This window comes from Paenibacillus barengoltzii G22 (assembly GCF_000403375.2).
Classification (GTDB): Bacteria; Bacillota; Bacilli; order Paenibacillales; family Paenibacillaceae; genus Fontibacillus; species Fontibacillus barengoltzii.
Window position 1 is genome coordinate 1284699 of sequence record NZ_KE159652.1, and the last position, 109137, is coordinate 1393835.

Here is a 109137-nt window from a genome sequence, read left to right on the forward strand (position 1 = left end):
TACGTGAGCAGCGGAGAGCCCGGGTGAATCCAAGATCCGACGTCGAATAGGCTCCAAAGCATAGGCTTCGTGATCGGAAGCCAGCTTTTTGAACTACCTTATTCTAATGCATAAAGTTCTTTCCTTCTTGTCACACTAATCCCAACCTAGTTGAAGAAGGGAGAGAGCTAAGCCCAATGTACAAACGACTGAGTGCGATTCTGTTCCCGGTGACCGCTGTGCTGTTGATCGGCGCCCTGGTGTGGGGGTATCAGGAGAACCAGGAGAAAAACTCAATTCTGATCAAGGCGGAAAACCAATATCAGCGGGCGTTCCATGATTTGTCGTATCACGTGGACAAGCTGCATACGGAATTGGGCAACACCTTGGCGGTAAACTCGGCCTCCACCGGTGCCCAACGTAAAGGGCTGGTGAATGTATGGCGCATCACGAGCGAGGCGCAGAACGAAATTAACCAGCTTCCGTTAACCTTGCTCCCGTTTAATAAGACGGAAGAGTTTCTATCTCGGATCGCGAAGTTCTCGTATCAGACTGCGATTCGCGATTTGACGAAACAGCCTTTAACCGAAAATGAGATGAAAAATCTAAAAGAACTGTACAAAAGTTCGGCGCAAATCGCCCAAGACTTGCAAGGAGTACAGAACAAGGTTATCGCCAATCGCCTGCGCTGGATGGACGTCGAGACGGCGCTGGCGAGCGAGAAAGAACCGCGGGACAATACGATCATCGATGGCTTCAAAACCGTAGATAAAAAGGTTGGCGAATACCCTGAGCTGGATTGGGGACCGTCCATCTCCAGCATGTACAATAAACGTTCGGTGAAGAAGCTGGGCGGACGTCCGATCACCGTTGAGGAAATTAAACGTAAAGCTGCGAAGTTTACGGGCGTACAAAGCCAAGAGAACATCCAAGTCGTAGAGAACGGGAAAGGAACGGAGTGGGCTTCCTATACGGCTAACCTGAAGAATAAAAAAGGTGACGAGTCTTGGTCGCTTGATTTTACCCGTAATGGCGGTCATTTAATCTCCTATGTATACCATCGCCCAATTGGACCGAAAGCCGTAGACGTAAGTACCGCAAAACAGCGGGCTAAAGAATTTTTGGAAAACAAAGGGTATCCAGGGCTAGCGGCCGTTTCTTATGATGAGTTCGATAATGAAGGAAACTTCACGTTCGTTAGCAAGCAAGACGATGTGCTAATTTATCCGGAGAAAATTACGATCCGTGTTGCTCTGGATAACGGGCAAGTGACCGGGATGCAGGCCAGCGACTACGTGTATGAACGTGAAAGCCGGGAAAAGGTCGGAAAACCGAAACTGACCTTGCAGCAAGCGCGTAAATTTTTGAATCCGGAGTATAAGGAGAAATATCACCGTCTTGCGCTCATCGAGAACGAGCAGTCAGAGAAGGTGCTAACCTACGAATTTGGCGGTTCAATTAACGGATCGCAGTACAAAATTTTCATCAATGCCGAGAACGGCAATGAAGAGATCATCGAAGAGATTCGCACCCGCAACAATCAAGGAGAAACGAAGTCTTCTTGATGCTCTGTGCAGCAACTTCAAAGGAATGTTCCGGTTGTCCGGAAGATTCCTTTTTGTTTTTTTAAACGAATTAATTAAGTCCAGCCGCCTCGCGCCGTGCTATAATCATTAGCATAGTAGTACAACCATGACATAGGACGGTGGCAACCTTGTTTCCTAAAGTGAACGATCTCGTATACATTCAAGTCGCTTCGGCGGAGAAGCCAAACGATGAGAAGGAATGTAAATCACGGATCGCGGACGTGGAAGAAGAATCGTTTTTGATCGAAGTACCGATCGAGACCGGGAGCGGACGCATCAAAAAGCTGTACATCGGGGACGAATTATCCGTGTATTTCCTGACGGAAAACGGAGTGAAAAAATACTTTAGTACATACGTGCTCGGGTTTGCCGACGACGTTGTTCAATTAGTGCGAATTCGCAAGCCTGACCCAGAAACGATTACGAAAATCCAACGGCGCAACTTTTTGAGAGTGGTCGCACAATTAGAAATCGCTGTGCTTATGAAGGACGGCGTGCGCTTTGTTACATATACGGAGGATGTTGGCGGAGGCGGAGTCTCTTTCAGCTGCAGCAACGAATTTAAGCTGGCTCAGGGGGATCATCTCTTCTGCTGGCTGCTCATCCCGTTCAAGAACGGTACGATCGACCATGTGCCTTTTGAAGCGGAAGTTGTTCGAATGAAGAAGCTGGAGACCGGGCGCACGATTGTCATGCTGAAATTCGTAAGCATTTCGGACCTTGAACGGCAAAAGCTGATACGATATTGCTTCGAGCGGCAGTTTGATTTTAAAAATCGCTGAGTTTCTCCTTGTATAAACGTATTTCTGATTTCCCAATATGGATAAGCTATACATGAACGCTTTGAAATCGATCTATGTTTGTGTGCTGCCAGGGAGGAAATCGAAATGAAAAAAGCGAAAGACGACGAAATTTACACCGAGCTGTTTTTGACATTCTCGGACAAGGCAGAGAGATGGTTCAAACGGAGTTTACTGGTTTTATTGGCAGCATTATGTTTATTTCAACTCTTGCTGCGGATTCCAGAATTGCGATATGTACTAGCCTCAGCAGACAAATATGAAGGGGTGCCCATCCACAGAGAACAAGGGAATTAATCGGGAAAAGCAAGCGCGTTTCTTTTGCATCCCTTTGTTATCTGTGGTATAATTTTCACGTCGCAGGCAATGCCTGCTTTTTTCTTGAGGATTTGTTTTTGAGGAGGAATGCCCCTTTGGCAAGCGAGACGTCAACAACCCACGACAAAATCAACATCGCCATCGACGGTCCTGCGGGGGCAGGGAAAAGTACGATTGCTCGCATGGTTGCTGGTAGACTACATTATGTCTACGTTGATACTGGGGCGATGTACCGGGCGGCAACTTGGTATTTTCTGCAGCTAGGGATCGGACCAGATGAGGTGGACAAAGTGCTGCAGCATTTACCTGATTTGAATATCGAATTGCTGCCTGGAGAACAGGGGCAACAGGTCCGGGTGAACGGTCGTGACGTCACGGAAGAGATTCGCTCGTTAGCCGTCAATGCCCAAGTGTCTCGATATGCGCAAATCGAGGGGCTGCGCGATCGGCTTGTCTCATTGCAGCGGCAAATGGCTTTGCGCAAAGGCGTCGTCATGGACGGACGTGATATCGGCACTTGCGTATTACCTGATGCGGAAGTGAAAGTGTTCATGACCGCGAGCGTTGAGGAACGGGCACGTCGGCGTTACAAGGAAATGAAGGAGCAGGACAAGATCTCCTTCGATGAACTTGTGCGATCGATTGAAGAGCGAGATCGGCTGGACCGGGAGCGGGAGGTTTCTCCGCTGCGGCAGGCAGAAGATGCTCGACTGCTGGATACGACGCAGATGTCCTTGGATGAAGTGGCCGATCACATCATCGCCATGTGCAGAACTTATGGAAGTGAGAGTTGAGCCTGGATGATCTATCGTTTTTGTCGCAGTGTGCTTCGCGTCCTCTACAAGCTGTTGTATCGCTTAGAGGTAAGCGGCTTAGAGCATATTCCCAAAGAGGGCGGAGTGCTCTTGTGCTCCAACCATATAACTTTGCTTGATCCGCCGACCATCGGCATTATGGTGGAACGCAAGGTGCATTTTATGGCCAAGCAGGAATTGTTCAACATTTTCGGCTTCAGTTGGCTGATTCGACAGCTAGGCGCTTTTCCTGTGAAGCGGGGAGGCGTAAGCAAAGAATCGATCAAAACTGCGCTGAACTTGCTCCGTAACGGCCACGTTATTGGGATCTTCCCGGAAGGCCGTCGGGTGAAAGACGCCGAAGCCAATGTGATTGGCAAGAAAGGTGCGGCAACGTTCGCGCTTCGTAGTGACGCAGCAGTGATTCCGGTGGCGATTATTGGCACTTATAAATTGTTTCGGAAGATGCGTGTCGTCTACGGACCGCCGGTGGATCTGACGGAGTTCAAGGAGAATGGCGGACCGGACGCAGCCGAGCGAGCCACGGAGAAGATCATGGCCAGCATTGCCGAACTGAAGAAACGTTAATTTTTCATGCCTTTACCAGATGAGATGCATGAAGGCTTATCACATTTGGGAAGCTATACCTTAATGGATTGTTTTGAACTTCGCTACAAGTGGAAGCTCAAAAAGTCAATTTTTTACTTAGCGATCGAAAGCTGGCTTTTTGAACAACCTTTAGAGCGGGTTTAAATAAATGGGTTTTTGAATTGAGGAGGTTATTGACATGTCGGAAGAAACAAAAAATGTTCAAGAGGCAGCGGAAGTCGCTAGCCAAGATGAAATGGAGCAAATCGTCTCTTTGAAAAAAGGGGACACCGTCAAAGGAACGATCGTCAAAATCGAAGATAACCAAGCTTATGTAAGCATTGGATATAAATATGACGGTGTAATTCCTATTCGCGAGCTGTCCTCCGTACATCTCGACAATGCGGCGGATGCTGTGCAAGTAGGCCAAGAAGTAGAAACGAAAGTGGTCAGCATCGACGACGAGAAGGAACGCCTGGTGCTCTCCAAACGTGCGATCGACAGCGAGAACGCTTGGGAAGAGCTGGAGAAGAAGTTCCAGAACGGCGAAGTGTTCGAAGTTACGGTTGCCGACGTCGTCAAAGGCGGAATTGTCGCTGACGTAGGCGTGCGCGGCTTCATTCCGGCATCGATGGTAGAACGTCACTTCGTTGAAGACTTCAGCGACTACAAAGGCCGCACGCTGCGCGTCAAAGTGAAAGAACTTGATCGCGAGAACAACAAAGTGATCCTCTCTCAAAAGGATGTACTTGATGAAGAGTTCGAAGCGAACAAGCAAAAAGTGATGGCTGAATTGAAAGAAGGGCAAGTGCTGGAAGGCACGGTTCAACGCTTGACTCAGTTTGGTGCATTTGTTGACGTAGGCGGCGTTGACGGATTGGTACACGTATCCGAAATCGCATGGAACCATGTTGACAAACCTGCTGACGTCCTGTCCGAAGGCGACAAAGTGAAGGTGAAAGTGCTCAAAGTTGATCCGGAAAAAGGCAAAATCAGCCTTTCGATCAAGGCAGCACAACCAGGTCCTTGGGATACAGCGGCTGAGAAATTCCACACCGGTGACATTGTAACGGGCGAAGTTAAACGATTGGTGAACTTTGGTGCCTTCGTTGAAATCGCACCGGGGGTAGAAGGACTCGTTCATATCTCTCAAATTTCGCATAAGCATATCGGAACTCCGCATGAAGTGCTGAAAGAAGGACAAACGGTACAGGTGAAAGTGCTGGACGTGAACCCTAGCGAGAAACGGGTAAGCCTCAGCATTAAAGAAACGGAAGAAGCTCCGGCTCCTGCACCGAAGAGTGAAAGACCTTCCAAAGGCAGCAGCGTGAGAAAAGAAGACCTGGGCGACAACCCTAACGTATCGCTGAGCAATCAAGGCTTGAGCATCACGCTGGGCGAACGCTTTGGCGACAAACTCAGCAAACTGAAATAATCAGGTTTTAGTGGCTCGAACATCGGCGGACCCTGAAGAAGCGGGTTCGCCGTTTTTGTTGTTGACCGTTAGCCAAGCTTTCTTTTTTTTGCTATGATGATTTACGTGTATCTGCAAATAAACGTGTGAAGCCTATCCTATATAGCGTATCGATTCAATTTTGAAAATCCAAAAATAAGTATTAGGAGGGATGTCAATGGCAAGACCCGTTGTGGCTATCGTTGGGCGGCCGAATGTGGGGAAATCCACGATATTTAACCGGATAATCGGAGACCGCCTGGCAATCGTGGAAGATAAGCCCGGGATTACGCGCGACCGGATATATGGCGCGTCGGAATGGAACGGAAAACCGTTCAGCATCATCGATACGGGGGGGATTGAGCTCGACGACCAGGAACCCATCCTCAAATCGATCCGGATGCAGGCCGAACTCGCAATCGAGGAAGCCGATGTCATTGTATTTATGTGTGACGCCAAGGCTGGCGTGACTTCTTCGGACGAGGAGGTCGCCAACTTGTTGTACCGGTCAGGCAAACCGGTTATTGTCGCGGTGAATAAGGTGGATAACATCGGCCGGATCGACAATATTTATGAGTTCTATAACCTCGGCTTTGGTGAGCCGATTGGGGTATCGGGCAGCCATGGCACAGGGATCGGTGATTTGCTGGATGCGATCGCAGATAATCTCCCTGAGCTCGCGGATGACGAATACGATGATGACGTGATCCGGGTTGCTTTGATTGGTCGTCCAAACGTTGGGAAATCCTCGTTGGTGAATGCCATCCTCGGGGAAGAGCGAGTCATCGTCAGCGATATCGCCGGAACCACCCGTGATGCAATTGATACGCCGTTTGAGAAAGACGGTCAACGGTACGTCCTAATCGATACCGCAGGGATGCGCAAACGCGGGAAGGTCTATGAAACGACGGAGAAGTACAGCGTGATGCGCGCCATGAAAGCGATCGAGCGGGCGGATGTGGTACTGGTTCTGATTAACGGAGAAGAAGGAATCATCGAGCAGGATAAGCATATCGCGGGATACGCTTACGAAGCTGGTAAAGCTTCTATTTTCGTTGTGAATAAATGGGATGTGGTTGAGAAGGACGATAAAACCATGCACCAATTTGAGCAAAAAATCCGCGACCACTTCTTGTTTATGACGTATGCTCCGATTGTTTTCCTGTCGGCTAAAACGAAGCAGCGTTTACATAAACTGTTGCCGGTGGTTCAGCACGTCGCGGATCAGCATGCGAAGCGCGTGCAGACCCATCTGCTCAACGATGTTGTGTCGGATGCGATCGCCATCAATCCTCCGCCTACAGACAAAGGGCGGCGCCTGCGAATTAATTACGTCACGCAGGTTGCGGTGAAACCGCCGACCATCGTGGTGTTTGTTAACGATCCAGAGCTGATGCATTTCTCTTATGAACGGTATCTGGAGAACAAAATCCGGGCAGCGTTTGATTTTGAGGGAACGCCAATCCGGCTGTTTACGCGGCGCAAGTCTGATGAAGGTTAGGGGAGAATAAGGTGATTTTACCCGTTATAGCTGTAATTGTTTGTTATTTGCTTGGCTCGGTTAGCTTCAGCGTCGTGCTGGCGAAAGCTTTGAAAGGCATCGATATTCGCCAGCACGGCAGCGGCAATGCGGGGGCTACGAATACACTGCGCGTACTAGGGAAAGGCCCGGCAATTCTCGTTCTGGCTCTGGATGTGCTTAAGGGGATTGCCGCCGTTTGGATCGGCCGCTGGCTGGGCGGCGGCGTTGATTGGATCGCCTCGCTGTGCGGCATCGCAGCCATCGTCGGCCATAACTGGCCGCTGTATTTCCGCTTTCGTGGCGGAAAAGGGATTGCCACCACGATTGGCGTGATGGCGACCTTGTTTTTCTTCCCTGCGTTGTACGCGGGGATCATTGCGATATTATCGATTGTTATTACCCGGTACGTCTCGCTTGGTTCGCTGATCTTCGTCTTCTTGACGCCGATTTTTCTGGCAGTCTCCGGCGAATTCGGCCCTTATTTCTGGGCGAGTCTGGTCATCTGTGTGTTTGCCTTCTGGAGACATCGCACGAATATTGTGAAGATCGTGCACGGCAAGGAAAATAAGCTGGGATCCAAAGGAGGAGATCGCGTTGTCTAATAAAGCCGCCGTGCTGGTGGCGGGCAGTTGGGGAACGGCACTCGCCAGTGTGCTCGCCGACAAAGACATGGAAGTTGCCTTGTGGACACGTAACGAAGCCCAACAGGATGAAATCAATACGAAACATCGGAATGAACGTTTTTTGCCTGGTGTGGACTTGTCGCCTCGCCTTACGGCAACTACGGATTTGGAAGCTGCAGTGACCGGCGCGAAAGCAATCGTAATGGTTGCGCCGTCCTCAGCGGTCCGTGAGGTTGCTCGATCGCTGAAGCCCTTCTGGCATGAGGATATGCTGCTTGTGCACGCGACCAAGGGCTTTGAGATTGAGAGCATGAAGCGGATGTCGACGGTGATTGCGGAGGAGCTCGGCTGTGAGGAAGGTCGGATTGTAGTCTTGTCCGGCCCCAGCCATGCGGAGGAAGTGGTGAAACGCTGCCCTACGACCGTGGTCGTGGCTTCACAGGTTGAGGCTCAAGCGGAAAAGGCTCAGGACTTGCTCATGAACCCGTATTTCCGCGTCTACACGAACCGGGATATGGTAGGCGTGGAGCTTGCCGGGGCATTAAAAAACATCATCGCATTAGGCGCCGGAATGTCCGATGGACTGGGTTACGGAGATAATGCCAAAGCGGCGTTACTGACCCGTGGTCTTGCGGAAATTACGAGGGTCGGCGTTGAAATGGGAGCGAACCCGCTTACCTTTGCCGGTCTGGCCGGGATCGGCGACCTGGTCGTGACCGCAACCAGCCGACACAGCCGGAACTGGCGAGCCGGGTTTATGCTAGGGGAAGGCAAACCGTTGGAGGAAGTTCTATCCCAGATGGGCATGGTTGTGGAAGGCATTCGTACAACCAAAGCGGCCCATGCCATCTCGGAGAAGTATCAGGTGCAAATGCCAATTGCGGCTCAGCTTTATCACGTGCTGTTTGAAGGGTTGGACCCGCGCACTGCGGTCGAAGCACTCATGGGACGCGACCGGAAGACAGAGATGGAAGTCATGTCCCTAGAAACCTGGGAACAATGGCACACCTAATCTTGGCACAGTCAATTCAAATCATGTTCAAAAAGGCGGCTTTTCAGCACCGAGAAGGTTGGATGAAGCCGGGACTGAGTAGCGGAGCGTAGGCAGACCTACGTGAGCAACGGAAGGCCCGGATGAATTCAAGATTCGATGTCGAACCCGCTACTTTGAGTATGCTTCGTGATCAAAAGCCGAGTTTTTGAACTTCCGCTATAGAGCCCGTTTTGTTGGGGGAATATCACCTTTGCTTCCGCCCTCTCATACATTGGTTGAAGAGGACAACGGAGGAGGCGAAAGCGTGAGCAAGATATCCAAAGAGGCCTTGAATGCCATCAACAAGAAGACGGGTAAAGCGATTTCGGAAAGTTCGGTCAAGAAGCTGGCCAGCACCGTAAAGCCATCCACAATGCAAAATGAAGCCGAACTACGGAAGCTGATTAAGCAAGTATCGGCGATGGCGAAAGTTCCCGTGTCGGAAAGCACGATTCAAGAGATCGTGAACGCCGTGAAAAAAAGCGGGATGAATCCGTCCAATATGGAAGCCTTAATGAAGTTAATGCTAAAAAAATAAAAAAGGTGATCCTTATTGCTCTTAAGCTCTGCGGCCGCCTGCCGTGGGGCTTTGTTTAGTTTGGGCAAGCGCGTAGCCGGAAAGACTGCATAATGCTATAATATGGATCATATTAAAGCAAAAAATAGTAGGTGAATTTAACAGATGGATGCAATGACGAAGATGTGGCTATCGATTGCCGCCGTTTTAATCATGGGGGTTTCGGTCTTTTTGATCACATTTGCACGGACGAAAACCAAAGGGTGGATTAAGGGCATCTTATCGCTCCTCGCCTTTTTTATTATGCTGGTGGGCTTTTTGACCGGGCTTGTGTCGATTACTTGACAGCACCTCTACACCACTGAACCAAGAGAAGAGGAAGATCTATGCAACAACAAGATAGCAAAGCCTATGCCGATTTAACCGAAGATCTATGCAAGTTGGCTGAAAGCTGCGGAATGGAGGGCAACTGGCTGCTAGGAGGCAGCTGCGGATTGTGGCTCCAGGGCGTTGAGCTTGCGACAGTTCCGCGGGATATCGACGTCTATGCAGATCTGGTGACGGCTGATCGGCTGCACGAGCGGCTCAAGTCGTTTGCGACGGACCAGCCGCATCATGACCAAAGCGGAATTTATACCTCCAAGTTAAGCCATTATCGGATCGGGGAGTCGACGATTGAGCTCGTTGGCGGATTTGAAGTCCATACTAACGGAGCGTTCTATCGGACGGAGATCGAAGCCGTGTTGGCGCCGGTTGCGCAGCGTGTGAAGCTTCGTGATAGCGCTTTATGGGTCATGCCGTTAGCCCATGAATTGGTGTTCAACCTCTTGCGCGGGCGCCCGGATCGCTATTTGCCGATTGCGGGGATGATGCGTAAAGAACCGGATCGACATCTGCCGCTATTGGACGAGCTGCTGAAACGGAACGAATGGTCGGCGGATTGGGTTGGACGGATGGCGGAGTTGTTGGATCGCCCGCTGCTCTCCCGGCCATGGCGCGAATATCGCGGCGGGGAGGCTTAAGGAACAGATCGTGGAAGGACGTATTACGTTTCTGCCTTCGGGGAAGACCGTTCAAGTCCGGCCCGGCACCTCGGTTCTCAGGGCTGCCCGCAGCGCCAGAATTCATCTAGCGACGCGATGCGGAGGGAATGCCGGCTGCCTCATGTGCAAAGTTCAGGTCGATGCGGAACATGCTGACGCGTTAACTCCTCCGAGCGATGCGGAGCGCCGCAAGCTTGGCCCGCTGCTAGACCAGGGGACGCGACTGGCCTGTCAAGCGAAGATCCGGGGGAATGCGGTCGTTCAGCTGCCGAAGGATCCCCTTAAAGCGGCGATTCGCAAGCAACTGGAACGGCAACGGGAAGAGGAGGAACTATGGTAATGGCAAGTACGGATGGGGATAAGGTGAGATTTTCAACATGACGAAGTACCTTTTTTTGAAGCAAACCTGCTGGAGATCGGCGGCGCTGATTGTCATATTGGTGTTAACGACCTCTCTGCTATCAGGCTGTTTATACCGCGGCGAGAGGCAGCAGGGCGGTCCGGTTTCCTATATTGAGAGCGTGGACCGGGTTCAACGGGCGATTGACCGTTTCCAGGAAGATAAGGCGATTCTGCCGATCATTACGGCTGGGGAGGATACTCCCCGATACGAGAAATACAAGATCGATTTGAACCAATTGAAGCGGGAAGGTTATTTGGATGAGCTACCGGCAGCGGCCTTTGAGCAGGGCGGAAGCGTCTATTTTCTCGTGATCGATGAAGAAACGGATCCTACGGTCAAAGTAATGGATTTAAATACAGTTCAGAAGGTGAACGATGTCCAGCACAAAGTGCTGAGCTACCGTACAAGTCACGGTAATGCACTCCCGGGCGAGGCTGATGGTGAGGTCTATCCAGGTCTGTATACGGTGGATCTTTCACTGCTTAAGGCCGACAGCTTGGCATTGACCAGTGTCTACTCTGGAGAAACTCTGTCCTACCTGATGGACAAGCAAGGCAATGTGTATGTGAATTACGCTTTTGATATTATGCAGGCGATTGATCAGTCTGGGAAAACGCCGCAAGGTGACGAAGATTTACGCACTTGGTTGACGGATCGCTCCGCATTCGTTCCGGTGAAGTCGCTGCCTTACCGTTGGAACGGAAGCGAACCCGTACCCTATCTCAATTAGGAAGAAGCCTCTCGAATGATTTCGGGAGGTTTTTTCTTTTCTCTCTTCTCCTTTTTCCTGCGTCATACTTTTTCCGATAGAGTCATACAAATGGGAGTATGGCGGTTAAGTGCCCGCCTTGTTCGGGTTGAATGAGCGGCCCCGCAAAAAAAACGGGCTTGGACGGTTTTAACCGTCATATTCTTGCATCTGGTACATAAGATGTTACTAGTCCAAATGCATGTACGAGTTTACGCCGCTTCGTTCAGGTTCCTTCCACAGGTTTGCGGCGGCGGACACGGGCAAGAGGGGCTGCCGCTCCTGCCGCAGCAGCGAGGCCCAAAAGCATGGTGAATCACGAAGCGGATGCTCTCGGGGCATTTTTCCTTCGGCGAAATTTGAGGAGGGGATATCATTGGTATTGGAGAAAGTGGACATTTTTAAGGACATTGCCGAACGAACTGGAGGCGACATCTATCTAGGGGTCGTCGGTGCCGTCCGTACCGGGAAGTCGACCTTTATTAAGCGATTCATGGAAACTGTCGTACTCCCGAACATCGCAAATGAAGCAGATCGAGTCCGCGCGGTAGATGAACTTCCGCAAAGCGCCGCCGGCAAAACCATTATGACGACCGAACCGAAGTTTGTTCCGAACAATGCGGTGCAAATCAAGGTGGCTGAAGGACTCGAGGTCAACGTAAGACTCGTCGATTGCGTCGGATACGCCGTGGAAGGCGCAAAAGGTTACGAGGACGAAAACGGGCCGCGGATGATCTCTACCCCATGGTTTGAAGAACCGATTCCGTTCCAAGAAGCGGCGGAAATCGGTACACGCAAAGTCATCCAAGAACATTCCACGTTAGGGGTTGTCGTGACGACGGATGGAACGATTGCCGATATTCCGCGTTATTCTTACGTGGAATCTGAGGAGCGGGTTGTTGCCGAACTGAAGGAGGTCGGTAAGCCATTTGTGATGGTGATCAACTCGACGCGTCCAAACAGTGAAGAAACCCAACAGCTCCGCGGTGAGTTAGCCGCAAAATATGACATTCCGGTCCTTGCGCTCAGTGCAGCGACCATGACAGAAGAAGACGTAACCGGGGTCCTCCGGGAAGTTCTGTATGAGTTCCCAGTACATGAGGTGAACGTCAATTTGCCTAGCTGGGTGATGGTACTGAACGAGAACCACTGGCTGCGCACCAATTTTGAGAACTCTGTCCGCGACACGGTTAAGGATATTCGCCGTCTGCGCGATGTCGACCGGGTTGTCGGCAACTTCATGGAATACGATTTTATCGACCGGGCTGGTCTCAGCGGATTAAATATGGGTCAAGGCGTAGCCGAGATCGATCTGTATGCGCCGGATGATCTGTATGACCGCATCCTGATGGAAGTGGTGGGCGTTGAGATTCGAGGCAAAGACCATTTACTGCAGCTGATGCAGGAATTTACGCACGCGAAACGGGAATACGACCGGTTCGCCGAGGCGCTGGAAATGGTCAAAACGACCGGTTATGGCATCGCTGCGCCGACGCTTGCGGAAATGGCGCTGGATGAGCCAGAGCTGATCCGTCAGGGATCCCGCTTCGGAGTAAGGCTGAAGGCGACAGCACCATCGATCCATATGATCCGCGTCGACGTCGAGTCGGAATTTGCGCCGATCATCGGGACCGAGAAACAAAGCGAAGAGCTTGTCCGTTATCTGATGCAGGATTTCGAGAACGATCCGATCAAGATCTGGGAGTCCGACATCTTCGGCAGATCCTTGCACTCGATCGTACGCGAAGGCATTCAAGGCAAAATCGCCATGATGCCGGATAACGCTCGTTACAAGCTGCAGGAAACGCTGGGGCGGATTATTAACGAAGGTTCCGGCGGCCTCATCGCCATCATCCTATAGGTAACGAAATATTCGGCTTTTGATCATAACTACATCCAACCTTCACGGTGCTGAATAAGCTGACTTTTCAATCTCATTGATTTCCTAACCTTAGGCAATTCCTCCTCAATGACCGCGCGTATGCTGAACCATGGCTGCGTGCGGTTGTTTTGTTATTTGAGGGCGGAAAGGTCCATTTTGTAGGGCGAATTGAGGAAATATCGCCGGGAAGCCTTGAAATAGCTTGAAATTATGTATGGGCTGTATTACTATAAATTTGTTCCGCGTCCCCGAAAGCGCGATTTCATCACGTTTTTCGGGAATTTGTACGTAATGAATTGCATAAATCACGTATATTCTGCGGTAAAACGGAAACACAAATAGCAAGTGGTATTATTTTCCTTGGTGGGAGGTGAAACACACATGAACAAATCCGATTTGATTGCTCAAGTTGCAGAAAGTACTGAGCTGTCCAAGAAAGACGCGACGAAAGCGGTTGATGCCGTTTTTGATGCGATTTCCACAGCGCTGCAGAACGGAGATAAAGTTCAACTGGTTGGCTTCGGTAACTTTGAAGTCCGCGAGCGTTCCGCCCGTAAAGGCCGTAACCCGCAAACCGGAGAGGAAATCGAAATCCCTGCGAGCAAAATTCCTGCTTTCAAACCAGGTAAAGCGCTCAAAGACGGAATTAAATAAAGATTTCTACATATCTTCCGTGCAAAAGACCGTGGGCTTCTCGTTCACGGCTTTTTCTTTTCACGGAGGCTTAAAGAAGAACCAATCTGTCTAAAATGTGAAGGGGAGGCGCTGCCACATGGATAACCAGCAACACGGTAACGATCCATCTGCCGCGGGCGGAGACTATTTCGTGATTAAGGCCAAAGAACAGGGCGTTACGGTCATCGGACTAACCCGGGGGAAGGATACGCGGTTTCACCACACCGAAAAGTTGGACAAGGGCGAGGTGCTCATCGCTCAATTTACCGATCACACCTCAGCTGTCAAGGTTCGCGGCAAAGCGCTCGTCTATACGAAGCACGGCTTGATTGATACGGAGGAATGATTTTCTAATCTGCAGGCATAGCCTGCTTTTTTTCTATGTAGAATGGGGTATAAGAACCGTATGGACAAAGGCTAAAATTGGCGCTGTCCAAGAGTACCAGAAGGGAGAATGCCCCATGAAACGGAACTTATTCGTTCGGGCCATCCTGCTAACATTCATCTGTGCGCTGGGAATGGCAGGAACAGCTTGGTTAGGGGAGCATCCTGCCCGTCAGCGGCAGGTAGCAGCGGTGTTTGCGGGTACGTCCCCAGCGGAGCTCACCGAGGAGAACCTTGTGGATGCTTTGGCCCCGTTGCAGCTTCCGGTGCCCATCGCGAAAGTGGAGCTGAACCGGGATATTTTGTCCGTTGACCTGAAGGTTGAGGGGGACTCGGTTCGTACTGCAGATGTGTACCGGGGAATGGCGGAAATGATCTCGTTTGCGTTCGAACGCACGAACAATATTGATCAGCTGTTGCTGCGGTTGATGGCGGAGGACCGCTGGCTTGGCACCAAGTATTTGTTGCTGGCTGCGGATGTTCGGCGGACCGAATTTACGGCTGAGGAGCTGGACCTGCTTCGACATGTCGGCAGCGGTGAGATCCCCGAGGAGCTGCGGCTGCGCCTGCGGATGACCGAAACCAAGTTGTGGAAGTCCCGTTTTCTACAGGAGTAAACGGTAAATTGAGCGATGCGTTGATTTCACGTATCACCTCTGTGCGCAGTGAAATAACATATGCTATAATAGACAAGATTGTGACATCTTTATTACTGAAAGATCAGTATGACTGAAAGATCAGCGGCTCGGAGGCAAAGGATGAAACCTTATCGCATAACAGAATTGGCAAATAAATATGTCAGTTACGACATGATCACCGCATACACGGCGCTTCCGGAGTTTCCGGTGCCCCGTGTTCGTTTGCTTTATACGTTTTTAACCGAGCGGGAGGGGCTGTCGCCGGAGTCCGCAGAGACCTGCGCGCTGGCTGCGTTCCTCGTGCAGCTTGGTATGGATACCCATGATCGCATCGATCTGGAGTCCGGGCTTGGGGAAGCAACCCGCGCCATGCGTTCGCGCCAGCTCAAGGTGCTGGCGGGTGACTATTTCAGCGGCGTGTTTTATCATCTGTTGGCTGGAGCCGGGGAGATCCGTATGGTTCCGTTGATGAGCTCTGCCATTTGTGAGGTGAACCGCTTGAAGGTGCAGTTGTACAGCAAGTTGAAGCAGATGTTATTGCCTGCAGAAGACTATCTGAAGGAATGCGTCCATGTCAAAATGGGGCTTTTTCTGTCTTTTACGGAAGTGTTGGACAAGTCGGTCCAAAGCTTATGGCGGAAGCTGCTGGCTGAGTTAAGCCGATGCGAAGTGATGCTGGAAGAAATTCGGTCCGCCTCTGAGTTGCCGCACGAACGCAAAGGTTATGCCTATTTGCGCATCATGGAAACCGGATCCTCCGAGGATAAAGCTGCGCTCTCCACCCGCAAAGTTGGCGAGCGGGACTGGTCGCTGATGCTTATAAAATACAATATCAAGGAACAGCTGCTGTCCATGCTGCACCAATCGGTGGATCATGTTCAATCGCTGTTGCATGAGTGCAAGAAGGAAACTGCGCGTACGGAGCTCAAATCGATTCTTGAGCCGTTTATCGCCGCGCTTTCGCCATCACGCCGTTCCGTGCAAGAAGGGTAGGGAGAATAGCAAATGATTCAAACATCTTCATCCGAGACCAAAGAGCAGTTCGTGCATTCCGTATTCGAGAGCATTGCTCCGAAATACGACATGATGAACGACTTGCTCAGCTTTAGACGTCACAAAGCGTGGCGGAAGTTCACGATGGCTAAAATGAACATGTCCCCCGGGCAGACCGCACTTGATCTGTGCTGCGGTACCTGCGATTGGACCATCAGCATGGCGGAAGCCAGCGGGGGGCCGATCGTCGGCCTGGATTTTAGTGCAAAAATGCTGGAATACGGACGTCTTAAGGTACAGGAACGAGGGCTGGACTCGCAAATCACCTTGGTTCAAGGGAATGCGATGGAGTTGCCGTTTGAAGACAACCGGTTTGATTATGTCACGATCGGTTTTGGTCTGCGTAATGTGCCAGATCTTCGCCAGGTGCTGCGAGAAATGCAGCGCGTAGTCAAGCCGGGAGGTAAGGTGGTTTGCCTGGAATTGTCCAAGCCAACCTGGCAGCCGTTCAAAGGACTTTATTATTTTTACTTTCAAAATGTGCTTCCGATGCTTGGCAAACTGGTGGCCAAACGGTATGAGCAGTACAAATGGCTGCCCGATTCCCTCGTCCAGTTTCCCGGTCGTTTGGAGCTGGCGGAGATTTTCCGGGAGACGGGACTTGCCCGGGTTGAAGCGTATCCTTTAACCGGCGGAATTGCCGCCTTGCACATCGGAACGAAGGAGACGCAACATGTTTAAGAAAATGGTAATTTTCCTGCAAATGATCAAGTTTGAACATACCGTATTCGCTTTACCGTTTGCTTTCATGGGTGCGTTGCTCGGGTCTGAAATGATCAACCATGAGCTGCCGTCCTGGGCGCAAATTGGGTGGGTGCTGTTGGCGATGTTTGGCGCACGCAGTGCCGCGATGGGGCTGAATCGTCTCATTGACCGTGTCATCGATGCAAAGAACCCTCGTACCGCAAACCGGGCCATCCCGGCGGGACTTTTAAAAATCGGCGAAGTGGTGTTGTTCATCATTCTCTCCTTTGCTTTATTGTTCTGGGCCGCTGCCGAGCTCGACCCCTTAGCTTTAAAGCTGTTGCCGATCGCTGTCATCATGTTGGTCTTGTACTCCTACACGAAACGTTTTACTTGGCTCTGCCACGTGATCCTCGGTCTGACGATTGGCTTAGCTCCTCTTGGCGGCTGGGCGGCTGTAACTGGACAAGTTGATTGGACAGCAATGGTATTTTATTTCACAATTACTTTTTGGATTGCCGGCTTCGATATCATTTACGCCTGCCAAGACGTTGAATTTGATACGAAGGAAGGCCTATACTCTATTCCTGTTCGGTTTGGAGTCGCTAAATCGCTGAAGATTGCTCAAGCGTTTCATATCATCACGGCGTTGGGCTTTATCGCCTTGCTGCTGATGACGGATTTGGGCTGGTGGTATATCGTGGGCATGATTATAGCGTATGCCATTTTGTTCTACGAGCACCATATCGTGTCGCCAAGCGATCTTAGCCGTCTCCAGACTGCATTCTTCACCATGAACGGTGTGCTGAGCATCGTTGTGTTTTCCTTCACATTGATTGATTTGGTGGTGCGACATTTCTAATGGATAAAGCGAAATCGATTGTTGTCGGCATTACAGGGGCCAGCGGTTCGATCTATGGTGTGAAGCTGATTGAAACGTTGCTGGGCATGAACTTCCTCGTGCATCTCGTCGTATCCAATGCGGGTTGGCGAGTGATCAAGGAGGAGCTCGGCTGGAACACGAGTGATCGGGAGGCGACGCTGAAGGAACATTTCGGTCAGCTTCCCGGGAAGCTGGTATACCATCCGATCGCAGACATTGGGGCTTCCATCGCCAGCGGATCTTTCCTCACGCACGGGATGATTGTGATGCCCTGCTCGATGGGAACTCTGTCTTCGATCGCAAATGGAACGTCAGACAATCTGATGGCTCGGGCAGCCGATGTCATGCTGAAGGAAGGCCGGCCGCTTGTGCTGGTGCCGCGCGAAACGCCGCTGCATGCAATCCATTTGGAGAACATGCTGAAGCTGGCTCGACTTGGCGTGCGCATCATCCCGGCGATGCCGGCATTTTATTTCGGACCGCAGACCATTGATGATCTGGTTAAGTTTTTGGTAGGTAAAGTGCTCGATAATTTAGGTATTGAGCATGCCTTATTTAAGAGATGGGGGGAGCAAAATGAACAACAAGGAGAATGAAGAAGTCCTCATCGGCAAAATCAAATACAGCAACGTCTGGCCCGTTTTTCATTATTTTGACGAGACGCGACTTTCGCGAGCGAGCCAACTTATCACCGAGGTTCCATCGAAGCTAAACCGCCGGATGCTAGGCGGGACGCTGGATATTTCCCCGGTGTCTTCTTTTGCCTACGGGTATGGCTCGGAGCGTTTCCTGCTGCTGCCGGATCTGTCCGTCAGCTCCGATGGCCCGGTGGCTTCGATTTTGCTGTTTTCACGGAAGCCGCCAGAGGAAATCGCAAACGGGAAAATCGCATTAACGAATACATCGGCAACATCGGTCAACTTGCTGAAGATTATTATGGAAAAAGCGTACGGTGGCAAACCTGAGTATTGGGACAGTGAGCCTGATTTGGAGCTGATGATGGCCGAAAGCGACGGCGCGCTGTTGATTGGCGATCACGCGATTCAGGCCTCCTGGCGGGATCACGGTTATATCGTTACTGATTTGGGTGAAGTTTGGAAGTCATGGACCGGCTATGGGATGACTTTTGCGGTCTGGGCCGTTCAGAAGGCGTTTGCCGAAGCCCATGGCGACTTTTTGGCTGAAGTGGCAGAAGCTTTCGTGGAAAGCAAACGAATGAGCTTAAGCGATGTCTCCCCGCTCGTAGCCAAGGCTTGCGCCGAAATTGGCGGCACTGCGGAATATTGGCGGCATTATTTTACGCAAAACATCCGTTATGATTTTAACGAATCACACCGCCAAGGATTATCGTTGTATTTCGACTATGCCTATGAAATGGGACTGCTGGATCATCGAGTAGAGCTGGAGATATGGAGTGACAAATTGCTGACACGGGTGAAAGAATGAAACTACTGGATATTTTCGGTTCGTTAAAAAAAGATATGGATTTTATCGAGCGCCAGCTGTACCGCAGCATTGACGGCGATGACGATCTGCTCAGCGAGACGTCCCTGCACTTGTTGAAGGCAGGCGGAAAGCGGCTGCGGCCGGTCTTCGTATTGCTTGCCGGGAAATTCGGAAACTATGACCTGCAAAGATTGCAGTATATCGCTGTGCCGCTGGAGCTTATCCACTCGGCGTCGCTCGTTCACGATGACGTGATCGACGATGCCGATACGCGGCGGGGCAAAGCGACGGTAAAGTCGAAATGGGATAATCGGATCGCCATGTATACCGGCGATTACATCTATGCCAAGGCCCTGATGCAAGTATCCGAGCTCGGAAATCCATACATACACCGTATTCTGGCCAAAGCGATGGTGCAGATGTCGATTGGGGAAATGGAGCAGATCCGTGATTTTTTCAATACAGAGCAAAGCGTACGCAACTATTTGCTGCGCATCCGGCGGAAAACGGCTCTGCTGATCGCTATCAGCTGTCAGCTGGGAGCCATGGCGGCAGATGCTCCAGCCAAAGTGTGTGCACTGCTGTATCGGTACGGGTACAACGTGGGCATGGCCTTTCAGATCCGCGATGATCTGCTTGATTTATTCGGTACGGAGAAGACGATCGGTAAACCGCCGGGCAGCGATATGCGCCAGGGGAACATTACGCTTCCTGTGCTTTTTGCTCTGCAGGAGCCTGATTTAAGAGAGCCTCTGCTTCGGGAAATTCGTGGCATTCAAGCCGGTGACGGCAGCGGAGATGTGTCCCGTGCGATTGAAATGATTCGGACAAGCCCGGGGATTGGCAAGGCGGAGGCGCTTGCCGACCGTTATATTGCCAAAGCGCTGGCAGCATTGCAGCAGCTGCCGGATACATCTGCACGCTCCCATTTACATGACATTGCTGAATTTGTGAACAAACGCTCCTATTGATCTTATCGCTTTACCTGTTTGGACAGTTTCTGGTAAAATGCAGGTGAAACCGCCTTCCTGGAAGGCGCAATAAGGTTTGAAATGCAAATGATGCTGTTAATTTCGGGAGGGGAACCATGGAAAGAACGTTTTTAATGGTTAAGCCGGACGGCGTGCAGCGCGGATTGATTGGCAGAATTATCAGCCGGTTCGAGGATAAAGGATTTCAGCTCGTCGCAGGCAAGCTGGTTCAAGTGACAGAGGAGCAGGCGAAGAGACATTATGCGGAGCATGTGGGCAAGCCTTTCTTTGACGAACTGGTGGGCTTTATTACTTCCGGGCCGGTATTTGCCATGGTATGGGAAGGGGACGACATTATTAACTTGTCCCGTATGGTTATCGGCAAGACGAAAGTTACCGAGGCGCTGCCCGGTACGATTCGGGGGGATTTTGCCGCCCATACCCCATTTAATCTAATTCATGGTTCCGACGGCGTAGAGAGTGCGGAGCGAGAAATCGCCAACTTCTTTGAGCCTCATGAGCTACTACAGTATACGAGAAGCGTGAGCCCATGGATTTGAACCGGATTTTTCCCGACATCCCTCGGGCAGACAACAAAGAGACGGCACCGGATCCGGACTATTACGGCTTTATCCAAAACATCAAAAAAAGCACGGGCATCGATTTAGCCCAATACAAGGAAGCACAAATGAAGCGGCGTCTGACTACGCTGCGTAATAAGAACGGCTATTCTTCGTTTGCGGATTTTTACTCGGCGATGCTGAGTAACAAGCAGTTATTTTATGAATTTTTGGACAAGATGACGATTAACGTATCCGAGTTTTGGCGTAACCCCAATCGCTGGGAAGTGCTGAGGGACTCGGTGCTGCCAGGGCTGGCGGCTGGGCGATCAAGGCTGAAGGTGTGGAGCGCGGCCTGCTCGACGGGTGAGGAGCCGTACACGCTGGCGATGATTCTCGCGGATCTGGGGCTTCTTGCTAACACCTATCTGCTGGCGACGGACATCGATGAAGGAGCGCTGGGGAAAGCCCAGGAAGGGTTATATCTCGATCGTTCGCTGAAGGATGTGCCGAAGGCAGTAGCTGAGCGTTATTTTACGCCGGAAGGCCCAATGTTCCGCTTTGATCCGAAGCTGAAGAAGGCTGTCACGTTTAAGAAGCAAAACCTGCTGCTGGATACGTTCGAAGAGGGCTTTGATCTGATCGTTTGCCGCAATGTCATGATTTATTTTACCGAGGAAGCCAAACAAGGTCTTTATCATAAGTTTTCTCGTGCGCTGCGTCCCGGCGGCGTTCTGTTCGTTGGCAGCACGGAGCAAATCTTCTCCCCCGGCCAATACGATTTGGAAGCGGCGGAGACGTTCTTTTATCGTAAGAAGGGGTAAATAGAAAAAACGTTCAGTTTGACCCGTTTAGGGTTGATCTGGACGTTTGTTTGTGTAGGGACTAACTCGAAGTCGTTTTAACATCTCTGAGCTACTTCTTGATTATAACCAGTGGGTATAGAATGGGGTGATCTTTCCTATACTTGGATCATATAGCCAATGGAGGTCAGATCATGGACAAGCGAAAAGTGATCGAAGCTTATCGGCGCGGATTCTTAACGCCGCAGGAATGCGCGCAGGTGCTGGGTGTTGAAGGCTCGCACCTCAAGCGAATGCTTGAGGATTTTCCGATGGATGCCCGGCGTTCCATCGCATTAGAAAATCAACCCGCTTCAGGCCTCAGATAAGCAGCGAGCGCCCGAACCCGTTATTTAGCGCCGACATCGCCAAGCAGGGCGGAGAACGGCGCTTTTTGCGTTCTTGGTCATTCTTGGTAGAGGTGTTCTTGACAGCCGCCAAGGGGACTTTCTATAATAGTTATAAATTCAGGTCAGGAGAGATTTCATTCATGAACGATTCGGACGACCCGGAGAGTAGCAACGTATTCCAATTGATTAATAACCTATTTGTAGGAGAATTTCAGGCATAGCCTGCGTCAATTCAGCGACGGCAGGTTATGCCTTTTTGCGTTTGTTACCCGCTTGAGCGGCGTGGGAAACTTGTGGAGGTGCATTGGATTGTTGGAACTTTTAGTTGTCTTCATCTTGATTTTGATTAATGCCTTTTTTGCTGCATCGGAAATCGCCTTGATCTCCCTGAATGATAATAAAATTAAAGCGATGGCAGGGCAAGGCCATCGGAAAGCAAAGGTCATCGTGGGTTTGCTTGGCGAGCCTAGCAAATTCCTGGCGACGATTCAAATTGGCATCACTCTTGCGGGCTTTTTTGCCAGTGCTTTCGCTGGGGAGAGCTTTGCCGGCGACCTGGCGGCTTATTTAATCCGTATGGGGCTGCCGATCCCCGAAAACGTGCTGAGCACACTATCGCTGATCGTGATCACCTTGCTGCTCTCCTACTTCCAGTTGGTACTGGGCGAGTTAGTGCCGAAGCGGGTCGCGATGAACAAGGCTGAAGCGATGGCGATGTTTGCGGCGACGACGTTGTCAGTGTTATCCAAGGTAACCTCGCCGTTCGTGAAGCTGCTTACCACGTCCACGAACTTGCTGGTGCGGTTGTTTGGCATCGATCCGAACGCCAAGGAGGAGGAAGTCTCCGAGGAGGAGATCCGTATGATGCTGGATACCGGTGAGGAAATGGGGACGATCCAGCCTAGCGAGCGTCTGATGATCAACAACATTTTTGACTTCGACAACTTGACGGTGTCTGATATTATGACACACCGGATCGACGTCGTGGCGATCCCGGTTGATGCCGACCAACAAACCGTGGCTGAGATCGCCGACAAGGAGCAATATACCCGCTTCCCAGTGTATGAGGATACGGTTGACAATCTGATCGGGATATTGCATAGCAAGGATTTGATCCGCTTTTTGCGTACGGGGGATAAGGAGAGTTGGAATTTGCGGGAGCTGGTGACGCCGCCTTATTTTATCCCGATCTCCAAAAAAACAAATGAACTGTTCGAGGAAATGCAGCAAAACCGCATTCACATGGCAATTGTCGTTGACGAATACGGGGGAACCGCCGGTATCGTAACGATGGAGGATTTGCTGGAGGAAATCGTCGGCAACATCTACGACGAACACGACGATGAGGAACGGGAATACGAGCAGGTTGGTGAAGGCAGTTATCTGTTCAGCGGTACGATGTCCCTCGACGACGCCCAGGAGATCTTGGATATAAAGCTTCCGATCGAACACTATGATACGTTAAGCGGGTTTATGATCGGACAGTTAAAGCGGATACCGACGGTGAATGAACGACCGGAATTTGAATACGAAGGTTATGTCTTCGCTGTTCGTGAAGTGGGCCAGCATCGCATTCGCAAGCTTTTAGCTACCCGACGGACTGACCCAGAGCAAGCATATGCAGTTCATCCTGTGTCCACAGATTCATAAGGATGTTTTAGAGGCCCCCGGATTTTGGTGAACCTCGAAAAGTGAGGGGCGAAAATCCGGGCCAGGCTTGGCCGCTTGCCGCGTGTAGGGGCGAAATCGGTGAGTATATGAACAGAATCAGTGAATCACCACGTGACAGAATGCATCAAACAATATTATAATGAGCAAAGACATCTTCGGCTTTTAGTTCTTTACAGTTTAACAGTTTAAAGGGGGAACGCAGCATCATGAGTTTGCGATATTTAACAGCCGGGGAGACGCATGGACCCCAGTTGACTGCGATTATTGAAGGCTTGCCCAGCCATTTGCAGCTGGATTTTGAAGCGTTGAATTTTGAGTTGGCTCGTCGTCAGAAAGGGTATGGCCGCGGCCGACGGATGCAAATTGAGAAAGATACCGCGAAGATCGTCGGAGGCGTCCGACACGGGTATACCACAGGGGCGCCAGTAGCACTGGTTGTGGAGAATAACGACTGGAAGCATTGGCAGAAAATCATGAACATTGAGCCGATCGAAGGCACGGATGAGGAGAAACGAAGAGTACATCGTCCTCGTCCAGGGCATGCCGATTTAAACGGAGGCTTGAAATATAACCATAAAGACTTGCGGAACGTGCTGGAACGTTCAAGCGCACGCGAAACCGCTATTCGCGTTGCGGTTGGTGCGGTAGCCAAGCAGCTCCTCGAACGCTTTGGCATCCGAATCGCGGGGCATGTCATCCGCATCGGCGAGATTGAAGCGCCGCCGCATAACCTGCCGCTGGACGAGTTGGCTCGTGTGACCGAAGCTTCTTCGGTGCGGGTTGCCGATCCGGAAACGGAGAAGAAGATGGAAGCTTACATCGATAAAATCAAGCAGGAAGGCGACTCCATCGGCGGCATCGTGGAATGTATCGTTGAAGGTGTGCCGGTCGGGCTTGGCAGCCATGTGCAGTATGACCGTAAATTGGACGGTCGTATCGCGCAAGCGGTCATGTCCATTAACGCCTTTAAGGGCGTGGAAATCGGCATCGGTTTTGAAGCCGGGAAACTGCCAGGTTCTAAGGTTCACGATGAAATTTTGTACAGCGAGGAGCGCGGCTATTACCGGGCGACTAACCGGCTTGGCGGTTTCGAAGGCGGGATGACCAACGGTATGCCGATCGTCGTACGCGGCGTCATGAAGCCGATCCCAACGTTATACAAACCGCTGCAAAGCGTTGACATCGACACCCGCGAGGCGTTCGCCGCTCAGGTGGAGCGTTCGGATGCTTGTGCAGTGCCAGCCGCAAGCGTTGTGCTTGAGCACGTGGTCGCTTGGGAAGTGGCCAAAGCGTTCCTGGAGAAATTCGGCGGCGATTCGATCGAGGAGATCGAACGTAACTATAGGGGATATTTGGCTCAACTGGAGGAATATTGATGCGAACGCTGCAGGTCGATTTGGGCGAACGTTCTTACCCGATTTATATCGGCGGCGGCTTGTTGGGAAGGGCCGGTGAATTCTTCGAGCAGCATAAGCTGTCGGCGAAGAGCCCTGTCTTAATCGTCACCGATGACCATGTCGCGCCGAAATATCTGCCAGTTGTGGAAGCCTCGCTGCAGGCCAAAGGCTACCGTACCGTCAGCAAGGTGGTGAAAGCCGGTGAAAAATCCAAATCGCTGGAGGTTTATGAGGACGTCATGACGACAGCGATTGAAGGCGGATTGGACCGCCGCTCTGTGGTCGTAGCGCTGGGCGGCGGCGTCGTTGGCGATTTAGCCGGCTTTGTGGCGGCAACGTATATGCGGGGCGTAGCATTTGTGCAAATGCCTACCACGATCCTTGCTCACGACAGCAGTGTCGGAGGCAAGGTAGCCGTTAACCATCGACTGGCTAAAAATATGATCGGCGCTTTTCATCAACCGGAAATGGTGTTATATGATGTGGACAGCCTGCAAACCCTGCCGCCGCGCGATGTTCGGGCGGGCTTGTCAGAAATGGTTAAGCACGGCCTGATCTGGGATGCGGCTTTTGCGGACTGGTGCCGCGAGCACACAGCGGAGTTGTTGGCGCTGGATCCGGATGCACTGGGATACGGATTAACCCAGGGGTGTTCGGTGAAAGCCCAAGTTGTTTCCGTGGACGAGCGGGAGAATGGGCTTCGTGCAATTCTGAACCTGGGGCATACCCTGGGCCATGCCATCGAGGCGATCGGCGGGTATGGTGAATTTTTGCACGGGGAAGCGATTTCGATCGGGATGGCTGCGGCTGCAAAGCTTGCAGTGAACCGGGGTCGGGATCCGCAAATTTACGAATACACGGTATCCTTGCTTAGTGGGTTTGGTTTGCCAACAGCAATGCCGACGCATTTAAACGAGCAGGATTTAATTGGTGCAATGATGCACGATAAGAAGTTTAAGGAACAGACCATGGTGTTTATTTTGCCTGTAGAAATCGGCAAGGTGGAAATTGTATCGGATGTGACATTGGACGAAGTTCGCAGAGTGATTGCAGAACTCAAGGAGGAGGGACAACATGTATAACAGAGGGATTCGCGGAGCAACGACAGTTTCCCGCAACGATGAGAAGGAAATTCTGGACGCGACCGCCGAGTTGTTAAAAGAAATTGTTGCGCGCAACGAAATCGAGCCTGAGGATATTTGCAGCGTCTGGATTACGGTTACGCCGGACTTGACAGCAACTTTCCCAGCCCGTGCGATACGCGTCTTAAGTGGATGGGACATGGTTCCTCTGATGTGCTCCACGGAAATTCCGGTTCAAGGAGCTTTGCCGAAGTGTATCCGCCTGCTAATTCAGGTGAATACCACCAAAGGGCAGCGGGACATGAAGCACGTGTATTTGAACGAAGCCCGCAGCCTTCGCCCGGACCTCAGCTCCGCCAATTCCTGAGAACAGGTACTGCAGGTTTGGGTTGCCAAACGGGCCGCTGTTAGGGTATAGTTAATTTAGATGAGTGTATGTTAGTTGAGCAGATTAGTTGAGAGTAAGTTTAGAAGAGTTTAGAGTAAATGTATTTTTAATTTTTTAGAGCTGAGTAGAGAATAGTTGAGATGAGCTGAGTTTAGCTGAGTGAATAGCCTGTTCCTTAGTGCGTATTTCGTCGTTTCCTTAATTGTGGGAGAATGACGGGCAAGTTGCGTCTTTAGGAGCTGTGCTTTCCCATAAACCGCAAATCCTACAACCTCTACTTCGGTAGAGGTTTTTTTATTTGGCTCTGAAACCAATTCGAAAAGGAAGTGAAAGACATGGTAACCCCGAATGTAGAACAGGTCATTGCTTTGGCGAACGAATATAATCTGATCCCGATTACCCGAACGCTGCTGGCTGACATGGAAACCCCCATCCGGATTTTTCGCCGTATTGCTCAGCGGGAGCAGGCATTTTTGCTGGAGAGCGTGGAAGGCGGCATTCAGTGGGCGCGATATTCTTTTATCGGCACCGACCCATTCTTAACGATTTCCGCGAAAAAGGGAGAGATTACGATAAAGCGGGAAGGCGGCGTAGAACGGTTGAAATCGTCCCGTCCCGTTGACGAGCTGAAGGCGATCCTGCGGGGCTACCGCAGTCCGAAACTTCCGGAAATGCCGCCGTTTACGGGGGGAGCAATTGGTTTCTTTGGATATGATCTATTGCAGTATTATGAGAAGCTGCCGGCGCATCAGGTGGATGACCTAAACCTGAATGATATGCAGTTTATGTTCTGCGACCAAGTGATCGTGTTCGACCACGTGAAGCAGCGGATCCTGCTGGTGGCCAACGTGCATGTGAAGCCAGGCGATCGCGACGAAGATATTCGCCGAGCTTATGCAGAGGCCGAGCTGAAGCTGGATTTGGCGGCCGATCTATTGCAGCAGGAGGGGCCGGGTGAAAGCTTTAACCGCCGGCCGATGCCGGCCGTGACGGATCTCGGGGATGTCAGATCCAACCTGACCAAGGAGCAGTTCATCGCGAACGTTGAAAAAGCGAAGGAATATATTCGTGCAGGCGATATTTTTCAAGTGGTGTTGTCACAACGGTTCCATATCGAAACCGAGGTTGATCCGCTTCACGTCTACCGTGTCCTGCGGACGTTAAATCCGTCGCCGTACATGTATTACCTCAAGCTGGACGAAGAGATCATCGTCGGGACGTCGCCGGAGGCTCTGGTCAAGGTAGAGAACGGTCGAGTGGAAACGCGTCCGATTGCCGGTACAAGACCGCGGGGAGCGACGGAAGAAGCCGATTTTGCATTAGAGGCTGAACTGCTTCAGGATGAGAAAGAACGGGCGGAGCACTTGATGCTGGTCGACCTTGGACGCAACGATTTAGGCCGGGTATCCGAGTTCGGCACCGTCACTTGCGACTCATTGATGGAGATCGAACGGTATTCCCACGTCATGCACATGGTTTCTAAAGTGTCCGGCAAGTTGCGGGAGGATAAGGACTTCTTCGATGCCTTCCTGTCCTGTTTGCCCGCCGGTACCGTCTCCGGGGCACCCAAGCTGCGGGCGATGGAGATTATTGCGGAGCTGGAGCGCGAGGCACGCGGCACATATGCCGGGGCCATTGGGTACCTCGGATTTTCGGGCAATATGGATTCCTGTATAACGATCCGCACCATCGTGTTTAAGCAAGGAAAGGCATATGTGCAGGCGGGCGGAGGTATCGTATGGGATTCCATCCCGGAGAACGAATTTCAGGAGTCGGTCAATAAGGCGAAGGCTTTGTTGACGGCGATCCGTACAGCGGAGCAGATGTTTCCGCCAGCAATCCGAAACGATGACGTGATTAATCAGGATTACCTTTACGAATATACCCCAGGGAACTAAAAGGGAGGAGCGAATCGAGATGACAGGACAGCAAACCGTGCAGGCAGGCATTAGCCGCTTGATTGAAGGACAGCATTTGTCGCGGGATGAAGCGCGTGGTGTGATGCAAGCGATCATGAACGGCGAATCCACGCCAGCTCAAATCGGAAGTTTGTTGACCGCGTTGCGGATCAAGGGAGAGACCGTTGAGGAAATCACCGGCTTCGCCGAGGCGATGCGCGGCGCCTCCAGCCGAATTCATACGGAAACGCAAAAACTGCTGGATACCTGCGGAACGGGCGGATCCGGCATCCACAAAATCAACGTATCCACGACGGCGGCGATCGTGGCAGCCTCGGTGTCGGTGCGGGTGGCTAAACACGGCAACCGTTCGGCATCTGGTCGTTCGGGAAGTGCCGATGTTCTCGAAGCGCTGGGCGTGAATATTCAACTGGACGCCGGTCAAGCGAAACGTTGTCTGGATGATATCGGCATCTGCTTTATGTTTTCACAGCTCTATCATCCATCGATGAAGCACGCGGCAGCCCCTCGCAAAGAGTTGGGGATTCGGACGGTCTTCAATATGCTGGGGCCATTAACGAATCCGGCAGGAGCGGACCGCCAGGTGCTGGGCATTTATGACGGCAGCAAAACGTCAACCATAGCAGAAGTGCTGCGTGAGCTTGGTTCCAAACGGGCACTGGTGGTCAGCAGCCAAGAAGGGCTGGATGAAATCAGCATTTCGTCGCCAACACGGGTATCTGAGTTGAAAAACGGAGAGATCACAACTTACGAGCTGCAGCCGGAAGATCTGGGTCTTCGCACCTACCCGCTGGAAGCGATGATTGGCGGCGACCCCCAGACGAATGCCGAGATCGTTCGGCGCGTGCTGCAAGGGGAGCGTGGGGCTTACCGTGACGTAGTACTGGCTAATGCAGGCGCTTGTGTATATGTGGCTGGTTTGGCGAATACGATTCGGGAGGGAGTAACGATCGCGGCGAATGCGATCGATTCCGGGCAGGCTTATGCCAAGCTGCAACAACTGATTCAGACAACGGGGGAGTTAAGTTATGTATCTTGATCGAATTGTAGAGACGAAAAAAGCAGAAGTCGCACGTTTGGCAGAAACCTTCTCCCTTGCAGATGCAGAGCGTCGCATTGCGGCGATGGAACCAACGCGGGGGTTCCACGCCGCACTTACAACCGGACGGAAGCGGGATATGGGGTTAATCGCTGAGGTGAAAAAGGCGTCCCCTTCCAAAGGCTTGATTCGCCCAGATTTCCATCCGGTACAGCTGGCTGCAGCTTATGAAGCGGCGGGAACGGATTGCATTTCTGTGCTGACGGATGAGACGTATTTTCAGGGCAGCGGAGCCTATTTGAGCGCCATTCGCGAGGCGGTAAATGTGCCGCTGCTGCGCAAGGATTTTGTGATTGACGAGCGGCAGATTTACGAAGCAAGGCTGCTTGGCGCTGACGCCGTCTTGCTGATCGCCGCAATCCTGAGCGATACACAGCTTCGCGACTATCTGTCGATCGCTACGGCGCTGGGACTCGATGCACTGATCGAAGTGCATGATCGCGAGGAGCTGGAGCGCGTTCTGCTGCTGCCAGCAGCGAAACTGGTTGGCATCAACAACCGGAATTTGCGGACGTTTGAGGTCTCTCTGGAGACGACGGCCGCGTTGGCGGAGTTGGTACCGTCCAGTGCCACGTTGATCAGCGAGAGCGGGATTCAAACCCGGCAGGATGTCAAATTCCTGCAACAGACCGGCGCACAAGGCGTGCTGATCGGAGAAACGTTTATGCGTCGAGAACATGTGGGAGAAGCCGTAGTTGACTTAATGGGACCGTTAGCTCAAACGGATTCCCGCGAAATGGATGCTGAAGGGACGACGTTGCATGGGTGAAGTAGCCGTAAAAATTTGTGGACTTCAAAGCGTTGAAGTGCTAAAATCTATGGTGAACTTACCCGTAGATTATGTTGGATTCGTGTTTGCCCGAAGTAAGCGCCAAATTAGCGGAAGCCATGCAGCGGAGCTGCTTCCTGTGCTGCAAACGTGGAGCACAGGAGCAGTTCCGCAGAGCGTTGGGGTGTTCGTCAATCCGACCTTGGAGGAGCTGGACGAGGTTTTGCGGCAGGCACCGCTGGACATCCTGCAGCTCCACGGGACGGAAAGCCCGGATTATTGCCGGAAAGTGAAGGACGCTTATGGCGTCAAGATTTTCAAGGCATTTTCGGTCAAAACGGACGGATCGGTCCATGCTGGCGCAGCCTTGGCAGAGTATGACGGCGTGCTGGACGGGCTGTTGCTCGACACGTACGATCCGAAGTATGGCGGAGGCTCCGGCGTTACCTTTAATTGGGAAGCAGCAGAGCCTTTTCGTCAATGGGCCAAGGAGCGAGGAATCCCGTTCTTTGCGGCCGGCGGTTTACATCCCGGCAATGTGAGAACGTTGATTGATACGTTGCAGCCGGATGGCGTAGACGTCTCAAGTGGCGTGGAAACCGACGGCGTGAAGGATATCACGAAAATAACAGCATTTGTAGAGAGGGTGAAGGGATGATGAAGCAGGTACCGGATGAGCATGGGCGATTTGGTCCTTTTGGCGGCCGCTACGTGCCAGAAACGCTGATGAACGCTTTGATCGAACTGGAAGAATCCTATTTGAAATTTAAAGATGATCCCGAGTTTCAAGCGGAGATCTCTTATCTGCTGAAGCAGTATTCCGGACGGGAGACGCCGCTTTATTATGCAGAGCGCCTGACGGAGCACCTGGGCGGAGCGAAGATCTATTTGAAACGCGAGGATTTGAACCATACCGGTGCTCATAAAATTAACAACGCGATTGGGCAAGGGATTTTGGCGAAGCGGATGGGCAAGCAGAAAGTAATCGCCGAAACCGGCGCTGGCCAACACGGCGTTGCTACGGCTACAGTTGCAGCCTTGCTGGGTCTGGAATGCAAGGTGTTCATGGGTGAAGAAGATACGAAACGGCAGCAGCTGAACGTGTTTCGAATGAAGCTGTTGGGTGCGGAAGTGGTCCCGGTTACGTCCGGCACACGTACGCTAAAAGATGCTTGCAACGAAGCGCTGCGCTATTGGGTAAGCAATGTGCATGATACTTTCTATATTCTCGGATCGGCTACCGGACCGCATCCTTACCCGATGATGGTGCGGAACTTCCAGCGGATTATCGGCGATGAAACGCGGAAGCAGATTTTAGAGGCGGAAGGCCGGCTGCCGGATATGCTCGTCGCTGCGGTTGGCGGCGGCAGCAATGCGATCGGGATGTTTTATCCGTTTATCGAGGATCAGGAGGTTCGCTTGGTTGGTGTGGAAGCCGCAGGCAAAGGCATTGACACGGAGTTCCATGCCGCCACGATGACCAAAGGTACCAAAGGCGTCTTCCAGGGCTCGATGAGTTACTTGCTTCAGGACGCGTACGGCCAAGTTCTCCCGGCTCACTCGATCTCTGCCGGTCTCGATTACCCGGGCATTGGCCCTGAGCATTCGTATCTGAAGGATATCGAACGTGCGAAGTATTATCCGATCACGGACCGTGAGGCACTGGATGCCCTTCAGCTGCTAAGCCGGACCGAAGGGATTATTCCGGCGCTGGAGTCGGCGCATGCGGTGGCGCAAGTGGTGAAAATGGCCCCAGCGATGAGCCGGGACGAAATTATCGTCATCTGCTTGTCCGGCCGCGGGGATAAGGACGTGGAGTCGATTATGGCGTATACGGAAGGCGGGGAGACGTTATGAGCCAACAGGCAGGTCAATTGCTGGACGATACGTTTGCGAAGCTGAAAGCGGCGGGAAAAACTGCGCTGGTTCCGTTTATCACCGTCGGTGATCCGGATCCGGAGACGACGCTCGACATTTTGACCGTTCTGGAGGAAGCTGGGGCTGATGTGGTGGAGCTGGGTGTACCTTATTCCGATCCCTTGGCGGATGGCCCGGTGATTCAGCGGGCATCGGAACGTGCCCTTGTCCACGGGATCACGGTGGCTTCCTGTATCGAGACGGCCGTCAAAGCTCGCGAACGCGGCATTCGTATGCCGTTTGTCTTGTTTACTTATTACAATCCTGTGCTGCAAATGGGGACGGAACGCTTGTTTGCTGAGCTGCAGAAGGCGGGAATCAGCGGCTTGATCATCCCGGATTTGCCGTATGAAGAGGCGGAGGAGGTCCTGAACTTGGCGGATGCCGCCGGCGTCAGGCTGATCCCGCTTGTCGCGCCCACCTCCAGCGGCCGGATTGCACGAATTTTGGAGCGTGCCCGCGGATTCGTATACTGCGTCTCTTCGCTGGGCGTAACTGGAGAACGGAGCTCGTTCCATGCCAGTGTCGACGAGTTTATCTCCTCGGTTAAAGCACAAACGGATTTGCCCGTTGCTGTTGGCTTCGGTATTTCCAGCCGGGAACAGGTGGAGCGGTTTGCTGCGATCTGTGACGGAGCGGTCGTGGGCAGCGCCATCGTGCGTAAGATCGAGGAAAACTTGCCGCTCTTGTCCCATGCTTCGACTCGGGATCAAGGGTTGTTGCAAATTCGCGACTTTGTGGCAAAATTGAGATTATAGTTTTTTTGCTGTATCATCACAAAGTCATTTGAGGAGGAACCTATATATGTTGCCGAAACCCCAGATCGTCAATTTGCCGGTATATCAACCGGGAAAGCCGATTGAAGAAGTGAAGAAAGAGCTCGGACTTGAGGACGTCATTAAGCTGGCCTCTAACGAAAATCCGTTTGGTTGCTCGCCGCGTGTCCGCGCCGCCATTGAACAGGAGCTGGCGAATTTAAGCTTGTATCCTGATGGCAGTGCCGCCGAATTGACCGAAGCGCTGGCCAGCCAGCTTGGCGTTGGGAAGGAGCAAATAATTTTCGGCTGCGGTTCGGATGAAATCATCGCGCTGATTGCCCGCGCTTTCTTCCTGCCGGGTGACGAGACGGTAATGGCAGATCAGACGTTCAGCGTGTATAAGAGCAACGCCGACATTGAAGGGGCCGTCAGCATCGAGGTGCCGCTGAAGGAAGGGACTCACGATTTGGAGGGAATGCTTGAACGCATCGGGGACAAAACGAAAGTAGTTTGGATTTGCAACCCGAACAATCCAACTGGAACGATCGTGCCGCATGCGGAGCTGGTTGCTTTTCTGGATCGAGTTCCGGGGAACGTGCTGGTCGTTTTGGATGAAGCGTATGCTGAATATGTAACTGATTCGGAGTATACAAACGGGATTGCTTTGCTGAACCAGTATCCTAATCTCGTTGTGTTACGTACTTTTTCTAAAATTTACGGTCTTGCAGCGCTGCGGATCGGCTATGGCGTGGGGCAACCGGCGGTTATTAAACTGATCAATCAGGTTCGTGAGCCGTTTAATACTTCGCGGATTGGGCAAGCGGCGGCCAAAGCGGCATTGGCCGATCAGGAATTCGTGTCAGACTGCCGTGCGAAGAACCGCGAAGGGATCTCCTATCTGTATAAGGAATTCGATCGACTGGGCCTGAAGTACTTCCCGGCGCATGGTAATTTCATCATGGTGGACGTACAGCGTCCGGCAAGTGAAATGTTTGAGTCGCTATTGAAGCTGGGGATTATTGTGCGCGGAGGTTTCCATAAATATCCTACCTATGTGCGGGTGACCGTCGGATCGGCGGAACAAAACGCGAAATTTATCACTGCCTTGGAGCAGGTGCTTGGCAAATCGGCGACTCGGGTCTGACCCAATCTATTCGCAGAAAATGAGTGAGATACGATGACAACGAAAATTGCCATTTTTGGCGTGGGTTTGATCGGCGGTTCGCTGGCGTTGTGCTTCAAAGGCAAGCCGGGAATTACGGTCGTTGGACACGCCCATCGCCCGGAATCTTTGAAACGCATTGAGGAGCGCGGTGTCGTTGACGCCGCGACTCTGTCCATGGAAGAGGCGGCGGCGGATGCCGACTTTATTTTTTTGTGCGTGCCGGTGGGATTGCTGGAAGATTATCTGCAAAAGCTGACCGAGCTGCCGTTGAAGCCGGGCTGTATTATAACCGACGTTGGCAGTACTAAGGCGTCGGTTGCCGCTTGCGCGGCCCAAATTGCCCGTCCGGGCGTGCATTTCATCGGCGGCCATCCGATGGCTGGCTCGGAGCGTTCCGGCGTGGAGGCGGCTTCGATGCTCTTGTTCGAGAACGCTTATTATGTGCTCACGCCGTCTTCTGATGTGCCGGAGGAAGCTTATCAACGTCTGGAGCAACTGCTGGCGTACACTAAAGCGCAAATTGTGCGTGTGGACCCTGTTCTGCATGATGAAATCGTTGGGGCGATCAGCCATCTGCCGCATATTATCGCGGTGGCCTTGGTAAATCAGGTGCGTCATTACAACGATAGCAATGGGTTATACCGGATGTTGGCAGCGGGGGGGTTCCGTGACATCACGCGGATCGCTTCAAGCGACCCTGTGATTTGGCGGGATATCCTGCTTAGTAACCGGGATGTGTTGCTTCATTTGTTGAAGGACTGGAACCGCGAGATTGAAGGATTTATCACTTTATTAGAGGCACAGAACGGTGAAGGGATCGAGGCGGAGTTCCAAAAGGCGAACCAGTTCCGCGGCGAACTGCCGGAGCGGCGCAAAGGAGCGATCACCTCGTTGTTCGATATTTATATCGACGTACCCGACACACCGGGGATTATTGGGCAAATTGCGACTGAACTTGGTTTGCGCCAAATTAACCTGAGCAACATGCAAATTATCGAAAGCCGCGAGGATGTTCCGGGCGTGCTGCGTCTCTCTTTCCGCCAGGAAGGGGAGATGGAGCGGGCGAAGACTCACCTCCAATCCTTGGGTTATGTTGTGTATGTGTAAGTTGGCTATTGTTATGGTAAAGTTTCGGCTCGGCGTTGAATTTGGAATTCAATGCCGGGTCTTTTGCATTTCTGGAGGTTGGCTTATGCCATTCCTTTGCAACGCATTAGTCTACGGGGTAATGACCTTACTGGGGGCTGCCTCGCAGGGATGGTGTCTTTCCTGTCTGTTGTTTCACGGGGATACTGACTTTCCTGTTTGTTACTTCAAAGAGACAGTGACTTTCCTGTTTGTTACTTCACAGGGATAATGACTTTTCGGGCTGCCGAGCTACAGGGGCTATTGCTTCCCTAGGCAGCTACTTATCAAAGCTGGGGCTGTAAATGCTTGGCTGCTAGCTGGGATTAACGGAACGTAGGGACGTTATTAGTGTAGGAGCGTGCCTTTTCCAGTTATAAGGGAACGAGGAGACTTATTTGGCTTAATTGCTGGGATAACGTAGTCGTGATCGCCATTAAGGACTTAGGGTTCCGTTCCATCGGGAAATCGCCGGGAAATGGGGGGATAAGGTCCATACGTTCCGTTAGCCAAAAGCCTATAGTGATCGCAAATGTAAGCGCTAAAAAAAGTTGTTGACAGAATGAAAACGTATACATATAATAAAAGTACAGTATGGTTTCTCTCCACTCCTATCCAATAACTTCTTGCTCCAGGTGAGCAAGGACCGCTTCCGAGGAAGCGGTCTTTTTTTGTCTTTTTTGCGTGATCTGGCGGATGGCGCGAGAGTAATAAGTACGAAAAATCGAGTGCCATTTGCTCGTAATGCTGGGATCAGAGGAAATCTATATGAAATTTCGAGTATAATGGGCAGGTGTTGCCGGTATCGGCTGAAATGTATATGAAATTTCGAGTACATTTCGGATGTTTGGGCGATCGCGGCAAAATATATGCGAAATATCAAGTACATTGCATCCGCATCCAAGAGGAGGCGCTTTTCTAAGTTACCTACCCACCATACTTAGTCACTTTAACGAGTTTCAAGACAAGTTACTCCACTACTAATTTAATTTCCCCAAACGCGTATCAAGTCCAGTTTCTTGCCAGAAACCTTGATACCGCAATAAAAATCCAGTTACTTTCTACTACCCTCATCAGTTACTTTGCCCCATGTCTATAGTAAGTTATTTCCCCTCTAGTACTCTCACCGAACCTTCAACCCCGTCCCAGGACAAGTTACTCAGCACCATCACAGGTTACTTCTTAACGTCTTACGAATCGGTCGCCAGACAACAAAATGACGTGCCGTATTCAATAAAACACATACTTTACACCTTTCGGCTCAACTGGGGGGATATATAACAACACATGTTACTAGTTGGTTCTCCACCACCACTTCGGTTCTCCACCATCAGCTCTGTTCTCCATCGCCAGTCCGGTTCTTCTCCATCAGTTACTTCACCGTGATCAAGCTTCCCGCAGTATTGATTTGGACAAAATTTGGCTCACTAACTTCTCTCGCGTTAGCTCGATCGGTTGATTTGCTGCTTGCGATAGGCAAGCGGGCTGACGCCGTATTTCTTCTTAAATGCCTTGCTGAAGTAGTAAATGTCAGGGAAACCAGCTTGCTCGGCGACTTCTTTAATCAGCAAGGAGGGCTGCTGCAGCAACTCGCAGGCTTTGGCTAGCCGGATTCGGTTCATTTCTTCGATAAGGGTTCGGCCGGTTTTTTGCTTGTAGACGCGGGATAGATGGCCGTAGCTCATATGGAGGGATGCGGCTAATGCCTCTACATTCAAACGTTCCCCGCGAAAATCCTCCAGGTATACCTCCACCTTACGAAGCAAAGCGTCCCGGGCTTGTGCAGGCTCGGAGGCTAACACACTAGCCTCATGCATAGCGGTTACCCCGGACAAGACCTCCAGCAGTTGAACGAGCAGCAACCGGAGATAAAAGGGCGACCGCCCCTTCTCCGCCTCGGTAAACAACTGGATGAGCAGCGACCGAATGCCGTAATCGTCTCGGTAAGCCCCGGGAGGCCAATCTTTTAACCGGTTCAACCGCCGGAAGAAGCTGTCGTTTTCCGGTTTTGCCGCTTTATTTTGAGCCCAGTTGTCCGCCGTCTCTCCTGCAGTTTCTTCCTCCAACGTACCTGCCATTGGCCGGAACCGCCAGCGCAAACAAATGCCTTCATGCGGATCTTCCCGAGAATAATCGTGGGCATGGGTCATCCCCGGTGGGATTAAAAAAAATTCATCCGCATACACCATCACGTCCTGGTCAATAAATCGGGTTTGCATACGGCCGGACAGGACGTAGTTGAATTCATACCAAGTATGGGCGTGGGGAGGGCATTTGCCGGAACCGCCAGTTTGTTCTATCACGATATCGACCCAGTCCACTACAGCATCGCCAACCGCGATTTCACCACAGATATTGTTCAATTCGGGCGCCAGTTCATTGCGCCATTTTTTCAAATCCATGAGCTGCTGCTCCTTTGTTCGATTTGACTTCATCATATCATAATAGGACAAAAATTGATGAGGATAAGTAATTTACTTCGCCTAGGCAGAACCGGAAAATGAGGGGGAAGGCTAACTCATATTCAGGGGAGGTACCCGATACGATGTTCTGGACGGAGGAGAAATTAAACGCACGGATTCGCGAGCTGGAGGGCTATCGATACCGCGATGCCCGCCCGGTCGAGGCGTTTCGCGCGCAAGTGGATGAGGAAGGGCGCATCGGCGCCAGACCGCCCAAAGAGGGGCCATGGTCCACGATGCAGACAGGAGAACGCTGGGAAGGCCGCGATCTTTATTTATGGCTGGAGACGGACGTCGAGCTTCCGGCCGAATGGAAAGGACGTAAAATCGTTGGCGTGTTCGACTTCGGCAAAACGGGAGGCGGTAACAACTCCGGGTTTGAATCGCTCTTATATGTCAATGGTGAACCGTTCCAAGGCGTGGATATGAATCACCAGGAGGTGTTTTTCCCGGAAGAAGCTTCCGGGACGAAGGTGAAGCTGCAGTTCCGCCTATGGTCCGGATTGGAAGGCGGCGGGAAGCCGCAAATCCAGGAACACCGAATCAAGCGGGCAGAGATTGCGTGGCTGGACGGAACGGTGGACCGTTTGTACTATACCGCGCGCGCGGTCATGCAGACGGTGGAGGTCCTGCCGGCAAATGCGCCAGAGCGAACGGATTTGTTGACGGCGCTGGACCGCGCTTTCCTGCGGATCGATTGGTCCTATCCGGGATCGGAGGCGTTTTATGCCTCGCTGACGGAAGCGGAGGAGCAATTAACCCAGGCGGTGGCAGGAATGAAGAAAACGTCGCCGGTGACGGTGCAATGCATCGGGCATACGCATATTGATGTCGCCTGGTTATGGCGGCTGAAGCATACGAGGGAAAAAGCAGCCCGCAGCTTCAGTACCGTATTGCGCTTGATGGAGATGTTCCCAGAGTACGTGTTCCTGCAAACACAGCCGCAGCTCTACGAATATCTGAAACAGGATTACCCGGAGCTCTATGAACAGATCAAGGAGCGAGTCAAAGAAGGACGCTGGGAAGCCGCCGGCGGCATGTGGCTGGAGGCCGACTGCAACTTGACAAGCGGAGAATCGCTGGTGCGGCAGCTGCTATATGGGACGCGGTTTTTACGTGAGGAATTTGGTCAAGAATGCACCTATTTGTGGCTGCCAGACGTATTCGGCTACAGCTGGGCCTTGCCGCAAATTTTGCGCAAGTCGGGCATTGACACGTTTATGACCACCAAAATTAGCTGGAATCAATACAACCGCATGCCGCATGATACGTTTTGGTGGCGCGGCATCGATGGCAGCGAAGTGTTGACCCATTTTATCACCACGCCCCAGGACGGCAATTTCTGGTGGTACACCTATAACGGGCAGATTGAGGCCTCCAGCGTGCAAGGCATCTGGGAGTCCTACCGCGATAAAGAGGTGAACAAGGAGCTCCTGCTCTCATACGGTTACGGCGATGGCGGCGGGGGTGTAAACCGCGAACACCTGGAGCTGCGTCGGCGTCTCGACGAGATGCCGGGTCTGCCGCGTGTGACGACCGGAAGAGCGGATGATTTTTTTGCGAAGCTGCATGAGACGGTGGAGTCGGCGGACCGTTACGTCCATACGTGGGACGGCGAATTGTACCTGGAGTACCACCGGGGAACTTATACCAGCCAGGCGTACAATAAGAAAATGAACCGGAAGCTGGAACTGCTGTCCCGGGATACCGAATGGTTGCTTAGCTTGCAGGCGTTGCTTGCGGGCGGCGGAAAGTGGGACACTTATCCGAAAGCCAAGCTGGATGAAAGCTGGAAAACGATCCTGCGCAATCAATTCCACGACATTATTCCGGGCTCGTCCATTCCGGAAGTATACCGGGACTCCAAGGAGGAGTATGCCGAAGCCCAATCGCTGCTAGAGTCGTGCCGGGAACAGGCCATTCAAGCTTTGACGAGCGATGCGGGGGATACATATACCGTGTGGAACCCGTCTTCTTGGCCGTTTACCGGTCTGGTTGCCTTGGAAGATCAAGACACAGACAAGGCAACACAGTGGATCCAAGCGGAGGGGCAAGTGCTGCAATCCGAATTCGACGGGACGACGGTGTGGGTACGCGTGGAGAACGTGCCGCCGCTAGGTTTTGTCACGATTCAACGCAAGAAGGAGGTACAAGCGGATAACGCCGTCGCGGTGACAAGTGAACCGTTTAAAGTTCGGCCAAACGGGATCGAAACTCCGATTTATCGCATCGAGTGGAACGACCGCGGGCAGCTGATCTCAATCTTCGACAGCATCGCCGACCGTGAGGTGCTGGCATCCGGTGAACGAGGCAATGTGCTGCAGGTGTTTGAGGATAAGCCTAAAATGTTTGAGGCTTGGGACATCGATGTATTCTACCAAGAGAAGCAGCGCGAGGTCGAGCAGCTTCAGGAATGCAAGGTGGATACCGGTTCGCTGCGGGCTGTCGTTCATTTCACTTGGACGTACATGAGCTCAACGATTCGCCAACAGATGATTCTGTATGCCGACAATCGGCGAATCGATTTCCGCACTTGGGTGGATTGGCAGGAACGTCAGCAGCTGCTCAAGGTTGCTTTCCCCGTGGATATCCGAGCGACGGAAGCGACCTACGACATTCAGTTTGGCAACGTGAAGCGTCCAACGCATTGGAACACGTCGTGGGATTTCGCTCGCTTCGAAACCGTGGGGCATCAATGGGTGGATTTGTCAGAGCGCGGCTATGGGGTTAGTCTGCTGAATGATTGCAAGTACGGGCATGACATTAAGGATCATGTAATCCGCCTGTCGCTGCTGAAGTCGGCAACGTACCCAGACCCGCAGGCAGATCGCGGCGAGCATGAATTTACGTATGCGCTGTATCCGCATGAGGGGGATTGGTCCGAAGGCGGTACCGTGCAAGCGGCAGCGCTCCTGAATCAGCCGGTATACGCGACGCCGGGTGCAGTGCCTGCGTCGTCGTTCTCCCTGCTTCAAACAAGCGGCAGCGCGGACGTCGTGATCGATGCGGTGAAAAAAGCGGAAGACGACGATAGCGTAATCGTCCGTTTCCATGAATATAAGGGCGGCCGGGGCCGCGTCCGGTTGCACGTCGGAGTGCCCGTTATGTCTTGGCAGGAAACCGACTTGATGGAACGTCCTGCCGGTGAGCTGTCCTCCGCAGATGCGATTGAGCTGACCGTGACGCCGTATGAAATCAAGACGGTTCGTCTTCAAATGAAATCATAATGTGTGAAGCGGGCGCCTCCGTCAGTTATCCGAAGCGGGAGCGCCCGTTAACGTTTCAATGTTGTTGGAACCATAGAAAAATAAAACGACCAGAATAATGATCACAATCCATTCGGCAAAACCTTCCCCGTCAAATTGACCCATATGGAAAACCCCCGTAAACATAGTTAAGTGCAAATCGTACATTCCTCATTTGGCACCGCTGAAAGAAACTGGCTTAGGAGCAACTCAGGCTCACAGGAGTAGCACACGCATTGCTTTAAGAGGAGTCGTTCGCTTTTTTCTTCATCGCATTAATGATGTCATTGATGGTGAGATCCCCATTTTCATTGAGGAAATTCAGCAGTTTATCGGCGTTCGCGTCGCTGCTGATCGTTTTGTACTCGCCAACCAAGGAGACGAACATGGTCGCGTTACGGTATAACTGGACGGAATCCACGCGAAGTTTGCCGGAGAGCAGCAACGCAGCTACGGTGTATTCCGGGGTTTTGGGCCGGAATCCGCCTTTTTTGCCGTTTTTCTTGCTGGAAGACGAGGACTTGTTCTTTCCGGCTGAGTTCATGGCTTTACCTTCCTTAACTTGATGGAGTCCAGTTTCCTGTGAAGGGGAACAGATCTGAACCGATCTTTGAACTGGTTCCTGAACCGATTCCTAGGAATCCCCTGTTATTTATGCTATGCAACCGAACGGGATTGGTGTAGACGGGAGACGCAAACGATCCACCTATTCGACCTTCTGGACGGGATTGACAATCCAGGCAGAGACCGGTAGAGTAATAATTGAATTGCATAGGAAATCCACTAGGGGCGCCGTCATCGGCTGAGACAAGAGATCATCTTGGACCCTTTGAACCTGATCTAGTTCATACTAGCGTAGGAAAGTGGAGCCGGCCCCAAGTGACATGCGCTTAGGCTGCCATGAGTATATTGGTATGCCTAGGGTTCATCCAGCCGCTCCCTCTATGGAGCGGCTTTTTTGCATGCTCTGGCAGCTCGGTTTGCTGTTGCCCTCTCAGAGGATTTCCTAGCCAAAATATGTGGAGGTGGAGAATTTGGGATTTTCTCAAGAGTTGCGTAGGCAGGCGGACGGAATTTATCAAGCGATATTTGATCATCCCTTTGTCAGAGGTATTGCGGAAGGCCGGTTACAGAAAGAACAGCTTATTCATTACGTTAAGCAAGATTTTGAGTATCTGAATGCGTATATGCGAATTTACGGGATTGCGATTTCCAAGTGCCAGACCCGCGAGGAGATTGCGGTGTTTAGCCAACAGATCGATTTTATTCTCAACAGCGAGATTCATCCGCATCACAATTTTTGCCGGGTGGCCGGGGTGAAATTTGAAGATTTGCAAGGCTTTCCGCTGGCCCCATCGGCGCATCATTATATCCGTCATATGCTGACAGTAGCTCATGAAGGAACTTTGGGGGAAATTTACGCCGTGCTTCTGCCTTGTCCGTGGACGTATCTGGAGATTGGCCAGAAGCTGCTTGAGGAAGTGCAGCCGACGCCGGAGCATCCGTACTATGAGTGGATCACCTTCTACGGTCAACGTGCAGGAGGTGTCACAGAGAAATTCAAACAGGCGTTGGATCAATGGGCGGAAACCGCCAATCCGGCGGAGCGCCAACGCATGGTCGACCACTTTATGCAGAGCTGCCAGCTGGAATATCTATTCTGGGACATGGCTTATCGGTTGGAAGATTGGCCGGTGGCGGTGCCGGTGCTTCAGCCATAACTTCGCGCCAAGCTACTGATCCATCGATACAAGCCAAATGATCGAAAGAGAGGTTAAACCTACATGAGTGTACTGGAAAAAGAACTAGCCCAAGTGCTGCAAAAGGTGCAAAATACAAAACCGCTCGTTCATAACATCACAAACGTGGTCGTTACGAATTTTACGGCCAACGGCTTGTACGCGCTTGGCGCGTCGCCGGTCATGGCGTATGCGCCGGAGGAGGTGGCCGACATGGCCAAGATCGCCGGCGCGCTTGTCCTCAACATCGGCACGTTGTCGACGCCGCAGGTGGAGGCGATGATCCTTGCCGGCCAGTCGGCGAACGCCCACGGCGTGCCGGTGCTGCTTGACCCGGTGGGCGCGGGAGCGACCGCCTTCCGGACGGAGTCGGCGCTGCGCATCCTGCGCGAGGTGAAGGTGGCGCTCGTGCGCGGCAATGCGGCGGAGATCGCCCATCTCGTTGGAGAAGCTCGCGAGATCAAGGGCGTCGACGCCGGCGACTCCGCGAGCGCCGAGGCGGCCGAGCTTGCCGTGCGGGCCGCGCGGGCGCTGAACACGGTCGTGGCGATCACCGGCCGTGAAGACGTCATCACCGACGGGCTGAAGTGCCGGATCGTGAGCGGCGGGGACGCGCTGCTCACACAAGTGACCGGCACGGGATGCCTGCTGACGTCGGTGCTGGGGGCTTTCGCCGCGGTGGAGCGCGATCTGCTGCTGGCCGGCACGGCCGGGCTGGCATTTTACGGCGCTGCCGCGTCCCGCGCTGCTGAGCGGACGGCTTCGGCCGGCCCGGGCAGCTTCCAGATCGCGTTCCTTGACGAGCTGGCGAAGCTGCACCCGCATTCGCTCAAAGGGCACGCGGCGGTGCGTGAATTTCAGGCGACCGGAGCCGGCGGGTGGTGGGTCGGATGAGCCGGATCGCCAGGGCCTTAACGATTGCCGGATCGGACAGCGGCGGCGGGGCTGGCATCCAGGCCGATCTGAAAACGTTCCAGGAGCTGGGCGTTTTCGGAATGTCGGCGATTACCGCTGTGACGGTTCAGAATACGCTCGGCGTCTCCAACGTCTACCCGTTGCCGCCGGAAGCCGCGGCAGAGCAAATCGAAGCGGTGGGCTCTGACCTTGGTGTAGATGCGCTAAAGACCGGTATGCTGTTCAGCGCCGAAATCATCGGAGCAGTGGCCGCGCAAATCCGCGCGTTCAGCTGGAGCCGGGTCGTTGTTGACCCGGTAATGATCGCCAAAGGCGGCGCATCCTTGCTCCAGACGGAAGCGGTGCAGGCGTTACGCTCACAGCTGCTGCCGCTGGCGTACATCGTGACGCCGAACCTTCCCGAAGCGGAGGTGCTGTCCGGACTGTCTATACGCAGCATGGAGGACCGCCGTGAGGCCGCAAAACGGATTTGCGCCTACGGCGTGCAACAGGTTGTCATCAAGGGCGGGCATGATGCCGATACCGGTGAGCAGGTTGTGGATTTATATTATGATGGCACCACCTTCACCGAAATGGTGGAGCGGCGAGTCCCCACTGCGCATACGCACGGCACGGGCTGCACATTCTCGGCGGCATTAACGGCGGAGCTTGCCAAGGGAACGCCGACTTTAGATGCGGTGCGAATTGCGCGTGCTTTCATTCAAGCGGCGATTGAACATGAGCTTGGATTGGGGCAGGGGCACGGCCCGACCAACCATTTTGCCTATCGCCGGCTGCAAGGAGCGTCCCGATGAGCGGCGGAGTTGGAAGCGGGCGGATTGAGGCAGACCGGATGCGCCAGCTGCTGCGCACGTATCTGGTCCTCGGCAGCCCGAACTGCCGCGACCATCCGCTTCGCGTACTGGAGGCGGCGCTGGACGGCGGCGCGACGCTGGTGCAGTTCCGCGAGAAGGGGCCGGGAGCGCTCACCGGGGAGCCGCTGCGGGCGCTAGCCGCCCAGCTGCTGGCCGCATGCCGCCGGAGGGGCGTGCCGTTCCTCGTCAACGACGACGTGGAACTGGCCCTTGCGATTCATGCCGACGGCGTGCATATCGGTCAGGAGGACGAGGCGGCCGCGCGGGTTCGCGCCCGGATCGGCGACCGCATCCTCGGCGTCTCCGCGCACACGTTCGCCGAGGCGGAGGCCGCCGTGCAGCATGGCGCCGATTACCTCGGAATCGGGCCGATCTACCCCACGGCCTCGAAGGCGGATGCCAAGGCGCCGCAGGGGCCGGCGATTCTCCGCGAGCTGCGCGATCGCGGGATCACCTTGCCGCTGGTGGGCATCGGCGGCATCACGGTTGAAACGGCCCGCGACGTCATCCGCTCCGGGGCCGATGGCGTTGCCGTGATTTCCGCCATCACCCTAGCGGATGACGTTCGCCAAGCGGCGGCGCAGTTATATGCGCAAACAGATGCCGACACAAACACGATTTGAGCGTTTCCATCCCAAACACAATACACAGATCAACCCCTTGTCTTTAGGCAAGGGGTTGGGAATTTGTGGTCAATATGGTAAGTGGGATTCGAATTTATTTGGCTTTTGTCAGGAATAATGCGTGAACGCATATTTTTTTAATTCCTACTCCTATGGTATAATATCCTCAATGTTTGGCTATGCTGTTAATTTGCTGTTTTGTTGGTTTGATATTTTTTAGTATATGTTACATAGATCACCGCAACTTTTTCGCCCCTGTTCGGTAATTACTTAGGAAAGAATCGAACGGGAAGATGGCCCATGGAAGCGCGAGGAGGATCGCACCCAAATGACGGATTCCCAAATGATTCGCGAAATTAAGGAAGGTAACACGGAACTGTATTCGGAGCTGATGCGAAGGTATCAGCGGAAGATCCTAGCTTTCGTGTACAACATGTTAAAGAGCGCTCATTTAGAGCTGCTTGCTGAAGATTTATGCTCGGAAACGTTCTATAAAGCATTTCGCAGCTTGCATTCCTTTAGAGAGCTGGATGCTTCATTCTCAACCTGGTTGTACACGATTGCCCGTAACACCGTGCTCAGTGAGCTCCGCAAGCAACGAAACGGCAACGTCCCCTTGGAGGAAAGCGGGATTATCCCCGTAGCCCCCAGCGAAGTCGCCCCGGAGCAAGCGGTATTGCGGAGCGAGAAAGTGGGCATGGTGAGAGAAGCGATCAACAATTTGCCGGAGAAGCAAAGGTCAGCTTTGATCTTGCGTGAATACGATCAATTGGATTACCAGGAGATCGCTAACATACTGGGACAAAGCGTCAGTGCCGTGAAGTCGCTATTGTTCCGAGCGCGCAGCAGTGTAAAGAGTCAGCTTGAACCCTACTTTTATGAACCCATCTACGAGCATTACGAAGGGATGAAAAGCAGATGAATTGTAAAGAGGCCCAAGAATTGTTCGGATTGTTACGGGACCTACCCGAACAACACCCACAGCGGCTAATGCTGGAACAGCATCTTTTGGGCTGCGAGTCTTGCGCGGGCGAATACCAACAATGGGAAGAATGCCTGGACATGCTGCAGTACATACCGATCGAAGTGACAGAAGAGCAAGCGGAAGCGGTCAATCGACGAGTGATGGATCGGATTTATGCCGAATCGCCTTGGCTGGCTCCTGATGTGAAGCGCGGCGTGACTCGTCGTATTCGGCGGCGGTTGGTCTTTTGGGCTGCCAGCTTCCTTGCGATTTTCGTCATTAGCTTCGGGTTCCTGCTGATGGATCGTTTTACACCGGACCAGGAAAGTGCGGAGCCGATGACCGGGATACTCCCAACTGCCGTGGTGGTAGCGGGATCGGAGTCGGATACGTATGAGGAGTTCTCCATTACCTTAACCAGCGTATCGCGGGGGATTGTCGAGCCTTTTGCGGTACCAATGAGTCCGGCCTATCCGCAATACTGGATGTATCTGTCCATGGGCGGTATGCTGCTGGCGCTCTTTTCCTGGAAAGGATTGCGCCGAACCAAAAGATAAACTTGGGTACTAACGCTTCTCCCGCTTTCGGAGCGGGCGGGGCGTTTTTACTATCTAAAGGGGGATGATTATGCTCGTTGGGTTAATTCGCCACGGACTCACTGATTGGAACGCTATCGGAAGAATTCAAGGTCAAAGCGATATTCCGTTAAACGATGAGGGACGGCGTCAAGCCAAGTTGCTCGGCAGAAGATTGAAGGAGGAGAACGAATACCGCTGGGATTTCGTCCTGACGAGCACGTTGTCTCGGGCGCGAGAGACCGGTTCAATCATTGCTGAAACGCTGGGGATTCCGCTTTACGATCCGGACCCGCGGTTGATGGAACGGTCGTTTGGTAAGGTCGAGGGGCTGACGTTAACGGAGAGGGAAGCCTTGTGGGGAAAAGAGTGGGATCGCCATGAACTCGGACAAGAGAAGGATGAGGAGATTCGTCAGCGGGCTTTGTCGTTTATGTCCGATTTGGCAGAGCGTTACCCGTCGAATAACATCCTGGTTGTGACCCACGGCGGCTTGTTGGCTCAGTTATACATTGCCTTGTATCAGGAGAGATGCCAGGAGCGCATCGGCAACTTATCACTCACCATCCTGGAGAAAAATGAGAAAGCCTGGGACCTGCGTCTATATAATTGCACGCGTCATTTGCAGGAAAGCGTCCAGGAACGAAAGTAAACCGGCCTAGGCCGGTTTCTTTTTTTGCTTAATTCATGGAATAATTTTGCTTTCAGGGAATAAACGCCGGAAAACCTTCCCATAATGGGATTAAAACGGCGAGGCGGTCAAACTATGAATCTTGCGGATATGCTCACTTATGCCGATATCGGACAACTTAGCAGAATAGCAGATCATTACCGCTGTGAATGCAGCGGGCACTCGAAGCATGAACTGATTCAATCCATCCTGCAGACGGTAGGGCGCCGGGATTTTATTGAGCGGTATATCGGCAGCATGAGTATGGAGGATTTGCGCTTCCTGAACACCCTGCTGTTTGATGGTCGTCGTCAGTTCAGTCTGGAGGAATTGGTTGCCTGTGCACAGGGCTCGCGCTTTACGGAAGATGCCAAGGAGCGGGAGAGTCCGCGGGAGATGATCACCCGTTTTCGCCAAAAGGGTTGGTTGTTTAACGGGACCACCCAGCAAACTCGCTATCTATTTGTGGTTCCGGAGGACTTGAAGCAGCGGTTCCGCGAAGCTCTGGAGCGCCGGTTTCTTGCCGAGGTGAAGGCGGCCGCCGCCGAACCGCCGATGTACCGGGAGGAGCCGGAGATGTTATCCGCCGACCTGTTGCTCTTCCTGCAATACGTGTCCAAGCATGACATTCCGCTAAATAGCGAAGGTGTTATGTATCGGAGAAATCAGTCGCAGATTATGGAATCGCTGCACGTCTCCGAGGGGCTGGTAGGCAGAGGGTGGCGTTTCGGGTATGGCCGCCGTTTTAAGGATTATCCCAATCGGTTTGCGCTGCTCTACGACTATGCCTATCATTCCCGTCTCATTCAAGAGAACAACCATCGATTGGAACTGACGGATACGGGAGTGGCCTACCTGACGGAGGAACGAAAGGAACCGATGATCCAGTTCGTTCGCTTCTGGTTAAGATTATATAAAGGACCAATTCCCAATTTGCTGTCCCTCGTCTACTGGATTGTCTGTTGTTCGAAAGAATGGGTGACGGTTTCCTCGCTCTTCGAACGAGTGGAGCCGCTGATCAAGCCGTTCTTCTACGACTCGCCAGCTTCGATCTTTGAAGAGCGGATCCTGCAGATGATGCTTCATCTCGGAATGGTGCGCTTCGGAGAAGACGAGCAGCGCGAACGATATGTGCAAGCTTCCCCGTTCGGAAAGCAAGCGGTTCAGCAAATCCATAAGGGTTAGACCTAGTTCCGCGAATGCCGCTGGGCACAGACATATTCATGAGAATGGGGGCAAACGTCCCATATCGGCGAAGATATCAGTGAATATCTTTAAGTATGAGCAGGTTGTTGAAGTGACAGAATCTACGAGATGTGTGACGGTATGGAGAACAATATTCAATGTAACGATGGTTTGGAGGTGCATCCTATGGATCAGATGAAGGTTACTTATGAAGCAATGCTTGGATTGGCGGCGGAAATGATATGGGACGAAGCGCTCCGGAAGCATCGCTCGGAACAGATCTACAACGAGATTGACACCGCCTTGGCGAATGGCGACGAGGTTGCCTTCCGGCTCCTGACGGATGAACTGAAAACACTGGAAGAACGCTAAAAGCAAACCGCCCTATCTGTTCACAGCAATACGAACGGATGGGACGGTTTTTTTGTGAAGGAGATGAAGGATGGATTTGTCAATGATCCCTGTTTATAATGGGAAGACATTGATCGAAGAAGGGGATGCAACATGAAATTTAGTGAAATTGAAGCTTCCGCTTGGGAAGAGCTTAGCCCATATCTGGATACCTGCTTGATTCCGGTCACAGGATTATCTGGACAAGAACGTCCGTATGAAGTCACCGAAAAGTTGGAAAGACTGAGAGATATCCTTGATTGGGTGGAAATCCCTTTCAAGGGAAGGGTCGTGACATACCCGTCGTATCAATACGAGACGCCGGATATGGCGCAGAACTTAAACGATTTGTGCCGAAATGTCAAGAGCAGCGGATTTAAGTACGCTGTGGTCATCTCAGCTGATTTTGAATGGGGAGATGCGGGGCTTCCAGAGGCGGATTTAATCGTGACGCCAGGCCGTTTTGCGGCGGATTCGAAGGAAGGAGCTGCGGCACGAGTGAAGGCGGCAGTCCAAGAAATGTGGCAAGCTCAATAGCGGTGGTGATTGTGACAAAATATCGACAATTTCAAGTGGGACAAGCTTTTTGCGGGTCAAAAAAATGTGTCAAATTCTTGACGCTCTTAAAACGCTAATATATTATTAATATGTCTTACGCGATGTTGTGATAATTATCATTGAAACGCACGGAAACAATTGCTTGACAAGGGGGGTTGAAGACATATGAGCAATCAGCATGACCAGCAGGAATCCTCGCACAAACCGCCTATTCGCAAAGAGATGTCCCGTCGGCAATTTCTTACATATACGCTAGGGGGCGCCACAGCATTCATGGTGGGTGGGGTGACGCTTCCTATGGTTCGTTTTGCGGTTGATCCGATTTTGCATAAGAAAGGCGAAGGGACCTTCGTTAAAGTTGTGGAAGTGAGCAAAATTACCAACGAACCACAGGAATTTTCGTTCGAGCTCAAGCAGCAAGACGGTTGGTACTTAAGCACAGCTTCCCTGACGGCTTGGATTCGCAAAGACGAAAGCGGCAAAATTTATGCGCTTTCACCGATTTGTAAACATTTGGGATGTACGGTTGGTTGGAATAACGACAAGAACTTCCCAGATGAATATCACTGCCCATGCCACGGTGCACATTACACCAAAGAAGGTAAGCAGCTGGCGGTCGCGTCGAAGCCGCTTGACGAGTACAAGGTTATGATCAAGGATGACTGGGTTTATCTGGGGGATATCATCCCGAACACCATCGTGAAATAAGGAGGCGTAGATACGGATGTTTAAGAATGTATACAACTGGATTGACGAACGTCTTGATATCACGCCGATTTGGCGCGATGTAGCCGATCACGAGGTTCCGGAGCACGTGAACCCTGCGCATCACTTCTCCGCGTTTGTGTATTGCTTCGGCGGCTTGACGTTCTTTATTACGGTAATCCAGATCTTATCGGGGATGTTCTTGACCATGTATTACGTTCCCGATATTATTAACGCTTATGCCAGTGTAGAATACTTGCAGACTCAGGTCGCCTTTGGCCAGATTGTCCGCGGGATGCACCACTGGGGAGCCAGCTTGGTTATCGTGATGATGTTTCTACATACGCTTCGCGTTTTCTTCACCGGTTCCTACAAGGCACCACGCGAAATGAACTGGGTAGTTGGTATGCTGATCTTCTTCGTCATGATCGGTCTTGGTTTGACGGGATATCTGCTGCCATGGGATAACAAAGCTTATTTCGCAACGAAGGTAACGTTGGAAATTGCCAACTCTGTACCGGTGTTGGGTCCGGTTATTAAGGAATTGCTGCAAGGCGGAACGATTGTAGGGGCGGAAACGTTAACTCGGTTCTTTGCCATTCACGTATTCTTCCTGCCTGCGGTATTGTTGATCCTCCTGGTAGGTCACTTTATCATGATCCGCAGACAAGGGATTTCCGGTCCGCTATAAGAAGCGTGGGACAAAGCTGATTTAAATGAATTGAAAGTAGTTTCGAATGACCTCTATAAGAGAAGGGGGGCAAAAAGGACATGGCTCATCATGACAATTCGAAGGAAAAGGTCGTATACGTCGGCGACTCCCGCGTTCGTAAGGGCAAGGGCTTTATTGCGCCTCCGGACTATACGGCGTATCCTGGTAAGTCGGAAGCGTTCATTCCTAACTTTTTGCTGAAGGAATGGATGGTTGGCGTTGTTGTACTCGTTGGATTCCTAGCGCTGACAATTTCAGAACCGGCTCCACTGGGCTTCCCGGCCAATCCGACGGCTTCGGTTATTCCGATGCCGGACTGGTACTTCCTGTTCCTGTATCAATATCTGAAATATCCATATGCCTCCGGCGATTACGTCGTTCTCGGTACAATGGGGATTCCGGCTGTGATGTTCGGCGGCTTGCTGCTCGCTCCATTCTTGGATCGCGGTAAGGAACGCCGCTTCTATAAGCGTCCGATCGCCTCGACACTGATGTTTCTTTCGATTGCCGCGGTTGTTTACTTGACGAACTTCGCTTGGACGCATTACCAGAAAGAACTGCAAGCAACAGGTCAAGTACCGGAACATATTCAACGGGAAGAACAAGCCCGTGAGAATCGGGAGAAGGGCTTGCCTACGTCGAATGCGAACCGTCAGGAAGAAGTGGCGATCGTGGATAAGGACGATCCGGCCATGGATGCATACAAGAAAGCGACCTGCGTATCATGCCATGGGGCTGACCTGAAAGGCGGGGCTGGACCTTCGCTTCGCGGCGTTGGTGACAAGCATGATAAGGACGCAATCCTTTCGATTATTAAAGAAGGATACAATGGCAAGATGACTGCAATGTACGATACTGCGATCAGCGCGGGCTTGACGGACCAAGACATCGACCACTTGGCTGAATGGCTTGCGAAACAAAAAGCAGAACAGTAAAATAAGTAATAATGAAAAACCTGATCGTCTTACGATCAGGTTTTTTTAAGCTATCGTACTATTATTGTAGAAAAAGAGGGAGATCGCGCTTGAAGATATCGGATCTATGGAGTACAAAGTTTCTATCCTCCCGCTTCATACTTTGGGCTTTGTTCGTATGTAATCTCTTGGGGACGATTTACGGCTATATATGGTACGATGCGCAGTTGCTGGACACCTGGCGGAATCATCCACATTGGCAAATCGTGTTCGTCCCCGACAGCCCAACCGCCAGCTTATTCTTCACGTTAAGCCTGTTGTTCCTGCTGTTCCCGTCGAAGTTAGCGAAATACTTCCGCCTCCGTACCTTGATCGAGGGGCTAGCGGTCGTGACGAGCGTGAAATACGGGGTGTGGGCCGTAACGATGATTTTCGCCGGGGCCTATCAGGGGAGCGAGCTGGTGTGGCAGGACTGGATGCTGGTCGCCTCCCATTTGGCGATGGCCGTAGAGGCGTTGTTGTTCGTCCGATTGTACAAGTTTGGGACGTTTATGTTGCTTGGGGCCGGTGCTTGGACGCTGCTCAATGATACGGTGGATTATACCTACGAAGTTTATCCCTGGTTACCGGAGACGTTGTGGGATGACGTTCCTGCAGTGGCGGTCTTTACCGTAATCTTGACGGTAGCGAGCGTTGCTGCCGGCTGGCTTGCGCTGAAACAAGCCAAACGCGCTTGAGGCCGGGGTTCTAACGTAGGACAGCCTGCCATACCATGATGGTAGGGAGGGGATGTCCGTGAGAAGAACTTGGTTGAGAGGAGCAACAGCCGTACTGACTTTGCTTGCCGCGACGCTGCTATGGACTTCGGTGGTATTTGCAGAGCCTGTGAAGAACGGAACCGAGAGCAAGCCATCTACGTCCAAGGCAGGGACGCCGGCGATGTCCGAACAGGAACGCAGCGAGCGGCTCAAGCAGCTGGAATTGGCATCGGAACGGCTATATGAGCATATGCAGCAAGGGAGTGGCCAAGAAGCGTTGGCCGACATGGAGGCGTTAATCCAAGCGCTGGAGGGCGTATCCTTTAAGGGGTTAACCTCGGTAGAGGGTATCCATGCCTTGGCGGAAACGATTATGGACACCAAAGAGACGTTAGTTAGGGCGGATGCTCAGCCTGAAGCCTGGGCGCTATCCTCAGCCCGGCTGCGGCTGGCGGTCAATAGTTTGCTACATCCCGATAAGGCCTTATGGCAGCAATATTATAAAGTGATGTCCGATGATTTGCAGCAGATGAAACAGGCGCGTGCAGGCGGCAAACCTGCGGGGCTGCGCAAGGCGTTCCAGGCGCTGCAGGATCATTACGATGTCGTGCGTCCGGCTGCAGTGATTCGTCGTCCGGCCTCCGAGATCAACCGTTTTGAGTCGTGGCTATCGTATACTGAAGGACTAAGCGGTGCACAATCCTGGGATGAAAAGGCTCTGAAAGGAGCGATCGAGCAAGGAGAAGGCGAACTCAAAGCGCTGTTTGGCCGCCGGGGAGACGAGCCTGTATTCCTGCCGGTCACCGGCGTGGACAGTCCGTGGTATTGGAGTGCGTTGATTGGGCTGTGGATCGTGCTTGCCTTGACCTACACGGGAATTCGGAAGTATCGCGCGGATCGAGCGGTAACTGCAGTTCGAGCACAGCGCCCGGCGGAAGAGATGAATCGGTACCGGCTTTAGGCAGGGATTTACGAAAAAAGCTTAAGAGGCAGGGAGAACCCTAAACCTCTTAAGCTTTTTTTTGATGGTAAGTGCGATTTAATCTTCTTTAAATCCTTCGCCATGCACATCGTGGACGTCATTGATGATGATAAACGCCCGTGGATCTACCGATTTGGCGATGGATTGCAACCTCCGACTCTCCTGCCTGGAAACGACGCAGTAGGCCACATGCTTCGCTTGCTTCGAGTAGGCGCCAATGGCTGGAATCAACGTAACGCCGCGGTCCATCTCCTTCGTAATGATATCGGCGATCGCGGGTGCATGGTCGCTGATGATCGTAAACGCCTTGGCTGAATATGCGCCCTCTTGAATAAAATCGATCACTTTCGAGGAGATATAGACGGCTACAAGCGTGTACAAAATATTTTCCTTCCTAATATAGAAGAGCGATAACCCGATAATGATGATGTCCAGCGTCAGGATGACCTGTCCCATGCTGAACCCGTACTTGCGGCCCAGAATCCGGGCTACAATATCCGATCCTCCGGTGGTGCCGCCGAAGCGGAAGACGATGCCAAGCCCTGCCCCTAGCGTCACCCCTGCATATAACGAGACGAGGATATAGTCCGTCTGTGTCTCAAACGGTAATATCCAGCCATGATCGATCATCTGTTCAAACAGCCACAGGAAGAGCGTTAACGAGCCGATACCAACTCCAGTCCATAGAATGGAGCGTCCGCCGAGGATTTTCCAGCCGATCAGAAACAACGGGATATTCAGCAGGAGGTTGGAAAGCGAAGGCGAAATGCCAAACGCATAGTTCAGCAGCAGCGTCACACCGGTAACCCCGCCTTCCATCAGTTGGTTCGGTAGGATAAAATAAAGAAGGCCAAACGCATAAATCGCCGTACCCAGCATGATGGGTAGCAGTGTTTTTAGAAATCCGGTCAATTTGCTCAATGCCATGAAAAAACCTCACCTGTCTCTAGCGTTATTTATGTTATGTACTGTGCTGCGGGCAATTGGATAGATCTGCCTCTCCTAGTATACCTTTTTCTTCGCCGATTAAAAAAGGATTTGTTTTCGTCACCTACTTACGATAACATAGGGAAAAACGGGACATAAAGCGGAGGGATCGGCACTTGGATCGGAACAATGAGAAATCTCTCGCGGAAATGCAGCGCGAAGTAGACCGTTATATCTCGCAGTTTAAAGAAGGCTATTTCAGCCCGCTGACGATGCTCGCTCGCATGACGGAGGAAGTAGGCGAGCTGGCCCGCGAGGTGAACCATACCTATGGCGAAAAGCCAAAGAAGAAAGATGAACCGGAAAATTCGATTGAGCTCGAATTGGGCGATATCCTGTTTATTACCATATGCTTTGCCAATTCCCTTGGGATTAATCTTACCGAGGCCCATGATAAGGTAATGCATAAATTTGCGACCCGCGATGCGGATCGTTGGACGAAAAAGGACACCGAATAGGGTCAATCTTCATATGCTGTTAGCATGATCATCCCTACAGTAAAGGGGGATAGCATATGAAGGCGGAGGATTATTTACAACGAGCTTACCGAAGCATCTACGAAAACGACTTTGCACAGGCAATGCACTGGTTCGAACGAGCGCTGGACGTCCAGCCGGATCACGCGGACATCCATTATCGCTACTCGATCACTTGTGCCCGGAGCGGGCAGCTGGATAAGGCGCTTCAACACGCGCGTCTGGCTGCAGCGCTGGAGCCTGAGCAGGACGAATATAAACTGCATTACGATCGTTTGCAGTCCATGGAACTGACGCAGATGGCCAGACGGCAGCTGGAGGCTGCCGGTGCCAAGCGGAAAGCGGCAGCTGAGCCAGCAGCCCGCATGTTAAAGCGTGCGGTCGAGCTGGACCCGTTGTCGTTGGATGCGCAGGTTTGGCTGGCAATCGCCTACGGCGAATTAGAGTGCTACGACCTTGCGCTGCAGGCGGTTCGGGACGCATCGGCCCTTCCTTTGGACGCTGGTGCAGCTGGTCAGCTTAAAGAGTTGGAGCAGCGGTTGAAGCAGCAAATGAAGCAATCATCATAGTAAAGAATGTGAGGAGATCGAATGTCTGAACCGATTAAAGTCGCCGTGGCGGGCGCCGCAGGCAGAATGGGCAGAGAAGTCGTCAAAATGGTGCTCCAGGACCCGGAGCTTCAACTGGTTGCTGCTGTGAATTTATCCAATGAAGGCATCGATGCCGGAACGCTGGTTGGCCTTCCGGCTTGCGGCGTGCCGATCACCACGAATTTAGAAGAAGCGCTGCGGGAGACGAGCCCGCGGGTGCTGGTTGATTTTACGACACCGCAGTACGCATATACGAACACCGAACTTGCGATTCGGTACGGCGTTTCGCCGGTTGTAGGGACGACCGGGTTTACGCCGGAACAGATCGAAGAACTGGACAAGCTGTGCCATGACCAGGGGATCGGCGGATTGATTGCTCCAAACTTCTCCATCGGGGCGATCCTGATGATGCGTTTTGCAGCGCAGGCGGCGAAGTATTTTCCACATCTGGAGATCATCGAATACCATGGTGACCAGAAGCTGGATGCCCCTTCCGGGACAGCGGTGAAGACGGCGGAGCTGATCGCGCAGAACCGGAAGGAGCTTCGTCAGGGCAACCCGAACGAGGAAGAGACGATTGAAGGCGCACGCGGCGGTTATTATAACGGATTTCGGATACATAGCGTCCGGTTGCCTGGTGTGTTTGCACAGCAGGAAGTGGTGTTCGGCGGCTTTGGCCAGACGCTGAAGATTCGTCATGATTCATATGAGCGTGCCGGTTATATGCCGGGCGTGAATTTGGCCATTAAGAAAGTCATTGACTGCAAGGGCATGATTTACGGGTTCGACCACTTCATGGATGAATAAAGGGGATAAGGCATATGTTAAACATCGCATTTATAGCTCATGACCGTAAGAAAGAAGATATCGTGAATTTCGTCATCGCCTACGAACATGTATTCAAAGGGAAAAAGCTTTATTCCACGGGAACAACTGGACAACAAATCATGGAAAATACTTCGCTTCAAATCCATCGGTTCCTATCGGGACCGCTTGGCGGCGATCAGCAAATCGGGGCGTTAATTGCTCAAAACGAGATGGATTTGGTCATCTTCCTGCGCGACCCGTTGTTGGCACAGCCCCATGAGCCGGACATCACTGCACTGCTGCGCTTGTGCGACGTACATGGAATACCCGTTGCAACGAATATGGCTACGGCAGAGATCTTGGTACGTGCCTTGGATCGCGGCGACTTCGGTTGGCGCGAACTGGTAGAACAAAATAAACCGGGGTTGACAAAATGAACGGTTTACTGGATATCTTAATCTTTGGGGCACATGCGGACGATGCCGAAATCGGCATGGCCGGAACCATCGCCAAGCATACTGCTGCAGGGTACCGCGTGGGCATCTGCGATTTGACCGAAGCGGAGCTGTCCTCTAACGGCAATCCCGTGCTGCGCAAGCAGGAAGCCGAGGCGGCAGCCGATGTGCTCGGATTAGCCGCACGCATCAATTTGGGACTGCCTGACCGCGGGTTAACCGGGTCGGCGGAGCAACTCGCCGCGGTTACTGAGGTGATTCGGCAGTATGCGCCGCGTATGGTTTTTGCTCCGTATTGGGATGATCGTCACCCCGATCATATCGAGTGCAGCAAGCTGGTGGAGGCGGCGGTGTTCAACGCCAAGCTGCGTCGGTATATGCCGGACAAGCCGGCGGTGGCTGCGCCTGAGCTTTATTTTTATTTCATTAATGACTGGGTATCGCCGGATCTGATCGTCGATGTGAGCGCAAATTATGAGCAGAAGGAGCGGGCGCTCCGGTGTTACCGTTCTCAATTTGAAGCCGGTTCACCGGGTGAAGACGTTGCCTTAACTCCGCTGAATCAGGGATATGTGGAACGGGTCAAAGCCCGCGATTCCCTGATTGGTCAGCGTGCTCTAATTCCGTTCGCTGAAGGTTTTATGACGAAAACCGCATATCAAGTTAATCTATTTGGCTCCCATCGTTCATAAGCTGGAAGAGGGAACAAACATAAAGGAGGCCCCCACCATATGGAACCATTTTTGAAAATAGGCATCACTTGTTATCCATCCTTGGGCGGTTCGGGGGTTGTGGCCACCGAGCTTGGGAAGTTGCTGGCGGATAAGGGCCACGAAGTCCACTTTATTTCGCATAGCGTTCCTTTTCGCTTAGGGAGTTACCATAAAAATATTTTTTATCATGAAGTTGAAGTCAGCGATTACTACGTGTTCCGGTATCCGCCTTACGATTTGTCGTTAGCGACCAAGATGGCTACGGTAGCCAAACAGCAAGGACTGGATGTTCTGCATGTTCACTACGCAGTGCCCCACGCGGTATGCGCGTTTCTCGCCAAACAAATGGTAGGTGACTCGCTTAAAGTCGTGACAACGCTGCATGGGACCGATATCACCGTCCTGGCACAGGATGAATCGCTGAAGGACTTGATTCGTCTGGCGATTAATGAAAGTGATGCAGTGACGTCGGTGTCCCGAGATTTGATGCGGGAAACTCGTGAGGTCCTCGATATTACGCGAGATATCGATTTGACGTATAACTTTGTGGATGAGCGGGTGTACTATCCGCGCGACGCCAAGAGCTGCCGGACGAATTTTGCTGCTCCGGGCGAGAAAGTGCTGATGCATATCTCCAACTTCCGGCCGGTGAAGCGGGTGAGTGATGTGGTGGATATTTTCCATCAAGTTAATCAGGAAGTACCGGCGAAGCTGTTGTTTGTGGGGGAAGGACCGGATCTGCCCAAGATCCAATGCAAAATCAAGGAGTTAGGCTTAGCCGACCGGGTGCATTTCCTCGGAAAACAGGACGATATCGCCCATGTCATCTCCATGGCGGACGTCTTGCTGCTGCCTTCGGAGAAAGAGAGCTTTGGCTTGGTCGCCCTTGAGGCAATGGCTTGCGGAGTGCCAACGATCGGTTCAATCGCCGGCGGGATTCCGGAGCTGGTGAAGCACGGGGAGACCGGCTACTTGGCGCCGATTGGCGATACGAAACAGATGGCGCAGCATTGCATCTCGCTGTTTAAGAATCCGGAGCTGGCGGAGCGGATGCGTGAAGCTTGTTTATCCCGGGCCAAAACCGAGTTCAGCAGCGATAAAATGATGGCCGCGTACGAAGAAATTTATTACCGTGTGCTCAATGTTCCAATGCCAACGTTAAATCCGGCTTGCGGTTGACGCGACCGTAAGTTTGATAAATGAGTTCATAGCATCGTAACGGCGCAGGGCTGGAGAGTCCTGCGCTTGCTGTGCCGTTTTTTTGTCTATGCTTGTAGTGATTTTGAAAGGAGGTGTCCGCAATCGAAAAACAACACTGGAGTCAAGTGGACCCCCTCATGCTGGCTCAGGGGGAACGTGTGCTGCGTATTTTGCGAGATGGCGGGCACCAGGCTTTTTTTGTCGGGGGCTGTGTCCGTGACGAACTGATGGGACGCCCGGTCCACGACATGGATATTGCTACCTCAGCCAAGCCGGATGAGGTGGTTCGATTGTTTGAACGCACGATCCCGACGGGGATTCAACACGGCACGGTTACGGTGATGATGGAGGATCATGCGTTTGAGGTGACGACGTTCCGCAAGGAATCGGATTACGCTGATTATCGCCGACCGACGTCCGTGGAGTTCGTTGATGCGGTGACCGAGGATTTGCGGCGGCGGGATTTTACGATGAATGCGATTGCCCGGGGGCTGGAAGGGGAGCTGATTGATCCGTTTGGCGGACAGATGGATATTGAGCGGAGGCTGATCCGCTGCGTAGGCGATGCCGAAGAACGGTTTACGGAGGATGCGTTGCGCATGATGCGGGCGGTCCGGTTCGCTTCGACCTTCGGGTTCCGCCCGGTCTTGAGCTTGTGGAAGGCGCTCCTGGCAGGCCGGGACAAGCTCGGCTATATCGCGACGGAGCGCGTGCGCATGGAGCTTGAAAAAATCGTGCTGGGCCCAGACCCGTTGCGCGGGCTGGCCCTGCTGGAACGCAGCGGGCTGCTGCGGTACGCGAAGGCGGCGCAGGAGCCCGTTGCGGAAGCGCTTGGCGCTGCGGCGGAGGCGGACGCCAATGCGGTGGCTGGCGCCGGCGCCGCGCTGGCGCGCCGCCTGCTGCACCGCGAGCCGCCGCGCCGGGCGCTGCTGGCGGCGTTGCCGCTGCTGGCGCCTGCGCCGCCGGCGCTGCGCTGGTCGCTGCTGCTGCAGGCGCTGGGCGCCCCGGGCGAGGCGGCTTCCCCGCTGCTCAAAAGCTGGACGTTCCCGAACCAGACCGCCCAAGAGGCGGCTGGGATCGTCCGCTTTGATGAAGCGTGGGGAGCCATCCTGGCCGAGGCGCCGGGCGAGCGCGAGCAGCGGCGCGGCTGGATCGGCCTGCAGGTCGCGTTTGGCCGCGAGACCGCCGCGTGGTGGCTGCGCCGCCAGCAGGCGGTGGTGCAAGCGGCCATTGGCGACGATGCGCAGCGGCAGGCCGACCAGGCGATATTGGCACGGGCGGCGGCATGGCATCGCGAGGTGCAAGTACATACGCTGAAGGAGCTCGCCATCAGCGGCGGCGACGTGCTGCAAGCGGCCGGCCGCAAAGGCGGCCCTTGGCTTAGCGAACTGCTGAAGCAACTGTTGATCGCGGTTGCCGCAGGTGAGCTGTCCAACGACCGGGCAACGCTCCTGAAACATGTGGAAATGGTGGTGAAGGATGATGGAAGCAAACCGATTGCTTGACATGCTGTTGGAGCATCCGGGGCAATATATATCTGGCGAGGAGCTGAGCCGCCGACTGTCGATCAGCCGGACGGCGGTATGGAAGCAAATCGCCAAGCTGCGTGAAGAAGGCTACGAATTTGAATCCGCTCCTCGCAGGGGGTACCGGTTGACCCGACAGCCTGACAAGCTAAGCCATGCCGGCTTGCTGCATGCCCTCCAGGGGGTGCAGACATTTGGCAAACGGCTGAAGCTGCTGGACAGCACGCCCTCCACGCAGGAAGAAGTCCGCAAGCTGGCGGATGAAGGCGCGCCTCACGGTACGCTTGTGCTCGCCGAAGAGCAGACGGCAGGGCGCGGGCGCCAAGGGCGCCGCTGGTATTCACCGCCGGGCAAAGGCGTATGGATGAGCTTGCTGCTGCGTCCCGATCGCCAGCCGCTGTCGATTGCACCGCAGTTAACACTGCTGACCGCTGTAGCGGTTTGCCGCGCGTTACGGAAAGTCACGGGTGTGGATGTCGGCATCAAATGGCCAAACGATATTTTAGCCCGCGGCCGGAAGCTGTGCGGTATTATCGTGGAGTCTGCCGCAGAGGATGAGTTGATCCGGTACGCCGTCGCCGGGATTGGCATTGATGTCAATCTGGCGGCCGCCGACATTCCGCCGGAGCTGGAAGCCATCGCGACCTCGTTATTGATCGAAAGCGGGCAGCGGATTGATCGGACAAGCTTGATCGGCGCAGTAGTGAAGGAGCTGGAGCAGCTTTACGAGCTGTATATTCAGGAAGGGTTTGCACCCATCGGTCATTTGTGGGAGGCGCTGTCGGTCACGTTGGGGCGGGAGATCACCGTGCATACGCCAAATGGAGTACTTCAAGGCACGGCAACCGGATTGGATTCGAGCGGCGCATTGCTCCTAATGGATCAGAATGGCCAACATTTCACGATTTTCTCTGGAGAAGTACAACTTGGCGGATGAAAAAATTAACGTAATTTGTTATACTGAGCACAGGAGGCGGTATCGGCATCGTCCTGAACTGCACTCCGGGTGCTTGTCGGAGGTATGAATGTGGTGAAAGTTCAAACCGTCAGCCGACGTTTTGAATGACCACAAATCAAGTTGCGTTGGATTCTGCTCTGAGCCGAAAGAGGACCGAGACAGAAGAACGAGGATGATAACTCACTCTTCTTTGGACTTCGGACCTTTTTAGTGCCAAACTAAAAGGTTTTTTTGTTGTGCGCGTTTTTGGAGGACTCGCACAAAGCCAAACCGAAGGAGATGGATCACATGGCAGGGAAACAAGCTTTGAACATTGTCAAAATGAAAAAAATGAAGCAGGACGGTATTCCGCTCGCGATGATTACCGCCTACGACTATCCGTCGGCTCAACTGGCTGAGGAAGCGGGGGCGGATTTGCTGCTGGTCGGTGACTCGCTGGGCAACGTTGTTCTGGGGTACGATTCGACGATCCCGGTCACATTGGACGATATGGTATATCATAGTCGTTCCGTTGCGCGCGGGGCGCAGCACACCTTCATCGTGGTGGATATGCCGTTTATGACATATCACGGAAGTATTGACGAAACGTTGCGGAACGTTCGCCGTTTAATGCAAGAGGGGCATGCCCACGCCGTCAAAATGGAAGGCGGCGCGGAGATCGCTCCTGCTGTTCAAGCCATCGTGCAAGCCGGGGTACCGGTGCTGGGGCACATCGGATTGACGCCTCAATCCGTGAACCAAATTGGCGGTTACCGGGTGCAGGGCAAAGACGCGGCCGATGCCAAACGGCTCATGGAGGATGCCAAGGCGTTGGAACGTGCCGGTGCCTTCGGGGTTGTGCTGGAGTTGGTCACGGAGGAAGTGGCAGCGGCCATCTCCCGCGAGTTGAGTATTCCGACCATCGGCATTGGCGCGGGACGCGGTTGTGACGGCCAGGTGCTCGTGTATCATGATGTGTTGAAATATACGGCAGATTACCGGGATAAACGGTTTGTCAAAACCTACGCCGATATCGGCGCACAGATCCGCCAGGGGATTTTAGAATATGTAACGGATGTCAAAAATCGCTCGTTCCCGGCAGAAGAGCATGTTTTCCGCGCGGATCAAGGTGTGCAGGAATCACTGGGAACTTTGTATGGTAAAGGAAAGGTGGAAGTCCGGTCATGAAGACCTTTGACAAGATTGTCCCGCTCCGTGAACAGTTGAAGGATGCGCGGTTCACAGCAGCGAAAGAAGGAAAGCAAATCAAAGTTGCGCTCGTGCCAACGATGGGATATTTGCACGAGGGGCATGCCAGCTTGCTGCGCAAAGCACGGGCGGAGAACGATCTGGTGGTGCTGAGCATCTTCGTGAACCCGATCCAGTTCGGGCCGAACGAGGATTTTGAGCGCTACCCCCGTGATCCGGAGAAAGACCTGACCTTAGCCGAGCGTGAAGGTGTGGATTTCGTCTTTTTGCCCACTGTAGAAGAAATGTATCCTGAGCCAACCCGTACTCACATTAAGGTCGACGGTTTGACTGATGTGCTGTGCGGTGCTTCCCGGCCGGGCCATTTCGACGGGGTCACTACCGTTGTAGGCAAGCTGTTTCATATCGTGCAGCCGGACCGTGCTTATTTCGGGCAAAAAGATGCCCAACAGGTGGCGGTCATTACGCGGATGGTAGAGGATTTGAACTTTGATATCGAAGTGATTCCTTGTCCAATCGTGCGGGAAGCTGATGGATTGGCGCTTAGCTCCCGAAATGTATACTTGAGTCCGGAAGAACGGCAGGCAGCGCTTGTTTTATCCCGCAGTCTTGAGGATGCAAGGGCTAAGGCAGAGGGGCAAACTCCTGTTACCGCAGGGGAGCTGCGAGCGGAAATCCGCGAGAAGATCAGCGCTGAACCGCTGGCGAATATCGATTATGTGGAAGTTTCGGATTTTCCGGAATTGTCGCCTTTGGCAGAGGATGAACGTGTTGATGCAGTCGGCCGCCAAAAAGGGGTGTTGATCGCCGTTGCCGTCAAATTTGGAACAACGCGGTTGATCGACAACGTAATTTTAACGAAAAGGGTGAACCCGTAATGTATAGAACGATGATGAAATCGAAAATTCACCGCGCCACCGTGACGGAAGCGAACCTGAACTACGTGGGCAGCATTACTATAGATGAGGATCTGATGGAGGCTGCCGATCTGTTGGAAAATGAGCAGGTTCAAATTGTCAACAATAATAACGGCGCCCGCCTGGAAACGTACGTGATTCCGGGACCTCGCGGCAGCGGTGTGATTTGTTTGAATGGTGCAGCAGCGCGACTGGTGCAACCTGGCGATATTGTCATCATTATTTCTTATGCCCAAATGTCACCGGAAGAAGTCCGCAGCCACAAGCCAACCGTCGTGTTCGTTGACGAAAACAACAAGCCGGTAGAAAAGGCGCATCAAGAACTCCACGCCATGATCCGCTAAATGGTTCATGAAGGCAACTTCGGATGACGAAGGTGCCATGGTAAGAGGGCTCGGCATTTTTGCCGGGCCCTTGGTGTGTTTAAATATGGTGCGTCCGCGTTACACTATACTGATGTCACCGGAATGTACATGAAATTTCAAGTACATTGGGTTGTGAGCCGCAGCAACCGCCGAAATGTACTTGATTTTTCGTATATAATCGAGCTGTAGTTCGCAATCCCCCGCAAATGTACATGATTTTTCATATAGAATTAGGCGAAATGCCCGGGGAACGCACTAATGTGTATGAAATTTCGAGTATAATCCACCCCAAAAGGGCAAAAACACCGCATTGTACATGAAATTTCAAGTACATTGGGCTGTGAGCCGCAACAACCGCTGAAATGTACTTGATTTTTCACATACAATTCCACATGACCCCAGAGATCCATCCTTCAAAAAGTGTAATTCCTCCCTGCCGGAATGAAATCGTCCCCCGAAACAAAAAATGTACGTAAGGCTCGGACTGATTTCATTTTCGTTAGGGGGGATGCGAATGATGTTTCAGCATGTGTTTGCGGAAATGAATGAAATGTTGGACGAAATCACGAGGAAATACCCCTTGGCCGGCCAGGCCCAGAAGCAGGAACTCGCGGAGAAATGGAGTCTGCTTCAGCATATGAGTGACGGCATTATCGAAGAATGGTTGAGCTTTGAGGAGAAAATGGGGTACTTACGCCATGCGTTCCGGAGCCTGGAGTCCAGAGAGATCCCCGATCTACCTGAATTGGACGACCCCGCCTTTGTGAAAGGCCAAGGATATTACAAGTTGCTGATGTTTCCCCAGGCTTCTGCTCAATTTGAGCAGGTGGTGAAGCAATTTACAGACAGCGTGTTAGCGCGGACCTATCTGGGGATGTGCCATCTGCACCTTGAGCAATATGACAGAGCCGCCAAGCATTTCTGGATCGTGCTAGAAAAGGCAGCAAATAAGCGGCTGCGTTCCATTATCTACAACGCGCTGGGGTGTATTGAGGCGCACAAGGGCATATTTGACAAGGCAAAAGAGTACTTCAAGTTGGCTCACCACCATGATCCGTCCTTGCCCGAGCCGTTGGCCAATTTGGAGGCCTGTGCGAACAGTACAGGGAAACTCCATTACGGTCCCGAGTTGACGTCGTTATTGTAGGATTTATGGCTCATTGTCTTGGAAGTTCACGCACTTATTACGGCATGTTTTGGAAGCGATGCGATCTCCCGCTTATGGCGGCGCATCGCTTGTTTTATTTTGTGATTTTTATTACAGATATGGTTTGTATTAATTTTCAAATTGGCTATCTTCTGTTATGCTGTAAAGAGACTGGAATGAAGGGACATCTAATTGCAATGAAATATGCTGTGCTTGATTTTGAAACGACGGGTAACCAGTCCTCTGATGAAATCATTCAAGTGGGACTTGCCATTATAGAGCCGGATCGATCAATTTCTCAGGTGTATCGTTCTTTCGTTAAGCCAGGCGTGCCGATTCCTCCGTTTATTACGGGGTTAACGGGCATCACTGAAGAGGATGTGAAGGATGCGCCAGAGCTGGACGAAGTGATGGTGGAGATGGTTCCACTACTTAACGACGTCGTGTTGGTTGGGCACAATGTAGCGTTTGATTTTAATTACCTGCAGAGCGCCTTGGACAAGACGGGGTATTTGCCGTTTACAGGACGGATTCTGGATACGATGGATTTCCTGAAAATTCTGTTCCCTTCACTGACTTCCTACCAGCTAGGGATGGTGGCAGCGGAGTTTGAGGTGGAGCATGAGCGTCCGCACCAGGCGGACAGTGACGCATTGGCGACAGCGCTGATTTTCCTCAAATGCTTGGAGGAATGTGACCGATTGCCGCTATTGACCTTACAGCGTTTGGCAGATCTGTTTGCCGGTGAGGACAGCGATCTCGGGTGGTTCTTTGACGCCATGGTTCAGGAGAAAGAGCGGGAAGCTTTGCCAAGCGAAGACGGCTATGTCTACTACCGCCAATTCGCCTTGCAGGTGGAAGATTGGCTCGACATCGAAGCGCCGAGGGACAGCGCGGAACGCAATCCGCTGGAGAACGTGACGTTCGAGCAGTTTATGGAGCAGGTCCGAGAACGGCTGCGGGAGCGGTTGCCGCAGTACGAGGAACGGGAAGCCCAGAACATGATGTTAAATGAGGTCATGCGGGCTTTTGAGGAAGATAAGCACTTGCTCGTGGAAGCCGGAACCGGAACGGGCAAATCCTTGGGATATCTGCTGCCAGCTATTTACCACAGCGTCAAGAATGAAGAGAAGGTCATGGTGAGCACGCACACGATCAACCTGCAGGAACAGCTTAGAGAGCGCGATGTGCCGTTGTTGACGGAGGTCGTGCCTTTTCCGTTTCGTGCAGCCGTTTTTAAAGGTAGGCAGCATTATTTGTGCTTGCGCAAATTTGAACATAAAATAAATAGAAAAGACTTCTCTACACCCAAAGAAGAGGTGATGACGGCCGCGCAAATGGTCGTATGGCTGACCCAAACAGAAAGCGGCGATGACGAAGAGCTGAATCTCGGCAATCGCGGCGGTGACTTTTGGGAGACAGTGGCCAGTGAGTCGGAATCCTGCTTGGGCCGCTCCTGTCCTTGGTTCCGCAAATGCTTCTATCATCGCGCAAAACACGAAGCCGGTGTCGCGGACGTGGTGATTACGAACCACTCTAAGCTGTTTACAGACATCCAGGCGGGACATCAGCTGCTGCCGGGCTACGAGCGATTAGTAATCGATGAAGCGCATCATTTAGAGGATGTGGCCGGCAAGCATTTGGGGATTCATATGAAGTATTTTACGGTTGTGCATACGCTGACCCGGCTGTATAAAGACAGCAAGACGGGGCAATTGGCCAACCTCCGCAGCGCGCTCGAAGCGTCAGCCGCGGAGAAATCCTCGGAATGGTGCTCAGTCATCGACGGGATCTATCCTACGCTGGTGGATGTGAAGGAGAGCTGGGACAAGCTCAGCGAGCTGCTGTTCAGCTTAATGCCTGACCGCAGTGACGCCGCGCCTGGTGATCCCGGACAGTTCGTGTACCGGTTGCTGCCGAACCGCAAGCCCAAGGATTGGGAGACGTTGACCGCGCTAGAGAATCAAATTTATGTAGGTCTCGGCGACGTGCTTCGGAAAGGGGAGCGCCTTCTGTCCGAAATCCGAGAAGAGCAGGACGATTATGCAGCGGAGAGCTTGATCACCGATATTAGCGGGTTGTTTAAAGATTTAGCCGGAGAACGGGAAGCGCTTCGCTTCTTCATGAAGCTGGAGAGCGAGGATACCGTCTATTGGATAGAAGCGAACGGGAACTTCCGCAGCCGGTCGCTGCAAATGTATGCGGTGCCGATTGATGTCAGCGCTCAGTTGAAGCAATTTTTCTTCGATCGGAAGAAGAGCGTCGTCATGACGTCTGCGACTTTATCTGTGGATAAATCGTTCCAATATATGATTGAGCAGCTTGGCTTGACGGAGGCAGCGGAAGAGGATCGGCTGATCACCGCGATGCTGCCATCGCCGTTTAATTACCGTGATCAGGCGCTGCTGGTGATTCCGCGCGATTTTCCAAGTGTGAAAGGCAGCGTGGGGGATGACCATTTCATTAACACGCTGGTACAATCACTGGCGGATGCCGCGGTGGCGACACAGGGGCGCATGCTAGTGCTGTTTACATCGTACAAGATGCTCAGGCAGGTGTATGACCCGCTGAAAGAACGGCTTGTAGCGGAGGGCATCACGGTGATCGGGCAAGGGATGGACAGCGGCAGCCGCACCAAGCTGACCCGGCGCTTCCAAGGGAACAGCGCATCGGTGCTGCTCGGGACAAGCAGCTTCTGGGAAGGGGTGGATATCCCTGGCGAGGCGTTGACCAGTTTAGCGATTGTACGCTTGCCGTTCCAGCCGCCAAACCATCCGCTGGTGGAAGCGAAGAGCGAACGCCTGCAGCGGGAGAAGAAGAATCCATTCATGAAGCTGTCTGTCCCGCAGGCGGTCATTCGCTTTAAGCAAGGGTTCGGACGGCTTGTCCGTTCGTCGCAGGATCGCGGCATCGTGATCGTTTATGATACCCGGATCCTGGAATCATATTATGGAAAATATTTCTTATACTCATTGCCTGGACCGAAGATGGAGCATATGCCATTAACTCAAATGGTGCCGCGTATCTCGGAATGGTTAAATCCCGAAGCCTAAGCCGCTTCATAGATCGTAATGGAGAATAGGGGGAACAATGCATGAAGTCAGATAAAATTTCGGACGCTGTCGTCCGCAGACTGCCGGTTTACCTGCGTTTTTTAAATGAACTCAGCCGCCGTGAGGTGCCAACGGTGTCCTCCCAGGAGCTTGGACAGAAGCTGGATCTTAATCCGGCGCAAATCCGTAAGGATTTAGCTTATTTCGGCGATTTTGGCCGAAAGGGGATCGGCTACGATGTCGCTTATTTGATTGAGAAAATTCAACAAATTTTAAATCTGGACCAACAGATTAACGTTGCGCTGGTGGGCGCCGGGAATCTGGGCCAAGCCCTTTCGAATTATAATGCGTATTTGAAGGATAATATGAAGATTGTTGCGGTGTTCGACGCTTCGCCGGCGAAAATCGGCAAGCAGATCAACAACATTACGATTCAGCCGATCGAAGAGCTGGCGGAAACTGTTCGAGCGAAAAATATCCGCATTGGCATCATCACCGTACCGGATACAGAAGCCCAACGGGTGGCGGATGAGCTGGTGGCCGCCGGAATCGGTGCGATTCTGAACTTCGCGCCAACGATTCTGAAGGTTCCGCCGGAAGTTCGGATTCATGCGGCTGATTTCACCACAGATTTGCTGAGCTTGGCTTACTACTTGGAAAACGGAAAGGAAACAAGCAACGTATGAGTCGGAAATGGTTAATTAAGAACGGGACGTTTGCCGTATTAGATGCGGAACGTCCTGTGGTTGACGGATATATGCTCGTTGAGGGCGATACGATCAGCTATATCGGGGAAGAGCGCCCGGAAGGCGTGGAAGGCGCCGAGACTTTGGACGGCAAAGGCTTGTTGTTCCTGCCGGGCCTAATCAATACCCATGGCCATGCGGCGATGTCGCTGCTGCGCGGTTACGGAGATGACATGGTGCTGCAAACCTGGCTGCAGGAGAAAATGTGGCCAATGGAAGCCAAATTTACGGCAGCGGATGTGTATGCCGGTACGGCATTGTCCGTGCTGGAAATGCTCAAGGGCGGGACGACGACGTTCCTGGATATGTACGATCATATGGACGAAGTGGCCAACGTCGTGGAGGAATCAGGCATTCGCGCCGTGCTGATGCGCGGAGCCATCGGTTTGTGCTCCCCGGAAGAGCAAGATCAGAAGCTCAAGGAAGCGATCGCGTTTGCACAGAACTGGCACGGCAAGGCAGAAGGACGCATCACCACGATGATGTCACCGCATGCACCGTACACCTGCCCGCCAGCCTTCATCGAGAAATTTGTGCAAGCTGCCCATGATCTCGATTTGCCAATGCATACGCATATGTCGGAGACACGCGCCGAGGTAGAGCAGAACGTGAACGATTACGGCGTCCGTCCGGTAGAGCATTTGTTGAAGCTGGGGATGTTCTCCCGCCCAACCCTGCTTGCCCATGCGGTGCATTTGACCGACGAGGAAATCGATATCTTGGCATCCCACGGGGTTACAATTTCGCATAACCCGGGCAGTAACTTGAAGCTGGCCAGCGGTGTCGCCCGCGTACCCGAACTCTTGAAGAAAGGCGTAGTGGTATCGCTGGGGACCGACGGTCCGGCGAGCAACAATAACCTGGATATGCTGGAGGAGATTCGTTTGGCTGCGCTGATCCATAAAGGCGTATCCGGCGATCCAACGGCGGTTCCGGCACTGGAAGCCTTGAAGATGGGAACGGAATACGGTGCAAAATCAGTCTTCTTGCAAAATACAGGCAAGCTGGCTGCAGGCATGAAGGCAGATATTATCGCCTTGAACACGGAGCAAGCCCATTTCCTGCCGAGAACGGATTATATCTCCCATACCGTTTATTCCGCAGGGGCCAAGGATGTGGAGCATGTCTGGGTGAACGGCAAGCAGGTTGTCAAACACGGGGCTTGCTTGACGCTGGATGAGGAACGTATCCGCTACGAGGCGCAGGCGGCGTTTGAGGGACTGCTGGCACGATAATGAGCGGCGCGCGGTTTCCAGAAGGAGGCTGCTTGCATAGGAAGGGAAAGGAAGAGAAGCTTGAGGAAGCGAACGAAATGGATCCTGCTGTCCCTTGTGATCCTGTTGATCGTGCTCCTGGGTCTCCACCGGTTTTATCTATACATTCATGAGGATACGTGGGAAGCCGAAAGAGCCGCCATTCAGCAGGCAAAGCAAGAGACAGATCTCGTCCGGGGCGACAAAGTTTGGAAGTCGGTATGGGATGAAGTCATCTGGGTCGTACAAGGTGAAGATGCTTCCGGTCGTCAGATGATGGTCTGGCTGCGGGAAGGACATGATCCGGAGGTACGCCTACTGGCTGATGGCAAGTCCGAGAGCCAAATGCGTGAGATTATCAAACAATCGTTGCCGGGGATCCGAGTGGTTCGGCTGCTGCCAGGCATTTACAATAATCAACTGGTGTGGCAGCTGTTCTATAAAGAGAAGGACCACCATTACTACCGGTTTTTCAGTTTCACGACCGGCGAGGCTTTGCCGGAAGTGTTCACCCTGCCGAATCGCTGACGGGGAGTCTATGAATGAATCATATCTAACGGTTTCGTTGTTTAGGCGAAGAGCCTGAATGGCGGAACCGTTTTTTATGTTTGGCTTGAGAAATTGTAGCATTTCGGGTTAGAACTACTAGGCTTTATTTTTAAATATATTCACACATTCCTTCGAATTTATATATACGATGTGATATACTGATACTTGTAGTTTTGATATACGTGAATATATATAATATAGTAGATTATTTATATAGATAAGGGGGACATCACGTGAAACTGCGTATTGGACCAATTGCTGCAAGCATTGCTATTTCCGCCCTTGTATTATTTGGTGGATGGTTCTTATATCGGCAGTGGGCGATTGAGCGTCCGCTGGAGAATATTGTGAAGAGTGTAGATGGGGTTAATCATGTCGATATGAATGTGAAGGCGGATGAGCTGGAACTGAAGCTGAATTTGAAGCCCGGGACGGATTTGGGTGAATTGGTTCGGCACATTGAAAAGAACGGGGAGAAGCAAATCGGCAGCCGTACATTGAAGCTGAATATCGAGGATCATTCCTCGCCGGAGCTTGACCAGTTGTGGGAAAATGCGATGTTTACTGTCGCCCAGGCCATGGAAAATAAGCAATATACCCAAATTACGGCTGCGCTGAAACAGATGGAGCAAGAGAACAGCAAGCTGCAGGCTACGGCGGAAATGGATGAGAAAAACGTGTACATCACCTTAACAGACGGACAATACAGCAAATTTATTATTTTGCCGCGTACGCCGGAACGGATGGGGGTATGGCCAAATGCGTAAATGGATCATTGAAGCTGCTCTTGGCTTTATACTTGTACTCATCGTCTTTTTGGCGTTCATTGGCGTGAACATCATTCCACTCGTTACGGCTATCGTGTTATTTGGCGTGGTATTTGCCATGCTCAAAATGCGGGGCGGCATCACGATTGGAGCGGCCCAGGAACGGAAACGCAAAAAGCGCGGACCGGCGAAGCTGACCTTCGAGCAGATTGGCGGTCAGGAGAGCGCCAAGCAGGAGCTCTGCGAAGCGCTGGATTTCATGGTGCGCCATGAGGAAATCAGCAAGTTTGGCATCCGGCCGATTAAAGGGATATTGCTGACCGGTCCTCCTGGAACCGGCAAAACTTTGCTTGCCAAAGCAGCGGCGCATTATACAAACGCGGTGTTTGTGGCCGCTTCCGGCAGTGAGTTTGTAGAAATGTATGTTGGCGTGGGGGCTAGCCGGATTCGTGATCTGTTTAAAGAAGCGAGAACCCGCGCGGCCAAGGAAAACAAGGAAAACGCGATTATTTTCATTGATGAAATCGAGGTCATCGGCGGTAAACGTGAAGGCGGACAGCAGCGGGAATACGATCAAACGCTCAACCAGTTGCTTACGGAAATGGACGGCATTTATACGTCCGATACGCCGCGGATTTTGCTGATTGCTGCAACCAACCGCAAGGAGATGCTGGACAGTGCGCTGCTGCGGCCGGGCCGTTTTGACCGACATATTCAAGTGGATTTGCCGGACAAGAAGGGACGCCGCCATATCCTCGAACTGCATGCCGCGAATAAACCGCTGCGGGAGGACGTCGACTTGGACAAAATCGCCGAGGAATCGTTCGGCTTCTCCGGCGCTCAACTGGAAAGCGTAATGAATGAAGCGGCAATCTATGCGATGCGGGATGGCGTGGATCAAATCACCCAGGAACATCTGTCAGTCGCGATCGATAAAGTGCTGATGGGTGAGCAGACCGATCGTCAGGCAGCAGAGGAAGAGAAACGTCGCGTTGCCATTCACGAATTGGGCCATGCGATTGCTGCAGAGGTTGTTGCTCCGGGCAGCGTCAGTCAGGTTGCTCTAAGTCCGCGCGGAAGAGCGCTGGGTTATGTCCGGCACAATCCGCAGGACGAGAAGTACTTATATACGAAATCGTATCTGGAAGGTCAAATCATGATCGCCTTGGCCGGGGCTGCCGCAGAAGAAATTTATTATGGTGGTCGCAGCACCGGATCAAGTAACGATTTCGAGCAGGCGTTAAAAATCGTGCATACGATGATGACGTCGGGGTTGACCGAGTTGGGGATCGTGAATATGGATATGGTGACAACTGAGGTGCTGATGAACGAAAACACTCGAATTTTGGAGGATCTTGCGGCCAGAACGAAGCAGTTATTGGAACAGCATTCGGCAGTTTTTGACAGATCCCTAGAAATACTGTTAAAAGAAGAACGCCTTTCCGGCGAGCAATTTCGTTGTCAATTTCGTGACAGCGTCCATTTACCGGCATAAATCATGGTGCCGGTTATTTTTTTTTACTTTTTCTTCGTGCTAAGATATTATTATATGTTGGGTGTTAAAAGATGTATGTTTCGACATCTGGAAAACCATATTATGTACAGATGATGAAAGGATGGAGCGAGAGGACCATGAATTACAAACGAATTGGTGTCATCGGCGGCGGCACAATGGGTCAAGGCATCAGTGAAATGCTGGCTGCTAAAGGACTGGACGTGTTGCTCGTGGAGGAGACAGCCGATAAATTGGATCATGCCTATAACATGATCGAGACGAGTCTGGATAAACAACTTGAGAAATGGGCAATTACAAAAGCGGAGAAGAAACTGATCTTATCCCGTATTCATAAAGTTACACACTTTGCCGAACTCGGTACCTGCGATATGGTGATCGAGACCATTTCGGAAGATTTGGATGCAAAAAAAGAGGTATTTAAGCAACTGGACCAAGTTTGTCCAAGCAACATTATTTTAGCAAGTAATACCTCCACGCTGAGTTTGACCGAGATTGCCGGCGGAACGAAATATCCGGAGCGCGTCATCGGCATGCACTTTATTTATCCTGTTGCTAAAATCAACCTGGTAGAAATCATTCGCGGTCTGAAAACTTCGGATACGACGTTTGAAGAAACGAAGCGGTTCGTTGAAGAAGTCGTAGAGAAACGCGGCATCATGGTATATGAATCTCCGGGCTTTGTCACATCCCGGATTATTTGCGTTATGATCAATGAAGCGTTGCATGTATTGGGTGAAGGCGTTGCTTCTGCTGAAGAAATCGATGAAGCGATGCGCATGGGTTACCAATTCCAATATGGACCGCTGGAGATGGCCGACCGCTTTGGTCTGGATTCGGTGCTGGCCGCTTTGGAACGGATGTTCCGCGAATTCGGCGAGTTGAAATACCGTCCTTCTTTCGTGCTCAAGAAAATGGTCCGCGCCGGCAATTTGGGTGTTAAAACGGGCGAAGGCTTCTTTAAATACGATAAGGACGGTGACCGGCTGTGAAAGTGTTAGTAATTAATGCAGGAAGCTCCTCTTTGAAATATCAGCTGTACGATATGACCGATGAAACCGTATTGGCTAAAGGTCTGGTTGAACGGATTGGCATGGATTCCTCGATCCTGACCCACAAACCGACGGGCAAAGAAGAAGTGACGGAAGTCAGCGAAATTCTGGAGCATACAACGGCGATCCGTAAAGTGCTTGAGAAATTGACCGACAAAGAGCATGGCGTTCTGTCCTCGGTTGACGAAATTCAAGCGGTAGGTCACCGCGTCGTGCATGGCGGCGAAACGTTCAAAGGCTCTGCCCTCGTTACGCCGGAAGTAAAAGCTGAAATCCGCCGCTTGTTTGATCTGGCGCCGCTTCACAACCCGCCGGCAATCATGGGGATTAATGCGGCTGAAGTGAACATGCCAGGCGTTCCTAACGTAGTGGCTTTTGATACAGCCTTCCATCAAACAATGGAAGAGAAAGTGTACTTGTACCCGATTCCGAAGGTACTGTATAAGAAGCATCGCATCCGCCGTTATGGCGCACACGGTACCTCGCACCAATATGTCAGCCGTGTAGCTGCGGAATTTTTGAACCGTCCGATTGAAGAACTGAAGATCATCACTTGCCACATCGGGAACGGGGCCAGCTTGACCGCGGTGAAGGGAGGAGTATCGGTGGATACCTCCATGGGTCTGACGCCTTTGGAAGGCTTGATGATGGGTACGCGCAGCGGTGACTTGGATCCAACGGTCGTTACCTTTGTCATGAATAAGGAAGAGCTGTCCATCAGCGAAGTGAACTCGATGCTGAACAAGCACAGCGGTCTGCTGGCGATTTCCGGAAGCAGCAGCGACATGCGGGATATTACCGATGGTTGGGAAGCTGGCAAACCGAATGAAACGCTCGCTTTTGAAATGTATGAATATCGCCTGCGTAAATACATCGGTGCATATGCTGCGGCCATGAACGGGGTTGACGTCATCGTCTTTACGGCTGGCGTGGGCGAGAACTCGGCGATCGTCCGTGAGAAAACCTGTGAAAACCTCAGCTACTTGGGTGTCGAGCTGGACAAGGAACTGAACAAAGTTCGTTCTGGGGAACCGCGCCGGATCTCGACTCCGAATTCGAAGGTCGAAGTTTTGGTGATCCCGACCAACGAAGAGCTGATGATCGCTCGCGATACGCTGCAGATCGTGCAGGAATCGAAGTAAAATACGGCGAATTTAAACCAGTAGGTTTTTAAATATCGTTTTCGTTAGAGGAGAGATATAAGCATGGCGGTCAAAACTGTGATTCGTCAAGTGAATGAGCATGTCGGGGAACAGGTCGTCATCGGCAGTTGGCTCAATAACAAACGTTCCAGCGGTAAAATTCAATTTTTGCAGCTTCGGGACGGGACCGGCTACATCCAAGCAGTTGTAGTGAAGAACGAGGTATCTGAGGAAACCTGGAACAAAGCCAAAAGCTTGACCCAAGAATCCTCGATGTACGTGACGGGCGTTATTCGCGAGGAGCCGCGAAGCAAGTCCGGTTATGAAATGACGGTTACCGACATCGAAATCATCCAATTGACCGAAAACTATCCGATTACGCCCAAAGAACACGGGGTTGATTTCTTGATGGACCATCGTCACCTGTGGCTTCGTTCCTCGAAGCAGCGGGCGATTATGGTCATTCGGGCTGAAATTATTCGCGCCGTGCAAGAGTTTTTCGATCAAAACGGGTTTACGCTGGTGGATCCGCCAATCCTGACGCCGACATCGGCGGAAGGAACGACGAACCTGTTCCATACGAAATACTTTGAGGAAGACGCTTATCTAACGCAAAGCGGCCAGCTATATATGGAAGCTGCTGCGATGGCATTAGGGAAAGTGTACTCCTTCGGGCCAACATTCCGTGCTGAGAAATCCAAGACGCGCCGCCATTTGATCGAGTTCTGGATGATTGAGCCGGAAATGGCCTTCACCGATCATGAGGAAAGCTTGAAGGTGCAAGAGAATTTCATCACGCATGTGGTGCAATCGGTATTGAAAAATTGCCGGGCCGAGCTGGAAGCTGTAGGCCGCGACGTGTCCAAGCTGGAAGGCATCCAAGCGCCGTTTCCGCGGATCACGTATGATGAGGCGATTGAATACCTGCATACGCAAGGTTTTGATATTCCTTGGGGCGAAGACTTCGGAGCGCCGCACGAAACGGCAATTGCCGAACGTTACGACAAGCCGGTGTTTATCACCCATTATCCAGCGGGAATCAAGGCGTTCTATATGAAGCCGGATCCGAATCGTCCAGAGGTCGTACTCTGCGCCGATATGATTGCTCCGGAAGGCTACGGGGAAATTATCGGCGGTTCGCAACGGATTGACGATCCGGAACTGATGGAGGAACGCTTCAAGGAGCATAACCTGTCGCCGGAAACGTACCAATGGTACCTGGATCTGCGCAAATACGGCTCGGTTCCTCACTCCGGCTTCGGCCTCGGATTGGAACGGACTGTTGCTTGGATTTGCGGTCTGGATCACGTACGCGAGACGATTCCGTTCCCGCGGATGCTGTACCGGTTGTATCCATAAGGCTACTGAAAGGTGAGCTTAATCTATGGCCATGAATGAAGGCAACAACGCTTGGGCGAAGGGCATGGCTCTCGGGATGGAGGCGGGGATGGTGAACATCCCTTACCCGCTGCTTGCCCATTACCGGAAGCTCCGTTTAAGCGATACAGAAGCGATGTTGCTGATCCAGTTACTGGCTTTCCAGCAAATCGAGCGTAACGATTTCCCGTCGATTGAGCAGCTGGAATCACGGATGGACATGGCACCCGGAACGCTTGCCCCGGTCATTCGCGGTTTATTGAAGGAAGGCTGGATCAGCATCGACGAGACGGTTGATGAAGCAACCGGCATCCATTCGGAGCATTATAATTTGCATGGTATGTACAAGCGGCTGGGCGAGTGGCTGGCTGCGCAGCCATCGGCCGCATCCGGCCGCAAGCCGGTAGATTCTGCTCCTGATGTTCGTGAGGAGCCGGAACGGAACTTATTTGTTATCTTCGAAAAAGAATTTGCCCGTCCGCTTTCGCCGATGGAATGCGAGACGATCTCCAGCTGGGTGGACCAAGACCGTTATCCAGAAGAGCTGATCCGATTGGCACTGAAGGAAGCGGTATTTGCCGGAAAGGTCCATTTCCGGTACATTGACCGGATCTTGCTGGAATGGAGCCGCAACCGCGTGCGTACAGCGGAGGACGTCAAAGCTTATACGCAACGCTTCCGCAGCGGGATGCGATAAGTCAATAAAATAAAGAGAGTGCCTCTCAATGGGAGAGGTACTCTTTTTTTGTGCAAAACTCCTAGTTAGCCTTGAATCACCGCAATCACAAAGATCACCCAACCCGCGAGGAAACTGACGCCGCCTAACGGCGTGATGGCGCCTAGCTTACGGATGCCGGTCAAGCTCAAGGCATACAGGCTGCCGGAGAATAGAATGATTCCGGCAAGCAGGAACCAGCCAGCGAGGACGATGAGTGATTCGCTCTCGAGCTGTGCTGCGGTAAGCCCCAGTAGAAGGAGTCCGATTCCGTGGGCGATATGGTATTGGATGCCCGTTTGATACGTTTTTTGTCGATCTTCGGTTAAACGGTTTTTGAGGGCGTGGGCGCCGAAGGCACCGAGCGCAACCGCAAGAAACATCAGAATTCCACCCAGTGTAAGCAGTAAGGTCATGGTAGATAACACCTCCCTCCAAATCTTACCGATTCCCCTTAGGCTCGTCAATCCAAGTCAAAAAAAGCAGCGCGTTCATAAAGAACCGCGCTGCTAAATATATGAATGGGGAGGTGGAGTTATTCAGTTTCCTTACTTCGCCGGGAGCTCAATTTGACCATACCCGACGGTCGTAAACCAGTTCTTCACGGTATCGAAGTCCTTCGAGAAGGACAAGCAGAGCAGCAAGAGAATGCGAGCATGGGCGGCGTTCAGGTTGTCACCGGCGATAATCCCTTCACCGCTGGAATAGTTGCTGCCTGATCCGGTCCGGGTCGTTGTGACGAACACAACGCCTTTCTCGATGGCGGCTTTACGCTCTTCGGTCATTGCCTTGGAGATCCCGCCTGCTCCGGTGCCAGCCGTAACGATGCCTTTGGCTCCGTTGGCGACAAATCCGCTGATTGCACCTGCACCGGCATCTTGATAGGAGTAGGCGATTTCGACCTTCGCCAAGTCCTTTTTGCTAATTTTGCTCAGATCAAACGGTGTTGCCCAATCTGCAGCCGATTTTAGAGCACGGAACGGTGCGCGGTAAACGCGGATCGTTTTTTCGTCGATATAACCAAGTGCTCCAATTTCCGGCGTTACGAACGTATCGGTCCGATAGGAGTTCGTTTTCGTAACCTCACGGGCGGCATGGAACTCGTCGTTCAGCATGACGACGGTGCCGAAATATTTCGTCTTTCCGCTCGCCGCCAACTTAATAGCGTTATAAAGGTTAGCTGGCGCATCCGTCCCGATGACCGTCCAAGGTCGCATGGAACCTGTAACAACGACCGGTTTGGGGCTGCGCACGGTCAGATCCAGGAAGTAGGCGATTTCTTCCATCGTATCCGTACCGGTTGTTACCACAACCCCGTCTTGGGTTTTGAGGGCTTCGTCAACTTTCAAGGAAAGATCGTATAATTGCTCAATCGTATAGGCGCTGGAGCCAGAGTTGCCGAATTGATATGTAGAGACATCGGCGATTTGGTCTTTATTGGGGAGGGAGGCTACGAGATCGGCAATTGGCAGCGAGCCGGCTCGATAGGTTTGGAAGCTCGTTTCATCCGTGGATTGCCCGGCAAGTGTGCCGCCGGTGGCGATCACCTGTACTTTCGGCAGCTTCTTGACAACTTCAGTCGCGGTAACGGTACCTGTCACCGTTTCGGCTGCAGAAGCTGGTGAGAGATATAAATTGGGGAGCAGTGCAGTCACGGCGAGGCCGGTAACTAATAAGGTCTTTAAACTTCGGGATGTCCACTTCTTCATTCCATCAACCTCCAAGATGTTATTAAGTTAACGTTATGTAATAAAAACTGCCACAATGGTTGTTAACTTGAGAGAAATTATAGTTTGATGTCATGTATATTGACAAACAGGTTAAAGGGCGAATAAAGCGCTTAAACCTTTGGTTATCAAGCTATAACGATTTGTAGAACGATTTTAAAGGCAGTTTCAAAATATTTAAATAGTCGAATTTAATGTAAACATTTATGACATGAACAATTTTTTGGGTAGTTTGTAGCACTTTTGCGGGTTCAAACGTTTTTTCAATTAGTATGCAGGGGCAGGGCGGACAACCGTCGTCAATATGATGGGAGGAGGGGAGAGTTATTGATGAAAGATCGTTTGTTCTAAGATTTCAGAAGGGAGATCACAGCGTCTTTCCTTGGTTGATCCAGGAATATGGGACCTATGTGTATCGAGTAGCCTACTCGGTGCTGCATGATGCCAAGGAAGCGGAGGATGCTGCCCAGGAAACCTTCCTGCAAATCTATAAATCTCTCCCGGAGTATCGCTCTCAAGGTCTTAAAACCTGGTTGACCCGGATCGCCGTTAACAAGTCGATTGACATCAAGCGGAAGCGGGACCGGCGCAAGGAAGAGCATTGGGACCCGGCGGATCTGGACCTGCACGCAACGGATTCGGATGAAGGTAATCTGTTTGGTTTACTCCATGCTGAGCGGACTGTGGAGGTCCGTCGAAGAATTGCCGCGCTTCCGGCGGGGCATCGTCAGATCGTTACGAAATTTTATCTGGAAGGCAAAAGTCATGATCAAATCGCCGCAGAGTTAGGTGTAGCGGTGAAAACAATAGAATCGAAGCTATACCGGGCGAGGGCCTATATTCGTGAGCACTGGTCAAGGGAGGAATGGGGATGAGCCAACATAAGCCAGAGGATTTAGCGCTATGGCGCAGTTATATTAGCGGCGAACTGGATACGAACACGGAGTCACGCTTGGAAGCCTTACTGCAAGGGGATGAGGCGGCCTTTGCTGGTTATGCGGCTGTACTATCCTCCTTGGAACGCGAGCTTCCGGGACCGATAGATGAGGCAGCCTATCGGCAATCGATCATAGAAAAGCTTCCGTGTGCAAGGGAGAGGAAGGCGCGCACCGGCAGCCGCAGAGCCTGGAGTCGTCATCCGTTGCTGCACTATGTGATTGCGGCAACTTTGACCGCATTGCTGCTGGGAAGCGGTGTTTTTGATCATATCGCGTTAAAAAGCAATCAACTGATCCAACGTCCGAACTCATCCTCTCTGAGCGAGCGGATGATGAAGGCAACAACCAGCTGGCTTGACAGCTGGCAACGATAACAAATTCATTTTCTATAGGAATGGTATGAAGCGATGATCGAGGAAAGGAAGAAAGCATATGCCGTATGAGCGAAATCGACTGTTAGCTTTACTGTTAAATTTTATCCCCGGTCTGGGACATCTCTATTGGGGCAAAAAAGGAAGAGGGATCACCTATCCGATCCTGTTTTTTGGCGGAATTTTGTTTGGATTGGTTGTAGCAATGGCTGCGGACAGCGGGGAGATGGCCATGTTCACCTTGGTCGCGTCCATTATTCTCTGGTTGATCTCGATGTTTGACCTGTTGATCACGATGCTTCGCGAATCGCCGGAGGAACGGGCTTACCGGGAGCATGTTCGTCAGATGACCGGCGAAGGAAGAGAGTCGGAGAAATTCTTTACCATCCTGCTGTCGTTTGTACCCGGTCTGGGTCATTTTCAACTTGGACTTATGCAGCGCGGGCTTTCGTTTTTGATCGCCTTTTTTGGCTTGATCACGATGATGTTTTTTGTATCTGGCCTTACACATGATTCCGTGTTTCTGCTGTTCCTTGGTCTGCTGCCGATCATTTGGCTGTACAGCATGTTCGATGCGGTGCAGCTCGTGCACCGGAAATTAGCGGGCGAGCCGTTGGTTGACCGAACCCCCTTTGACGACTGGGAAGCCGGAAGAATAGAAGGTCGGCGCAGCAAAGTGCTGGCGACATTGTTATCCGCATTTCCCGGGGCAGGTCAAATGTACCTCGGGTTGCAGAAACGCGGCCTGCAAATGATGGTCCTGTTCCTGGGCAGCTTCTATATCATTGATGTGCTGCGGTTGTCGGTGTTTTTGTTCATCCTCCCGATCATCTGGTTTTATTGTTTCTTCGACGGTCTGCAGCAGACGAGCCGCTACGGTATTTTACCTATGGAGGATCAACCGCTTCTGGAAACCCGCGGTGAATACCAGCATTGGCTGGGCATTGCGTTGATTCTGCTAGGAATTTATTTCGTGGGGATGGAACTGATCATTCCAGTACTAGATGCTAATTTCCCTGAGCTTCATATCTACTATCGAATTGAAAAATACCTCCGTCCGACGATCGTCGCCGTCTTGCTGATCGGCGGGGGAATCAAGCTGCTTGCCCGGCCGAAACGGCGGGATGTGTTCTGGAGCGACGAGGAAATCTAACACATTGATGCGGTTAAGAGAGGTGACAGCTTCACGGCTAAGCCTCTCTATTTTATTTCTGGGGGGATTATTTGCTACAATGCAGGGAGTGGGATTGCTAGAAAAGGAGAAACACGATGTTCAAAATCTTTATTGTGGAAGATGACAAGCCGCTTGTGGAGCTGTTGGAGCAATATTTACAACGGTTTGGCTACGATACGTTGGCGGCCTCGGACTTCAGCGAAGTCAAAACCGAGTTTGAGCGCTACGCTCCGCATCTTGTGCTGCTGGACGTCAACCTGCCGAAATACGACGGCTACTATTGGTGTCGCCAGATCCGCAACTTATCGACCTGTCCAATCGTGTTCTTGTCGGCGCGTGAAGGAAAGATGGATCAGGTGATGGCCTTGGAAAATGGAGCTGACGATTATATCACCAAACCGTTTGATTACGATATCGTGATTGCCAAAATCAAAAGCCAGCTGCGCCGCGCCTATGGAACTTATGCCGGGAGTGGAGATGACCGTACGGTAACGGTCGCCGGGCTGCGGTTGGACCGGGACCGCCTGTCCCTCAGCTTGCGGGATCAACGAATTGAGCTGAGCTTAACTGAGGTTAAAATTTTGGACGAATTGATGAGTAAAATCGAGCAGGTGGTCAGCCGAGACCGGCTGCTGGAGAAGATTTGGGATGACCAGGCGTTTGTCGACGACAATACGCTTAACGTTTACGTGACTCGGGTGCGAAAGAAGCTGTCCGCTCTCGGGATTGATAATGCGCTGCAAACTGTTCGAGGTCAAGGTTATCGGCTCGTGCCTCTTTGGGGGGAGTGAGCCCATGCGTTTATTTTGGCGGGATCAACGTCCGTATATGATCGTGTATTTGCTGCAACTCGCTGTATTGACTTTGGTGTACTGGCTTGACGGTTACCGCCATGCGGCGATCAGTGTATACGGGGCGCTCCTGAGCACGTGCATCTTGGCTATCTTTCTCATCGTCCGTTATTGGACCAACCGCTCGTTCTACCGCTTGCTGGAGCAGATGCCCGATTCGCTGCGCTCCTTTGCCGAAATGAAGCCGGGCTCGCCGCTGGCCGACTCTCTGCAGCGCTTCTTGAAGGCGCAATATCGTCTGTACTTGCAGGAAACCGGCGAGCAGCAGAGCAAGATCGAGGGGCATCGCCATTTTATCAATCAATGGGTGCATCAAATGAAAACGCCGTTGTCCGTCATCCATCTGATGGTGCAGCATGAAGATGACACTCAGTCTGTGGCAATTGCCGATGAGCTGGATCGGTTGCGCAAAGGATTGGAAATGGTGCTTTATACGGCTCGGTTGGATACGTTTGAGCATGATTTTGTGGCCGAAACACTCGATATGGCGGTCTTGGTACGTTCCGTGACGTCAGCCCAGAAAAGATTGTTCATCCGGCGTAAGGTTTATCCCATGATCGAAATTCCTGAGGGACTTCAGGTTACTACGGATGAGAAATGGCTGTCATTCGTGCTGACGCAGCTGATCACTAATGCTGTGAAATATACCGTGAAGGAACGGGCGAATCTGTATTTCCGCGGCTTTGTACGCGGACGTGAGACGGTGCTGGAGATTGAGGATGAAGGCATAGGGATTCCAGCCAGTGATCTGCCGCGGGTATTCGACGCTTATTTTACGGGAGACAACGGTCGGAGCTTTCCTGAATCCACCGGGATGGGGTTGTACTTAGCGAAGGAAATCTGTACGAAGCTAGGGCATCGTCTGGAGCTGGAATCGCAGTACGGTGCAGGGACGACCGTGCGGATTATCTTTCAACCGAACCCGTAAAGCTTACAAGGGAGTAAGGTAACTGTAAGGTTAAGCGATGGAGCGCAGGCTGACAGCTCTCCTATAATCGAGGTAGATGGACTGAGTAAGAAGGAGCGCTAGATCAGCATGGCGGTATTGGAAGTATCGGCGTTAACGAAAATCTATGAAGGAAAAATTGCGACCAAAGCCTTGGATGGTGTAAGTTTCCGAATCCAGGAAGGAGAGTTCGTTGGCATCATGGGGCCGTCCGGCAGCGGCAAAACAACGCTGCTTAACGTTATCGCCACCATCGACGAACCCACTTCGGGGACGGTTACTTTGCAGGGTCAGGATCCGCACCGGATGAATCGGGAGCAGACGGCGTTGTTCCGGAGGCGGGAGCTGGGGTTTATTTTTCAGCATTTCAACCTGCTGGACACGCTGACGGTGGAGGAGAACATCGTATTGCCCTTAACGTTGGATGGGGTTTCTGTCCAGGTCATGAAAGCCAAGGCGCTAGAGATGGCGCGGCGACTTGGGATCGAGGGGATCCTGTCCAAATATGCTTATGAACTGTCGGGCGGGCAAATGCAGCGGACAGCGATTGCCCGCGCGATGATCCACCAGCCTTCGCTGATCTTGGCCGATGAGCCGACCGGCAACCTGGACTCGAAGGCTTCCCGTGATGTGATGGAGGCGTTCGCTGCCATGAATGAATCGCATCGGGCGACGATTCTGATGGTCACACATGATGCGCTGGCGGCGAGTTATTGCCATCGGGTCATTTTCATCAAAGATGGGAAGCTGTACAACGAAATGTATCGCGGGGACAATCGGCAGGCCTTCTTCCAGAAAATCATCGACATGATGTCGCTGCTGGGAGGGGACAGTCATGACCTTTCGTCAATTCGCCTATAACAATGTCCTGCGGAACAAGCGAACGTACGCTGCTTATTTTCTGAGTAGTGCGTTTTCGGTAATGATCTTTTTCGTCTGCGCTTTGTTTCTGTTTCATCCCGGCCTTCAGCAAGAAGTGATGTATCGTTCAGCTGTGTTAGTGCTCTGGTCCGCCGAAGTGATTATGTACGTGTTTGTCTTCTTCTTCGTGATTTACTCCGTGGGGTCTTTTCTGCGCTCGCGCAAGCGCGAGTTTGGGATCTTGCTGCTGCACGGCATGACCGAGAAGCAATTGCGTAACCTCGTCTTCCTGGAGCATCTGCTGATTGGTGCAGGGGCGCTGGTGTGTGGGATTGGCGGGGGACTTCTGCTGGCCAAGCTGTTTCTGATGGCAGGCTCCAATCTGCTCGGTGTTCCGCAGCTATCCTTCCATGTGCCTTGGCAAGGTTTGCTGCTGACATTAGGGGCGTTCTCGCTGCTGTTTCTGATCATTTCGCTTTGTACGACCATGCTGTTGGGTTCGCACCGGTTGATTGAGTTGTTCCAGGCCGAGATGAAGCCCGCCCCTCCGCCGCAGGCTTCCCTGGTTTTGTCGTTGCTGGCGGCAGGCTTGCTTGGTATCAGCTATGGGCTGGCGGCTACAGCTACGGCGTCCAACGTGCTGACCCGTATGCTGCCGGTGACAGCGATGACGATAGCGGGTACGTATTTCTTCTACACGCAGCTAAGTGTGTTTCTGATTCAACGGATCAAACGGCAACTCGATTATTATTGGAAAAAAACAAACTTGATTACCGTATCCAGTCTCGCTTACCGAATGAAAGAGAATGCCCGGATGTTCTTTCTTGTAACGATCATTTCAACAGTCACGTTCTGCGCGGTAGGCGCCTTCGCCTCAGTCAATCGGCTTGCGGATCAATTTGAACAGGATTATCCGGTGGACATCGCCTATGTGGCCAAAGGAGATAGCGAAGCAGAGGATGAGCATCTGGAGGCGATTCGAAGTGAGCTTGGGGCACGCGGAATTGCGTACCGTACACTAAGCCTGCCCATCATTCTTGCGGAAGTGGTATCTTCAAGCTCTTCCGACACGCTGGATCGGCTGCCTCTGCTCTCGTTCACAGATTATAAACGGCTGCTGGAGGCGGCGGGGATCGCAGTGTCCGAGAGTTCGCCGAAAGACGGAGAGGCACTGCTGCTGCTTGGGTCGGAGCGGGAGAGACCGCAGCTCCTGCAGCGCAAGCCGGTCTCCTACACCTTTGCGGGCGCACCGGAGCTTACGGTCCGCGAGATCGGCATTAGTCAGCATGTCGCCCTGCCCGAGAATCTAACGCCTACGACTGGCGATGATCGGGAGGGTTCGTTCTCCGGGCTGGTGGTCAGCGATGCCACGCTGGAGCGGCTTAAGGCGGCTTCGGCAGAGGAGGGTGATGGGTTGGGGATGGACCGGTTCACCGGGTTTTACGTGGATGCTCTGGAAACTACCCGAGGCCTGGCGGCGGAGCTGACCGAGAACGGAAGAGTCAGCTACGAGTCAGACCGGCCTTACGCCATGACCATCAGCGGCACCTTGGCGGAAGTGCAGGGCACAACGTACCGAGCCTTGCTGTTTTTCGCTTTACTGGTGGGCACTGTCTTTTTTATCGCAGCGGGGAGCTTTCTGTATTTTCGGCTGTACAGCGATTTGGCATATGATCGGCGGCAGTATGGGGCGTTATCGAAGCTTGGCCTCACAGATAAAGAACTTGCGCGAATCATTACTCGCCAGGTAGGGGTGTTGTTCTTCGTGCCGATCGCGCTGGCCATTGTCCATAGCCTGTTTGCGTTTAAGGCCATGCAAAACTTGTTTAACTTTTCGGTCGCTTGGCAAACCGTGCTGATCTTGGCTAGCTTTTTGCTGGTGCAAGTCGTTTACTTCTTCTTTATTCAGGCCCGTTACTTACGCAACGTCAAAAAAGCGATTCGCTAAATACGGGAGGTACAACGTGGAGAACTGGATTACAGACTTTATGGAGAGGTTTGGCTATTTTGGCGTCTTCCTGCTGATTGCCTTGGAAAACGTATTTCCCCCGATTCCGTCGGAAGTAATCTTAACCTTTGGTGGCTTTATGACCACCTATACGAGCTTAACACCGTCAGCGGTGATCGTCTTCTCGACGCTAGGTTCGGTGTTTGGCGCCGTGATCCTATATGGGATCGGGTATCTGGTGAACGTTGACCGATTGGAAGGGTGGATCGATCGCTACGGTCGGTTCCTGCGCCTGAAAAAAGAAGATGTCCGCCGCGCGGATGCCTGGTTTGATCGATATGGCTATTGGACGGTACTGTTCTGCCGGATGGTCCCGCTGATTCGCAGCTTGATCTCGATTCCGGCCGGCATGTCGAAAATGAAATTTGGCCAGTTCCTGCTGTTTACCACGATCGGGACGTTGATTTGGAATGTGGCGCTCGTCTTGCTTGGAGCGGCGGTAGGAGGTTCCTGGGCAGAGATCGTCGCCTTTATGGACGTCTATTCCAACATCGCCTATGCTATTATAGTATTTGGTGTGTTGTTGGGCTTCCTCTGGCTGCGTCGGAGAAAGAAGGAGCTTCGCGGAAACATCAAAACAGAGAGATAAGGAGAAACCTACGAAATGAACTTGTTGGAACTCATGAAAGCTATTATTCTTGGCCTGGTGGAGGGACTTACAGAGTTTGCGCCGGTGTCCTCCACGGGGCATATGATCATTGTGGATGATATGTGGCTGAAAACCGAGGAGCTGCTCGGTTCAAAGTATGTGGCGAACACGTTTAAAGTCGTGATCCAACTCGGCTCGATTTTGGCGGTCTTGGTCGTGTTCCGCAACCGATTTATCGATTTGCTGGGGCTGTCGCGCTGGATGCCGAAGGCCAAAGGGGAAGCGGCCAGACAGAGCGGACCGCGGTTGAAGCTGATGCAGGTGATCGTGGGGTTGATTCCTGCCGGGATTCTTGGTGTGTTATTTGAGGATTTTATTGATGAGCATCTATTCTCCACCGCAACCGTATTAATTGGCCTGGTGATCGGAGCGCTGCTGATGATCGCCGCCGACCGGTTTGCGCCCAAGCGCGCAAGCGTGGATACTGTTGACCAAATAACGTACAAGCAGGCGCTCGGCATAGGGTTGTTCCAATGTCTGTCGATCTGGCCGGGCTTCTCCCGTTCGGGTTCGACGATTTCCGGCGGGGTGCTGCTAGGTTTGAGCCACCGGGCTGCAGCCGATTTCACCTTTATCATGGCCGTTCCGATCATGGCTGGGGCTAGTTTTATTTCCTTGGTGAAGAATCTGGAATATTTCACGATCGATGCACTGCCTTTCTTTGTTGTTGGCTTTATCAGTGCCTTCGTGTTTGCGTTGTTGGCGATCCGATTCTTCTTGAAGCTCATCGACCGCATCAAGCTGGTGCCGTTTGCGGTGTACCGCATTTTGCTGGCGCTCGTGATCTGGGTAGTTTATTTCTAATGTTTTGATGAAAAAAAGAGATGCTGCTTAAATAGCAACATCTCTTTTTTTGTTAGGGTGGCCTTAGCCGCAAGCACAGTTCAGCACTGGCTTCCGGGCGGCGCCGGTTTCGTCCAGACGCGTCACCGGAGTGGTGTACGGAGCGTTCCTTAACATTTCCGGATTCGTTTCAGCTTCTTTCGCGATGGCGATCATGACGTCAATAAAGCCGTCCAGCGTTTCCTTGCTTTCGGTTTCCGTCGGTTCAATCATGATACATTCCTCTACGTTCAGCGGGAAGTAGATAGTTGGCGGATGATAGCCGAAATCGAGCAGCCGCTTGGCGACGTCCAGCGTGCGGATGCCATACTTCGCCAGCCCGCTGCCGGACATGACGAATTCGTGCTTGCATGGTTGATCCGGGTACGGCAATTCGTAATAAGGCGCCAAGCGTTTCATCATGTAATTGGCGTTTAAAACGGCATTTTCCGAGACTTGGCGAAGTCCATCAGGGCCTAAGCTGCGGATATAAGCATATGCGCGAACCAGGATGCCAAAATTACCGTAAAAAGCTTTCACCCGGCCAATCGAGCTGCCCGATCCACTCTCAGCGCCACCTGCGGCCTCTTCGGAGCGAGCACCGCGGATGGCGTACCGCCCGGATTCGTCCTTGACGATTCGGGGTTCAGGCAGAAACGGTATGAGCCGCTCCTTGACGCCAACTGGACCGGCGCCCGGACCACCGCCGCCATGCGGGGTGCTCATCGTTTTGTGCAGGTTGAGGTGCACGACGTCAAAGCCCATATCGCCAGGGCGGGCGATCCCCATGATGGCGTTGGAGTTCGCGCCGTCATAATACAGCAATCCGCCGGCTTCGTGCACAATGTCGGCGATCTCCAGGATCTGTTCCTCGAACAAGCCCAGCGTGTTCGGGTTGGTGAGCATCAGCGCAGCCGTGTCCTCGCCAACGGCGGCGCGCAGCGCGTCCAGGTCCACCATGCCGCGCTTGGTGGACGGGATGGTCACCGTCTCGAAGCCGGCGACTGAGGCGCTGGCTGGGTTCGTGCCGTGCGAAGAGTCCGGCACGATCACCTTGGTGCGTTTCTCGCCGCGGCTTTCGTGGTAAGCGCGGATCATCATCAGGCCGGTCCATTCCCCGTGGGCTCCGGCCGCCGGTTGCAGTGTCACGGCATCCATACCGGTGAGTCCGGCTAAATCCTGCTGCAGACGGTACATCAGTTCAAGTGCCCCTTGCACACTTTCCTCCGGTTGATAAGGATGGATTTTTGCCAGGCCAGGGTAACGTGCAACATCTTCATTCACCTTCGGGTTGTATTTCATCGTACAGGAGCCGAGCGGATAGAAACCGTTGTCTACCCCGAAATTCCGGCGGGACAACGCGGTATAATGCCGAATCACGTCAACTTCATAAACTTCGGGAAAAGCGAGGTCTTCGCTCCGCAGCATGCCCTTGGGGACGAGCTCTTCCTTCGGGGTGGTTGGGACGTCGCATTCCGGCAGAGAATAGCCGATCCGCCCAGGGCGGCTGCGCTCAAATATCAACAATTCATCAGATTTCGTCGTCTCTTTTATTTCGAGCATATTGATTCCTCCAGTACGCGGGCGAATTGGTCAATTTCCGCTTTGCTGCGCTTCTCCGTCACGGCGACCAGCAGATGGCCGGCGAGTTCAGGATAGCTGCGTCCCAGATCGTACCCGCCGATAAATCCGGCGGCAAGCAGATCTCGCTGCAGTTTGGTCAGATCAGTCCCCTCCGGCAACTGAAGCACAAACTCGTTGAAAAATGGTGACTCAAAAGCGGCGCTTACGCCAGGGATAGCAGTGAACACCTGTTTGGCATAATGGCTTTTCTGCAAATTCAGCTCTGCTACTTCAGCCATGCCTTGCTTACCCATCACGGATAAGTAAACGGAGGCAGCCAAGGCAAGCAACGCTTGGTTGGAGCAGATGTTCGAGGTCGCTTTTTCGCGGCGAATATGCTGCTCGCGGGCTTGCAGGGTCAGGACGAACCCGCGCTTGCCATTGCGATCGGTGGTCTGCCCAACGATCCGGCCAGGGATCCGGCGCATATACGTTTCAGATACGGCAAAGAAGCCGCAGGTTGGACCGCCAAAGGAGGGGGCCAGCCCCAAAGGCTGGGCGTCACCAACGACGATATCGGCACCAAGCTTCCCTGGCGCTTCCAGCAGGCCCAGAGCGAGCGGATTACTGCTGACGATCAGCAAGCTCCCTTGGGCATGAGCTAGTTCGCCAATGGCTCGAAGATCTTCCAGGGAGCCAAAGAAATTCGGGTTTTGGATCAAGACAGCTGCGGTGTCCTTAGTGATGGCCGCAGTAAGTGCCTCGCGATCGGTCACACCTTGTTCCCAACCAACCTCAACGATCTCCAGGTTCAAGCCGTGGGCGTAAGTGGCGAGCACCTCGCGTGCTTCCGGATGGACGGTGCGGGAGACGACCAGCTGTTTGCGTCTGGTAGCCGCTGCGGCTAGGTTGCCAGCTTCCGCTAATGCGGTGGCTCCGTCGTACATGCTCGCATTAGCGACCTTAAGGCCAGTCAGCTCGCAGATGTACGACTGGAATTCAAATATTGCCTGCAGCTCGCCTTGGCTGATTTCCGGTTGATAGGGTGTGTACGCGGTATAAAATTCCGATCGCGACACGACGTGTTGAATGACGGAAGGGATGTGATGATCATAAATTCCGGCACCTAGAAAGCTGGTATACCGGTCGGTGTCGGCGTTGCGCCCGGCCAGTTCGGATAAGTGCCGGATCAGCGCGTATTCGTCTAGACGGGGAGATACCGGGAGTTCCCCTTGAAAGCGAATGTTCTCCGGGATGTCCTTGAACAGTTCCTGGACGGAGCTTACGCCGATCGTTTGCAGCATCTCCGCTTGATCTTGTTCGGTTAATGGTAAATAGCGATGTTTAAGCATCTGGTTTCGTGTTCTCCTTTCACCGCTTGGCGGCAGGGTTTTGGCGATAGAACGGCAACGGGACGACCTTGGCCTTCAGCCGCTTGCCACGGATGTCGACCTCTACGATCGTGTCGGGGTCGGCATAACGGGTGGAGAGGATCGCCATTCCGAGGTTTCTTTTCAGCGTTGGCGATTGCGTACCTGTCGTGACTTCTCCGATTGGTTCCTCTGATCCTTCGGCAAACACCTGGTAATGGGTGCGCGGAATCCCGCGGTCGATCATCTCCAGGCCAACGAGCCGGCGAGGAAGGCCTTGATCCCGCTGCTTGATCAACACATCGCGGCCGATGAAGTCGTCATTTTCCAGCTTCACGAATCGGTTTAAGCCTGCTTCGAGCGGGGTGATCTCAGGGCCCAGCTCCTGACCATACAGCGGCAGGCAAGCTTCAAAGCGCAACGTATCTCTGGCGCCCAGCCCGGCCGGGAGAAGGCCCTGGCTCTCCCCGGCTTTCATCACGACGTCCCAAAGCGCTTGTGCCTGCTCGGCCGCGACATACAACTCGAACCCATCCTCACCGGTATAACCGGTTCTGGACAGCAAGGCGGGGATGCCGGCAATCCGCGCTTCCCGAATAAACGTGAACGGACGCAACGCTCCAGGATCCTCCCCTTCGCAAAGAGGGGAGAGGAGGGAGGCGGCCAGCGGCCCTTGCACGGCAAGCAACGCTGTCTCGTCAGAGGCATTCCGCATGGTTACTCCTTCAGCGGGAAGGTGCTGCTGCAGCCAGTCCCAGTCTTTGTCAATATTCGAGGCATTGACCACCAGCATGTACTTGCCTTCTTCCAGATGATAGATCAACAGATCATCCACCACACCGCCATTGGGATAGCAGAGCAAGGTGTATTGGGCTTTTCCCGGTTGAAGCAGGGTCACATCGTTAGTGGTCATGTGTTGCAGAAAGCGTTCCGCCTCAGGACCCTCCACGTAAAATTCACCCATATGCGATACGTCAAACAGACCGGCGCGCTCGCGCACGGCTTCATGCTCTTTCTGGATGCCGCTGAACTGCACCGGCAGCTCCCAACCGCCGAAATCGATACAGCGGACTCCTTCATAACGCGCATATCCGGGATAGAGCGGCGTACGCCGCAAAGCGGATTCGGACATTACCATCACCTCGTAAGGGCCGGATCGGCCAATTTTTGAGAACAGCAAAAAAAGGACAGGCCAAAGAAAACCCGCTAACCTGCATAGAGAGGTCTAACGGTTCTTCCAGGCTCTGTCCTTTGTACCTGAGAGTTACCCTGCTTAGAGCTCAATGCTCGCGCAGGTTTCCCCTTGGGTGATTCACGTAACGCATACCTCTACGTGAATGCTCTCCAGAGTTGCGTCCGGCAGAGGTCCTTTTGCCTGAGAGATTCACCGCTTCGCGGCTTGCTCCTTCGGCGTTACAATCCCGTAATTGTAATCTCTCCCCCTGCCATCAACCGCAGCTTACACATCTCATTAATACTCAAAATCTGTCTAGATGTCAATAAAGTTATCATAATAATTTTAATTAATTTCGTTTACTGGAAAAGGCTACGCTTACATTTTACTAGACTCTATCAAATGTGTTAATAATATTGACATGAGAGCTAGGTTTGGAATAATCTGAACGAGGGAAATACGCAGATGAATCTTCCACAAAGTTTAAGGTACGCTAGATCATCCGAAAGAGGAGGAGCAAGCTTTGGCTAGTGAGATCAGGGAAAACGTGTTGTACAGCGATGAGCATGAATGGGTGCTTGATTTGGGGGATGGGACGGTGAAGATCGGCATCTCCGACGTAGCCCAACATCGGCTGGGCGACATTGTGTTCGTGGAGCTGCCCGAACCGGGGCAGGAATTCGAAGCGCAGGAAGGCATCGGAACGATCGAATCCGTGAAGACGGTGGCCGATTTGTTTACGCCGGTCAGCGGGACGGTGCTGGCGGTGAACCGGGAGCTGGACACCGCGCCGGAGCTCGTCAATGAAGAGCCCTACGATGGGGGCTGGATGGTCCATATTCGTTTGAAGGAGGACGCTAACGTCGCGTTGGCGAACTTGATGGACGCGAAGGCGTATGCGGAATTTATCGAGAGATAAATCAAGATCTTAGGCAAATGTAAAAAACTCGCGGTCAGCGTAATTGCGGGAGCTGCTGATGGTAGTTTAATCACTCCGCTTATCGCTTGTCGCGAGTTTTTTTTTAGGCATGATGCCCTTTGGGAGGCAACAGCAGGGAACGGTACAGCGCTTCAAACATAAACTCCAGCGCTTCCAGATGGCGCTTCGCCTCAGCGATGTTGGTTCCCCAGACATAGACCCCGTGATTTTGCAGCAGCAACGCCGGCACACGGGTATCTAGACTGCTTGGGATTTGCTTGAGGATGGCCGGGAGCTCAGCGGCGTTTGGCAGAATTGGCACTCGAGCCTCCGTCTGTGGCTCCCAGATCTCTAAGCTTTTGAGCAGCTCGTTCCCCTTGAGTGGAACGCCGCCATCCGCAGCAAAATAGCCGCTGAGCACGTTGTTGAACGTCGTATGTACGTGCACGATCGCGCCGCAACCGGTCATCCGGTAGATTCTTGAGTGAATCGGTGCATCGGAACTAGGCTTGAGTCGCGTGGGCTCGCAGGGGGCGCTGGCGGCGTCGACGAACAGCGCGCCAACCGAAGGGGAAGGGGCCGCTGACAGCTCCGACCAATATGTCTCGTCGGCCGTTATGGCAAACACAAACCGGTCCGGCGCATATCGCCCGACCCGCATCGACAAGCTGCCGCTGGAAGCGGGAAACCAACCGCGGGCAGCAAGCTCCTCCCGCAGGCGTTGGATGGCGTCCAGCGCCGCTTGTTTTTCTTCCCATGGGATATCGACGTAGTTCATGCTGCCGTCCCCCTTTCCTATTGGCCTTACGCACAGTGCGACCATCGCTGCACCATATGGCTGCAGCTTCTTACAAGAGCGCTTGTTTGACGGCTTCGCCCATTTCTTTCGAGCGTTCGGCGGCCCGGTGGACCGCAGCCTTTACGTTTGGCTGAAAGCTGCCGGCTTCCAGCACACCGATCGCCGCTTGCGTCGAACCGTTGGGCGAGGTGATGTCCGCACGCAGCTTGGTAGGCGCTTCTCCGGTTTCTGACATCATGAGGGCAGCGCCAAGTACCGTCTGTACGGTAAGATCACGAGATTGCTCAGGCGTTAATCCGCCTTCGATGCCCGCTTCAATCATCGCTTCCATCAGATAATAAACATATGCGGGTCCGCTCCCAGATACGCCCGTCAATATTTCCATTTGATCCTCTGGGATCACGCTAACCATCCCTACCGCTTCAAACATTGATAACACTTGGGCGCGCTGTTCCTCGGTGGTCTCCGGAGAGAAGGAGATTCCCGTCGCACCTTGTCCGATGGAGCAGGAGGTGTTGGGCATCGTGCGGGCGACAGCGACCGGGCTGCCAAGCAGCGCTTGAATCGTCGAAATCGATAAGCCAGCGATCAGCGAGACGATCAACTGACCCTCGCGCAGAAGCGGGCCCAATCCTGCCAAAGCTTCGCCGGCATCCTTTGGCTTCATCGCCAGGACGATAATCGATGCATCTCGCAAATAGACCTGTTTTGCGTCCGCTTCAGTCGCTGTTTGGACCTGGTAGGTTTGGGCTAAATAGTTGAGCCGTTCCCGGTTCGAGCGATTCAGCATCACAATTTGATCCGCGCTGGCAACTTGCTTATGGAGCAAGCCGCGTACGATCGCTTCAGCCATCGAACCTGCTCCATAGAAACAGATGGTGGAGGCGGACAGAGAAGGTATTGTTTTCATAGGATATGACCTCCGGTTTTTATTTTGGTTGAAAAAAAGGGGGGACGCCCGTTACTGCCGGATTTGTCCGTTCCCCTGGATGATATATTTACTTGAGGTGAGCGCAGTCAGCCCCATCGGGCCGCGGGCATGCAGCTTCTGGGTGCTGATGCCGATCTCCGCTCCGAACCCGAACTCGAATCCGTCGGTGAAGCGAGTGGAAGCGTTATGGTACACCGCCGCAGCATCAACTTCTTGCTGGAACCGTTCGGCATTCGCGCTGTCTTGGGTCACGATACACTCGGAGTGCTTCGTGCCGAAGCGGGCGATATGCGCCATCGCTTCGTCCAGATTACGAACGATTTTCACGTTGAGTATATAGTCGTTATACTCCGTGGCATAATCCTCATCCGTCGCGGGTACTGCCCAAGAGATAAGCTGTCTTGCGGCCTCATCGCCCCGCAGTTCAACCCCGGCTTCCTTGAAGCGATTCGCCAGCTCAACCAAATGTTGTGCGGCGAACGCCTCATGCACCAGCAGCGTTTCCATCGAATTGCAGACCGAAGGACGCTGAACTTTGGCATTCATCGCGATTTCTGTTGCCATCACAGGATCGGCAGAGGCATCCAAATACGTATGACAGATACCGGCACCCGTCTCGATGACTGGAACTGTGGCATTTTGCACGACCGTCTGGATCAGCGAGCTGCCGCCGCGCGGAATCACGACGTCCAGCAATCCGTTCAGCTTCAACATTTCGTCAACAGAGGCGCGGTTTGGATCCTCGATCAGTTGAACAGCATCAACCGGAACTTGCGTTCCCGCAAGCGCTTCGTGGATAATCTTTACGATTTGTCGGTTGGAGGACAAGGCGGAGGAGCCGCCGCGAAGCACAACGGCGTTGCCTGTCTTCAGGCATAAGCCCATGGCATCTACCGTTACGTTCGGCCGCGCTTCATAGACGATCCCAATGACGCCAAGCGGGACGCGGCGTTTGATGATATGCAGCCCGTTCGGACGGTTGATCGTTTCCAGCACGTCGCCTACCGGGTCAGGCAACTCAACGATTTGCCGCAGTCCTTCAGCGATCCCTTCAATGCGCGCATGGGTTAATGCCAGGCGATCCAATAAGGAAGGAGATGTCCCGTTATCCCGTCCCCGCTGCAGATCCTCTTCATTGGCCGCGAGGATCGCATCGCTGTTGCGAACAAGCGCATCGGCGACTGCCAACAGAGCGTCGTTTTTTTGCGCCGTTGTCAGACGATTCAGGACAGACACGGCCGTTCCGGCCAGCTTCGCTTTTTCTCTTACTTCACTCATAGGTATACCTCCTCGTATAGTATCTTTAAAAAGCTCTTTTAGGTTCATTTCCATCCCCCCGGGGGATGGAAAACAGCCTCCAAATTTCCAGCTTGTTCTTTGAAAATTCCATCAGGGACTGGACTTTCCGGTATGCCTCTGGACAATGGAACGTAGGGTCCATTCGGGGAAATCCTTCTGCCTCCAGTAGCATCGTCTACTCCTTAAGTCTGTTTCTCCGGTACGCGTCTGAGCTTCTTACCCGCTGGCTGTTCCCTTCGGCATCCCATGCCCGGTTTTAGCAGATCCGGGGCAGCTCATGGCCCGAAGTGTGTCCTCATACGCGAGGGTGATAGATCTGCGCGTGCGCCGGAGGCATCCCGGAGCGTCCATTCCCTGAATCCCTAGCGAAAGGAGGAATTTCACTTGAAGCTTTTTGTCGGTATTGACGTGAGCTCGCAAGAGCTCGAAGCGTGTTTCATGAACGCTGACGGTGACAAGCTTGAGACACTCACCGTCAAAAACAATTTGAATGGCGCCTCGCATTTGCGTGACCAAATCGTCGCTGCAGCGGACAAGTTGGCCGTCACCGAGATTCACATCGGCTTGGAAGCCACTTCCGTCTACAGCTGGCACCCTGCCATGTACCTGCATCAGGATCCAGCGCTTCGAGAGCGCAAGGCCAAGGTGTTCACCTTGAACCCCAAGCTCATCAGCAAGTTCAGAGAAGCCTATGCGGATATGGACAAGACCGACCGGCTCGACGCCTGGGTCATTGCGGATCGCCTGCGCTTCGGCCGCCTGACGACCACCATCGTCATGCAGGAGCAGTATGTCGCCCTTCAACGCCTCACGCGCATGCGTTTCCACTTGGTCCATAACTTGGCTCGCGAGAAGCAGTACTTCTTGCAGAACCTGTTCTACAAGTGCAATGCGTTTACAACCGAGGTCGACAGCTCCGTGTTTGGCCATGCGCTCATGGAGATGCTCTCCGAGAAGTTCAGCCTCGATGACATCGCCGAGATGGACGTGGCCGATCTGGCCGACTATCTGCGGGACAAGGGACGCAATCGTTTCCCCGATCCCGAGCGGGTCGCCCGCTGCATTCAGCAAGCTGCCCGCGCCTCCTATCGGCTGTCCAAGGTCGTGGAGGATTCGATTGACCTGGTGCTCGGCACCTCCATCGAATCCATCCGCAGCATCCAGAAGCAGCTCAAGGATCTCGACAAAGCGATCGAGCGGGTCCTCGACGGCATTCAAGGCGCTCAGTGCTTGCTGTCAGTGCCCGGCATCGGCAAAGTCTATGCAGCCGGTCTGCTCGGCGAACTCGGCGATATTGAACGGTTCAAGGATCAAGCCGCCGTCGCCAAGTACGCGGGTCTGACGTGGCGCAGGCACCAGTCCGGCGTCTTCGAGGCGGAGGACACCGCCCGCATCAAATCCGGCAACCGATTCCTGCGCTACTACCTCGTTGAAGCTGCCAACTCGGTTAGGATGCGCGATGAAGAATTCGGTGAATATTACCGGAAGAAGTATCACGAAGTGCCCAAGAATCAACACAAACGCGCCCTCGTCTTAACGGCAAGAAAACTCGTGCGTCTGGTCGATGTGCTGCTACGCAGCGGCCAACTCTACACGCCTCGAAGGAAGGTGAATAGCGCCAAGGATTAACGCCTCCTTTGCCTTAGTCCTTCACGAATTCCCAGTAAAAATCTGGTATCTGACATGGTTTTTGGCTGGGTTTGGTTTGATGCGCCCTTTTTTCGTGACTCCGCGCTCAACAGGCACGGGAAATTTCCAATTCGATTAAATCAACAGCTTGACATCATACCGCTGGACTTAAAAATCCAGTGAAAACGGATGGATGAATTATGCTTTTAGTGAGATCCATTCGTCCCGGTGGATGACCTCCAGACGATGGACGCTGTCTAACTTCTTGAATACCTCGGTACTGGGGAGCCCGAGAATGCTGTGGAGCTGTTCCGCATCATAGTTAACGATGCCGCGTCCCAATACCTCGCCGCCTGCGCTGATAACCTCTACGACATCGCCGGTATGGAACTGTCCGCTGGCCTCTTTGACGCCAACCGGAAGCAAGCTTCGTCCGCCGCGGATCAGCGCCTCCTCAGCACCGGCATCTACCGTCAGCGTTCCGATTGGGGTGGAGAAGAAGCCCAGCCACTGCTTCTTCCGCGGCAGCGAGGCACCGTGGGCTTCGAAATAGGTGCCATGCCCATCGCCGTGCAAAGCGCCCAGCAGATCGCCGGGGGAGGCGACCTTTCCGACGAAGACCGGAACGCCTCCGAGCGAAGCGATTTTCGCGGCGTCAATTTTCGACCTCATACCGCCCGTTCCGACGGAGGAGCCGGCACCGCCGGCGATCGCATAGATCTGGCCGGTGATTTCCGTGACCCGGCTGATCCGCTGGGCCTGAGGATCCAGACGCGGATCCTTGGTGTACAGACCGTCCATATCGGTCAGGATCAGCAGATGATCGGCGTGAATCAGGTTAGCGACGAGGGCGGACAACGTATCGTTGTCGCCGAACTTCAATTCATCCAGCGAGACGGTGTCGTTCTCGTTAATAATCGGCAGCACGTTTCGCTTCAACAGCTCTTCGATCGCCATGCTGGCGTTGCCCGTTCGCTTACGGTTTTGGAAATCGGAACGGGTCAGCAGCACCTGGGCCGCAGTCACTCCGTGTCGAGCCAATTCTTCGCGATAAGCCTGCATCAGCAGCGCTTGCCCAACGGCAGCCGAAGCCTGCTTCTCATGCAGCAGCTTAGGCCGTTCGGAGTAGCCGATTTCACGAAACCCGGCGGCCACAGCGCCGGAGGTGACCAGCAACGGCTGGTATCCGGCCTCAATCAACCCGGCCAATTCGGATGTGTAATACGCCACAGCCTCCCGGTTTAAACCTCCTTCTGACGATGTCAGCGAACTGCTGCCAATTTTGACGACGATGCGTCGCAGCATGGGGATCACTCCTCGAACGATAGATATAAATAAAAAAACTTTCGCCTTTGCATGCAAAGGACGAAAGTTTCGACTTCCGCGGTACCACCTTTATTGATGAGTCAAGCTCATCCAACTTCAATGCCCGGTAACAGGGGCGCTGTCCGGCTTGTTCGGCCGGCCGCTCAGGGATAGGATTCGGAAAGGGCTAGCATGTAAATTCTTTCAGCCGGTGGAATTTACTCTCTGTCTTGCCGCGTACTTTCGTACTGGTCCCGTCAATGCGTTTTATCAAAAAGTCCGTTTATGGTTCTCATGTAATGTAAGCATACCACGCGTCCTCTGGCATTGCAAAGGGAAAAGCGCCGAAATGGCGCAACCATCGCTTCTTTTGGTTTCATTCACGTTCATCTTGCGATTCAACCAAGGCACCATTATGATGAGATTTAAGCAAAGCGAAGCCTACGAAAAGGCGGTGTGAAAGCGAATGAGTCTACAGTCCAGTCATTGGCGGATCGCCATGATTCAATGCGATGTCGCCTTAGGGGAACCCGAAGTGAACCGGACCAAGATCGAGGAGGCAATGGAACGAGCAGCTCACGCTGCAGAGAAACCTGACGTCATCCTGCTGCCGGAGCTGTGGAATACGGGATACGCCTTGGCGGAAATTAACCGGTTGGCTGATCCGGAGGGACAGCACAGCCGGGCATGGTTGTCTGCCTTCGCCCGGCGTCATGGGATCCATATCATTGGCGGCTCGATTGCCGAAAATCGCAGCGGTCAAGTCTACAACACGATGATGGTCTTTGACCGCAACGGGGATGAGGTGGCCGCATACTCTAAAATTCATCTGTTTCGACTGATGGAAGAGGAGAAGTATCTGCAACCGGGGGAACGGAGCGTGACGTTTGAGCTGGATGGCGTGACGGCAGGGGCAGCCATCTGTTACGATATCCGCTTCCCGGAGCTAACCCGCAGCTTGGCGTTACGCGGGGCGAAGCTGCTGTTCGTGGCAGCGGAATGGCCGCTCCCGCGGCTTAACCACTGGCGTACGCTGCTCACTGCGCGGGCGATCGAAAATCAAATGTACGTCATCGCCTGCAATCGGACAGGGAAGAGCGGCGGCGATGAGTTTTTCGGCCATTCGATGATCATCGACCCTTGGGGGGAGATCGTAGCCGAGGGCGGTGAAGCGGAGGAAATGGTCATCGCCAGCATTGACCTGACGTTGGTTGATCAAGTCCGCCGCCGGATTCCCGTCTTCGACGACCGTCGTCCGCAAGCTTATGATTGATGTGACGTTTGGCGTTCCTTCATCGTCTTTTTAAACGTCTCGATAAAAGCCTCCGCAGCTTTGGACAGATAACGTCCTTTGCGGTAGGCGATCACTAGCGTCCTGCTTGGGGCTGGAGCGGCGAGGGGTAAATACGCCGGGATCAACTCGCTGCGTTTCGCCCGGGCGATAAACCGTGGCACCAGCGTAATGCCCATCCCAGCAGCCACCAACGATTGCACGGTTTCGATATTGTTGCTTTCAAAGACGACATTCGGCTCGAACCCGGCCTCCCGGCATAGGTCGGCAGTCATCTTGCGGAAGCCCTGGCCTTTTTTGAGCACGATAAATGGTTCGTTTTCCAGTTGCTTCATCTGAACACCCTGCTCTAACACCCCGGGCAATTTCGTCAGCGGATGGTCCGGAGGAACCGCCAGATCGATGATCTCTTCACCAACCGGTTCGTAGGAGAGCGTAGGCTCCTGCAACGGCAGGGACAGCAGGCTGAGGTCAGTACCGCCTTCGGCCGTCAGTTTCTCCAGGTTCAGGGACGTATCTTCCAACAGGGTCACTTGAATGTTGGGGTAACTCGCTTTAAACGCAGGAAGCACGTAAGGGAGCAGGTGAGAGCCGGTAATCGGCATACTGCCGACCACAACGCGGCCTGCTCTGAGCTGGGAAATGTCGTCCATTTCCTGACGGAGTTGGGCGACGGCGTCCATGATTTTTTGCGCGTGCGCAATAAAGCTGGCACCGGCATAGGTTAGCTCAACCGTACTTGTATTGCGCTGGAACAGCTTCACCCCGAGCTCCTGTTCCAGCTTGGACAGCTGCTGGCTGAGTGACGGCTGAGCGATGTGGAGCTTGTCGGCGGCCCGGGAGAAGTTCTTTTCCTCAGCGATCTTTAAAGTGTATAGAAGTTGACGAAGTTCCATAGCATTAACCCCTTTGGTTCATTAAGGAATAAACCTTCCTGATCTTATAAGTATTACCTATAAGTACACTATAACATATAGATATTTGTATTGGTATGTGACTTGCCTTTATAATAAGAGACAAACATCAAGAGTGTGGAGGTTTTTCGCTTGAAACGGAAAACATGGTGGAAAGAACTCGGCGGATGGGGCTTCTCCATCGTCCTAGGCTTTGTACTTAGCATGATTATCGGCATTTTTATCATTCAACCTTATAAAGTTGACGGTCATTCGATGGAACCAACCTTGACGGACAATCAACGCATTTACGCTTGGAAGTTTACGCATGTGTTGGAGAAGCTGCCGGCTTATGGCGACATCGTCATCATCGACAGCCGGGTAGACCGGAGCCGTACGTTCTGGGACGATGTGAAGGAGCATCCGATCATCACTTGGCTTTCCGGTAGGGAAGAGGACGATGTTTTCTATGTCAAACGCGTGATCGGCTTGCCAGGTGATACGATTGAAGTGAAGGATGGACATGTGTTCCGCAATGGGCAACAGCTGGAGGAACCTTACATCAAGGAGCAGATGGATCCCAGCGCGGCGCAGATATGGCATGTACCGGAGAACCACGTATTTGTGATGGGGGATAACCGGAACAACAGTAATGACAGCCGCAGCATCGGACCGGTACCGCTGGATCATGTGATGGGGATCGATTCGTTTTAAGACTTGTGTAGAAATGGAGCAATCCAAGCCGGGAAGTTTCTCGGATGGGTTGCTCTTTTTTCGAGTGAAGATAGGGGTATAGGCTTTGTCTATCAACCATATTGCTTTCAAGTCTTGGACGATGGAAGGATCCGGCCTTTAAAATAGGAGGCAGTTTAAAGAAGGGGGTGCTGTGATGCTCCATTCGGTTGTATCGACGCTGTTAGGCGTTCTGGTGCCGCTGGCGGTTCCGGTTGCCGCCGGGGCGCTGCTGGCCCGGTTTCGCGCCTGGGACACGAAGCCGCTGCTTACGTTGTATTTGTACGTGCTAAGTCCGGCAATAATCTTTGACACGCTGCGGGGTGCCCATATCTCCACGGATGAGCTGTACAGTACGATCGGCTTCGCCCTGGTGAATCTGCTGTTTATGTGGGGCATTGCCCAAGGGATCGGGAAGATCGCCCGCCTGGATCCGGCGGAGCAGGCCGGCCTGACACTGATCTCCACCTTAACGAACAGCGCCAACTACGGACTGCCGCTCGTGCTGCTGGCCTTTGGCCAACTGGGTCTAGATAAAGCTTCCGTATACGTCATCACGCAAATGATCATTGTGAATACGGCAGGTGTTTATTTTGCGGCACGTTCCCAGTTTTCTGTTCAAAACGCAGTCAAATCGGTGTTTACCCTGCCAGCGGTGTATGCGGCGGCGCTGGCTGTATTTCTAAAATGCTTTGGGCTTCACCTGACAGCCGGGTTGGAGCAAGGGATAGGCATGGTCGCGGACGCTTATTCGCCGGTGGTGCTGACGATCTTAGGCGCGCAAATGATGAAGGTTGGTCGGGCGGAGGCGAAGCAGGTTAAGCCTGCCGGATTTTGGACGGGGACGGCCATTCGCTTGCTACTAGCACCGTTTGTGGCTCTTGTAACATTAAAGCTACTGGGCATTTCGGGGCTGCTGTTTTCAGTCTTGTTCATTCAAGCCTGTATGCCGGTTGCGGTGAATGCCGTTGTGCTGGCCGAGCGATTTGATGCCGCCTCGGGTCTAGTATCAAAATGTATCGTATGGACGACCCTCGCTTCCTTTTTGACGCTCCCCGCATTGATCGTGCTCGTCCAGTAAGGAACAGATCGAGCTCTGTACACATCCGCACTCGTTCGAGACTGTCTCGGGGTAGAATTGCCGCCGTCAAATTTCTATCTCCAGATAGAGATAGGCTATGATAAGGTAAAGACATCCAACGTTTGGAGGTCAAGTTTTGATGTCCATGGGAAAAAGCACAATCCTCCTTCGACCTGCTGTCATCAGCGTGGTTATCTTAATTTCTATGTTTTCGGCCGGGCTGTTTGACGGAACCCCGTCTCAAAGTGCCTTAAACGGGCTGATTTGGCTGAGTTATGCCTGCATCCTGTTCCTTCCGAAATCCCAATGGACTCCCAAGCATGCCTGGGCGGCATTGGGGCTGCTTGTTGTGATTACGGGGATGAATTTTGTCTGGTATCAGGATTGGGAATTGGTCTACTTCCTCATTTTCGTCGTGTTTTATGCACTGTTCCGCTTGATTATGCCAAAGCCGCTGTGGCCTGCTATCCTGACGCTGTTGATTACGGCCGTTCTATTCATCCATTATGGCGCCTTAAATCTGCCTGAGATCATGAGCTATATCTCGCTTGCGATCTTTCTGTATTCCGTTATTCGCCGTCGGATGTTGCGTCAAGAAATGCATGAACAAAATCTCCGTCATATTGCAGAGCTGCGGAAGGCGTATGATGAATTGCAGGAGGCTTCCGTAACCTCGATGCGGTTTGCGATCCTGGAGGAGCGTACGCGCATAGCCAGAGATATTCATGATTCCGTCGGCCATAGCCTCACGTCCTTGATCGTCCAACTCCAAGCGCTGCGGTTCATGGTCCGGCAGGATCCTGAACGATCGGAACAAACGATTGATGAGATGTTGGTCGTCGCACGTCAGGGTCTTCAAGATATCCGCAACTCCGTTCATGCACTGGCTGACGACTCCTCGTTCTCCGGCAAATCTGCCTTAAACGCCCTTCTGTCACGGCTGGAAGCTTCCTCCGGAATTCGGTGCGTGATGGATAACGAGCTGCCGGATGAGGATTTGGGAGACAAAGTCTACGGGATTCTGTTTAAAATATTACAAGAAGCCAGCACCAATGTGGTACGCCATGCGGAAGCCACCGAGGTGGAAGTCCGTCTATGGAAGGAGATGGATCAGGTCGTGATGCGCATTCGGGATAACGGCAAGCTGCCAGCCGGGCAACCCATCATTGAAGGATTCGGGATAAAAACGATGCGAACCCGGGTGGAGGAGATCGGCGGAAGTTTGCAGGTTGCGGCACATGAACCAAGCGGCTTGGAGATTGTGGCCAAACTCCCGGTGATGAGCGAGCCAAACCAACAGGATACGGAAGGAAAGGAGGAGGCTCATGACGGAAGCAAACCGGATTAAAGTGATGCTCGTTGACGATCAGAACATGATTCGCCAAGGCTTCGGCTATATTCTCAGCTTGCAGTCTGATCTGCAGATCGTTGGTGAAGCGGGAAACGGAAACGATGCGGTCAAAATGGCGGAGGAGCTGCGTCCGGATGTCATTCTGATGGATGTACAGATGCCGTTCATGGACGGGATTGAAGCGACAAAGCGAATCATGGCGCAGCAAACAGGGGTTAAAATCGTGATTTTGACGACGTTTGATGATCAGGACTATGTGCTAGAGGGGATTCGTGCCGGCGCTGTCGGCTACCTATTAAAAGATGCGGAAGCAAGCGACATGATTGAAGCGATCCGGGCAGCTTATCGGGGAGAAGCCATCTATAAGACGAAACTTGCCTCCGGCGCCCTGCAGGAAGCGATAGCCTCTGCATCACTGTCCTCTCCTGATAATGTACTGCAAGTGAAGTTGCTGGAGCCGTTGACTGAGCGCGAACAGGAGATTCTCCAGGAGATGGCCTACGGACTTCGTAATGAACAAATAGCGGCCAAGTTGTTTATTACCGAAGGGACGGTAAAATCCCATGTCCACCGGATCTTGCAGAAGTTTGGCTGCGAGGATCGGACGCAGGTGGTTGTGATGGCGCTGCGGGGCGGGTTGGTGAAGTAGCCAGCCGCCTTTTTTGTGCCACTTATAAGCTAAACCTATTGCGTTTATAGATATTATATCTTGGAACAATTAACACGATCATGTTATATTGGATTCAACATTCAAGGCCGGAGGGCGCAGCAAACGCCCCCTTCGCCTTGATCACGTGTACGAATCCTTCTATGGGGTGATTAATCATGAGCAGCAAAAAGACAATGTACGAGAAAATCTGGGATAACCATGTTATTTATCAAGAGGAAGGCAAACCGAGCATTCTCTATATCGATTTGCACCTCGTTCACGAGGTGACTTCACCGCAGGCCTTTGAGGGTCTTCGCCTCAGCGGACGCAAAGTGCGCCGTCCGGAATTGACCTTCGCTACGATGGACCATAACGTCCCGACTAAAGACCGTTATAACATTACCGACCCGATCTCGAAGCAGCAGATTGATACGCTGGCGAAGAACTGCCGCGATTTTGGCATCACCTTGTATGACCTCGATACGATTGACCAAGGCGTCGTGCACGTTATGGGGCCGGAGCTGGGCCTGACGCATCCGGGCAAAACGATCGTTTGCGGCGACAGCCATACGTCCACACACGGTGCGTTTGGTGCACTTGCTTTCGGGATTGGTACGAGTGAAGTTGAACACGTCCTGGCAACCCAATGCTTGCAGCAGGCAAAAGCGAAAACGCTGGAAGTTCGTTTTGTGGGCAAACGCAAACCAGGGGTAACGGCAAAGGATATGATCCTTGGTGTCATCGCCAAGTACGGCACGGACTTCGCCACCGGCTATGTTATTGAGTATACAGGTGAAGCGATTCGTGAGCTGTCCATGGAAGAGCGGATGACGATTTGTAATATGTCGATTGAAGCCGGAGCAAGAGCAGGCTTGATTGCACCGGACGAGACGACGTTTAATTACCTGCGGGGCCGTGAGCATGTGCCGCAAGGAGCGGCATTCGACCAAGCCGTGGAAGAGTGGAAGAAGCTGGCTACCGATGAAGGTGCAACTTATGATCGCGTCGTCGAATTCGATGTGGATTCGCTGATTCCGCAAGTTACCTGGGGAACAAGCCCGGGGATGGGTACGGGAATCAACGGCGTGGTGCCGAATCCAGCTGATTTCGAGAATGAGAATGAACGCAAAGCCGCTGAGAAAGCGCTGGAATACATGGGCTTGACCCCAGGTACGCCGATGACGGATATCGCGATTGATTACGTCTTTATCGGTTCCTGTACGAACGGCCGGATCGAAGACCTGCGTGCAGCAGCGGAAATCGCGAAAGGCTACAAGGTTTCCGACAAAGTTACGGCGATCGTCGTTCCAGGTTCGGGCCGCGTGAAGCTGCAAGCGGAGAAGGAAGGTCTGGACAAAATCTTCAAAGAAGCTGGCTTCGAATGGCGTGATGCAGGTTGCAGTATGTGTCTGGCCATGAACCCTGACGTCTTGCAGCCGGGGCAACGTTGTGCTTCAACCTCCAACCGTAACTTTGAAGGACGGCAAGGGCGGGGCGGCAGAACCCATCTGGTTTCTCCAGCGATGGCGGCAGCAGCGGCGATCAAAGGTCATTTCGTCGACGTGCGCGAATGGGAAATCAAGAGTGAAGTCCTGAGCTAATCAAGGGAAAAGGGGAGAATCGAAGATGGAAGCATTTGTAAAACATACTGGGATCGTAGGTCCCGTGGACCGTGTCAACGTAGATACCGATGCAATTATACCTAAACAATTTCTGAAACGGATTGAGCGTTCGGGATTTGGTCAGTTTCTGTTCTATGAATGGCGGTTTGACACGGAAGGGAACCCGAATCCTGAGTTCGAATTGAACAAACCGCGGTACGCTGGTGCGTCCATTCTGATTTCACGCGTGAACTTCGGGTGCGGTTCTTCGCGGGAGCATGCACCGTGGGCCATTTTGGATTACGGATTCCGTTGTGTAATTGCACCGTCCTTTGCGGATATTTTCTATAACAACTGCTTTAAGAACGGCATCCTGCCGATCAAGCTGTCGGAAGAACAAGTGGAGGAACTGTTCCAGCGCACAGCTGCCCATGAGGGATACAAGCTGACGGTGGATCTGGAGCAAAAAACGATCACCGATGAGTATGGTTTGAACATCAGCTTTGATCTGGATGAGCACCGCCGTCAGTTTTTGCTGCAAGGCTTGGACGATATCGGTTTGACGCTGCAGCACGAAGATTTGATTGCGGCATACGAGAAGAAGAAATTTGCGCATTTGGCTTAAACCGTCTGAACTTGGCGGGAAGTCCCGGCTGCGAGATGCAGCTGGGGCTTTTTTTTGTCAATCTATGAAAATATAAGTCTATCAGCCCAGAGTTTTTTCTGATATTATGGAAGTAATTAGCAACGATTTAGGAATGTTGACGTTTACAATGCTCACTGGATCCTCGTCTGGTGGCGTATCCGGCAACAAGATTCTTGATTCGGCAAAAAACGAGGGTGGGGTAGGGATTTACGGATGAAGAAACTCGGCTTAATGATGTTTATGTTGGTTGGTTTGCTCGTGTTTCCGGGATTGGCGAACAACGCCTACGCTGCCTCGGCGGAGGCAGCCGGCACCCATATTGTGCTGGACGGCCAGGAGCTCGAACAGCCTGCTGGTGCCCAAGCGGGGATCGTGGGAGGCAACGTAATGGTGCCGCTGCGCGTCGTTGCCGAAGGTTTGGGTTACCAAGTTGGCTGGGAGAAGCAGAGCGGCACGATTACGATCTCCCAAGAGGGAACCGAACTGAAGCTTACGCTGGGCCAAGACACCGCTTATGTTGACGGTCAGCTGGTGAAGCTGAGTTCTGCTCCATTTCTGCAGGGAGATTCAACGCTGGTTCCGCTGCGTTTCGTAGGGGAACAGATGGGGATGAAGGTGAGCTGGGACAATGTTACGAAGTCCGCTTACTTAACGAGTCCTGCAGGAGGCACTGCCTCCGGTGTTGTTCCGGGGACGGCGAGTCAAGCTCCAGGGTCGGAGACTCCAAACTCCGTTCCGGGAGGGCAGCCTGCGGCAGGGGATAACCATACATACGACCCGGGAGCTTCAACGGGGAACCAAGCCGAGAGCCCAAACGCGTTGATCCAAGGTATCAGCTTTAGCGAAAACCGTCTAATGTTTGCCGTTTCCGGCAGCGTGACCCCAAACGTATTTAAAATGAGCGGTCCTGAGCGGCTCGTCATTGATGTTCCCAACGCCGACTTTGCTCCAACTTTTGGGGATGTTCATCCTTTGGACGCAGGTCGGAACGGTCAATTTGCCGTCAGCGATTATCCGGACGTCTCCCAGATCCGGTATTCGCTGTTTAGCCAATCGCCGTCAACGGTTCGGATTGTCATCGATTTGAACCGAAGCGTAGATTTTAAGGTCACGAACCTTGATGATGGGCTTGTAACCGTTGATTTGACAGTGGCTGCAGGTGTACCTAGCACCAATACGGGGGGGGGCGGCCGGCCGCTGGTTGTGATCGATGCAGGTCATGGCGGCAGCCAGCCTGGGGCGATCAGTGTCACGAAGAAACAGGAGAAGGAGTTTACACTGGCTGTGGCGCTGAAAGTCGAAGCGCTACTCCGACAGGAAGCAGGTTTAGATGTCATCCTGACCCGTACGACGGACGTCACCATGACGCTCCAAGATCGGGTGAAGGTAGCCAACGAACACGGGGCTTCGGTGTTCGTATCGATACATGGCAACAGTATCGATCCGCCAAGTAATCCTAGCGGTTCAGAAACGTATTACACTCGAGACGAAAGTATTCCGCTCGCGAATGTCATGCACCGGCATTTGGTGAAAGCAACGGGCTTAAATGATCGCGGCGTCAGAAAGAGCAGTCTGCATGTTACACGGGAAACGAAGATGCCAGCCGTGTTGCTTGAGGTCGGTTATTTGAGTAACAAGACCGATGCCGAATTAATGTACACGGAGGAGTTTCAACAACGTGTTGCAGAAGGTATTGTCGCGGGTATTAAAGAATATCTGGGCTTATGATCGATAAGATATGACAAGGAGGGAAGCGGCATGAAGAGAAAAGTGGCGGTATTGCTGGCTTTGGTGGCCATGCTGGGGGTTGCTGCAGGATGCGGTAACAAGCCGACGGCTTCACCTCCGGAGAATGAGCATCAGAGGGAAGCTGCGCTAAGCAGCGGTGCGCAGCAAGGTGAAACTCAGATGCAAGAGGTGCAGGGGCCGGTGAATGGTACTGATGAATCGGGGGATCCCCAAACCGATGCACAAGCGGGGGCGGAGAAGTTGACTATCCAGGTATATCTAACAGATGATGATATGTTGGAGCTGAAGCAGACACCGCGTGAGATTGAATTTACTGCGGATCACAGCAAATACGAAAGCGCCTTTGAGGCACTGCAAACTGCAGAAGACGGTCTGCTCTCCCTATGGGAGAAGGTGGTTCTAAATACGGTGAAGTTCGACTCGGTGAGCGGGCTGCTAACGATCGATATTCACTTGCCGGACGAAGCACGCCTTGGTGCGGGCGGGGAGTCGCTGGCGATCGAAGCGCTGAAGAACACGATGTTCCAGTTTGAGGAAGTCCAGCAAATTGAGTTGAAGGTGGATGGTCAGCAAGTCGAATCGCTGATGGGCCACGTGGACCTGGAGCATCCGATGAGCCGCTAAGAACATCATCTACGAAGTGCAGATAAAGATGACGTGCAGCAGCAGACTATACAGCCCAGCAAATCCGCATTCGGATTTGCTGGGCTGTTTTTTGCTTCAAGCTTATAGGTCCTAGCCGCAATTGAGGTAATTTACCTCTCATAAGCGTTAGAATCGCAACGCCCTCGTTTTGGGCCTAATGGCGTTGCTGGCAAGCGTTAGAGCACAGGTTGGCCATTGCGCCTAACTGCGCCAACCTGCTACTAATTGGCCAGTGACGTGTGCATCTCCGGCTAATGCTTGCCACAGCGCTTATTTGGGGCAAATGACGGAGATTTCAATTCTAACGCTTGTCAGCGAGCTTATTTGCGTCAAATGGCCCCATTTGGAGGG

At 52.7% G+C, this 109137-nt stretch carries 111 protein-coding genes and 3 riboswitches; of the genes, 97 read left to right on the forward strand and 14 right to left on the reverse strand.

Annotated elements, in window-relative coordinates; all coding sequences use genetic code 11:
* Positions 1-176 precede the first annotated feature (176 nt).
* The 39 genes from ypeB to C812_RS06205 all read left to right on the forward strand — a co-directional run bounded on the left by ypeB (position 177) and on the right by C812_RS06205 (position 35047).
* Complete coding sequence (gene ypeB / locus C812_RS06015) at positions 177-1544, forward strand: germination protein YpeB (protein WP_016311773.1); 1368 nt, start codon at positions 177-179, stop codon at positions 1542-1544.
* 149 nt (positions 1545-1693) lie between these two features.
* The gene (locus C812_RS06020) at positions 1694-2347 is read left to right on the forward strand and encodes a flagellar brake protein (RefSeq protein WP_016311774.1); all 654 of its coding nucleotides are present in this window, start codon (positions 1694-1696) and stop codon (positions 2345-2347) included.
* A 105-nt stretch (positions 2348-2452) separates the two neighbouring features.
* A complete protein-coding gene (locus C812_RS06025; RefSeq protein WP_016311775.1) occupies positions 2453-2662 on the forward strand; it encodes a hypothetical protein in 210 nt (69 codons plus the stop codon).
* Positions 2663-2778: 116 nt separating this feature from the next.
* Positions 2779-3477, forward strand: a complete 699-nt coding sequence (gene cmk, locus C812_RS06030; protein ID WP_016311776.1) for a (d)CMP kinase — start codon at positions 2779-2781, stop codon at positions 3475-3477.
* Positions 3478-3483: 6 nt separating this feature from the next.
* The gene (locus C812_RS06035) at positions 3484-4065 is read left to right on the forward strand and encodes a lysophospholipid acyltransferase family protein (RefSeq protein ID WP_016311777.1); all 582 of its coding nucleotides are present in this window, start codon (positions 3484-3486) and stop codon (positions 4063-4065) included.
* Between the two features lie 199 nt (positions 4066-4264).
* Positions 4265-5500 carry a 30S ribosomal protein S1 gene (gene rpsA / locus C812_RS06040; protein WP_016311778.1) on the forward strand — a complete coding sequence of 412 codons (1236 nt, stop codon included), beginning with the start codon at positions 4265-4267 and terminating at the stop codon, positions 5498-5500.
* 196 nt (positions 5501-5696) lie between these two features.
* A complete protein-coding gene (gene der / locus C812_RS06045) occupies positions 5697-7019 on the forward strand; it encodes a ribosome biogenesis GTPase Der (protein ID WP_016311779.1) in 1323 nt (440 codons plus the stop codon).
* An 11-nt stretch (positions 7020-7030) separates the two neighbouring features.
* The gene (gene plsY / locus C812_RS06050; protein ID WP_016311780.1) at positions 7031-7642 is read left to right on the forward strand and encodes a glycerol-3-phosphate 1-O-acyltransferase PlsY; all 612 of its coding nucleotides are present in this window, start codon (positions 7031-7033) and stop codon (positions 7640-7642) included.
* Complete coding sequence (locus C812_RS06055) at positions 7635-8675, forward strand: NAD(P)H-dependent glycerol-3-phosphate dehydrogenase (protein ID WP_016311781.1); 1041 nt, start codon at positions 7635-7637, stop codon at positions 8673-8675. Before plsY ends, C812_RS06055 begins: the two co-directional genes overlap by 8 nt.
* 286 nt (positions 8676-8961) lie before the next feature.
* Positions 8962-9234: a stage VI sporulation protein F gene (locus tag C812_RS06060; RefSeq protein WP_016311782.1), complete on the forward strand. Its 273-nt coding sequence runs from the start codon at positions 8962-8964 to the stop codon at positions 9232-9234.
* A gap of 144 nt (positions 9235-9378) precedes the next feature.
* Positions 9379-9558, forward strand: a complete 180-nt coding sequence (locus tag C812_RS06065; RefSeq protein ID WP_009225869.1) for a DUF2768 family protein — start codon at positions 9379-9381, stop codon at positions 9556-9558.
* 41 nt (positions 9559-9599) lie between these two features.
* A complete protein-coding gene (locus C812_RS06070; RefSeq protein ID WP_016311783.1) occupies positions 9600-10235 on the forward strand; it encodes a nucleotidyltransferase family protein in 636 nt (211 codons plus the stop codon).
* A gap of 10 nt (positions 10236-10245) precedes the next feature.
* The gene (locus tag C812_RS06075; RefSeq protein WP_016311784.1) at positions 10246-10596 is read left to right on the forward strand and encodes a 2Fe-2S iron-sulfur cluster-binding protein; all 351 of its coding nucleotides are present in this window, start codon (positions 10246-10248) and stop codon (positions 10594-10596) included.
* A 37-nt stretch (positions 10597-10633) separates the two neighbouring features.
* Entirely contained in the window at positions 10634-11389 is a 756-nt protein-coding gene (locus C812_RS06080; protein ID WP_016311785.1) for a DUF3939 domain-containing protein, read from the forward strand.
* Between the two features lie 400 nt (positions 11390-11789).
* Positions 11790-13268, forward strand: a complete 1479-nt coding sequence (spoIVA, locus tag C812_RS06085; RefSeq protein WP_028538327.1) for a stage IV sporulation protein A — start codon at positions 11790-11792, stop codon at positions 13266-13268.
* A 402-nt stretch (positions 13269-13670) separates the two neighbouring features.
* Positions 13671-13943, forward strand: a complete 273-nt coding sequence (locus tag C812_RS06095; protein ID WP_009225874.1) for an HU family DNA-binding protein — start codon at positions 13671-13673, stop codon at positions 13941-13943.
* Between the two features lie 118 nt (positions 13944-14061).
* A complete protein-coding gene (mtrB, locus tag C812_RS06100) occupies positions 14062-14310 on the forward strand; it encodes a trp RNA-binding attenuation protein MtrB (RefSeq protein ID WP_016311787.1) in 249 nt (82 codons plus the stop codon).
* Between the two features lie 115 nt (positions 14311-14425).
* A complete protein-coding gene (locus C812_RS06105) occupies positions 14426-14965 on the forward strand; it encodes a hypothetical protein (RefSeq protein WP_016311788.1) in 540 nt (179 codons plus the stop codon).
* A gap of 141 nt (positions 14966-15106) precedes the next feature.
* Entirely contained in the window at positions 15107-15979 is an 873-nt protein-coding gene (locus tag C812_RS06110) for a heptaprenyl diphosphate synthase component 1 (protein WP_016311789.1), read from the forward strand.
* A gap of 12 nt (positions 15980-15991) precedes the next feature.
* Positions 15992-16720, forward strand: a complete 729-nt coding sequence (locus tag C812_RS06115) for a demethylmenaquinone methyltransferase (protein WP_016311790.1) — start codon at positions 15992-15994, stop codon at positions 16718-16720.
* Entirely contained in the window at positions 16713-17585 is an 873-nt protein-coding gene (locus C812_RS06120; RefSeq protein ID WP_016311791.1) for a UbiA-like polyprenyltransferase, read from the forward strand. The genes C812_RS06115 and C812_RS06120 overlap by 8 nt, the downstream gene beginning before the upstream one ends.
* A complete protein-coding gene (locus C812_RS06125) occupies positions 17585-18202 on the forward strand; it encodes a UbiX family flavin prenyltransferase (RefSeq protein ID WP_016311792.1) in 618 nt (205 codons plus the stop codon). The genes C812_RS06120 and C812_RS06125 overlap by 1 nt, the downstream gene beginning before the upstream one ends.
* A complete protein-coding gene (locus tag C812_RS06130; protein ID WP_016311793.1) occupies positions 18183-19052 on the forward strand; it encodes a menaquinone biosynthesis protein in 870 nt (289 codons plus the stop codon). The genes C812_RS06125 and C812_RS06130 overlap by 20 nt, the downstream gene beginning before the upstream one ends.
* The gene (locus C812_RS06135; protein ID WP_016311794.1) at positions 19049-20023 is read left to right on the forward strand and encodes a polyprenyl synthetase family protein; all 975 of its coding nucleotides are present in this window, start codon (positions 19049-19051) and stop codon (positions 20021-20023) included. The genes C812_RS06130 and C812_RS06135 overlap by 4 nt, the downstream gene beginning before the upstream one ends.
* A gap of 116 nt (positions 20024-20139) precedes the next feature.
* Positions 20140-20583: a nucleoside-diphosphate kinase gene (ndk, locus tag C812_RS06140; RefSeq protein ID WP_016311795.1), complete on the forward strand. Its 444-nt coding sequence runs from the start codon at positions 20140-20142 to the stop codon at positions 20581-20583.
* Positions 20574-21407 carry a CheR family methyltransferase gene (locus tag C812_RS06145; RefSeq protein WP_016311796.1) on the forward strand — a complete coding sequence of 278 codons (834 nt, stop codon included), beginning with the start codon at positions 20574-20576 and terminating at the stop codon, positions 21405-21407. The genes ndk and C812_RS06145 overlap by 10 nt, the downstream gene beginning before the upstream one ends.
* Positions 21408-21580: 173 nt before the next feature.
* Positions 21581-21754, forward strand: coding sequence for a hypothetical protein (locus tag C812_RS22505; RefSeq protein WP_016311797.1), 174 nt, complete (start codon positions 21581-21583; stop codon positions 21752-21754).
* Positions 21755-22084: 330 nt separating this feature from the next.
* Positions 22085-23425, forward strand: coding sequence for a hemolysin family protein (locus C812_RS06150; RefSeq protein ID WP_016311798.1), 1341 nt, complete (start codon positions 22085-22087; stop codon positions 23423-23425).
* Between the two features lie 227 nt (positions 23426-23652).
* On the forward strand, positions 23653-24822 hold the full coding sequence (gene aroC, locus C812_RS06155) for a chorismate synthase (RefSeq protein ID WP_016311799.1): 1170 nt from the start codon (positions 23653-23655) through the stop codon (positions 24820-24822).
* Positions 24822-25925, forward strand: a complete 1104-nt coding sequence (gene aroB, locus C812_RS06160; protein ID WP_016311800.1) for a 3-dehydroquinate synthase — start codon at positions 24822-24824, stop codon at positions 25923-25925. The genes aroC and aroB overlap by 1 nt, the downstream gene beginning before the upstream one ends.
* The gene (aroH, locus tag C812_RS06165) at positions 25918-26292 is read left to right on the forward strand and encodes a chorismate mutase (RefSeq protein WP_016311801.1); all 375 of its coding nucleotides are present in this window, start codon (positions 25918-25920) and stop codon (positions 26290-26292) included. The genes aroB and aroH overlap by 8 nt, the downstream gene beginning before the upstream one ends.
* 356 nt (positions 26293-26648) lie before the next feature.
* Positions 26649-28211, forward strand: coding sequence for an anthranilate synthase component I (gene trpE / locus C812_RS06170; RefSeq protein WP_016311802.1), 1563 nt, complete (start codon positions 26649-26651; stop codon positions 28209-28211).
* Between the two features lie 19 nt (positions 28212-28230).
* Positions 28231-29271 (forward strand): anthranilate phosphoribosyltransferase, encoded by a 1041-nt coding sequence (gene trpD / locus C812_RS06175; protein WP_016311803.1) that lies wholly within the window; start codon positions 28231-28233, stop codon positions 29269-29271.
* A complete protein-coding gene (trpC, locus tag C812_RS06180; RefSeq protein ID WP_016311804.1) occupies positions 29261-30100 on the forward strand; it encodes an indole-3-glycerol phosphate synthase TrpC in 840 nt (279 codons plus the stop codon). The genes trpD and trpC overlap by 11 nt, the downstream gene beginning before the upstream one ends.
* Positions 30093-30758: a phosphoribosylanthranilate isomerase gene (locus tag C812_RS06185; protein WP_016311805.1), complete on the forward strand. Its 666-nt coding sequence runs from the start codon at positions 30093-30095 to the stop codon at positions 30756-30758. The genes trpC and C812_RS06185 overlap by 8 nt, the downstream gene beginning before the upstream one ends.
* The gene (gene trpB / locus C812_RS06190; RefSeq protein ID WP_036624727.1) at positions 30758-31957 is read left to right on the forward strand and encodes a tryptophan synthase subunit beta; all 1200 of its coding nucleotides are present in this window, start codon (positions 30758-30760) and stop codon (positions 31955-31957) included. Before C812_RS06185 ends, trpB begins: the two co-directional genes overlap by 1 nt.
* Positions 31954-32775, forward strand: coding sequence for a tryptophan synthase subunit alpha (gene trpA / locus C812_RS06195; RefSeq protein WP_016311807.1), 822 nt, complete (start codon positions 31954-31956; stop codon positions 32773-32775). Before trpB ends, trpA begins: the two co-directional genes overlap by 4 nt.
* A gap of 46 nt (positions 32776-32821) precedes the next feature.
* On the forward strand, positions 32822-33919 hold the full coding sequence (gene hisC, locus C812_RS06200; RefSeq protein ID WP_016311808.1) for a histidinol-phosphate transaminase: 1098 nt from the start codon (positions 32822-32824) through the stop codon (positions 33917-33919).
* A 33-nt stretch (positions 33920-33952) separates the two neighbouring features.
* Complete coding sequence (locus C812_RS06205) at positions 33953-35047, forward strand: prephenate dehydrogenase (RefSeq protein ID WP_016311809.1); 1095 nt, start codon at positions 33953-33955, stop codon at positions 35045-35047.
* Between the two features lie 1460 nt (positions 35048-36507).
* On the opposite strand, the gene C812_RS06210 is transcribed toward C812_RS06205, so the two are convergent.
* Positions 36508-37467 (reverse strand): AraC family transcriptional regulator, encoded by a 960-nt coding sequence (locus C812_RS06210; RefSeq protein ID WP_016311811.1) that lies wholly within the window; start codon positions 37465-37467, stop codon positions 36508-36510.
* A 143-nt stretch (positions 37468-37610) separates the two neighbouring features.
* On the opposite strand from C812_RS06210, the gene C812_RS06215 reads away from it, so the two are divergent.
* Entirely contained in the window at positions 37611-40754 is a 3144-nt protein-coding gene (locus C812_RS06215) for an alpha-mannosidase (protein ID WP_016311812.1), read from the forward strand.
* A 21-nt stretch (positions 40755-40775) separates the two neighbouring features.
* On the opposite strand, the gene C812_RS22940 is transcribed toward C812_RS06215, so the two are convergent.
* Together C812_RS22940 and C812_RS06220 are read right to left on the reverse strand one after the other, a co-directional pair.
* Positions 40776-40898, reverse strand: coding sequence for a hypothetical protein (locus C812_RS22940; RefSeq protein WP_016311813.1), 123 nt, complete (start codon positions 40896-40898; stop codon positions 40776-40778).
* A gap of 115 nt (positions 40899-41013) precedes the next feature.
* The gene (locus tag C812_RS06220) at positions 41014-41316 is read right to left on the reverse strand and encodes a hypothetical protein (protein WP_016311814.1); all 303 of its coding nucleotides are present in this window, start codon (positions 41314-41316) and stop codon (positions 41014-41016) included.
* A gap of 231 nt (positions 41317-41547) precedes the next feature.
* Positions 41548-41651: riboswitch (TPP riboswitch) on the forward strand.
* Positions 41652-41806: 155 nt separating this feature from the next.
* Here C812_RS06220 and tenA point away from each other — a divergent pair.
* The 15 genes from tenA (at position 41807) to C812_RS06295 (ending at position 53295) form a co-directional block, all read left to right on the forward strand.
* Positions 41807-42493 (forward strand): thiaminase II, encoded by a 687-nt coding sequence (gene tenA, locus C812_RS06225; protein ID WP_016311815.1) that lies wholly within the window; start codon positions 41807-41809, stop codon positions 42491-42493.
* A gap of 63 nt (positions 42494-42556) precedes the next feature.
* On the forward strand, positions 42557-43405 hold the full coding sequence (thiM, locus tag C812_RS06230; RefSeq protein WP_016311816.1) for a hydroxyethylthiazole kinase: 849 nt from the start codon (positions 42557-42559) through the stop codon (positions 43403-43405).
* Positions 43402-44220, forward strand: a complete 819-nt coding sequence (thiD, locus tag C812_RS06235) for a bifunctional hydroxymethylpyrimidine kinase/phosphomethylpyrimidine kinase (RefSeq protein ID WP_016311817.1) — start codon at positions 43402-43404, stop codon at positions 44218-44220. Before thiM ends, thiD begins: the two co-directional genes overlap by 4 nt.
* Positions 44221-44258: 38 nt before the next feature.
* On the forward strand, positions 44259-44903 hold the full coding sequence (gene thiE, locus C812_RS06240) for a thiamine phosphate synthase (protein ID WP_279626210.1): 645 nt from the start codon (positions 44259-44261) through the stop codon (positions 44901-44903).
* A 328-nt stretch (positions 44904-45231) separates the two neighbouring features.
* Positions 45232-45825, forward strand: coding sequence for an RNA polymerase sigma factor (locus C812_RS06245; RefSeq protein ID WP_016311819.1), 594 nt, complete (start codon positions 45232-45234; stop codon positions 45823-45825).
* A gap of 68 nt (positions 45826-45893) precedes the next feature.
* A complete protein-coding gene (locus tag C812_RS06250; protein WP_244268274.1) occupies positions 45894-46424 on the forward strand; it encodes an anti-sigma factor in 531 nt (176 codons plus the stop codon).
* A 70-nt stretch (positions 46425-46494) separates the two neighbouring features.
* On the forward strand, positions 46495-47094 hold the full coding sequence (locus C812_RS06255) for a histidine phosphatase family protein (RefSeq protein ID WP_016311821.1): 600 nt from the start codon (positions 46495-46497) through the stop codon (positions 47092-47094).
* A 114-nt stretch (positions 47095-47208) separates the two neighbouring features.
* Complete coding sequence (locus tag C812_RS06260) at positions 47209-48297, forward strand: hypothetical protein (protein ID WP_016311822.1); 1089 nt, start codon at positions 47209-47211, stop codon at positions 48295-48297.
* A 186-nt stretch (positions 48298-48483) separates the two neighbouring features.
* A complete protein-coding gene (locus C812_RS06265) occupies positions 48484-48669 on the forward strand; it encodes an IDEAL domain-containing protein (RefSeq protein WP_009226994.1) in 186 nt (61 codons plus the stop codon).
* Between the two features lie 132 nt (positions 48670-48801).
* Complete coding sequence (locus C812_RS06270) at positions 48802-49224, forward strand: DUF2487 family protein (RefSeq protein ID WP_016311823.1); 423 nt, start codon at positions 48802-48804, stop codon at positions 49222-49224.
* A 186-nt stretch (positions 49225-49410) separates the two neighbouring features.
* Positions 49411-49953, forward strand: a complete 543-nt coding sequence (locus C812_RS06275) for a Rieske (2Fe-2S) protein (RefSeq protein WP_016311824.1) — start codon at positions 49411-49413, stop codon at positions 49951-49953.
* Positions 49954-49969: 16 nt separating this feature from the next.
* Complete coding sequence (gene qcrB, locus C812_RS06280; RefSeq protein WP_016311825.1) at positions 49970-50641, forward strand: menaquinol-cytochrome c reductase cytochrome b subunit; 672 nt, start codon at positions 49970-49972, stop codon at positions 50639-50641.
* A gap of 80 nt (positions 50642-50721) precedes the next feature.
* Positions 50722-51597 (forward strand): menaquinol-cytochrome c reductase cytochrome b/c subunit, encoded by an 876-nt coding sequence (locus C812_RS06285; RefSeq protein ID WP_016311826.1) that lies wholly within the window; start codon positions 50722-50724, stop codon positions 51595-51597.
* 89 nt (positions 51598-51686) lie between these two features.
* Positions 51687-52313: a DUF1405 domain-containing protein gene (locus C812_RS06290; protein WP_016311827.1), complete on the forward strand. Its 627-nt coding sequence runs from the start codon at positions 51687-51689 to the stop codon at positions 52311-52313.
* 58 nt (positions 52314-52371) lie between these two features.
* Positions 52372-53295, forward strand: a complete 924-nt coding sequence (locus C812_RS06295; protein ID WP_016311828.1) for a sporulation protein YpjB — start codon at positions 52372-52374, stop codon at positions 53293-53295.
* A gap of 78 nt (positions 53296-53373) precedes the next feature.
* On the opposite strand, the gene C812_RS06300 is transcribed toward C812_RS06295, so the two are convergent.
* Positions 53374-54243 carry a YitT family protein gene (locus C812_RS06300; protein ID WP_016311829.1) on the reverse strand — a complete coding sequence of 290 codons (870 nt, stop codon included), beginning with the start codon at positions 54241-54243 and terminating at the stop codon, positions 53374-53376.
* A gap of 209 nt (positions 54244-54452) precedes the next feature.
* Between C812_RS06300 and C812_RS06305 the strand changes: the two genes are divergently transcribed.
* The 22 genes from C812_RS06305 (at position 54453) to C812_RS06410 (ending at position 76794) form a co-directional block, all read left to right on the forward strand.
* Complete coding sequence (locus C812_RS06305; protein WP_036624731.1) at positions 54453-54761, forward strand: nucleotide pyrophosphohydrolase; 309 nt, start codon at positions 54453-54455, stop codon at positions 54759-54761.
* 56 nt (positions 54762-54817) lie between these two features.
* Positions 54818-55348 (forward strand): tetratricopeptide repeat protein, encoded by a 531-nt coding sequence (locus tag C812_RS06310; protein ID WP_016311831.1) that lies wholly within the window; start codon positions 54818-54820, stop codon positions 55346-55348.
* Between the two features lie 21 nt (positions 55349-55369).
* A complete protein-coding gene (gene dapB, locus C812_RS06315; RefSeq protein WP_016311832.1) occupies positions 55370-56176 on the forward strand; it encodes a 4-hydroxy-tetrahydrodipicolinate reductase in 807 nt (268 codons plus the stop codon).
* Between the two features lie 14 nt (positions 56177-56190).
* Positions 56191-56613 (forward strand): methylglyoxal synthase, encoded by a 423-nt coding sequence (mgsA, locus tag C812_RS06320; RefSeq protein ID WP_016311833.1) that lies wholly within the window; start codon positions 56191-56193, stop codon positions 56611-56613.
* Positions 56610-57323 (forward strand): bacillithiol biosynthesis deacetylase BshB1, encoded by a 714-nt coding sequence (gene bshB1 / locus C812_RS06325; RefSeq protein ID WP_016311834.1) that lies wholly within the window; start codon positions 56610-56612, stop codon positions 57321-57323. Before mgsA ends, bshB1 begins: the two co-directional genes overlap by 4 nt.
* Positions 57324-57362: 39 nt before the next feature.
* On the forward strand, positions 57363-58523 hold the full coding sequence (gene bshA / locus C812_RS06330) for an N-acetyl-alpha-D-glucosaminyl L-malate synthase BshA (RefSeq protein WP_016311835.1): 1161 nt from the start codon (positions 57363-57365) through the stop codon (positions 58521-58523).
* A 158-nt stretch (positions 58524-58681) separates the two neighbouring features.
* The gene (locus C812_RS06335) at positions 58682-60049 is read left to right on the forward strand and encodes a CCA tRNA nucleotidyltransferase (RefSeq protein ID WP_016311836.1); all 1368 of its coding nucleotides are present in this window, start codon (positions 58682-58684) and stop codon (positions 60047-60049) included.
* A complete protein-coding gene (locus C812_RS06340) occupies positions 60024-61007 on the forward strand; it encodes a biotin--[acetyl-CoA-carboxylase] ligase (protein ID WP_016311837.1) in 984 nt (327 codons plus the stop codon). The genes C812_RS06335 and C812_RS06340 overlap by 26 nt, the downstream gene beginning before the upstream one ends.
* Positions 61008-61316: 309 nt before the next feature.
* Positions 61317-62195, forward strand: a complete 879-nt coding sequence (gene panB, locus C812_RS06345; protein ID WP_016311838.1) for a 3-methyl-2-oxobutanoate hydroxymethyltransferase — start codon at positions 61317-61319, stop codon at positions 62193-62195.
* Positions 62192-63094, forward strand: a complete 903-nt coding sequence (gene panC, locus C812_RS06350) for a pantoate--beta-alanine ligase (protein ID WP_016311839.1) — start codon at positions 62192-62194, stop codon at positions 63092-63094. Before panB ends, panC begins: the two co-directional genes overlap by 4 nt.
* Positions 63094-63477, forward strand: coding sequence for an aspartate 1-decarboxylase (panD, locus tag C812_RS06355; RefSeq protein ID WP_016311840.1), 384 nt, complete (start codon positions 63094-63096; stop codon positions 63475-63477). The genes panC and panD overlap by 1 nt, the downstream gene beginning before the upstream one ends.
* Before the next feature lie 535 nt (positions 63478-64012).
* Complete coding sequence (locus C812_RS06360; RefSeq protein WP_333556734.1) at positions 64013-64645, forward strand: tetratricopeptide repeat protein; 633 nt, start codon at positions 64013-64015, stop codon at positions 64643-64645.
* 197 nt (positions 64646-64842) lie between these two features.
* Positions 64843-67698 (forward strand): ATP-dependent DNA helicase DinG, encoded by a 2856-nt coding sequence (gene dinG / locus C812_RS06365; RefSeq protein WP_036624735.1) that lies wholly within the window; start codon positions 64843-64845, stop codon positions 67696-67698.
* Positions 67699-67739: 41 nt separating this feature from the next.
* Positions 67740-68384, forward strand: coding sequence for a redox-sensing transcriptional repressor Rex (locus C812_RS06370; RefSeq protein ID WP_016311843.1), 645 nt, complete (start codon positions 67740-67742; stop codon positions 68382-68384).
* Positions 68381-69679, forward strand: a complete 1299-nt coding sequence (locus tag C812_RS06375) for an amidohydrolase (protein WP_016311844.1) — start codon at positions 68381-68383, stop codon at positions 69677-69679. The genes C812_RS06370 and C812_RS06375 overlap by 4 nt, the downstream gene beginning before the upstream one ends.
* 60 nt (positions 69680-69739) lie before the next feature.
* Positions 69740-70225: a cell wall elongation regulator TseB-like domain-containing protein gene (locus C812_RS06380; RefSeq protein ID WP_016311845.1), complete on the forward strand. Its 486-nt coding sequence runs from the start codon at positions 69740-69742 to the stop codon at positions 70223-70225.
* Positions 70226-70479: 254 nt separating this feature from the next.
* A complete protein-coding gene (locus C812_RS06385; RefSeq protein WP_016311846.1) occupies positions 70480-71013 on the forward strand; it encodes a hypothetical protein in 534 nt (177 codons plus the stop codon).
* On the forward strand, positions 71006-72508 hold the full coding sequence (locus tag C812_RS06390) for an AAA family ATPase (protein WP_016311847.1): 1503 nt from the start codon (positions 71006-71008) through the stop codon (positions 72506-72508). The genes C812_RS06385 and C812_RS06390 overlap by 8 nt, the downstream gene beginning before the upstream one ends.
* Positions 72509-72645: 137 nt before the next feature.
* Positions 72646-73518 (forward strand): 3-hydroxyacyl-CoA dehydrogenase family protein, encoded by an 873-nt coding sequence (locus tag C812_RS06395; RefSeq protein ID WP_016311848.1) that lies wholly within the window; start codon positions 72646-72648, stop codon positions 73516-73518.
* Entirely contained in the window at positions 73515-74720 is a 1206-nt protein-coding gene (locus tag C812_RS06400) for an acetate/propionate family kinase (protein WP_016311849.1), read from the forward strand. The genes C812_RS06395 and C812_RS06400 overlap by 4 nt, the downstream gene beginning before the upstream one ends.
* A 63-nt stretch (positions 74721-74783) precedes the next feature.
* Positions 74784-76079 (forward strand): asparagine--tRNA ligase, encoded by a 1296-nt coding sequence (asnS, locus tag C812_RS06405; RefSeq protein ID WP_016311850.1) that lies wholly within the window; start codon positions 74784-74786, stop codon positions 76077-76079.
* A 25-nt stretch (positions 76080-76104) separates the two neighbouring features.
* Positions 76105-76794 carry a DnaD domain-containing protein gene (locus tag C812_RS06410; protein ID WP_016311851.1) on the forward strand — a complete coding sequence of 230 codons (690 nt, stop codon included), beginning with the start codon at positions 76105-76107 and terminating at the stop codon, positions 76792-76794.
* Between the two features lie 65 nt (positions 76795-76859).
* On the opposite strand, the gene C812_RS06415 is transcribed toward C812_RS06410, so the two are convergent.
* Both C812_RS06415 and C812_RS06420 read right to left on the reverse strand, forming a co-directional pair.
* A complete protein-coding gene (locus C812_RS06415) occupies positions 76860-77228 on the reverse strand; it encodes a DUF423 domain-containing protein (protein ID WP_016311852.1) in 369 nt (122 codons plus the stop codon).
* A gap of 132 nt (positions 77229-77360) precedes the next feature.
* Entirely contained in the window at positions 77361-78521 is a 1161-nt protein-coding gene (locus C812_RS06420) for an asparaginase (RefSeq protein WP_016311853.1), read from the reverse strand.
* Positions 78522-78949: 428 nt separating this feature from the next.
* Between C812_RS06420 and C812_RS06425 the strand changes: the two genes are divergently transcribed.
* From C812_RS06425 to C812_RS06465, 9 genes are all read left to right on the forward strand, one after another.
* Entirely contained in the window at positions 78950-79414 is a 465-nt protein-coding gene (locus C812_RS06425; RefSeq protein WP_232228340.1) for an RNA polymerase sigma factor, read from the forward strand.
* Positions 79411-79851, forward strand: coding sequence for a hypothetical protein (locus C812_RS21475; RefSeq protein WP_016311855.1), 441 nt, complete (start codon positions 79411-79413; stop codon positions 79849-79851). The genes C812_RS06425 and C812_RS21475 overlap by 4 nt, the downstream gene beginning before the upstream one ends.
* Positions 79852-79909: 58 nt before the next feature.
* Positions 79910-81001 carry a hypothetical protein gene (locus C812_RS06435; RefSeq protein WP_016311856.1) on the forward strand — a complete coding sequence of 364 codons (1092 nt, stop codon included), beginning with the start codon at positions 79910-79912 and terminating at the stop codon, positions 80999-81001.
* 116 nt (positions 81002-81117) lie between these two features.
* On the forward strand, positions 81118-81813 hold the full coding sequence (locus C812_RS06440; protein WP_016311857.1) for a response regulator transcription factor: 696 nt from the start codon (positions 81118-81120) through the stop codon (positions 81811-81813).
* Between the two features lie 4 nt (positions 81814-81817).
* Positions 81818-82801 (forward strand): sensor histidine kinase, encoded by a 984-nt coding sequence (locus C812_RS06445; protein ID WP_016311858.1) that lies wholly within the window; start codon positions 81818-81820, stop codon positions 82799-82801.
* Positions 82802-82909: 108 nt separating this feature from the next.
* Positions 82910-83680, forward strand: a complete 771-nt coding sequence (locus C812_RS06450; RefSeq protein ID WP_016311859.1) for an ABC transporter ATP-binding protein — start codon at positions 82910-82912, stop codon at positions 83678-83680.
* The gene (locus C812_RS06455) at positions 83655-85628 is read left to right on the forward strand and encodes an ABC transporter permease (RefSeq protein ID WP_016311860.1); all 1974 of its coding nucleotides are present in this window, start codon (positions 83655-83657) and stop codon (positions 85626-85628) included. The genes C812_RS06450 and C812_RS06455 overlap by 26 nt, the downstream gene beginning before the upstream one ends.
* Positions 85629-85644: 16 nt before the next feature.
* Positions 85645-86277: a DedA family protein gene (locus C812_RS06460; protein WP_016311861.1), complete on the forward strand. Its 633-nt coding sequence runs from the start codon at positions 85645-85647 to the stop codon at positions 86275-86277.
* Positions 86278-86292: 15 nt separating this feature from the next.
* Positions 86293-87141: an undecaprenyl-diphosphate phosphatase gene (locus C812_RS06465; protein WP_016311862.1), complete on the forward strand. Its 849-nt coding sequence runs from the start codon at positions 86293-86295 to the stop codon at positions 87139-87141.
* 63 nt (positions 87142-87204) lie between these two features.
* On the opposite strand, the gene gcvPB is transcribed toward C812_RS06465, so the two are convergent.
* Genes gcvPB through gcvT form a run of 3 tightly spaced genes read right to left on the reverse strand, consistent with a single transcriptional unit; the run spans position 87205 to position 91224 of the window.
* Complete coding sequence (gene gcvPB / locus C812_RS06470) at positions 87205-88722, reverse strand: aminomethyl-transferring glycine dehydrogenase subunit GcvPB (protein ID WP_016311863.1); 1518 nt, start codon at positions 88720-88722, stop codon at positions 87205-87207.
* Complete coding sequence (gene gcvPA / locus C812_RS06475) at positions 88710-90074, reverse strand: aminomethyl-transferring glycine dehydrogenase subunit GcvPA (protein ID WP_016311864.1); 1365 nt, start codon at positions 90072-90074, stop codon at positions 88710-88712. Before gcvPA ends, gcvPB begins: the two co-directional genes overlap by 13 nt.
* A 19-nt stretch (positions 90075-90093) precedes the next feature.
* On the reverse strand, positions 90094-91224 hold the full coding sequence (gcvT, locus tag C812_RS06480) for a glycine cleavage system aminomethyltransferase GcvT (protein WP_016311865.1): 1131 nt from the start codon (positions 91222-91224) through the stop codon (positions 90094-90096).
* 110 nt (positions 91225-91334) lie between these two features.
* Positions 91335-91442: riboswitch (glycine riboswitch) on the reverse strand.
* Positions 91443-91445: 3 nt separating this feature from the next.
* A riboswitch (glycine riboswitch) is annotated at positions 91446-91544 on the reverse strand.
* 245 nt (positions 91545-91789) lie between these two features.
* On the opposite strand from gcvT, the gene gcvH reads away from it, so the two are divergent.
* Positions 91790-92185, forward strand: coding sequence for a glycine cleavage system protein GcvH (gcvH, locus tag C812_RS06485; RefSeq protein WP_009225909.1), 396 nt, complete (start codon positions 91790-91792; stop codon positions 92183-92185).
* A 103-nt stretch (positions 92186-92288) separates the two neighbouring features.
* Here gcvH and mtnB read toward each other — a convergent pair whose 3' ends face one another.
* The 3 genes from mtnB to C812_RS06500 all read right to left on the reverse strand — a co-directional run bounded on the left by mtnB (position 92289) and on the right by C812_RS06500 (position 95193).
* Complete coding sequence (gene mtnB, locus C812_RS06490; protein WP_016311866.1) at positions 92289-92963, reverse strand: methylthioribulose 1-phosphate dehydratase; 675 nt, start codon at positions 92961-92963, stop codon at positions 92289-92291.
* A gap of 70 nt (positions 92964-93033) precedes the next feature.
* Positions 93034-93894, reverse strand: coding sequence for a pyrroline-5-carboxylate reductase (proC, locus tag C812_RS06495; RefSeq protein ID WP_016311867.1), 861 nt, complete (start codon positions 93892-93894; stop codon positions 93034-93036).
* Positions 93895-93945: 51 nt separating this feature from the next.
* Entirely contained in the window at positions 93946-95193 is a 1248-nt protein-coding gene (locus C812_RS06500) for a glutamate-5-semialdehyde dehydrogenase (RefSeq protein ID WP_016311868.1), read from the reverse strand.
* Between the two features lie 405 nt (positions 95194-95598).
* Between C812_RS06500 and C812_RS06505 the strand changes: the two genes are divergently transcribed.
* Positions 95599-96843 carry an IS110 family RNA-guided transposase gene (locus C812_RS06505; RefSeq protein ID WP_016310842.1) on the forward strand — a complete coding sequence of 415 codons (1245 nt, stop codon included), beginning with the start codon at positions 95599-95601 and terminating at the stop codon, positions 96841-96843.
* A gap of 198 nt (positions 96844-97041) precedes the next feature.
* Here C812_RS06505 and proB read toward each other — a convergent pair whose 3' ends face one another.
* Entirely contained in the window at positions 97042-98148 is a 1107-nt protein-coding gene (proB, locus tag C812_RS06510) for a glutamate 5-kinase (RefSeq protein ID WP_016311869.1), read from the reverse strand.
* A 466-nt stretch (positions 98149-98614) separates the two neighbouring features.
* On the opposite strand from proB, the gene C812_RS06520 reads away from it, so the two are divergent.
* A complete protein-coding gene (locus tag C812_RS06520) occupies positions 98615-99421 on the forward strand; it encodes a carbon-nitrogen family hydrolase (RefSeq protein WP_016311870.1) in 807 nt (268 codons plus the stop codon).
* On the opposite strand, the gene C812_RS06525 is transcribed toward C812_RS06520, so the two are convergent.
* On the reverse strand, positions 99412-100335 hold the full coding sequence (locus C812_RS06525; RefSeq protein ID WP_016311871.1) for a LysR family transcriptional regulator: 924 nt from the start codon (positions 100333-100335) through the stop codon (positions 99412-99414). The genes C812_RS06520 and C812_RS06525 overlap by 10 nt on opposite strands.
* 150 nt (positions 100336-100485) lie before the next feature.
* Here C812_RS06525 and lepB point away from each other — a divergent pair, with 150 nt between their 5' ends.
* From lepB to C812_RS06565, 8 genes are all read left to right on the forward strand, one after another.
* On the forward strand, positions 100486-101046 hold the full coding sequence (gene lepB / locus C812_RS06530) for a signal peptidase I (protein WP_016311872.1): 561 nt from the start codon (positions 100486-100488) through the stop codon (positions 101044-101046).
* A gap of 175 nt (positions 101047-101221) precedes the next feature.
* Positions 101222-102145 carry an AEC family transporter gene (locus C812_RS06535; RefSeq protein ID WP_016311873.1) on the forward strand — a complete coding sequence of 308 codons (924 nt, stop codon included), beginning with the start codon at positions 101222-101224 and terminating at the stop codon, positions 102143-102145.
* A 187-nt stretch (positions 102146-102332) separates the two neighbouring features.
* Positions 102333-103493, forward strand: a complete 1161-nt coding sequence (locus C812_RS06540) for a sensor histidine kinase (RefSeq protein WP_167669297.1) — start codon at positions 102333-102335, stop codon at positions 103491-103493.
* A complete protein-coding gene (locus C812_RS06545; RefSeq protein ID WP_016311875.1) occupies positions 103471-104145 on the forward strand; it encodes a response regulator in 675 nt (224 codons plus the stop codon). The genes C812_RS06540 and C812_RS06545 overlap by 23 nt, the downstream gene beginning before the upstream one ends.
* Positions 104146-104321: 176 nt before the next feature.
* Positions 104322-105746: a 3-isopropylmalate dehydratase large subunit gene (leuC, locus tag C812_RS06550; protein WP_028540199.1), complete on the forward strand. Its 1425-nt coding sequence runs from the start codon at positions 104322-104324 to the stop codon at positions 105744-105746.
* 25 nt (positions 105747-105771) lie between these two features.
* Complete coding sequence (gene leuD, locus C812_RS06555) at positions 105772-106371, forward strand: 3-isopropylmalate dehydratase small subunit (protein ID WP_009225922.1); 600 nt, start codon at positions 105772-105774, stop codon at positions 106369-106371.
* 234 nt (positions 106372-106605) lie between these two features.
* On the forward strand, positions 106606-108120 hold the full coding sequence (locus C812_RS06560) for an N-acetylmuramoyl-L-alanine amidase family protein (protein WP_016311877.1): 1515 nt from the start codon (positions 106606-106608) through the stop codon (positions 108118-108120).
* Positions 108121-108150: 30 nt separating this feature from the next.
* Positions 108151-108765, forward strand: a complete 615-nt coding sequence (locus C812_RS06565) for a GerMN domain-containing protein (protein ID WP_016311878.1) — start codon at positions 108151-108153, stop codon at positions 108763-108765.
* The last annotated feature ends 372 nt before the right edge of the window (positions 108766-109137 follow it).

Bases quoted from the DNA above. Each gene is read 5' to 3' on its own strand.
- ypeB (WP_016311773.1), top strand. From the start codon at position 177: ATGTACAAACGACTGAGTGCGATTCTGTTCCCGGTGACCGCTGTGCTG.
- C812_RS06025 (WP_016311775.1), top strand. From the start codon at position 2,453: ATGAAAAAAGCGAAAGACGACGAAATTTACACCGAGCTGTTTTTGACA.
- C812_RS06035 (WP_016311777.1), top strand. From the start codon at position 3,484: ATGATCTATCGTTTTTGTCGCAGTGTGCTTCGCGTCCTCTACAAGCTG.
- rpsA (WP_016311778.1), top strand. From the start codon at position 4,265: ATGTCGGAAGAAACAAAAAATGTTCAAGAGGCAGCGGAAGTCGCTAGC.
- der (WP_016311779.1), top strand. From the start codon at position 5,697: ATGGCAAGACCCGTTGTGGCTATCGTTGGGCGGCCGAATGTGGGGAAA.
- C812_RS06065 (WP_009225869.1), top strand. From the start codon at position 9,379: ATGGATGCAATGACGAAGATGTGGCTATCGATTGCCGCCGTTTTAATC.
- C812_RS06070 (WP_016311783.1), top strand. From the start codon at position 9,600: ATGCAACAACAAGATAGCAAAGCCTATGCCGATTTAACCGAAGATCTA.
- C812_RS06080 (WP_016311785.1), top strand. From the start codon at position 10,634: ATGACGAAGTACCTTTTTTTGAAGCAAACCTGCTGGAGATCGGCGGCG.
- C812_RS06095 (WP_009225874.1), top strand. From the start codon at position 13,671: ATGAACAAATCCGATTTGATTGCTCAAGTTGCAGAAAGTACTGAGCTG.
- mtrB (WP_016311787.1), top strand. From the start codon at position 14,062: ATGGATAACCAGCAACACGGTAACGATCCATCTGCCGCGGGCGGAGAC.
- C812_RS06105 (WP_016311788.1), top strand. From the start codon at position 14,426: ATGAAACGGAACTTATTCGTTCGGGCCATCCTGCTAACATTCATCTGT.
- C812_RS06110 (WP_016311789.1), top strand. From the start codon at position 15,107: ATGAAACCTTATCGCATAACAGAATTGGCAAATAAATATGTCAGTTAC.
- C812_RS06115 (WP_016311790.1), top strand. From the start codon at position 15,992: ATGATTCAAACATCTTCATCCGAGACCAAAGAGCAGTTCGTGCATTCC.
- C812_RS06120 (WP_016311791.1), top strand. From the start codon at position 16,713: ATGTTTAAGAAAATGGTAATTTTCCTGCAAATGATCAAGTTTGAACAT.
- C812_RS06125 (WP_016311792.1), top strand. From the start codon at position 17,585: ATGGATAAAGCGAAATCGATTGTTGTCGGCATTACAGGGGCCAGCGGT.
- C812_RS06130 (WP_016311793.1), top strand. From the start codon at position 18,183: ATGAACAACAAGGAGAATGAAGAAGTCCTCATCGGCAAAATCAAATAC.
- C812_RS06135 (WP_016311794.1), top strand. From the start codon at position 19,049: ATGAAACTACTGGATATTTTCGGTTCGTTAAAAAAAGATATGGATTTT.
- ndk (WP_016311795.1), top strand. From the start codon at position 20,140: ATGGAAAGAACGTTTTTAATGGTTAAGCCGGACGGCGTGCAGCGCGGA.
- C812_RS06145 (WP_016311796.1), top strand. From the start codon at position 20,574: ATGGATTTGAACCGGATTTTTCCCGACATCCCTCGGGCAGACAACAAA.
- C812_RS22505 (WP_016311797.1), top strand. From the start codon at position 21,581: ATGGACAAGCGAAAAGTGATCGAAGCTTATCGGCGCGGATTCTTAACG.
- aroC (WP_016311799.1), top strand. From the start codon at position 23,653: ATGAGTTTGCGATATTTAACAGCCGGGGAGACGCATGGACCCCAGTTG.
- aroB (WP_016311800.1), top strand. From the start codon at position 24,822: ATGCGAACGCTGCAGGTCGATTTGGGCGAACGTTCTTACCCGATTTAT.
- aroH (WP_016311801.1), top strand. From the start codon at position 25,918: ATGTATAACAGAGGGATTCGCGGAGCAACGACAGTTTCCCGCAACGAT.
- trpE (WP_016311802.1), top strand. From the start codon at position 26,649: ATGGTAACCCCGAATGTAGAACAGGTCATTGCTTTGGCGAACGAATAT.
- trpD (WP_016311803.1), top strand. From the start codon at position 28,231: ATGACAGGACAGCAAACCGTGCAGGCAGGCATTAGCCGCTTGATTGAA.
- trpC (WP_016311804.1), top strand. From the start codon at position 29,261: ATGTATCTTGATCGAATTGTAGAGACGAAAAAAGCAGAAGTCGCACGT.
- C812_RS06185 (WP_016311805.1), top strand. From the start codon at position 30,093: ATGGGTGAAGTAGCCGTAAAAATTTGTGGACTTCAAAGCGTTGAAGTG.
- trpB (WP_036624727.1), top strand. From the start codon at position 30,758: ATGAAGCAGGTACCGGATGAGCATGGGCGATTTGGTCCTTTTGGCGGC.
- trpA (WP_016311807.1), top strand. From the start codon at position 31,954: ATGAGCCAACAGGCAGGTCAATTGCTGGACGATACGTTTGCGAAGCTG.
- hisC (WP_016311808.1), top strand. From the start codon at position 32,822: ATGTTGCCGAAACCCCAGATCGTCAATTTGCCGGTATATCAACCGGGA.
- C812_RS06205 (WP_016311809.1), top strand. From the start codon at position 33,953: ATGACAACGAAAATTGCCATTTTTGGCGTGGGTTTGATCGGCGGTTCG.
- C812_RS06210 (WP_016311811.1), bottom strand. From the start codon at position 37,467: ATGGATTTGAAAAAATGGCGCAATGAACTGGCGCCCGAATTGAACAAT.
- C812_RS06215 (WP_016311812.1), top strand. From the start codon at position 37,611: ATGTTCTGGACGGAGGAGAAATTAAACGCACGGATTCGCGAGCTGGAG.
- C812_RS22940 (WP_016311813.1), bottom strand. From the start codon at position 40,898: ATGGGTCAATTTGACGGGGAAGGTTTTGCCGAATGGATTGTGATCATT.
- C812_RS06220 (WP_016311814.1), bottom strand. From the start codon at position 41,316: ATGAACTCAGCCGGAAAGAACAAGTCCTCGTCTTCCAGCAAGAAAAAC.
- thiM (WP_016311816.1), top strand. From the start codon at position 42,557: ATGAGTGTACTGGAAAAAGAACTAGCCCAAGTGCTGCAAAAGGTGCAA.
- thiD (WP_016311817.1), top strand. From the start codon at position 43,402: ATGAGCCGGATCGCCAGGGCCTTAACGATTGCCGGATCGGACAGCGGC.
- thiE (WP_279626210.1), top strand. From the start codon at position 44,259: ATGCGCCAGCTGCTGCGCACGTATCTGGTCCTCGGCAGCCCGAACTGC.
- C812_RS06245 (WP_016311819.1), top strand. From the start codon at position 45,232: ATGACGGATTCCCAAATGATTCGCGAAATTAAGGAAGGTAACACGGAA.
- C812_RS06250 (WP_244268274.1), top strand. From the start codon at position 45,894: ATGCTGGAACAGCATCTTTTGGGCTGCGAGTCTTGCGCGGGCGAATAC.
- C812_RS06255 (WP_016311821.1), top strand. From the start codon at position 46,495: ATGCTCGTTGGGTTAATTCGCCACGGACTCACTGATTGGAACGCTATC.
- C812_RS06260 (WP_016311822.1), top strand. From the start codon at position 47,209: ATGAATCTTGCGGATATGCTCACTTATGCCGATATCGGACAACTTAGC.
- C812_RS06265 (WP_009226994.1), top strand. From the start codon at position 48,484: ATGGATCAGATGAAGGTTACTTATGAAGCAATGCTTGGATTGGCGGCG.
- C812_RS06270 (WP_016311823.1), top strand. From the start codon at position 48,802: ATGAAATTTAGTGAAATTGAAGCTTCCGCTTGGGAAGAGCTTAGCCCA.
- C812_RS06275 (WP_016311824.1), top strand. From the start codon at position 49,411: ATGAGCAATCAGCATGACCAGCAGGAATCCTCGCACAAACCGCCTATT.
- qcrB (WP_016311825.1), top strand. From the start codon at position 49,970: ATGTTTAAGAATGTATACAACTGGATTGACGAACGTCTTGATATCACG.
- C812_RS06285 (WP_016311826.1), top strand. From the start codon at position 50,722: ATGGCTCATCATGACAATTCGAAGGAAAAGGTCGTATACGTCGGCGAC.
- C812_RS06300 (WP_016311829.1), bottom strand. From the start codon at position 54,243: ATGGCATTGAGCAAATTGACCGGATTTCTAAAAACACTGCTACCCATC.
- C812_RS06305 (WP_036624731.1), top strand. From the start codon at position 54,453: ATGCAGCGCGAAGTAGACCGTTATATCTCGCAGTTTAAAGAAGGCTAT.
- C812_RS06310 (WP_016311831.1), top strand. From the start codon at position 54,818: ATGAAGGCGGAGGATTATTTACAACGAGCTTACCGAAGCATCTACGAA.
- dapB (WP_016311832.1), top strand. From the start codon at position 55,370: ATGTCTGAACCGATTAAAGTCGCCGTGGCGGGCGCCGCAGGCAGAATG.
- mgsA (WP_016311833.1), top strand. From the start codon at position 56,191: ATGTTAAACATCGCATTTATAGCTCATGACCGTAAGAAAGAAGATATC.
- bshB1 (WP_016311834.1), top strand. From the start codon at position 56,610: ATGAACGGTTTACTGGATATCTTAATCTTTGGGGCACATGCGGACGAT.
- bshA (WP_016311835.1), top strand. From the start codon at position 57,363: ATGGAACCATTTTTGAAAATAGGCATCACTTGTTATCCATCCTTGGGC.
- C812_RS06335 (WP_016311836.1), top strand. From the start codon at position 58,682: ATGCTGGCTCAGGGGGAACGTGTGCTGCGTATTTTGCGAGATGGCGGG.
- C812_RS06340 (WP_016311837.1), top strand. From the start codon at position 60,024: ATGATGGAAGCAAACCGATTGCTTGACATGCTGTTGGAGCATCCGGGG.
- panB (WP_016311838.1), top strand. From the start codon at position 61,317: ATGGCAGGGAAACAAGCTTTGAACATTGTCAAAATGAAAAAAATGAAG.
- panC (WP_016311839.1), top strand. From the start codon at position 62,192: ATGAAGACCTTTGACAAGATTGTCCCGCTCCGTGAACAGTTGAAGGAT.
- panD (WP_016311840.1), top strand. From the start codon at position 63,094: ATGTATAGAACGATGATGAAATCGAAAATTCACCGCGCCACCGTGACG.
- C812_RS06360 (WP_333556734.1), top strand. From the start codon at position 64,013: ATGATGTTTCAGCATGTGTTTGCGGAAATGAATGAAATGTTGGACGAA.
- dinG (WP_036624735.1), top strand. From the start codon at position 64,843: ATGAAATATGCTGTGCTTGATTTTGAAACGACGGGTAACCAGTCCTCT.
- C812_RS06370 (WP_016311843.1), top strand. From the start codon at position 67,740: ATGAAGTCAGATAAAATTTCGGACGCTGTCGTCCGCAGACTGCCGGTT.
- C812_RS06375 (WP_016311844.1), top strand. From the start codon at position 68,381: ATGAGTCGGAAATGGTTAATTAAGAACGGGACGTTTGCCGTATTAGAT.
- C812_RS06390 (WP_016311847.1), top strand. From the start codon at position 71,006: ATGCGTAAATGGATCATTGAAGCTGCTCTTGGCTTTATACTTGTACTC.
- C812_RS06395 (WP_016311848.1), top strand. From the start codon at position 72,646: ATGAATTACAAACGAATTGGTGTCATCGGCGGCGGCACAATGGGTCAA.
- asnS (WP_016311850.1), top strand. From the start codon at position 74,784: ATGGCGGTCAAAACTGTGATTCGTCAAGTGAATGAGCATGTCGGGGAA.
- C812_RS06410 (WP_016311851.1), top strand. From the start codon at position 76,105: ATGGCCATGAATGAAGGCAACAACGCTTGGGCGAAGGGCATGGCTCTC.
- C812_RS06415 (WP_016311852.1), bottom strand. From the start codon at position 77,228: ATGACCTTACTGCTTACACTGGGTGGAATTCTGATGTTTCTTGCGGTT.
- C812_RS06420 (WP_016311853.1), bottom strand. From the start codon at position 78,521: ATGAAGAAGTGGACATCCCGAAGTTTAAAGACCTTATTAGTTACCGGC.
- C812_RS21475 (WP_016311855.1), top strand. From the start codon at position 79,411: ATGAGCCAACATAAGCCAGAGGATTTAGCGCTATGGCGCAGTTATATT.
- C812_RS06435 (WP_016311856.1), top strand. From the start codon at position 79,910: ATGCCGTATGAGCGAAATCGACTGTTAGCTTTACTGTTAAATTTTATC.
- C812_RS06440 (WP_016311857.1), top strand. From the start codon at position 81,118: ATGTTCAAAATCTTTATTGTGGAAGATGACAAGCCGCTTGTGGAGCTG.
- C812_RS06445 (WP_016311858.1), top strand. From the start codon at position 81,818: ATGCGTTTATTTTGGCGGGATCAACGTCCGTATATGATCGTGTATTTG.
- C812_RS06450 (WP_016311859.1), top strand. From the start codon at position 82,910: ATGGCGGTATTGGAAGTATCGGCGTTAACGAAAATCTATGAAGGAAAA.
- C812_RS06455 (WP_016311860.1), top strand. From the start codon at position 83,655: ATGACCTTTCGTCAATTCGCCTATAACAATGTCCTGCGGAACAAGCGA.
- C812_RS06465 (WP_016311862.1), top strand. From the start codon at position 86,293: ATGAACTTGTTGGAACTCATGAAAGCTATTATTCTTGGCCTGGTGGAG.
- gcvPB (WP_016311863.1), bottom strand. From the start codon at position 88,722: ATGCTCGAAATAAAAGAGACGACGAAATCTGATGAATTGTTGATATTT.
- gcvPA (WP_016311864.1), bottom strand. From the start codon at position 90,074: ATGCTTAAACATCGCTATTTACCATTAACCGAACAAGATCAAGCGGAG.
- gcvT (WP_016311865.1), bottom strand. From the start codon at position 91,224: ATGTCCGAATCCGCTTTGCGGCGTACGCCGCTCTATCCCGGATATGCG.
- mtnB (WP_016311866.1), bottom strand. From the start codon at position 92,963: ATGAACTACGTCGATATCCCATGGGAAGAAAAACAAGCGGCGCTGGAC.
- proC (WP_016311867.1), bottom strand. From the start codon at position 93,894: ATGAAAACAATACCTTCTCTGTCCGCCTCCACCATCTGTTTCTATGGA.
- C812_RS06500 (WP_016311868.1), bottom strand. From the start codon at position 95,193: ATGAGTGAAGTAAGAGAAAAAGCGAAGCTGGCCGGAACGGCCGTGTCT.
- proB (WP_016311869.1), bottom strand. From the start codon at position 98,148: ATGCTGCGACGCATCGTCGTCAAAATTGGCAGCAGTTCGCTGACATCG.
- C812_RS06520 (WP_016311870.1), top strand. From the start codon at position 98,615: ATGAGTCTACAGTCCAGTCATTGGCGGATCGCCATGATTCAATGCGAT.
- C812_RS06525 (WP_016311871.1), bottom strand. From the start codon at position 100,335: ATGGAACTTCGTCAACTTCTATACACTTTAAAGATCGCTGAGGAAAAG.
- C812_RS06535 (WP_016311873.1), top strand. From the start codon at position 101,222: ATGCTCCATTCGGTTGTATCGACGCTGTTAGGCGTTCTGGTGCCGCTG.
- C812_RS06545 (WP_016311875.1), top strand. From the start codon at position 103,471: ATGACGGAAGCAAACCGGATTAAAGTGATGCTCGTTGACGATCAGAAC.
- leuC (WP_028540199.1), top strand. From the start codon at position 104,322: ATGAGCAGCAAAAAGACAATGTACGAGAAAATCTGGGATAACCATGTT.
- leuD (WP_009225922.1), top strand. From the start codon at position 105,772: ATGGAAGCATTTGTAAAACATACTGGGATCGTAGGTCCCGTGGACCGT.
- C812_RS06560 (WP_016311877.1), top strand. From the start codon at position 106,606: ATGAAGAAACTCGGCTTAATGATGTTTATGTTGGTTGGTTTGCTCGTG.
- C812_RS06565 (WP_016311878.1), top strand. From the start codon at position 108,151: ATGAAGAGAAAAGTGGCGGTATTGCTGGCTTTGGTGGCCATGCTGGGG.